Source organism: Mycolicibacterium llatzerense (assembly GCF_025331195.1).
In the GTDB taxonomy this organism is placed as follows: Bacteria; Actinomycetota; Actinomycetes; order Mycobacteriales; family Mycobacteriaceae; genus Mycobacterium; species Mycobacterium llatzerense.
Map to the genome: position 1 here is coordinate 1,999,777 of NZ_LXOV01000001.1, position 112,723 is coordinate 2,112,499.

Genomic DNA, 112,723 nt, shown 5'->3' on the forward strand with positions numbered 1-112,723 from the left:
GCCGCCCCAGGCCGCCAGCTTGAAACCGAACTTCGCGACGCCGAGGGCGCGGTTGGCCAGGCCGAGCGGATCGAATCGCTTCGGGATCGCCAAACCACCGCGCGGCGTCGAGATCGCGATGGCGATCTCCCCGATGGGCGTGGACAGCTTGATGCCGTGCCGTTCTAGGCCCTCGCGGTTCACCGGTAAGTCGTCAGTAACTTCCGGTTCTGGGTTGTCGGTTTCCTGGGACATTGCGGACCGATGGTACCGGGCTGCCGTCTGATCTCGGTGGTTGTGTGGCAAACGCCTCAGCGGCCGGCAGCAGGCACGTCAGTACGCGGCGAGCCAGGGACCCAGGCGGCGGAGCGCTTCTTCGATGTCGGACTTCGGTCCGGCGAACGACAACCGCACGAACGAGCCGCCGTGCCGGGTGTCGAAGTCGACGCCCGGTGCGATCGCCAGACCGGTGTCGGCCAGGAGCTTCTCGCAGAACGCGAGTGAGTCCGTCGAGTACTTCGAGATGTCGGCGTATACGTAGAACGCGCCGTCTGCCGGTGCCAGCTTGTCGAGGCCCACCTCGGCCAGCCCGGCGAGCAGCAGGGCCCGGTTCTCCGCGTAGTGGTGCACCAGGGCGTCGGCTTCGGCGATGGCCTCCGGCGTGAACGCCGCGACGGCCGCGTACTGCGGCAGCGTCGGCGGGCAGATGGAGAAGTTGCCGGTCAGGCAGTCGACGGCCCGGCGCAGCGGCTCGGGCACCAGCAGCCAGCCCAGCCGCCAGCCGGTCATGGCGAAGTACTTCGAAAAACTGTTCACCACAATGGCGTTGCGCGAGGTCTCCCAGGCGCAGCTGGTCGCGGGCGCGTCGTCGTAGATGAGGCCGTGGTAGAGCTCGTCGCTGATCAACTGCACGGAGTTGTCATCGCACCAGGTGGCGATGGCAGCCAGATCCTGGGCCGGCAGCACGGTGCCCGTCGGGTTGTTTGGGCTGGCGATGATCAGCCCCTTCACCGGCGGGTCCAGCTGATCCAACATGGAAATGGTTGGGTGGAAACGGGTTTCGGGTCCGCACGGCACCTCGACGACCTCGCAACCCAAGGCCGACAGGATGTTTCGGTAGCAGGGATAGCCCGGGCTGGCCACCGCGACGCGGTCGCCGACGTCGAAGCACGACAGGAACGCGAGTAGGAAGCCGCCGGTGGACCCGGTGGTGATGACCACCGCGTCCGGTTCCACCTCGACGCCGTACCGGTCGAGGTACGACTTGGCGATCGCCTCACGCAGCTCCGGAATGCCCAGCGCGACGGTGTATCCGAGGTTGTCGTTGGCCAGTGCCTCAGCGGCGGCGGCCCGGATGGGCGCCGGTGCCTGTGCGGCGGGTTGTCCCGCCGACAGGTTCACCAGGTCGCCGTGGCTGCGCTGGCGCTCGGCCGCGGCCAGCCACACGTCCATCACATAGAACGGTGGGATGCCTGCGCGCAGCGCTACCGGATTGGTCATGCTTCGACGTTAAAGCAGGACGACGTCAGAGCAGAACTTCGGCTTCGAGGCGACGCAGGTGCTCCCGCGACGACCCGAGCAGCTGGGCACTGCCGTGCGCCCGCTTGAAGTAGAACTGGATGTCGCTCTCCCAGGTGATGGCGATACCGCCGTGCATCTGGATCGCTTCGCCGGCAACGGCATTGAACGCCTCGGTGGCCATGTACCGGGCCAGCGACGCATTCGTGGGCGTCGGGTCGGCGATGGCGTCGTTGACGATCGACCGGGCGGCCGACACCTTGACGTACATGTCCGACATGCGGTGCTTGAGCGCCTGGAAGCTGCCGATCGGGCGGCCGAACTGCACGCGGTCCTTGGAGTAGGCGACAGTCAGATCCAGGCAGCGGCTCGCGGCAGCCACCTGCTCGACGGCCATCAGGATGGCCGCGGTGTCCGCCAGGCCGGGGTCGGCACCGAGGGCAGCGGTGCTGCCGGGCGCCACGGCGGCGAGCCGGCGGGTCGGGTCCATCGCGGTGGCCGGGGTGACGGTGTTGTCGGTCCAGCGGGTCAGCTGGCCGTCCTGCGCGGCGATCACCACGTCGGCAATGTCGCCGTTGATGACGTAACCGGCATCGAAAACGACTGTGCCGATGGAGGTTCCCTCGGCCAGGCCCTCGAGCGGCTCTTCCGCGCCGACGGCGAGCAGAGCCAGTTCGGCCAGCGTGGTGCCGAGCAGTGGCGTCGGGACCAGGTTCTTGGCCAGCTCCTCGAGCACGACTGCGGCGTCGCCCAATTCGCCACCGGCGCCGCCGAGCTCCTCGGGCACGACCAGCGCCGCGGCGCCGACCTGCTCGCACAGCAGCTGCCAGAGGTTCTCGTCGTAGCCCTTCTCGGACTCGATGGCGGCCCGGACGGCCTCAGGGCCCGCGTGCTTCTCGACCAGCGCTGCGACGGTGGCGCGCAGCATCTCCCGTTCTTCGCTCACAATCACAGTCCTTCCAGCACGCGGGTCCGGTGCCACGTCGAGTCGCCCCACGCCGAGCGCAGCGCCTGGGTGCGCAGCAGCAACAGCGACAGGTCGTGTTCCTGGGTGAAACCGATGGCGCCGTGGGTCTGCAGCGACGAACGAGCGGCGAGCAGCGCGGCCTCGTTCGCGGCGACCTTGGCGGCGCTCACGTCGCGGGCCAGTGTCGGCGAGCCGTCGGCCAGCGCCAGAGCGGCGCCGTAGACCAGCGGACGGGCCAGCTCGACGGCGATGTGCACGTCGGCCAGCTTGTGCTTGATGGCCTGGTAGGAGCCGATCACGGTGCCGAACTGCGTGCGCTGCTTGGCGTACTCGACGGCCAGGTCGAGCATCGCCTGGCCGGCGCCGATCAGCTGTGCGGCGGTGGCCAGTGCACCGAACTCGAAAGCCTTTGCGGTGTCGGCCGATTGGGCCTCGCCGGTGGCGGTCACGTCGAACAGATGGCGGGCCGGGTCGACCGACTGGTGCTCGGCACCGATGGTCGCGTCCTGCACCTGGCCGTCGCCGGCCAGCAGGATCAGGCCGGCGGTATCGGCGTCGACGGCCCGCGGGGCCAGCGGCGGCAGGGCGACGGTGGCGATGAGCTCGCCGGAGGCCAGCCCCTCGGAACGCTTATCCGATGCCAGCAGCACCGGGGCCACGGCAATGGATTCGGTGACGGGACCGGGCACGGCCCAGTAGCCCAGCCGCTCAAGGGCGACAACCAGATCCACCGGATGCGCGCCGATGCCGTCGAATTCCTCCGGCACGTTCAGTGCGGTGACGCCCAGGTCGGCCAGGGTCGACCAGACCTTGCGGCCGGGGGCAGCGTCGGCCGCCTTCTCGACCCCGCCCCATGCGCGCACCGCGGCGGGGACATCGGCGGCACCCAACGCGGCATCGATGCTCGCAGCGAAATCGCGCTGCGATTCGTCCAATTCAAAGAACACGGTCTGAATCTCTCTTATTTGCGGGGCAGGCCCAGCAGGCGCTCGGCGATGATGTTGCGCTGAATTTCGTTGGTACCGGCGTAGATCGGGCCGCCCAGGGCGAACAGCAATCCCTCGGTCCAGTGGTCGTACAGCTCGGCGTCGGCGCCGCGCAGGTCGAGCGCGGTCTGGTGCAGGGCGACGTCCAGCTCGGACCAGAACACCTTGGTCACCGAGGACTCGGCGCCCAGTTCGCCACCGCTGGCCAGCCGCGTGACGGTGCCGAAGGTGTGCAGACGATAGGCCTGAGCCTTGATCCAGGCGTCAGCGACGCGCTCGGCGTGGGCCGGGTTCTGGTCGACCTTCCATTGCGCGACAAGGCGTTCGGCCGGTGCGACAAAGCGGGCCGGGCTGCGCAGCGACATGCCGCGCTCGTTGCTCGACGTGCTCATGGCGGCGGTCCAGCCGTTGTGCACCTGGCCGATGACGTCCTCGTCGGGGACGAACACGTCGTCGAGGAAGATCTCGCCGAAGCCGGTCTCGCCGCCCAGCTGGGCGATCGGACGGACCGTGATGCCCTCGGCCTTCAGGTCGAACATGAAGTAGGTGAGGCCCTTGTGCCGCTGGGCTTCCGGGTCGGAGCGGAACAGGCCGAAGCCGCGCTCGCCGAACGGAGCACGTGAGCTCCAGATCTTCTGGCCGTTGAGCTTCCAGCCGCCCTCGACCTTGGTCGCGGTCGAGCGCAGGGAGGCCAGGTCGCTGCCGGACTCGGGCTCGGACCAGGCCTGCGCCCAGATCTCTTCGCCGGAGGCCATTTTCGGCAGGACCCGCTGCATCTGCTCCGGGGTGCCGTGCGCGAACAGTGTCGGCGCCAGCATCGCGGTGCCGTTGGCGGAGGCCCGGCCAGGAGCGCCGGACTTGAAGTACTCCTCCTCGTACACCACCCACTGCAGCATGGTGGCGTCGCGGCCGCCGTACTCCTTGGGCCAGGCGATGACAGACAGGCCGGCGTCGAACAGCACCTTGTCCCAGACCCGGTGCTGCTCGAAGCCCTCGAGGATGTCGTAGGACTTGGTGGGGAACTTGTCCCTGTTGGACGCCAAGAAGTCGCGGACCTCGGCCCGGAATTCCTCGGTTTCGTCGTCGAATGTCAGATCCATTTACCGACTCGTCTCTCCGTTTGTCTTTCCCGTCGCTTCGCTCGCCCTGACCGCGGAGTCTTGAAGTTAGCCAAATGTTCTTTGGTGTAGGTCTCCGGTGGGGTCTGCCGACCAGGCTGCTGGGTGCCGTCGGACCCACTCATCGGAACTCCCTCTAACAAAGCAAGTGCTTGGTAGGTTAGCCTACAAGGGTGATAGAGGTCCAGACGTTCCGGGCTGAGGTCCGGCAATGGCTTGCCGACAACCTCGTCGGTGAATTCGCAGCTCTGAAAGGCCTTGGTGGCCCCGGTCGGGAGCACGAGGCTTACGAAGAGCGACGCGCGTGGAACCAGCACCTGGCCGCGGCGGGCCTGACCTGCCTGGGCTGGCCGGAGGAGCATGGTGGCCGCGGCTTGTCGGTCGCGCACCGCGTCGCCTTCTATGAGGAGTACGCCAAGGCGGACGCCCCGGACAAGGTCAACCACCTCGGTGAGGAACTGCTCGGCCCGACGCTCATCGCGTACGGCACCGAGGAACAGAAGAAGCGCTTCCTGCCGAACATCCTCAACGTCACCGAACTGTGGGCCCAGGGCTATTCGGAGCCCGGCGCCGGCAGCGACCTGGCGAACGTCTCGACCTCGGCCGAACTCGTCGGCGACGAATGGGTCATCAACGGCCAGAAGGTGTGGACCTCGCTGGCGCACTGGGCGCAGTGGTGCTTCGTCGTGGCGCGCAGCGAAAAGGGCTCAAAGCGTCACCACGGCCTGTCCTACCTGTTGGTGCCGCTGGACCAGCCGGGCGTCGAGATCCGTCCGATCGTTCAGCTGACCGGCGACTCCGAGTTCAACGAAGTGTTCTTCGACGACGCCCGTTGCGACGCGTCGCTGGTCGTCGGTGAGCCCGGTCAGGGCTGGGGCGTGGCGATGGCGACGCTGACCTTCGAGCGCGGTGTTTCAACGCTCGGCCAGCAGATCCGCTACAAGCGTGAACTCGAAGGCCTGATCGGCGTCGCCAAGTCGTCCGGCGTCATCGACGACCCGCTGATCCGGCACAAGCTGACCGAGTCGTGGACCGGCCTGCAGGCCATGCGGTCGTACGCGATGGCCACCATGGACGTCGAGCAGCCCGGTCAGGACAACGTGTCAAAGCTGTTGTGGGCCAACTGGCATCGCGAGCTCGGCGAGATCGCCATGGACGTGCAGGGCATGGCCGGGCTGACGCTGCCCGGCGGCGAGTTCGACGAGTGGCAGCGCCTGTACCTGTTCTCGCGTTCGGACACCATCTACGGCGGGTCCAACGAAATCCAGCGCAACATCATCGCCGAGCGCGTGCTCGGCCTACCCCGAGAGGCCAAGGGCTGATGGATCTGTCAATCGCACCCGTCGAGGTTGAGGGCCACGGCCTGCTGAAGGGCAAGGTTGTTCTGGTGACTGCCGCCGCCGGTACAGGCATCGGTTCGTCGACCGCGCGTCGTGCGCTTCTCGAAGGTGCCGATGTTGTGGTGTCGGACTACCACGAGCGGCGTCTGAATGAGACCCGTGATCAGCTGGCGGCATTGGGATTGGGCCGCGTCGAGGCCGTCGTCTGCGACGTCACTTCCACTGAGGCCGTCGACGCGCTGATCACGTCAGCCGTCGAAACGATGGGCCGCTTGGACGTTTTGGTGAACAACGCCGGCCTCGGTGGCGAGACCCCGCTGGTCGACATGACCGACGACGAGTGGGACCGCGTCCTGAACGTCACGCTGAACTCGGTGATGCGCGCGACCCGGGCGGCGCTGCGGTACTTCCGCGGTGCCCCGCACGGTGGTGTGATCGTCAACAACGCCAGTGTCCTGGGCTGGCGCGCCCAGCACTCGCAGTCGCACTACGCCGCCGCCAAGGCCGGGGTGATGGCCCTGACCCGTTGCAGCGCAATCGAAGCCGTCGAGTACGGGGTGCGGATCAACGCGGTGTCCCCGAGCATCGCGCGGCACAAGTTCCTGGAGAAGTCGGCCGATGCCGCGCTGCTGGACCGGCTGTCCTCCGACGAGGCATTCGGCCGTGCCGCCGAGCCGTGGGAAATCGCCACCACCATCGCGTATTTGGCCAGTGACTACTCCAGTTACCTGACCGGTGAGATCATTTCGGTGTCGAGCCAGCGGGCGTAGTTTTCATCCGGCCGCGAGGTTCGGATATATGCACTTGCCCGCCTAATTGCGACAATGTTGCCGCAATTAGGCGGGCATTTTCATGTGCGGCTGGCTCGCGATCTCGCGAGCCTGACCTGGTGGCGAACCCTCTCGATCAGATGATCGCCTGCTCCTGCAAGCCCGCGATCCGCGCCGCGTCGTAGCCCAGTTCGCCGAGTATCTCCGCGTTGTGCTCGCCGATCACTGGCGGCGCGAGGCGGATCGTCGCTGGCGTGGCACCCATACCCGCCAGCGGGCTGCCGATCAGGTCGACCGATCCGGCGGCGGCCCATGCATGCGGCGTCGTCGCGCGCAGGCCCCGGTGCTGCACCTGCGGATCATCCCAGACCTCCGCCAGATCGTTATAGCGCGCGGCCGGGATGCCCACGCTGTCGAACTTCGCCTGAAGTTCCTCCGTCGTGAACTGCCGGCTCCACACGTTGATGATGTCGATCAACTCCGCGCGATTGATCTTGGCCCGCTTGGCGTTGGTGTCGAAGCGCGGGTCGGCGTAGAGCTCGGGCTGGCCCATCAACTCCGACATGCGCCGCCAGTGGGCGTCGCTGCCGGCCGTAATGTACGTCATGCCGTCGCGCGCATGGATGAGGTCAGCGGGTCCGCCGCCGTTGCCGCCATTGCCCAGACGCTCCGCCTGGACGCCGCTGATGAGGTAGTCCTGCATGATGTGGCAGATCATCGCTACGGAACTGTCGAGCAGCGCCATGTCGATGTGCTGGCCCTCGCCGGTGTTGTTGCGATGGTTCAGCGCGGCGAGGATCGCGATGGCGCTGTTGTGGCCGGTCACGAAATCGACCAGGCTGGGACCGGCTTTCACTGGTCCCGCGCCGGGCTGGCCTTCGGGGATGCCGGTCACGGCCATCATGCCGCCGCTCGCCTGGAACAACCCGTCGTAGCCCGCGCGCGCCGCCATCGGCCCGGTCTGGCCAAAGCCGGTGATCGAGCAGTAGATGAGGCGGGGATTGATCGCCTTCAGGCTCTCGTAGTCCAGCCCGAACCGCTTGAGGTCGCCGACCTTGTAATTCTCGATCAGGATGTCCGCGGTCTTGACCAGGGCACGCAGGATGTCCTGCCCCTCCGGCTTGGAATGGTTGACCGTGATCGACCGCTTGTTGCGGTTCGACGCGGTGAAGAAGCCGGACTGGCGAAGGTCCTTGCCATCCTTGCCCTCGACCGAGGCAAGACCGTAGCCGCGCCCTTCGTCACCGCTGCCCGGCCGCTCCACCTTGATGACGTCAGCGCCGAGGTCGCCCAGTATCTGCGCGCTGATCGGGCCGGCGAAGACGCGGGTCATGTCGATGACCCGGATACCCTCCAGGGCAGGCTGTGTCGTGCTCATGATCTCCTGCTACTCATCCATTTCAAGTCATGCTGCGCGCAAGCATAGGGCTCGAATCGAAGCGCCCGACGCTTTACGCACCCCATCTATCGGTCGCGGTCGAGAACCGCGCGTGTGACCTCGCCCGCTCTCAGGGCCGCGATCGCCTCAACGTGCGTGACCCCTGTGAGCACTCGATCTTTGTGTACGTAGTGGCCAAGTCAACACCGGCCCGACCTACCCTAGCAAGCGCTTGGTTTCCATGCTGTTGCGATGGCGTCTGAATCGCCCAGTCAGCCCGCGAGCAGGCGCGACGAGCTTCTCGTGCTCGCCGCGGCGATGTTCGCTGAGCGTGGGCTGAAGGCAACCACTGTCCGGGACATCGCGGACTCGGCCGGCATCCTGTCAGGCAGTCTCTACCATCACTTCAAATCGAAGGAACAGATGGTCGAGGAGGTCATGCGGGACTTCCTTGATTGGTTGTTCAGCCGGTACGAAGAAATCATCGCCACCGAGCCGTGGGAGATCGCGTCGACCATCGCATGCCTGGCCAGCGACTACTCCAGCTACCTGACCGGCGAGATTATCTCGGTGTCCAGCCAGCGCGCTTGAGTTTCCTTCGCGAGCAGACGTAAAACTGTCGGTTTCGACGCGAATTCGACAGTTTTACGTCTGCTCGCGGCTGGCGCGTGCGCGCGAATGCCGTTCGTACGCTTCACTTTTTGTGATCCAGTGCTGACCGCCGAAGTACATCGCCAGGTAGCTCGCGGGGAATAGCCCGAGCGTCAAGATCGAGACGAGCACGAACTGCACGTACTGACCGGCCGCGAATGAGTGGTCGAGAAATCGGTCGACATAGCCGTAGCGGGCGCCGACCGACAGCGTGAACGAGATATACAGGCCGAGAATCAAGTAGGGGTAGCGCTGGTTGGCGAAGTCGTATGCCGGGTACCCGAAAAGTACCGCTCCGATAACGAAGAGCCACCACGTCTTAGGCGTGCTGAGGCCCCACCCGTACGCCTCAGGGCCGTCGCTGAACAATCGACGTGTTTTCCCGCGAATGCGGAGAAATGGTGTCCGGGCGTATGCGACGAAAACGGAAGCTCCAGCCATTCCCACACCCGCGTTGAGTGCCGGCATCCGCCCTTGGGGTAACACCGCGAAGGCAGTGGCTGTGGCCATGATCACCGCGCCGACCCAGTACATCTTGCGCGCGTAATCAGCTTCTTCGTTGAAGCCGGCGATGGCCATCACCGCGAGCCCCAATAGAGCTACAACAAGTCCCGTGTCGACCTGGTTCACCCGAATACCTTCTTATAGACCGCCTCGGCGGTGGACTCGCCGATGAATGAGCCGACGGTGCCGCCGATGAATGCGAGTACCAAGACTCCAACCGGGCCCGCCGGAGCACCACGATCTTCCTTCACGACCGCCAGCCTAAGTGCGGGCACTCGTCGCAAGTCTGCACCGTTTCTTCACAATCGCTGCCGGTAAGCCCCACAAACCGCGCTTACAGTCGGAAAGCGTGAAGCGAATCCTGGTCGTCGACGACGAGCCGACCATCCTGTCCGCGGTGGCGACCCGGCTGCGAGCCGAATCGTTCCAGGTCGAGACGGCCGTCGACGGGCCTTCGGCGGTGGCCGCGGCAGCATCGACGCAGCCCGACCTGGTGGTGCTGGATGTCATGCTGCCCGGCTTCGACGGGCTGGAGGTGTGCCGGCGCATCCAGGCGGAGCGTCCGGTGCCGGTGCTCATGTTGACTGCGCGCACCGACGAGACCGACATGCTGATCGGTCTGGGGATCGGGGCCGACGACTACCTGACCAAACCGTTCAGCATGCGCGAGCTGGTTGCGCGGGTGCGGGTGTTGCTGCGTCGCGTGGACCGGGCGACCGGAGACCAGTCGCTGTCGGTGGGGGAGTACCGCATCGACCTCGCCGAGCGTCGCGTGCATCAGGGTGACAACGAAATCCATCTCACCCGAACCGAATTCGATCTGCTGGCCTTCCTCGCCGGACGTCCCCGGGCCGCGGTGGCCCGGGAGACGCTGCTGGAACACGTCTGGGGCTGGGGGTCGGGGGCCGAGACACGCACGGTCGACAGCCACGTCAAGGCGTTGCGTCGCAAGCTCGGTGCGGAACTGATCCGGACCGTCCACGGGGTTGGCTATGCCCTCGAGGTACCGCGGTGAGCGCCCTTGGCGATCTGTGGGACCGGCTGCCCAGACCGCTGGACCCGTTCGCGTCCTTCAAAATCAAGATGGGACTGCTGGTGGGCGGGGCAATCCTGTTGGCTTCGTTCACCTTCTGGATCGGCGCGAGTTGGCAGTTCCGGTACGCGCTGCTGTCCGCACTGCTGACCTCACTACTGTTTACCCAGTTTCTGGCGCACGGCATGACCTCTCCGCTGCGGCAGATGACCGCCGCGGCCCGCGCAATGGCCAAGGGCGACTACAGTATTCGGGTCCGAGCCACCTCGCGTGATGAAATCGGCCAGTTGGCAACGGCATTCAATCAGATGGCAGCCGATCTCGGCGCCGCCGACGAGTACCGGCGCGGGCTGATCGGCAATGTATCCCACGAACTGCGAACGCCCATCACCGCATTGCAGGCGGTGCTGGAGAACGTGGTGGACGGTGTGGTCGAGCCCGACGCGCAGACCATGCGGTTGGCGCTGTCGCAGACCGAGCGCCTCGGCGAGCTGGTGACCGATCTGCTGGACCTGTCCCGGCTCGAAGGTGGGGCAATTCCATTACAGATCAGTCGGTTTGATGTGGACGCGTTCCTGCGCGCTGCCGTCGAGCACGTTTCGGTATCGGCCGGTGACGTGCCGGTGGTGGTCGAGGTGTCTCCGCCGGGGCTGACGGCAGTGGCCGATCCGGCACGGTTACGGCAGGTGGTGGTCAACCTGGTGGACAACGCGATTCGGCACAGCCCGGCCGGCGGAAGTGTGACGGTGCGGGCGACCCGCGAGGCATCGGGCTTGCGGCTCGAGGTCGCCGATCAAGGGCCGGGTATCGCGTCGGCGGAGCGCGAGCGGGTCTTTGAACGGTTCACCCGCGGTGCCACGTCTGACGGCGGAACTGGTCTGGGCCTGGCGATCGCCCGCTGGGCAGTCGAATTGCACGGCGGAGTCATCGACGTGGCGGAGACGAAGGTGGGATGCCGCTTCAGGGTGAGCATTCCGGAATCAGAGGAGCAGTCGGCATGACGACGTTGATGGGTTACCCAGGGCAGCCGATGGTTCCGCCGCTGATCGGGCCGGCGCTGCCGCGACGTGGCGAGCCCGGCTGGACGATGTTGCCGCGGCGGGTGTGGCCGATCAGCCCGCTGGCGGCGGCGCCACGTCGGGTCGTCCTGCTGGCCGTCCTCGCTGGTCTGCTCGGCACCGCGTTGTGGCGGCCGTCGTCGCTGAGCATCGGCTACCTCGTCGTCGGCGTGATGGTCTTCGCCGTCGTGTACGGCACCGCCGAGCGTCGCCCGACGCGCACCGAGTGGGTCGGCGTGGCGCTGACCCTGGCGCTACTCGCGGTACCCGCACTGCTGGCCGCTGACTGGCTGGGCGTGCTGTGCATCATGGCGGCCTGGATCGTCGGGTGGTGCACGTTGTTCGGTGGGCGCACCTGGACCGCCGTCGTGACCGGCCCGTTCCTGGCGTGGGCATTGCCGGCTCGCGTCCTCGGCTGGGCGCGACGCGGAGTGTCGGGCCGGGTCGGTATCGCCAACCCGATTCGTGTTGCCGCCGTCATCGGGCTCACCGTGCTGCTGACATTGGTGTTCGGTGCGCTGTTCGCCTCTGCGGACGCCGCTTTCGCGCATCTGGTGGGCAAGCTGGTGCCGCGGTTCGACGGTGTCGACGTCGTCGCCCGCGTCGTGGTTTTCGGCATAGTGGCGGCGTTCGTGCTCGGCGGCGCCTACCTGACCCGGTTCGCGCCGCGGCTGGATGTCCTCGCACCCAAGCCGATGAAGCCGGTGCCGCGCTGGGAGTGGGCGGTGCCGCTCGGGGTGCTCGACGCGCTGTTCATCGCGTTCGTGGCGGTGCAGGCCGCGGTGCTGTTCGGCGGTCATACCCACGTGCTGGAAACCGAGGGGCTGACGTACGCCGAGTACGCGCGGCAGGGCTTCTGGCAGTTGTTGTGGGTGTCGGCGCTGACCCTGTTGGTGCTGAGCGGGGTGATTCGGGTGGCGGGGCGCGTGACCGACGGTGACCGGCGCGTGCTTCGGCTACTGGCCGGAATCCTCTGTGCCACTTCGGTTGTCGTGGTGATCTCGGCGATCCACCGGATGTGGCTGTATCAGCAGGCGTACGGATTCAGCACCGACCGGTTGATGGTGATCACCATCGAACTCTGGTTGGGTGCGGTGTTCCTACTGGTCGCCGCGGCGGGGGTGCGAATGTCTGGACGCTGGTTGCCGCACGCTGTGCTGGCGGCCGGGGTCGTGGCGCTGTTGGGGCTGGCGGCACTCAATCCCGAGCGCCTCGTCGCCGATCGCAACATCGACCGCTTCGAGCAGACCGGCCAGCTCGACGCCGAGTACCTTTCCCGGCTGTCGTCGGACGTCGATCCCGCGCTGCACCGATTGCCCGAGCGTCTCCGCGCCTGCGTGCGAGCAGACCGCGCGCACGACGACCCGTGGTACCTGTTCAACCTGTCCCGGTCGAACGCAGACAGGCCGGTCGGCACGGACCTGCCCGATTACTGCGACCAGTATTGGTCATACCGCGACTAGCGGCGCGAATGTCGGCCGTGCTCTTGTTGTTTCGTGATCAAGCGCCGCCCGCCGTAGTACATCGCCAGGTAGCCGACGGGGAAGAGTCCGACCGTCAGGATCGAGATGAGCGCGAACTGGACGTACTGGCCAGCGGCTACTGGGTTGTTCAGAAGCCGGTCGAGGTAACCGAAGCGTGCGCCGGCGAGTGGCGCGATCGCGACATAGGCAACCAATTCCCAAGCGTGGCCGTGGCTATTTGCGAAGGCATATACCGGGTACGAGAAGACGATTGCCGCCAATGCAAACACCCACCACATCTTCGGCGTGCTGACGTGCGAGCCGTAGGGCTGACGTTCCGCGCTGTAGAACGTCCAGGTTCTGCCGCCGAATGTAATGAAGCGCGTGTGGATGTACGCGATGAACCAGATGCAGCCCGCTGAGAATGCGATCCCACCGAGGGTTTCAGTCCAGCCCCGCGGTAGGCCGATGGCAATAGCGGCCGCAGTAGTGATCGCCGCGCCAGTCCAGAAGGTCGGGCATGCGTAATCCTTGTCGTCTCGAAAGACAGCGAAGGCCATGACGACAAGCCCGACAACAGCCACCGCGAAAGCCACGTCCCCCACCTCGTCAGCCTATGGCCCCGCCACCTCGCCGAACGTGAGGAAGTTGGCGAGATTTGGGCGATTTTTGGCCATCAAGCTCACGTTGGGCGGGTGATACATAATCTGTCCCACGCAGTGGTGACAGTCACTAGCCACCACAATCGACCTAACAAGCGCTTGGTTGCTATGCTGTCGGGATGGCGTCTTCACCGCCCAGTCAGCCCGCGAGCAGGCGCGACGAGCTTCTCGTGCTCGCCGCGGCGATGTTCGCTGAGCGTGGGCTGAAGGCAACCACTGTCCGGGACATCGCGGACTCGGCCGGCATCCTTTCAGGCAGTCTCTACCATCACTTCAAATCGAAGGAACAGATGGTCGAAGAGGTCATGCGGGACTTCCTCGATTGGCTGTTCACCCGGTACGAGCAGATCATCGCCACCGAGCCCGATCCGCTGGAGCGCTTCAAAGGCCTTTTCATGGCGTCCTTCGACGCCATCGAGCACCGGCACGCGCAGGTCGTCATCTACCAGGACGAGGCCAAGCGGCTGGGCATCCTGCCGCAGTTCGGCTTCGTCGACGAGCGCAATCGCGAGCAGCGCAAGATGTGGGTCGACGTCCTGAAGCAGGGGATGGCGGAAGGCGTTTTCCGGTCCGACCTGAACGTCGACCTGGTGTACCGGTTCATCCGTGACACCACGTGGGTCTCGGTGCGCTGGTACCAGCCGGGCGGCAAGTTGACCGCCGAGGACGTGGGTCGGCACTACCTGAACATTGTGCTCGGCGGTGTTGCGGTAACGCCGTAACACCTTGCCGCCAAATGAGTTTCACCCAAAGAAGGAGATGAGAAATGGCCGCATCTGAGGCGTACGTCATCGACGCTGTGCGCACCGCCGTCGGCAAGAAGGGTGGTGGCCTCTCCGGTTACCACCCGATCGACCTCGGCGTGGAGGCCTACCGCGGCATCTTCGCCCGCAATGACATCGACCCCGCTGCGTTCGACGACGTCATCGTCGGTTGCGTTGATGCCATCGGTGGGCAGGCCGGAAACATCGGCCGGCTGACCTGGCTGGCCGCCGGCTACGACGAGGGCGTCCCCGGCACCACCGTCGACCGGCAGTGCGGTTCCTCGCAGCAGGCCATTTCCTTTGGCGCGCAGGCCATCATGTCCGGCACCGCCGACCTGATCCTGGCCGCCGGCATCCAGAACATGAGCCAGATTCCGATCAGCTCGGCCATGATCGTCGGCGAGCAGTTCGGCTTCACCTCGCCGACCAACGAGTCGAAGCGCTGGGTGGAACGCTATGGCGACCAGGAGATTTCGCAGTTCCGCGGCGCCGAGATGATCGCCGAGCAGTGGGACATCTCCCGCGAGGACATGGAGCTGTTCGCGTTCAACAGCCACCAGCGGGCATTTGCCGCGATCCGCGAGGGCCGCTTCGACAACGAGATCATCCCGATCGACGGCTTCAAGGTTGACGAGGGTCCGCGCGAGAGCACCCTGGAGAAGCTGGCCTCGCTGAAGGTGCTGGTCGAGGGCGGCCGGCTGACCGCCGCGCTGGCCAGCCAGATTTCCGATGGCGCGTCGGCCACGCTGCTGGCCTCGGAGGCGGCGGTCAAGGCTCACGGCCTCAAGCCGCGGGCCCGGATTCACCACATCAGCTGCCGCGGCGACGACCCGGTGAAGATGCTGACCGGCCCCATCCCCGCGACCAAGTACGCGCTGGAGAAGACCGGCCTGACCATGGACGACATCGACGTCGTCGAGATCAACGAGGCCTTCGCGTCCGTCGTGCTGGCCTGGGCCAAGGACCTCAACGTCGACCTGGCGAAGGTGAACCCCAACGGCGGCGGCATCGCTCTGGGCCACCCGCTCGGCGCCACCGGTGCCAAGCTGTTCGCCACCATGCTCAACGAGCTGGAGCGCACCGGCGGTCGTTACGGCCTGCAGACGATGTGCGAGGGCGGCGGCACCGCCAACGTCACCATCATCGAGCGCCTCTGATACCTGTGCTCGCAGGCACAAACTGCCCCTTTCCTTATGGAGAGGGGCAGTTTTGCGTCTGGCCAGATTGTTTACGCGTTCAGCTGAGCGGGCATTCGGGAAGGATGTTCAAGTCCGTCGTCGTCATGGCCGTGGCAGCTGCCCTCGGTGCAAGTGCCTGTTCATCTGAGTCGCCGCCGCCGTCGAAGCCCACGTCCAGCACGAGCACGACGGTGACTTCGACGGAGATCATCCCGGGAGTTCCGGTCGGTCCGTCGACGCCGCCGATGACACCGTCGACGCGTGCCAGCACGGCCACCGCCACAGTCACGGTCACGGTGCCTCCGCCGGTGATTCCCGCCCCTCCGGGAATGGGAGATGTCGGTCCCCGACGGTGACGACCTACGCGGGTCGGTGACCCAGCAGCGCGCCGATGGCCTGCTCGGCCTTGCCGACCTCCAGTGGCTCGCCGGTGATGATGTCGGCGTAGACGAACGACTCGACGATGCGCACGATGAGGAACGCGAGGTCGCGCGACGGGAGTGGCGGGGCGAGCTGACCTGTGGCGATCTCGTCGTTGAGCAGTTCTTCGATCGCCGCGACCAACCTGCCTTGGAAAGTGCCGGCGCGGGTGGCCAGAATCCGCAGGGCGCGTTCGGGTTCGCGCCGCAGGAAAGCTTGGAAGAACCCGGACTCGTCGATCACGGTGGCGTAGTGGCCGACGGCCCGCGCGATGTGTGCGGCGCCGTGCCCGGGTGCCGCGTCGATGGAGGCCCGCAGGGTGGGTTCGGCCAGCGACCACAGGATTTCGGCGAGCAGTTCGTCGCGGCCGCCGACCCAGCGGAACAGGGTGGCCCGATTGATACCGAGTTCGGTTGCCAGTTCCTGCATTTCGATGCGGCGACCCTCGAGGAACCAGCGGCGCGCGATGCGGAACGCCTCGATCGGGTCGGGGCGTCGGTCGGTCGACGCGAGCATGCGTCCCAGCGGTGTCTCGGTGATGCCGCACCTCCTGTGTTGTCGCGGGCACCTCGCATCATGGTAGCTGTTGATGTTCGAGTGAGATATATCTCGATCAGTCTCGTGTGTGCAACATATCTAGATATGATGCACGAGTGACCCAGAACGACGCAGCTTCGATCCTTGATCTCTTCCGCCTCGACGGCCGTGTCGCGGTCGTCACCGGTGCCTCGAGTGGCCTCGGCGTCGGATTCGCGCAGGCACTGGCTCAGGCCGGCGCTGACGTCGTACTCGGCGCACGACGCGAAGATCGGCTCGCCGAGACCAAGGCGCTGGTGGAAGCCGCAGGTCGCAAGGCTGTCGCGGTGCGCACCGACGTCACCGACCCCGACGACTGCAAGGGCCTGGTGCAGGCCGCTGTCGATTCCTTCGGGCGCGTCGACATTCTGGTGAACAATGCGGGAGTGGGCACTGCCGTCCCGGCGACGCGCGAAACGCCCGAGCAGTTCCGGTCGGTCATCGACCTGAACCTGAACGGGTGCTACTGGATGGCTCAAGCATGCGCCGCGCACATGCGGCCGGGCGGCTCGATCATCAACGTCAGCAGCATCCTCGGCCTGACGACCGCAGGACTCCCGCAAGCCGCCTACGCATCGTCGAAGGCCGGGCTGATCGGCTTGACCCGCGACCTGGCCCAGCAGTGGACGGGCCGCAAGGGCATCCGCGTCAACGCCCTGGCGCCGGGCTTCTTCGCCTCAGAGATGACCGAGCAGTACGAGGACGACTACTTCGAGACGACCATCCTGCCCCGGACCCTCGCCGGAAGGCTAGGGCGCACAGAGGAACTCAGCGCCGCGCTGATCTTCCTGGCCAGCGATGCCAGTAGCTACGTCACCGGAATCACCCTGCCCGTCGAGGGCGGGCTGCTCACCAGCTGAGCCCAAAACCCATCAAGGAGAAGAACACTCGTGAAGCAGCTCAGCGGCCTCGACGCCACGTTCCTGTACCTGGAGACGCCGACGACGTTCGGTCACGTCAACGGGCTGATGATCTTCGAGCGGCCCAACGAGGAGTTCGACCCCTACTCCGCGGTGTACGCGAAGTTCGCGTCGCTGGTCGGTGAGCTCGCACCGCTGCGGCGTCGGCTCGTGGAGGTGCCCCTCGGGCTGGACCATCCGTACTGGATCGATGACCCCAACTTCGACCTGGACTTCCACATCCGCGAAATCCATTTGGCGCGACCGGGAATGGTCGACCAGTTGGCCGACCAGGTGTCCCGCATCGTCGGGCGGCCGATGGACCGCAGTAGGCCACTGTGGGAGGTGTACGTCATCGACGGGCTCGACACCGGGAACTGGGCGATGCTGACGAAGTACCACCACGCCACCATCGACGGCGCCGCCGGGCAGATCATGCTCAACGCCCTCACCGATACGGTGCCCGACGCAGCCTCGCCGGGACCGGGACCCGATTGGGAAGCCGAGGCAGTGCCCGGCAGCATCGAACTCTTGCGGAAGGCCGTCATCAACCTTGCCGGTCATCCCGCCAAGGCGCTGCGGTTCCAGACGCGGTTGGTCGGTCAGCTCGCCGACGCGGCCGGCATCGACAGTGTCGGCAGCGCGGCCAGCAAGGCCGGCTCGGCCATCAAATCCCTTGCCCGCCTTGGTAAGGAAGATGGGCCGAGGATCCCGTTGCCCACCTCGTCCGCGCCTCCCACGCCGTGGAACAAGACCATCACCGGACACCGGCGCTTCGCCATGCGCACGGCGTCGCTCGAAAACGTCAAGCAGCTCAAGACCGCTACCGGTGGCACGGTCAACGACATCGTGATGGCGATCTGTGCAGGTGCTCTGCGTCAGTACCTCCTGGCTCACGATGCATTGCCGGACAGACCCTTGCGCGCCATGGTGCCGGTGTCGATCCGCACCGGCGACGAAGAGGATCCGTGGACCAATCGGGTGTCGGCGATCTTCCCCGAACTGCCGACCGACTGCGAGGACCCGCTCGAGCGCGTGGCCCGCTGCCGCGAGGCGATGCTCGACGCGAAGCGGCTGCTGGATCTCGTGCCCGCCAGTCAGCTCGGCGACATGGCGCAGGTCTCGGCCCCGGTGCTGTCGACATCCGCGATGCGGCTGGCGTCCCGCTTCGGGCTGGCCCACCGGATTGCCGCTACGCCGTTCAACCTGGTGATCTCGAACGTGCCCGGTCCGCGTAAGCCGCTGTACTTCGCGGGGGCGCAGCTGGTCAATCAGTTCCCGGTGTCGATCGTCACCGAAGGGCAGGGGCTCAACGTCACCGTGGTGAGCTACCTGGATCGCCTGGACTTCGGCTTCATCGTCGACCGCGAACTGGTGCCCGACGTGTGGGACCTCGCGGACATGCACATCGAGGAGATCGGCCGCCTGATGGAGGCCAGCGGTGCGCAGTGGGCGCAGGAACCGCAGCCCGCGGCACCGCGCCGCGGACCGGTCCGGGCGGTTCAGCCAGGCGACGCCTACTGACGGGCTCTAGTGTTCAGGGCATGAGTGATTCGGGCGGCGAGAGTCTCCTGACGGTCGTCGTCGCGCTCGGTGCCAATGCTCTGATCGCGGTGTCGAAAACCGCCGCGGCCGTCGTCACCGGGAGCGCCTCGATGCTCGCCGAGTCCGCGCATTCCTGGGCCGACACGGGCAACGAGGTGTTCCTGCTGATCGGCACCCGCAAGTCCGACAAGCCGGCCGACGCCGAACACCGACTCGGTTACGGCAGAGCCGGATACATCTGGTCGATGTTCGCGGCCTTCGGGTTGTTCACCGTGGGCGCCGTGGTGTCGATCTGGCACGGCATCCAGTCGCTGCACGGCGAGGCCGAGGCGACGTCCTACGGGTGGGCCTATGCGGTGCTCGCGGTCTCCTTCGTACTGGAGGGGTCCTCGTTCCTGCAAGCGTTGTCGCAGACCAAATCTGGCGCGCTGGAGCGACGAATCCATCCGCTGCGCTATATCCGCGTCACGTCGAACCCCATGCTGCGCGCGGTGTTCGCCGAGGACCTCTCGGCCCTCATCGGCCTCGTCATCGCGACGTGCGGCATCCTGGCGCACCAGCTCACCGGCAATGCGGTCTGGGACGCGATCGGCTCAATCCTGGTCGGTGTACTGCTCGGCGCCGTCGCGCTGTTTCTCATCGGGCGCAACATGGATTTCCTGACGGGGGAGAGTGTCACCCCGCTCGCCCGCAACAACGCACTGCGCGCCCTGCTGGACCATGAGGACATCGAGCGCGTCAGCTATCTGCACATGGAATGTGTTGGCGCGGACCGGATTTATCTCGTCGCGGCCGTCGACCTCGTCGGCGACGCGGCCGAATCGAACGTGGCTGCCCAGCTCAACCTCGTCGCCGACTCGTTGGCTGCCCGCCCCGAGATCGTGCGGGCTGTGCTGACGTTGACTCGCCCGGGTGACACGACGGATCTGCGCCCCGCCCAGTTGCCCGATTGGTATCGCTAGTCGGGGCTGATCGTTGCGCGGCGCGTGGTCGCGACCAGCGCGCGCGCCAGCACCGAGCCGGGTTCAGCGGCACTGGTGACCAGCGCGACCCTGGCCGTCACCTGGGGATCGTCCAACGGCACCGTCCGAACTCCGTCCGGCGTTCGCAGCGTGTGCAGCCAGGTCTGCGGGATGATGCTCGCCCACCGGCCGCTGCTGACGTGGGCCAGCAGGGACACCACTGAATCGGCCTCGAGTCGCGGGGTCGCGGCCAAGCCGTGGGTGGACAGCGCGTCGTCGAGCAGCTGCCGGCCCCGCATCCCGGTGTTCAACAGGCACAGTGGCAATTCGAGGGCGTCGGCCCAGGTGACCGGATCAGCTTGGCCGGCAAGCAGGTCGGCGCCGGCGATGAGCACCTGTCGTTCCTCGTACAGCGGCGTCACCGTCAGGCCCGCGGTGTCGACGCCGTCTGGGTAGATGATTCCAGCGTCGAGTTCGAAGCGGCGGATGCGTTCGACGATGCCCGCCGAACGCAGGCTGCTCTCCAATTGCACTCGTACCAAAGGGTGTTCGAGGCAGAACGGATCGGTCAGCAGTGCCACGGTGCCGGAGGCCGCGGGGATGACGCCCAGCCGCAGTTCGCCGGTCAGGCCGGTCTGCAACGCGGCGACCTCGTGGATGAGCGCGTCGTGATCGGCCAGAATCCGGCGGGCCCACAACACCAGCCGTTCGCCTTCGGGCGTCAGACCTTCGTAGTTCTGCCCGCGCCGCACCAGCGGAACCTTGAGCTCGTTCTCGAGCTTGCGGATCGCTTCGGACAGTGCCGGCTGCGACACGTAGCAGGCCGCAGCCGCCCGCGCGAAGTGCTTCTCGCGGGCGAGCGCCACGAAATATTCGAGCTGGCGGAAGAGCATGGACTATTCGACCACGTCTGATAGGCGGCGCCTATCAGACTCACGGAAATTGCCCTTGGACTCGGGTGTCCTCCGCCGAGCAGACTTGAACCCATGACCGACCGGAGCACTGAGCAGCGTACCGAGTCAGACGAGCACGGCGAACCTGAGTTCAAGCCCTATCACCATCCCGCCGCCGGTTGGGGCGCGGCGATCAGCGTCACGAAGTTCCTGGCCCGCGAGCGCGAGCCCATCAGTGGGCCGCACGCGATCATGAAGATGAACCACGAGGACGGCGGCTTCGACTGTCCCGGCTGTGCCTGGCCCGACGACATGAAGGGCCTCAAGCTCGACATCTGCGAGAACGGCATCAAGCACGTCACGTGGGAGATGACGCACAAGCGCTGCGGGCCGGAATTCTTTGCCCAGCACACGGTTTCGGAACTGGCGGAGTGGAGCGACTTCGCGCTCGAAGACACGGGCCGGCTCACCGAACCCATGGTGTACGACGCCGCGACCGACCGGTACAAGCCCATCAGCTGGCGCGACGCTTTCGATCTCGTCGGCCGGGCCCTGGCCGATCTCGACGACCCGAACCAGGCGTCGTACTACACCTCGGGCCGGCTGGGTAACGAGGCGACGTTCCTCTATCAGCTGCTGGCCCGGGAGTTGGGGACCAACAATCTGCCCGACTGCTCCAACATGTGCCATGAGGCCAGCGGCCGCGCCATGCAGGCGTCGCTGGGCACCGGCAAGGGCACCGTCGACCTCGAAGACTGGGAGGCCGCGGACGCCCTGTTCGTCATCGGCGTCAACGCCGCCTCCAATGCGCCGCGCATGCTCACCGCACTGTCGGAGGCCTACCGCCGCGGCGCGCAGATCGTGCACATCAACCCGCTCGTCGAGGCCGGCGCCACCAAGACCATCATCCCGCACGACTTCCTGCGGATGGCGACGTTCAAGTCCACCAAGACCAGCACGCTGAACCTGCAGCCCCGGATCGGCGGGGACATGGCCCTGATCCGTGGCATCGCCAAAGTTGTTCTGGAACAGTCGGAAACGGACCCGAAAGCGCTCGACATCGAGTTCATCGAGCGGTACACCAGCGGGTTCGAGGCCTACCGGGCCGCGGTCGAGGCCACCTCGTGGGATGAGATCGTCTACAAGTCCGGGGTGTCGGAGCGCGATATCCGCAGGGCCGCCAAGATTTACCGCGACGCCGACCGCAGCATCATCAGCTGGTGCCTCGGTGTCACCCAGCACGAACACGGCGTCGACAGCGTCCGGGAGATCGTGAATCTGCTTCTGCTGCGCGGCAATCTGGGCCGTGAAGGCGCCGGCCCCTCGCCGGTGCGCGGCCACAGCAACGTGCAGGGCAACCGCACCTGCGGTATCGACCACCGGCCGGCCGAGGCCTTCCTGGAGCGGCTCGGTGAAGTCTGCGGTATCGATCCGCCGCGCGCGCACGGCCTCGACACCGTCCACACCATCGAGGGCATGCACACCGGCGACGTCAAGGTGTTCATCGGCATGGGCGGCAATTTCGCCAGCGCCGCACCGGACACCGCATACACCTTCGAGGGGCTGCAGAAATGCGACCTCACCGTGCAGGTCAGCACAAAACTCAACCGCAGCCACGTGATTCACGGTCGGCAGGCCCTGATCCTGCCGTGCCTGGGCCGCACCGAGAAAGACCACCAGAAGGAGGGCATCCAGTCCACCTCGGTCGAGGACTCGATGAGCATGGTGCACCTGTCGGTCGGCATGAAGAAGCCGGCATCGCCGCACCTGCTGTCCGAGCCGGCGATCATCGCCGGTATCGCCGCGGCCGCGCTGCCGCAGAGCCAGACGCCGTGGCACTGGTATGTCGAGGACTACGACCGCATCCGCGACACCATGGCCAAGGTGCTCAACGGTTTTGAGGACTTCAACCGTCGGGTGCGGCTGCCGCTGGGCTTCCGAATCAAGCAGCCCGCACGGGAGCTGATCTTCCTGACCCCGTCCGGCCGCGCCGAGTTCTCCGCGGTCGAGTTGCCCGACGACACCGTCAGCGAAGGCACCCTGATCCTGGCGACGCTGCGGTCGCACGATCAGTGGAACACCACCGTCTACTCCGACAACGACCGGTACCGCGGCATCAAGAACCTGCGCACGCTGATCTTCATGAACGAGCGCGACATGGGCGACCGCGGGATCAAAGAGTTCGACGACGTCGACATCGTCGCGACAGCGCGTGACGGCAGCGTCCGCTCGCTGCGCCGCTACAAGGCGGTGCCTTACGGCATCCCGCGCGGCAACGCGGCCGGGTACATGCCCGAGATGAATGTGCTGTGCGCCATCGGCGATTTCAGCACGCAGAGCGACCAGCCCATCATGAAGAACGTCAAGGTGACGGTGACGAAGTCGGCTGGAGACTAGAAGCTTCTCGGCGCATCCGGGCTTCACGCCCGGGGTGTTTCAGGAGCGAAAACTTGTCATACCCTTCTGCTTTGATGGTGTCATGTCCACCGCTGCAACGGCTTTCGATGTTGAGGCGTCGCCGTGTGGGCGTATGGATGCGTTCTTCGATGAGATCGGTGAGCTGACCGGGCAGCGCAACGCGATTGACGCGCGGCTGGTGGAGATTGCGGCCGAGATCGATCGTGATGGGTTGTGGGGTGCGACCGGTGCCCGGTCGCTCACGTCGTTGGTGGCGTGGAAAACGGGTGTGTCGCCGCGTAATGCGGAGGTGATGGTGGCGGTCGCGCACCGTCTGGAGGAGTTTCCGCGGTGCGCTGAGGCGATGCGTGAGGGTCGGTTGTCGTTGGATCAGGTCGGGGTGGTCGCCGAACACGCGGCCGAGGGTTCTGATGAGCACTATGCCCAGTTCGCCGAAAGCGCCACCGTCACCCAGCTGCGCAAGGCCGTGAAGCTGGAGCCGCGCCCCGAGCCGGAGCCGGAGTCGAAGCCCGAACCTGAGCGGTCGATCAAGAAGACCACCCACGATGACGGTTCCACGACGTACACGATCCGGTTGCCGAAGCTGGAGGCGGCGAAGTTCGATGCCGCAATGGCCTCGCACCAGGACGCGTTGGTCGCGGACTGGAAACGCGACCACGAGAACGACGAGCGTGTGTCGGAGCAGGCGCCGCCATTCCCGAACCAGGTGGACGGGTTCATGAGCCTGGTCGAAGCCGGCTGGGACAGTGACGTGGATCGTCGGCCGCACGGGCAGCACACCACCGTCGTGGTGCACCTGGACATCGAACAGCGCTCGGCCGCTCTGCATCTGGGTTCGGTACTGACCGATGAGGAACGTCGGCTGTTGTTGTGTGATGCGACGTGTGAGGTGTGGCTCGAGAAGCACGGTCAGCCGATCGGTGCGGGACGCAGCACCCGGACCATCAGCCGCCGGCTGCGCTGGTGGTGCGAGCGGTCCGGCCTGCGAGCGCGTCCCGCACCGATCGGCTGACCGTGCTTCTCGAGCCACACCTCACACGTCGCATCACACAACAACAGCCGACGTTCCTCATCGGTCAGTACCGAACCCAGATGCAGAGCGGCCGAGCGCTGTTCGATGTCCAGGTGCACCACGACGGTGGTGTGCTGCCCGTGCGGCCGACGATCCACGTCACTGTCCCAGCCGGCTTCGACCAGGCTCATGAACCCGTCCACCTGGTTCGGGAATGGCGGCGCCTGCTCCGACACACGCTCGTCGTTCTCGTGGTCGCGTTTCCAGTCCGCGACCAACGCATCCTGGTGCGAGGCCATTGCGGCATCGAACTTCGCGGCCTCCAGCTTCACGGCCTTGCGCAGCTGGGTGACGGTGGCACTTTCGGCGAACTGGGCATAGTGCTCATCAGAACCCTCGGCCGCGTGTTCGGCGACCACCCCGACCTGATCCAACGACAACCGACCCTCACGCATCGCCTCAGCGCACCGCGGAAACTCCTCCAGACGGTGCGCGACCGCCACCATCACCTCCGCATTACGCGGCGACACACCCGTTTTCCACGCCACCAACGACGTGAGCGACCGGGCACCGGTCGCACCCCACAACCCATCGCGATCGATCTCGGCCGCAATCTCCACCAGCCGCGCGTCGATCGCGTTGCGCTGCCCGGTCAGCTCACCGATCTCATCGAAGAACGCATCCATACGCTCACACGGCGACGCCTCAACATCGAAAGCCGTTGCAGCGGTGGACATGACACCATCAAAGCAGAAGGGTACGACAAGTTTCGGTCCCCGAATTGACCCAATTGCACTGGGAACGTGGAGAATCCGCGGAGCCCGAGTAGGTTGCGCTTTTTGCGTCGCTACTTCACGCCGACGTTGAAGCCTTCAGAACTCAACGATCTGCCGCACCGCGTGGCCCGAGGCGAGGGCGTCCATGCCGGCTGAATCTTGGTGTCCAGACGGAGCTGGCTGGGCCGGCCGTCGTCGTGGGTGGTCTTCTTGATCGACCGCTCAGGTTCGGGCTTCGACTCCGGCTCCGGCTCGGGGCGCGGCTCGAGCTTCACCGCCTTACGCAACCGGGTGGCGGTGTGGTGGGTGGCCGGGCCAGTGATCGGTTGCTCAAGGGCCGTCCTGCTGCGTCGTCCCCGGGTGCGGGGCCACCCGCGGCTTGCACGCGCATCACATCATTCATTGGGAGAACGGCGGTCTCACCGAACTGCACAACTTGGTGTTGGTGGTGGTACCAACCATTCGAACCACCACCAACACCGTCGACCAACTAGGCGAAGCGCCAACGGAACTGGCCACGCGCGACGCCTATTCGCGGGTGCCGGGCAGCAGCATCGATACAGCGATCGCGGCGGTGACGCCGATGATGGTGTCGATGCCGCGATCTGCCAGCAGCACAAGCGGTTCGGTGGGTACGGCCAGATCGGTCATCAGCATGATCAACGGCGTGAAGAAGCCGAGCGCGACCGCATGGTGATGGGCCATGAACAATTCGGTGGGAAACAGCAGCGCCATGACACAGATGGCCAGCACGTACTCGCTGGGCCCGGGCACGAGTAGCGCGGCCGCCACGGCGAGGCCGATGAAAGTGCCGCCGAGGCGGTGGATTCCGCGCCTGATGCGACCGCTGGCATCCGCGGCGGCGAGCGGCCCGGCTGCCGCTGCAATGGCCCAGTTGGCATGGTCGACACCCAGAGCCAGGCCGGCGGTACCCGCGGCGGTGATGGAGAGCGCGTAGCGGCCCGCGTGGATCAGCACGTCGCGACGGTTCGGCAACGTCGGTCGGGTCACCGGCGCCGCTGCGCGGGGCGCATCGAGAACGCCGACCAAGACGCACAACAAAGCTGTTGCGGCACAGAGCAATATCGCGGACGCCGGCGCCACCCGGCCGGCAGGCACCGTGGCGATGGCGCCGAGCGCGAAGACGCCGTAGAACGGAACCTCCGGTTTGAGCGCGAGGTAGTCGGTCACCACCGATCCGACGGACGCGAACGTCACGGCGGCGATGACCAGGACCGCCGGTGGGACATGGGAATTGGCCAGCGCCACCCCGATGGCCACGCCGAGGACCAGGATCACCGCGCCCTGCGTCTGGTGTGCGAACCGGCGGCCGCGGGTTTCGGTGCGGCCGTACATGCCGGTGATCGCACCGAACACCGCGTAGATGATCAGGTCGGGGCGCCCGGCTGCCAGCAGCGCGACGCCGGGGACAGCCAGACCGAGCGCCACCCGCAAGGCCGGGCGGTGGTCTTCCATCGGCGGGGTCATGGCCCTGCGCACGCGCGTGTAGACCGTGCGCATGGGCCCACTCCGATCGATGAACGACTGACTCAATCAGGTTGTCGTACCCGACGTGTGACCGTCAAAGTGGAAGTTCCGAGCAACTGATCGGCTGCGCCTATCACCCGAGCACGGGGAAGCTGCGGCGCTTGGCCAGCCGGTCCATGCCGGACTGGATCGCGAACTGCACTTCGTCGTACACCTTGTCGACGTACGCGGCATCGTTCGCCCGTTCGGGGTCGGTGTCGACGTAGATGGGGTCGAGCAGTTCGGTGCGGATCTTCGCGGGCAGTGGCAGATGTGCGGGCAGGATTTCGATGGCGAGCGGGAACGGGAAGCCGGCGATGATCGGCATGTTGGCGCCGCGCAAGCGCTTGCCGAGGCCGCTCCACTTGGCGAGGAACTTGCCTTCGTTCAACACGAAGACGGTGTCGTGGCCACCGATCGTCGCGACGGGCACGATCGGCACACCGGACCGGATCGCTTGCTTCACAAAGCCTTTGCGGCCGGCGAGCACCGCCTTGTCGCGGTCGCGCCAGGTGCGCATCGCGTCGAGTTCGCCGCCGGGCCACACCACGACGTCACGGCCGGCGGCCAAAGCGCCCGTGACACCGTCGCGCGAAGCCGGGATGACCCCGACGGCGCGGAAGTAGTCACCGAGACCGGGCGCGCCCATCAGCACGTCGTGCGCAGTGCCGTGCAGGACCCGCTGCCCGTCGAAATGCCGGTACCAGGAATGCACCAGGGTCCAGGCATCCATGGTCAGGGAGCCGCCGGAGTGGATACCGATCAGCAGCGACGGCTCGTCGGGCACCTTGTGCCAGCCGTCGATCTCGAGCCGGAAGTAGTGGTCACACAGGAAGTTCCAGATCGGGTTCTGGACGTACCGCATGAAGGTCGGGTTGGGGACGCTCGGGGCGTCGGCCCGGTTGGGGGCGGCGGTCAGCGTGGTCATGAGTCCTCGTTTGCGGGGTCTGGCCGTCCGCGGCGCCTACCGATCGCGCGGACCATGGCGTTGATCGCGGCAAGGGTCAAAACGGGGAGCAAGGTGACGACGACGTAGGCCACACCGCCGATGACAGTCATGCGACGCCTCTCTGGTGCGGATGTCGAGCCTGTGCAGGTAGGAACCTTGCCGCTGTGGTCGATGGCTACGTTACGGAGGCCGGAGGGCGGCGGCGACATCCCCAGCGGCCGAAGATCTGGCGCAATTGCGCGGATATGTTGTCGCGAGAAGCCAACGCGATCCCCGCCAATTGACTCACTGCAGGAATGTTGCTGTGGACGAGCTTAAGGCCGGTGCCGCGGGTCGTAGTTGTGCGTCAGCGTCGCCGGCTCGGCAACCGCGAAGTCTCCGTCGGAGAACGTGTACCGGTACCACGGGGCGTCGTCGCAGCGGCCCAACTGGGGTCGCAGATTGCTGAACGCCCGGTAGATCGTGCGGTAGGGCTGGCCGTTGAAGTGCTCCAGGATTTCCTTCCACGCGCGCGGCTGCTCGCGGATGAGGTCGGCCATGGCGGCGGTCAGGTCGTCCTCCGACAGGGTGACCACATCGGCCGGCGGGTCGGGCAGCACGAACACCGAACTGCGGTCGAAGCTGCTGCGCGTGAACTGCGGCCCCATCGGGATGGTGCAGTCGAAGCCGATCTTCGACGCGGTGCCGGGTGCGACATCGGACCCGATCATCGGGTCCACGGTCATGGTGTTGCCGCCCGGCAGCAGCACGGTGTCGAGGTGCGGCATGTACCGGAACGCCATGGCCAACTGCACGGCGTTGTCGTCCCAGATGTCGATGTCCTCGTCGAACACCATCGCGATCTTCGGCAGCGCGAGCTTGGAGCAGGTCAGCATGATGCCGAGGGCCTGCTTCGCATCACCGCCCCCGTTGGGCTTGATCTTGGCGTAGGCGATGTTCGACAGACCACCGAGCGGGCACCGGACCTCTTTGACGTTGATGCCCGCGAACTTCAAGGCGCCGAAGATATCTGCCTCAACCGCGGGCAGCTGCAACATGTTGTCGGTGTACCAGGGGTGCGCGCCGCCGATGGTGGCGTGCTGAAAGATGCCGCCCGTGCGATAGGTCATGGCCTTCACCACGGCTCGGTAATTGTGCTTGATGCCGCCGCCGTACATGCCGCTGAACTCGCCGTACGGACCCTCGTCGTGCGTCAGCCCCTCGGCGGCCATCAGCTCGCACTCCAGCACGATCTCGGCGTTCGCGGGCACCAGGACGTCGATGGTCTCGCACTTCACCAACCGGGCCGGGTGCCCGTAGAAGCTGCCGAGCACCTCGAAGTCGTCGGTGTCGGCGGGCACGCCCGTCAGCGACGCCACCTTGTCGAGGATCGGGCCACCGAGGACGATGGCTACCTCGAGGTTCTGCCCTTTCTCTTGTGCAGCAATGGCATTGATGCGGGCCCGGTGCGAGGTGCACGTCATGTCGAACATCTTCTCGGTCTTTGACCGGAACATGCTGCGGTAGATGCCCCAGTCGTGGATGCCGGTGTCGGGGTGCCGGCTGACCACCAGGTTGTCGTTGGTGTACGCGTGCCCGTCCCGGTCGTGGTGCAGGAACAGCGGCAGCCGGGTGAGGTCGACGTCGTCACCGGTCAGGATGACTTCCTTGCACGGCGCGGTGTCGACGATCTCAGGCTTGATGCGGCCCTTGGCGAGCTCGCTCATCATGAAGCCGCTCTGGCTCTTGTCGCAGCCGAGCCCCCACGCGTACTGATCCTGGTTGGAGTACGCGTTGGCGAGGAACTGGAATTCGCAGTCCTTGACGTTCTCCACCAGCACGGCCGTCAGCGGGTTGGCCTCCATCACCGCGGGCAGCTCGTCGACCCGCTTCTCCTCGGTGACGCGGACGAGCAGACCCGCTTTCTCCATCTCCTCGACGAACTCGGTCAGGGTCTGCTGCGGCATCGCGCGTCCTATTCAGAAGTGGTTGTGGGAAGGGTCTTTTCGTCCAGTTCCGGAAACTCGTACTCCCGCCAGCCGGGCACATCGGCGACCTCGACGACGCGACCGCCGTGTTCCTCGAGTGCCGGTCCGCACACGTCGCCGACCTTCTTGACGATGGTGCCGTAGGGATAGGTCGCGTCGGTGCCGATCGCGGATCCGGTGCGCTGATCTGGCGGCAGGGATTCGTCGGCCGTCGGGTCCAGCGGGCCGCCGGGCAGGCCCTCGACGATGATGACGTCGCGCGCCGGTTGGGTGCGAAACGCCATGGCCCACTCGACCTGTTCGGAGTCGTAGACGTCGATGTCGGGGTCCACCACGACAACCTGTTTCGGCCGCAGGTTGCTGCCCATCGCGGCCAGGATGAGGCTGCGGGCCTCGCCGGCGAAGCGCTGGCGCATGGAGATCACCACGCGGAAGTAGACGCCGCCCGACGCGGGGATCGACACCTTCTCGATGGTCGGAAACTGTTGGCGCATCATGTCGAAGAACGACGCTTCGAACGAAAGCTGCTTGAGGATATGGTTTTCCGTTGTGGGGCGGCCGGTCAAAAGAGCCTGGAAGTAGGCATCGTTGCGATGGGTGATCGCGGTCGGGCGCACCACCGGCTTCGGGGAAGCCGGCGTGTAGTACCCGGTGTATTCGCCCAGCGGCCCTTCGGTGACGTTCTCGGTGAAGTCGACCTCGAACTCGATGACGACCTCGGCGTGCGCCGGCACCGACACGTCGTTGGTCCGGCATCTCGCCAACTCCACTGCCGCACCGCGCATCCCGCCGACGACTTCCCAGTCGTTGGTGTCCTCGGGCACCTGGATCGGGCCCGAGTACGCGATCATCGGGTCGACACCGATCACGAGCGCAGCCCGGAAAGTCTTGTGCCCCATGGCAAGTGCTTTGGCCTGGTTCTTGGCGAAGCGGTGGTTCGGGATCGCCATGAGCGTCATGGTCTTGCTGTCGATGATCTCGCAGCGGTAGTGCCCGATGTCCGGCACGCCGGTTTCCGGGTCGTGACTGACGACGATTCCGGGCGTGATGTACGGGCCACCGTCGTCCGGGCTGTACTTCGGCACCGGCAGGATCGACAGGTCGATGTCATCGCCGAGGATCACGTTCTCGTGCACTGGGCCGTCATCGACGTACACCGGTGGAATGCGGGTCTTCAGCCGATTCACGATGTCGCCGAATGCGTTCTCCTCGGTGCAGCCGTAGGCCAGCAGCGCCTTGGCGCGCGAGTTGTAGATGCCACCGACCAGCGGGAACTTGGTGCCATTGTTGTTGAAGACAATGGCCGGCCCACCGGTCGCGGCGCTCTTGCGCATGGCCTTGGCGACTTCGAGCTCGAGGGCCACCGGCCGATCGACTTCGATGAGTTGCCCTTCGTCGCGCAACGCGGTGAGAAACGAGCGGAAGTCGTCGAAGGGCATCGTCCAGCGCCATCCTTACTCTGGTCTATCTCGGTCGCGGCAAATAACTGTCTACTACGACTAGCCAGGTCGGGTCACCGAACACCACAATTGGTCACCGTGCAGTTACCAGATTTTGCGTTGCGGGTACATCGCGAAGACGGGGTCGAGCAGGCGTGCGTGCTGCTGCAGGACCGCTTCGGTCTCGACGTGAACCTGCTGTTGTTCGCGGCTCGGGTGGGCGTCGCAGGTCAGCTGACGACGGACACGCTCGCAGCCGCGAGCGAGCGAGTGGCCCAGTGGCACAGCGAGATCGTCCGTCCGCTGCGTGCTGTGCGACGGCGGCTCAAGTCGGGGCCACCGCCGGCGCCCAGCCCGGCCACCACCGAGCTGCGGGAGCAGCTCAAGGCCGTGGAGATCCGCTCCGAGCTGATCGAGCTCGATGAGTTGGACGCGCTGATGCCTGATATCGAGCCGGCCGGCGGGGACACCGTCGCTCGGGTGGCCGAGGCGCTGGCGTTGGTGGTGCGCGCACAGTCGGACCGGCCATTGACCAGCGACGAGGACGCGGCGCTGGCTACGATCGCCGCAGCGGCTGCAGGAGTGGGGAACACATGAAGCGATTGATCGTGGCGATCACCGGTGCGTCGGGCGCCGTCTATGGCATCCGGGCGCTGGAGTTGTTGCGCGACGTCGCCGACGTGGAGACGCACGCCATCGTCACCACCGCAGCGCACCGCACCATCGCCCAAGAGACCAAGTACACGCATGAGTACGTCCGCGACCTCGCCGACGAGGTACACAACCCACGCGACATCGCGGCGACGGTGTCATCCGGTTCGTTCATCACCGCCGGCATGCTGGTCGCGCCGTGCTCCATCAAGACCCTGAGCGGAATTGCGCAGTCCTACAACGATTCTCTCGTCGTGCGGGCCGCCGACGTCTGCCTCAAGGAGCGGCGGCGCGTGGTGCTGCTGCTGCGCGAGACACCGTTGCATGCCGGGCACATCGAGTTGATGGCCCAGGCGACCCGCAACGGCGCGATCATCATGCCGCCGGTGCCGGCGTTCTACACCGTCCCGCAGACCCTCGACGACATCGTCAACCAGACCGTCGGCCGTGCCCTCGACCTGTTCGACATCACCCTGCCGGACGTCAAACGCTGGCACGGCATGACCGTGGTTCCTGCCGAGTAGACGTGAAAACCCCCTGAATCAAGCGATTCAGGGGGTTTACACGACTGCTCGCGCAGAGAAAGTGACCTACACGATGTAGCTGGTGGCAGCCTGCAGGTGCTCGATGGCCTCGGCGGCGATCTGGGGCACCAACTCGGCGCATGACGGCAGGCTGTCGATGATGCCCGCCACCTGGCCCGAGGCCAGCACGCCCGCTTCGGTGTTGCCTTCCACCAGACCGGCTTTCAGCAGCATCGGGGTGTTGGCCGCCATGACGACCTGCGACCAGGTCAGGTCCTTGCCGTGGCGCATGGCCAGGCCGTCCTTGACCATCGACCGCCAGGTCATGCCGGACATCTTCTTGAACTTCTGGGCGTTGCCGATCGCGGCGGCGAAACCGCGTACCGGGGAACCGCTTTCGAGCTTCTCCACCAGGCCCGTGCGCAGCACGCGGTGCGGCATGCCGTCGACGCGGGTCGACACCACGGTGCCGTCCAAGGCGGCGTCCAGGTACCGCTGCTTGACCGCATCGGGCACCGTCGAGTCCGAGGTGAGCAGGAACCGCGTGCCCATCGCGACGCCGGCGGCGCCGTAGGACAGCGCGGCTGCCAGGCCACGGCCGTCGAAGAAGCCACCCGCGGCGATCACCGGCATGCCGGTGTCCTTGACCGCGTCGAGCACCGACGGCAGCAGCAGCGTGGTGGCGATCGGGCCGGTGTGGCCACCGCCCTCGCCGCCCTGCACGATCACCGCGTCGGCACCCCAGCTCGCCACCTTCTTGGCGTGCTTGGCCAGGCCGACCGACGGGATCACCACGACGCCTGCGTCTTTCAGCTTGGCGATCAGCTCGGGCTTGGGAGCCAGGGCGAAGGAGGCGACTTTGACTCCTTCGCGGATCAGGAGGTCGCAGCGGGCAGCCGCATCGCCGGCGTCGGCACGCATGTTGATGCCGAACGGCTTGTCGGTGGCCGCCTTGACCTTGGCGACGGCGGTCTGCAGCTCTTCCAGCGTCATCGTCGCCGACGCCAGAATGCCGAGACCACCGGCGTTGGAGGTGGCCGCGACCAGACGCGCGCCGGCCACCCAGCCCATGCCGGTCTGCACGACCGGGTACTCGATGCCGACCAGCTCGGTCAGCGGGGTCTTGAGCTTGGACATCAGGACTAGACCGCTTTCACTTCTTTGTCCCGCAGCGACTTCGGGTCGATGACCTCGCGCAGCAGCTGCAGTTCATCGGCGGTCGGCAGGCGGGTCTCGCCGGCGGCGTCCAGGCCGTGCACCTCGAACGAGGTGTTGTCGGCGACCTCTTCGGCCGTCACACCCGGGTGCAGCGACACCGCGCGCATCTGGTGCTCGGGGCCGTGGAAGTCGAACACACCCAGGTTGGACACCACCTGGTAGACGTTCAGGAAGCGGTACGCCGGGTTGGCCGGATCGACCTTGTCCCAACCGATTCCGGAGACGATGTCGACCGAGTCGGCGAACACGCGCTTGGTGTGGTTGCCCACGAAGTAGCTGGTGGCGTGGTTGATGCTGTTGCCGGGTGCGCCGCGGACACCGAACATCTGGCGGGTCGGCTGCTGGATCGGGCCGAAGGCCGACAGGTTCTGGTTGCCGTAGCGGTCGATCTGGTTGGCGCCCATGACCACATGGCGACGGCCCCAGGCCAGGGTCTCGAAGACGCGGTTGAACGGCATCCAGCCCTCGACGGCGAACGGGGCGCCGATCGCCGGGGTGTCGGCCAGCATGCGGGCCTCGCCGTCGGTGATCACGATGTCGGGGGAGAAGGTCAGCCGGGCCAGGCGGGCACCGATCTGCACGACGGTCGTCATGGGACTGGCCATGATTTCCCCTGCGTCACGGAACAATTCGGCACAGGCGACGGCACAGACCTCGGCGCGGGTTGCGTCACTCACTTGGCGGCCTCCTTCTGGGCTGCTTGAGCCTCGGCGAACTTACGGACCGCAGCCTGGTAGTCGGCTTCGGTTCCGGACAGGTAGGTCTTGACGAACTCGGCCCACGTCTCCTCCGAGCCGGCGGCTTCGGCGTAGTGGCGCTGGAACTTCTCGTCGCGCCGGTAGTCGGGCTCGTTGGTGGTGAAGTGGGCGCCGTTCGGGGCCTCGACCACGGTGTCGACCATCATGCGGTTGATGACCTGCTGCTGCGGCACAACCGATTTCACCAGCTCTTCGGTGGAGACGATCTTTTCGACCGACAGATGGCGGCGCTTGGCCGACATCAGGAACAGGTCGTCGAAGTAGGGGTCGATGCCGGTGTAGGCGGCATTGCCCTTCACATCGCCGAGGTTCATGTGCACGAACGCGGCGTCGAGATTCAGCGCCGGCATGGCGACGAGTTCCTCGTGCGCACCGTCGGTCTCGTACGGCGAGGTGACGGTCTTGAGCTCGTCGCCCCAGAAGGCGCGGACGTCGCTGCCGAGGCCGGCGCGGATCGGCAGGAACGGAAGACGTTGTGCGGCAGCCTGCAGGCCACAGCGCAGCATGCCCTCGTCCATCTCGCGGGCCTCGATGGCGCCGCTCATGCGGGCCTTGGCGAACCACGGGTCGTAGAACGGCGGCGAGTCCAGCGACACGAAGCCGTAGTAGACGCGCTTGACCTTGCCTGCGGCACACAGCAATCCGAGGTCCGGCCCGCCGTAGGTGACGACGGTCAGGTCGGTGACGTCAGTGCGCAGCAGTGCGCGGATGAACGCCATCGGCTTGCGGCGGGAACCCCAGCCGCCGATGCCGATGGTCATGCCGCTTTCGATCTCGGCGACTGCGGCTTCGAGAGTTGTTGTCTTGTCTGCCATTCTATTTGGCTCCCTTGTTGGTCCCCGCGAACTCGTCGCGGTGCTCGTCGGACACGCCGGCCAGATTCAGTTCGAAGGTGAAGCCCTGCTCCATGCGGTAGCGCGCGTTGACGGGCTGCACGTCGATGAAGTTCAGCGCCTCCTTGGCGGCGCGGATGACGCGGGTGTCCTTGCTGGCGATGTCGCGGGCGACGCGCAGCGCGGCCTCGTCGAGCTCTTCGCGCGGGACGACCTCGTGCACCGAACCGAAGTGCTGCAGCGTCGTCGCGGGCACGGTGGCGGCGGTGAAGAACAACCGGCGCATCATGTGCTGCGGGACCAGGCGGGACAGGTGGGTCGCCGCGCCCAGGGCGCCGCGCTCGACCTCGGGCAGACCGAACTTGGCATCGTCAGAAGCGACGATGACGTCGGCGTTGCCGACCAGGCCGATGCCGCCACCGACACAGAAACCGTTGACCGCCGCGACGACCGGGACCTGGCATTCATACACCGCGCGGAACGCCTCGTAGCAGCCGCGGTTGGCGTCGATCAGCGCGCCGAAGCCCTCGGTGTTCTGCATTTCCTTGATGTCGACGCCGGCGTTGAAGCCACGTCCCTCGGCGCGCAGGATCACCACGTGGGTGCTCTTGTCGCGCCCGGCCGCAGTGATCTGGTCGGCCAGCTCGAACCAACCTGCCGACGGGATGGCGTTGACCGGCGGGTAGTTCACGGTGACCGAGACGATGCCCGGTTCGACTGTTTTGGTGGTGATGGTCATCAGTCACTTCCTGGGGGACGGGTACCTAAGCAAGCACTTGCTTGGTACGCTAGCACAGTGACTGCTGGAATCAATCTGCAATTGGCCGGGCGCGTGGTGCTGGTCACCGGCGGTGTGCGCGGCGTCGGAGCCGGCATCAGCGCGGTGTTCGCCGAGCAGGGCGCGACCGTCATCACCTGCGCGCGGCGCGAGGTCGAGGGGTTGCCCTACGAGTTCCACGCCTGCGACGTTCGTGACGACGCGGCGGTCAAGGCGATGATCGACGCCATCGTCGCCAAGCACGGCCGGCTGGACGTTGTCGTCAACAACGCCGGTGGCTCGCCGTTCGCGCTCGCCGCTGATGCGTCGGCCAAGTTCAGCACCAAGATCATCGAGCTCAACCTGATTGCGCCACTGCTGGTTTCGACCCATGCCAACGCGGTGATGCAGCAGCAGGACTCCGGCGGCGTGATCGTCAACATCTCCAGCGTCAGCGCGCATCGGCCGAGCCCGGGCACCGGTGCCTACGGCGCCGCCAAGGCCGGCATCGATAGCCTGACCACGACGCTCGCCGTCGAATGGTCGCCCAAGGTCCGAGTGAACTCCGTGATCGTCGGAATGGTCGAGACCGAGCAGTCCGAACTGTTCTACGGCGATGCCGAGTCGGTCGCCGCCGTCGCCGCGACGGTCCCGCTCAAGCGCCTGGCCAAGCCAGCCGATATCGGCTGGGCCGCAGCATTTTTGGCCTCCGAGGCCGCGTCGTACGTCAGCGGTGCGTCCCTCGAAGTGCATGGTGGCGGCGAGCCGCCGCAGTACCTGGAAACGTCCAGCGCCAACAAGTAGGGCGGCCAGCGCCCGTAACCAACCACAGTAGGAGAGATCAATGGGATTGCTCGACGGCCGCGTGGTCATCGTGACGGGCGCCGGTGGCGGAATCGGGCGTGAGCACGCGCTTGCGTTCGCCGCCGAAGGTGCCCGCGTCGTGGTCAACGACATCGGCGTCGGCCTGGACGGTTCGCCCGCCGGTGGCGGTAGCGCCGCGCAGAACGTGGTCGACGAGATCGTCGCGGCCGGTGGCGAGGCCGTGGCCAATGGCTCGAACGTCGCCGACTGGGAGCAGGCCGCGGCCTTGATCCAGCAGGCCGTCGACACCTACGGCACGCTCGACGTGCTCGTGAACAACGCCGGCATCGTGCGCGACCGCATGTTCGCCAACGCCACCGAAGAGGAATTCGACGCCGTCACCGCGGTGCACCTCAAGGGGCACTTCGCCACCATGAAGCACGCCGCGGCGTACTGGCGGGCCAAGGCCAAGGCCGGCGAGACCGTGGACGCGCGCATCATCAACACCAGCTCGGGCGCCGGCCTGCAGGGCAGCGTCGGCCAGGCCACCTACAGCGCCTCCAAGGCCGGCATCGCCGCGCTGACGCTGGTCGCCGCGACCGAGATGGGCCGCTACGGCGTCACCGCCAACGCCATCGCGCCGTCGGCTCGTACCCGCATGACCGAGACCGTCTTCGCCGACGCGATGAACACCCAGGATCAGGCGTTCGACACCATGGCCGCGGAGAACATCTCGCCGCTCGTGGTGTGGCTGGGCAGCGTCGAGTCGCGCGACGTCACCGGCAAGGTGTTCGAGCTCGAGGGCGGCAAGATCCGCGTCGCCGAGGGCTGGGCGCACGGTCCCGAGATCGACAAGGGCGCCAAGTGGGACCCGGCCGAGCTGGGCCCCGTGGTCGCCGATCTGCTCACGAAGGAGCGTCCGCCGGTTCCGGTCTACGGCAGCTGACCGCGGGTGCCCATCTGCGTTGACTCGGAACTGGCGGCGCAAAACATCGAGTAACCACCGCCATGTGTTCAGAGTGAACTCGCCAATGACGGCGCACCGCGTTGATCTGGAAACCAGGGCGTCACCCTGCCACCAGACAGACACTGCAAAAAGCTCCCCCAGAACGAATCCTGTTCTGGGGGAGCTTTTTTGCTGCGGCTACTTGGCGGAGTCGGCCTTGGCGGCCTTGTCCTTCTTCTGCTTCTTGGGCTTCTCGACCTTGGGCTTGTCGGCCGTCTCGGACTTGGTGTCGCCGGTCTTGGTGTCGCCGGTCTTGGCGTCGTCGACCTTGGTGGTGTCGACCTTGGTTTCCTCGGTGGCCTTGACCGTCTTGTCCTTGGCGCCGGTCACGGCAGGCTTCCTGGCGGAGACCTGCTTGGTGATCGTCGGCGTCGCCGAGGGCTTGTCGGCACTGTCGGTGTCCTTCGCCGCGGCGGCAGCGTTGGGCGTGACGGCCTGCACCGACGCCGGCGGCGGCGCCGCCTTGAAGACGGTGCCGGTCTGAACCGACTTCACGACGCTCTTGACCACATTGATCGGCAGGTTCACCACGGCCTTGGCCGTGTCGAACACGCCGTCGCGAATGGCGTTGGCGATGTTGGCGATATTGCCGGTGCCGAGGGCCTTGGCCACGTTGTACAGCGCCATCTGCGGCACCTTGACAGCGTCGCGGACGTTGACGAACAGCTTGGTGGGCAGCGCAGGATTCTGCGTGACGGCGACGCCGCCCCAGTTCTCCAGGGTCCAACCGTCCTCGGGGTTGCCGGTCACCTTGACGATGTCGGTGTTGCCCAGGGGGTGCTTGAGCATCAGCGTGAGGTCGGGGTTCTCCACGTTCATCAAGGTCCAGGCCATGATCGACATGCCATGTGCGAATGCGACGGGGTTCTGTGCGCCGCTGGCGTAGATGTCGTCGACCGCGCCGTTGAACCGGTCCTGGAAGACCGCGCCGTTGGCGTCGGGTGAACCGGGCATCGGCATCAGGAGGTTGCCGGTGGCCCAGGACAGCGGGATCAGCGCGTACAGGATGCGGGCGAAGCCGGAGTCCTGCGACTGGCCTTCGAAGATGCCGGCCTGGACCTCGTGGAGGCCGCTGAGCACCGTCACGGGCATGCCGGTCGCGGTGGCGTACGGCGCCGCGGTCTGCTGGGTACGCACCATGTCGGAGGCGAAGATGGCGTCGTGCGCCAGGCCGTCATTGGCGAGGACGCCTGCCACGGTCTGGGCCTGGGTCTGACCTGTCGCGGTCAGGTCGGGACCCGGGATCTTGGTGTCGATGAGGCCCGAGGCGTTGCCCTGGGATTCGCCGTGGCGCACGAAGGTGATGGTGATGTTTGTCGCGGCCCAGGCGGAGAACGCCGAGGCCAGGAACATGAAGGCCGCGGTGACGACGACCGCCACAGCCTGTCCTGCGCGTTTGAGTGTTCGAGTGTGGGGAATCCCCGTGCGGAACGTTGATGACATAGACGGCTCCAGATGTGACTCAGGCTGTGCGTGGGCGCACATGCGGCATTGCACGTGCGCCACGCCACACTATGTACACATCTGCGAATCTGTCTAGTCTCCGCCGTTAACTAGCCCCGAAAATTTGCTGGGCACCAGGCCGTCACGCCTAGTGGTGCTGCTGCCACTGGAAGCCGGCGACGTCGTATTGGCTCACCGCTTTGTCGGTGTTGCCCCGGTTCGGATTCAATGCACTGCCCGCGTAGTGCTGCTCCGCATTGGCGAACCCTGGGCTGCTGAAGCCCGGCGGCTTCAGAGCGGGATCGTCGCTGGCTTGCTTGCCCGGCTGGCCGGAGGTGCCGGGGGCGTGCGGGTTGTCGGCGAGTGCGACGCCGGCGGGCGTCAGCGCGACGAACGCGGTGACCAGGCAAGGCAGGATGATCGAGCGCTTCATGAGTTTCTCCGATCGTGAGAGTCCCCTCTGTAGACCACGGTCCCCAGGCCTGACCGGTTCAGCGCCGGCAACCTTGTCGCGGATCCAAAAACTCCCCTGGCGCGAATGCAGTCCAGGGGAGCTTTTCGGGGCTGTGATCAGGCCGGGTCGAGCAGAACGATCGGAATCTTCCGGTCGGTGTGCGAGCGGTAGTCGACGAAGTCCGGGTACATGGCGTCGAGCTTGGGCCAGTACTCGTCACGTTCGGCGTCGGTGGCTTCGCGGGCGGTCAGCTGCAACTTTTCGCCACGCACCTGGAACTTCACGCTCGGGTTGGCAACCAGGTTCAGGTACCACATCGGGTGGGTGTCGCGGCCGCCCTGTGAGGCGACGACGACGATCCGACCGCCTTCGCGCAGGTACAGCAGCGGGCTGTCGCGGGGTTCGCCCGACTTGCGCCCGATGGTCGTCAGGATGCCGACCGGCGGAGGGGCGGCGACAGGCTTGGAGCCGAGCCGCCACTTGGCGCCGATGCGGCCGTCGGTGGCGCGGAACGCCCAGGTGTTGATCCGCGACATCCACTTGAAGCCGACCTGCATCCCCTTGGAATTCAGGATCTTCAGCTGCCTGTCGTTCATTTCCCCGTCGGCCATGGTGGCGACCCTGCTCCTAGATGCGCTCGATGATCGTGCCGGTGGACAGCGCACCGCCGGCGCACATCGTGATCAGCGCGGTCGACTTGCCGGTCCGTTCCAGCTCGTGCAGCGCGGTCGTGATGAGCCGCGAGCCGGTCGAACCGACCGGGTGGCCCAGCGCGATGGCGCCGCCGTTGACGTTGACCTTATCCATGTCGGCCTTGTGCACCTGAGCCCAGGACAGCACGACGGACGCGAAGGCCTCGTTGATCTCGACCAGGTCGATGTCGGCCATCGACATGCGCGCCTTCTCGAGCACCTTGGCGGTGGACTGCACCGGGCCGTCCAGGTGGTAGTAGGTCTCGGCGCCGACGTTGGCCTGCGCGACGATCCGGGCGCGGGGCTTGAAGCCGAGCGCCTTGGCCTTGTCCTCGTCCATCCACAGCACCGCGGCGGCACCGTCGGAAATCTGCGACGAGGTGCCTGCGGTGTGGATGCCGCCCTCCATCACCGGCTTCAGCGAGGCCAGGCCCTCCAGGGTGGTGTCGCGCAGGCCCTGGTCACGGCTGACCCAGTTCAGCTCTGCGGTCGGCTGCTTGTTCTCGTCGATGACCGGCGCCTCGATGGCCGAGATCTCGCGGTCGAAACGGCCTTCGGCCCAGGCCTGCTTGGCCTTGGCCTGCGAGGCGAAGCCCAGTGCGTCGATGTCGGCGCGGGTGATGCCCCGGCGGTTCGCGATGCGCTCGGCGGCCTCGAACTGGTTGGGCAGGTCGATGTCCCACGACGCGGCGCGGGCGCCACCGCCGTTGGAGCCCAGGGGAACCCGGCTCATGGCCTCGATACCGCAGGCGATGCCGATGTCGATGGCGCCGGTGGCGATCAGGCCCGCGATCAGGTGGTTGGCCTGCTGGGCGCTGCCGCACTGGCAGTCGATGGTGGTGGCGCCGACATGCTCGGGCAATCCGGCGACCAGCCAGGACTGCCGAGTGATGTTGTTGCCCTGCTCGCCGTACTGCGTGACACAGCCGCCGATGAGCTGCTCGATGTCGCCGGCGTCGAGCCCGGCCTTCTCGACGAGAGCCTTCTGCGTCGCGCCCAGGAGTTCGGTCGCATGCAGGCCGGACAGCCAGCCACCCCGCTTACCGATCGGGCTGCGAGTGGCTTCAACGATGACAGGATTACCCATGAGGTCAGGCTAGAACACGTTTCATTAGTCTGACAAGCAACGATTGGGTTGGGCCTTTGATCTGCGGTGAAGGCATGTTTCAATGGTCGCAACAGGAACTAGAAGGATTTGTCTCAGGACCGTGTTCTGAGGCGTTGGATTCCCCAAGGAGACACCATGCCCTGCCCGATCCCGTCCGATCTCGACTTGTTGGACGCGACCCGCAACCTCCAAGGCCTCCCCATTGAAGAGCTGGCCGAACTGCGTAAGTCCGAGCCGGTCCACTGGGTGGACGTGCCCGGCGGCACCGGTGGCTTCGGTGACAAGGGCTACTGGATCGTCACGCGCCACGAGGACGTCAAGGAGGTGTCGAAGCGCAACGATATCTTCGGCAGCGCGCCCGACGGTGCGATTCCGGTCTGGCCGCAGGCCATGACCCGCGACGCCGTCGACGTGCAGCGCGCGGTGTTGCTCAACATGGACGCCCCGCAGCACACACGGCTGCGCAAGATCATCTCGCGTGGTTTCACCCCGCGCGCCATCGGCCGGCTGCAGGCCGAGCTGAACGAGCGGGCCCAGAAGATCGCCGAGACCGCGGCAGCTTCCGGTACCGGCGACTTCGTCGAGCAGGTCTCTTGTGAGCTGCCGCTGCAGGCCATCGCCGGCCTGCTCGGTGTGCCGCAGGAAGACCGCGACAAGCTGTTCAACTGGTCCAACGAAATGACCGCCGGTGAGGATCCGGAGTACTCGCACATCGACCCGGCCGCGTCCTCGTTCGAGCTGATCACGTACGCCATGAACATGGCTGCGGAGCGGGCCAAGAACCCGACCGACGACATCGTCACCCAGCTGATCGAGGCGGACTTCGACGGCGAGAAGCTCTCGGACGACGAGTTCGGCTTCTTCGTGGTGATGCTGGCGGTGGCCGGCAACGAGACCACCCGTAACTCGATCACCCACGGCATGATCGCCTTCGCGCAGAACCCGGAGCAGTGGGAGCTGTACAAGAAGGAACGTCCGGAGAGCGCCGCGGACGAGATCGTCCGTTGGGCCACACCGGTTACCGCGTTCCAGCGCACCGCTCTCGAGGACACCGAGCTCGGTGGCGTGACGATCAAGAAGGGTGACCGGGTCGTCATGTCCTACCGCTCGGCCAACTTCGACGACGAGGTGTTCGAGAACCCGCACTCCTTCGACATCCTGCGCACGCCGAACCAGCACGTCGGCTTCGGCGGCACCGGTGCGCACTACTGCATCGGCGCCAACCTGGCGCGCATGACCATCAACCTGATGTTCAACGCCATCGCCGACAACATGCCCGACCTGGTCTCGATCGGCGAGCCAGAGCGGCTGATGTCGGGCTGGCTCAACGGCATCAAGCACTGGCAGGTCGATTACACGGGCAAGTGCCCCGTCCAGCACTGACGGCAACTGAGCGAGTAGCCCGGTAACACGAATCAAGGAGGATTCGGGTGGATTTCACACCGAGCCCGGAGCAGCAGGCTGTCGCCGACGTGGTGACATCCGTGCTGGAGCGGGAAAACACTTGGGACGCACTGGTTTCCGGTGGCGTCGTGGCGCTTGCGGTGCCCGATCGGCTGGGCGGTGACGGGCTCGGGCTGCTGGAGGCGGCCACCGCGCTGACCGAGATCGGTCGGCGCGGCACCACCGGACCGGCGCTGGCCACTATCGGGCTCGCCCTGGTGCCGCTGCTGGAACTGGCCACAGAAGCGCAGCAGGACCGGTACCTGGCCGAGGTGGCCAAGGGCGCGGTGATCTCGGCCGCACTGGACGAGCCCGGTGCCCAGTTGCCCGAGGCGCCGTCGACCAGCTTTGCCGGTGGCAAGCTCAACGGCACCAAAATCGGTGTGGCCTATGCCGAAACCGCGCAGTGGCTGCTGGTCACCACCGACAGCGGTGTGGTCGTGGTGTCACCGCAAGCCGCCGGTGTCACCGTGACCGCGACCCCGACGGCCAACGGTTCCGACGAGTACGTGGTGACCTTCGCCGACGTCGCGGTGCCCGACGAGGACGTCCTGACCGGCGCCACCGTCGCGCGGGTGAACCAGTTGGCGCTGGCCATGATCGGCGCGTTCGGTGCCGGTCTGGTGGCCGGCGCGCTGCGTCTGACCGCCGACTATGTCGCGACCCGGGAGCAGTTCGGCCGGCCGCTGTCGACGTTCCAGACCGTGGCGGCGCAGCTGTCCGAGATCTACATCGCTTCGCGGACAATCGATCTGCTCGCCACGTCGGTGGCGTGGCGGCTCTCGGAGGGGCTGGATGCCGCCGAGGATCTGGAGATCCTCGGGTACTGGCTGACCTCGCAGGCCGCGCCGGCCATGCGGCTGTGCCACCACCTGCATGGCGGTATGGGCATGGACATCACCTACCCGATGGACCGCTACTACTCGTCGATCAAGGACCTGACCCGACTGCTGGGTGGTCCGTCGCACCGTCTGGACCTGGTGGGAGCCTGATGTACATCGAACTGACTCCGGAACAGCGCAAGCTGCAAGCCGAACTGCGCGAATACTTTTCGACGCTGATCAGGCCCGAAGAGGCGGCGGCGATGGAGACCGATCGCCACAACGACGCCTACCGTGCCGTCATCAAGCGGATGGGTAGCGACGGCAAGCTCGGCGTGGGCTGGCCCAAGGAATACGGCGGCCTGGGCTTCGGCCCCATCGAGCAGCAGATCTTCATCAACGAGGCGAACCAGGCCGACATCCCGCTGCCGCTGGTCACCCTGCAGACCGTGGGCCCGACCCTGCAGGTATACGGCACCGAGGAACAGAAGAAGAAGTTCCTGCCCGGAATCCTCTCCGGTGACATCCATTTCGCGATCGGCTACTCCGAGCCCGAGGCTGGTACCGACCTCGCCTCGCTGCGGACCACCGCGGTGCGGCATGGCGACGAGTTCATCGTCAACGGCCAGAAGATGTGGACCACCGGCGCCCATGACGCCGACTACATCTGGCTGGCCTGCCGCACCGACCCGACCGCGGCGAAGCACAAGGGCATCTCGATCCTGATCGTCGACACCAAGGACCCGGGCTACTCGTGGACCCCGATCATCCTGTCCGACGGTGCCCACCACACCAATACGACGTACTACAACGACGTGCGGGTGCCCGCCGACATGCTGGTCGGCGGGGAGAACGGTGGCTGGAAGCTGATCACCACCCAGCTCAATCACGAGCGGGTGGGGCTGGGGCCGTCCGGTCGCGTCGCGGGCATCTACGACCAGGTGCACGCCTGGGCCTCCAAGCCCGGGTCGAACGGCGTCACGCCGATCGACAATGCCGAGGTACGCCGGTTGCTCGCCCAGATCAAATCGATCTGGCGCGTCAACGAACTGCTCAACTGGCAGGTCGCATCCTCCGGCGAGACCATCGCCGTCGCCGACGCGGCGGCGACGAAAGTCTTTTCCACCGAACGTATTCAGGAAGTCGGACGGCTGGCCGAGGAGATCGTCGGCCGCTACGGCAACCCGGCTGACGCGGACACCGCGCACCTGCTGGTGTGGCTCGACAAGATGACCAAGCGCAACCTGGTCATCACCTTCGGTGGCGGCGTCAATGAGGTCATGCGCGAGATGATCGCGGCATCGGGCCTCAAGGTGCCGCGGGTTTCGCGGTAAGGGAGACAAGCGATGAGTGACCTTCAGGCCGGCATCGACGAGATCGTCGCCGCCGGGCGCAGCAAGCCGACCCTGAGCCGGGATCCGGTGAACCAGCCCATGATTCACCACTGGACCGATGCGATCGGCGACAAGAACCCGATCTACGTCGACGAGGAGGCCGCCAAGGCTGCCGGGCACCCCGGCATCGTGGCGCCGCCGGCCATGATCCAGGTCTGGACCATGATGGGTCTGGGCCGCACCCGGTCCGACGACGATCCGCTGGCCCGGATCATGAAGTTGTTCGACGACGCCGGGTACGTCGGCGTCGTCGCCACCAACTGCGACCAGGCCTACCACCGCTATCTGCAGCCGGGGGAGCGCGTCAGCATCAGCGCCGAGGTCACCGACGTGGTGGGCCCGAAGCAGACCGCGCTGGGCGAGGGTTACTTCGTCAACCAGAAGATCCGCTGGCATGTCGGTGACGAGGAAGTCGCCGACATGGACTGGCGCATCATGAAGTTCCTGCCCGCCAACAAGCAGGGCAAGGAAGCTGCCGAAACCGGTTCAATCCCAGCCGATCTGGACCCAGACAAGCTGATGCGTCCGTCTTCGTCGCGGGACACGCAGTTCTTCTGGGACGGCGTCAACGCCCACGAACTGCGGCTCCAGAAGCGGCCCGACGGCTCGCTGCAGCACCCACCGGTGCCCGCGATCTGGCAGGACAAGGACGCCCCGATCGACTACGTCGTCTCGTCGGGCCAGGGCACCGTGTTCAGCTACGTCGTGCACCACGCGCCGAAGGTGCCCGGCCGCAGCCTGCCGTTCATCATCGCGCTCGTCGAGCTGGAAGAGGGCGTGCGCATGCTCGGTGAGCTGCGCGGCGTCGAGCATGACGACGTGAAGATCGGAATGCCCGTCTCCGCAACGTTTATCGACTTTCCGGACAGCGACATCAGTCCGGCCTGGACCCTGTACGCATGGGAGGCCGCAAAGTGACCGCCACTGTCAGCACCACCGTGGGCACCAAGCTGCCCGAGCTCTCCATCTACGGCGACCCGACCTTCATCGTCTCGACGGCCATCGCCACCCGGGACTACCAGGACGTGCACCACGACCGGGACAAGGCACAGGCCAAGGGCTCCAAGGACATTTTCGTCAACATCCTGACCGACACCGGTCTGGTGGGGCGTTACGTCACCGACTGGGCCGGCCCGAACGCCATCATCAAGTCGATCAAGCTGCGCCTCGGTGTGCCGTGGTACGCCTACGACACCATCACCTTCCGCGGTGAGGTCACCGCTGTCGAAGGCGGCCTGGTGACGCTGAAAGTGGTGGGCAGCAACAGTCTTGGCGATCACGTCATCGCCACGTCCACGCTCACGATGGGAGCCGCGCAGTGAGCATCTCCGGCAAGGCGGTCATCGCCGGCATCGGCGCCACCGACTTCTCCAAGAATTCCGGCCGCAGCGAACTGCGGCTGGCCGCCGAGGCGGTCACCGACGCCCTGAACGATGCGGGATTGTCGCCCAAGGACGTTGACGGTCTGGTGACCTTCACCATGGACTCCAACCTGGAGACCGCGGTGGCCCGCTCGACCGGCATCGGCGAGCTCAAGTTCTTCAGCCAGATCGGCTACGGCGGCGGCGCCGCGGCCGCGACCGTCCAGCAGGCGGTGCTGGCGGTGGCATCCGGTATCGCGGAAGTCGTTGTCGCATACCGGGCTTTCAACGAGCGCTCGGAGTTCCGTTTCGGCCAGGTGATGACGGGTCTCACCGTCAACGCCGACTCCCGCGGCGTCGAGTACAGCTGGTCCTACCCGCACGGGCTCAGCACCCCGGCTGCCTCGGTGGCCATGGTCGCGCAGCGCTACATGCACGAATACGGCGCCACCAGTGCCGATTTCGGTGCGGTGTCGGTGGCCGACCGCAAGCACGCGGCGACCAACCCGAAGGCGCACTTCTACGGCAAGCCGATCACCATCGAGGACCACCAGAACTCGCGGTGGATCGCCGAGCCGCTGCGCCTGCTGGACTGCTGCCAGGAGACCGACGGTGGCGTCGCGATCGTCGTCACCACGCCCGAGCGTGCCAAGGACCTCAAGCAGCGTCCGGTCGTCGTCGAGGCGGCGGCGCAGGCTGCCGGCGAGGACCAGTTCACCATGTACTCGTACTACCGCGACGAGCTCGGCTTGCCCGAGATGGGCCTGGTCGGCAAGCAGCTGTGGGGTCAGAGTGGCTTGACGCCCAATGACATTCAGACCGCGGTCATCTACGACCACTTCACCCCGTACACGCTGCTGCAGCTCGAAGAGCTCGGCTTCTGCGGCCGGGGCGAGGCCAAGGACTTCATCGCGGGTGGCGCGATCGAGCTCGGCGGCAAGCTGCCGATCAACACGCACGGCGGTCAGCTCGGTGAGGCGTACATCCACGGTATGAACGGCATCGCCGAGGGCGTCCGCCAGCTGCGCGGCACTTCGGTGAACCAGGTGCCCGATGTCGAGCACGTGCTCGTCACCGCCGGCACCGGCGTCCCGACGTCGGGCCTCATCCTGGGCTGAGTCCCTTCACGAGCAGACACAAAACTGCCCCCTTCTACGGAAGAGGGGCAGTTTTGTGTCTGGTCACGATCGGTAGTCGGGTAGTCCTACTCATCCGGATCGGGGTCACTCGGCGCGATGATGTCACGATGACCGAACCGCAGCGGGCGATGGTTGCCCGGCTTTCCCAGGATGTCGCAGCGATGTCCCATCATTTGGCCTGGGTGTCGGCCTGCCTCACCGAACTCGATCGGTCGATGGCGCACCAGCAGCCGACGCCGCAGCCCGTCGCGTACGCCGCACCGCAGCAGTATTGGCAGTCGGCCCAGGCCGCGCCGGTCACGGCACCGGCGCCGCAGCCGGCACCTCAGCCCCAGCCGACGACGGCGGTGCCGTACCCACAACCCCAGCCACAGCAGCCATCCCAGCCGCGGCCCGAGCGCTCGGAGGGCTGGATCGGCAAGGTGCTGGCCGCCGCTGGTGTCGCGGTGACGCTGATCGGCGTCGCCCTGCTCTTGGTGCTGGCCGCGCAGGCCGGGCTGTTGCGGCCCGAGTTCCGTGTCGGCGCGGGGGCGGTGCTGGCCGCCGGTCTGGTGGTCGGGGCGATCCGGCTGAAGACGCGGCCCGGTGGGACGGTGGGGGCGGTTGCCCTGGCCGCCACCGGTATCGCCGCGGCGTACATCGACGTGGTCGCGGTCACGACGGTCTATGAATGGCTTTCTGCGCCAGTCGGTTTGGTCTTGGCGGCGGTGATCGGCGGCGGCGGTCTGACCCTGGCCCGGCGCTGGGACTCTCAGCAGCTCGCGCTGTTGGTGCTGGTGCCCTTGGCGGTGCTGGCGCCGGTGGTGGCCGACGGTGTCTCGCTGTTGCTGATCGGATTCATGCTGGCGCTGTCCGCGGCGTCGCTGCCGGTGCAAATCGGCAAGGACTGGGTCTGGATGTACGTGGCGCGGACCGTGGTCTGCACCTTTCCACTGCTGCTGGCGCTGGCCTCGGCGTCATTCGGCACCAACCGCAGTCCGGGACTCGCGGGCGCCTGCGCAGCGGCAGCCGTCCTCGCCGTCGCCGGCGCGCTGATCCTGTTGCCCAAGACGACCAACCGCACACTGCTGGCCCTGGCCACCGCGGGCGGTGCGGTGCCGGTGCTGTTCATCGCCGGGGTGGTCCGCCCGATGATCGCCGCGTCGATCATCGCCGCGGTGGCGGCCCTGTTCCTCGCGGTCGTGCTGGCCGGCAACCGGCTGCCCGGGCTCGCCGGTGTGGTGCAACGGATCTGGTCGGCGGTGTCGGCGGTGTGCGCGCTGGTCGCGGTGCTGGTGGCCTTCGACGGCAGGACCGGCGGTGCGGTGCTGCTCGCGATGTCGGTCGTGGTGGCCGTCGCAGGCCGTCGTGACGCGATCGCCCGCTGGGTGGCTGCCGGGTTCGGCGCTGTCGGCGGTGCCGTCTACCTCAGCTACTCGCCGCCGGACCTGCTGTTCCGCGCGGTCGAGCTGAGCACGCGCAGCGCGGTCTCCACCATCATCTCCAGCATCTTGGCCGTGGCTGCGGTGGTGGCGGTCGTGTGGTCGTGGGCCGGCAAGCGTGACGATGACGAAGTCCGGCTGATGTGGGCCGGCGCGGTGGCGGTCGCCGCCTACGCGTCCACCATGCTGACCGTCACCGCCGGCGTGCTGATCGGCGGCGTGAAGGGCGGTTTCTTCGCCGGCCACATGGTCGCGACGATCGGCTGGATCGCGGTGGCGGCAGCTCTGTTCGGGTACGCGGCGCGCCAACAGAAGGCGCAGCGGTCACTGCCGATCGGCGGCGGCCTGGCGCTGGTGGCCGCGGCGATGGCCAAGCTGTTCCTGTTCGATCTCGGCACCCTGAACGGCATGTTCCGGGTGGCGGTGTTCATCGTCGTGGGCCTGGTGCTGCTGGCCATGGGGACCGGCTACGCCCGGCTGCTCGCCCGGCAGGATCAGCCGAATCCATAGGCATCCCGCGCAAACGACCGCACCGTCATTTTGCGTCGGGTAGGTGCCCGTAGGGGCGGTAGGCTCGAACGGACGCGGTATGTCTGGGGAAGGGGGCCGTGTCTATGGGGATTCAGCCGGACAGCAGTCCGTTCGGATCGCAGACGGTGACGGGGCCGGGGTGGCCCAACGTCAATGAGGAGCAGCTCGAAGAAGCGGCCGCGCACTATACGAAGCTGGCCACCAAGATCACCGGATCAGTGGTGCCGCAGCAGACCAGCCAGCTGATGAATCTCACCGGCCAGTGGATGGGCGCGGCTTCTGCGGCGGCGGCAGGTGAGGCCGGCACCATCATCGGCGGTCACGAGGCCAACGGCGCGCAGGCGGCGGCCATCGCCGCCAAGCTGCAGTCCATGGTGGCCGCGGTCATCAAGACCAAGAACCTGGTCAACGCCACCGCAGAGGAAGTCCAGGCGGAGTGCATGGCCCTGTCAGCGGCGCCGTTTCCGAACGTGCAGGAGCTGATCCAGAGCCGGATCAAGATGGGCCTGTCCCAGAACATCGCCGCCGTGACGGCCAGCGCCACCGAGGTGGCCAACTTCGTCGGCGCACCCCCGAGCATCCCGACGCCCGGCGTGCCGCCGCAGGTGGCGGAGACAGCGCAGAAGACCGCGGAGTCGGCGTCCAAGGGTGGCGACCAGATGGGCCAGATGATGGGCCAGATGATGCAGATGGCCGGACAGCTCCCGCAGATGCTCGGGCAGCTGCCGCAGCAGGCCATGCAGCCGCTGCAACAACTTTCGCAGCCGCTGCAGCAGTTGACATCCCTGTTCTCCGGCGGTGGCCAGGGCAAGGCCGGACTCGGCGCCTCGCCGTTCGGTGCGTTCTCGAACCATCCGTTGGCCGGTGGTTCCGGTGCGGCGACCGGCGCCGGCTTGATGAAGGGCGGCATGCCCGGCGGCGGTGGCGGCGGTGTCGGCGCGGCCTCCGTGCAGACGCCTCTGCTCGCCAAGATGGTCGGTCCCGGCGCGGGTGGACCCGGAGTCATGCCCGCGGGCGTGGCAGGCGGCATGGGTGCCGGTGGCCTGGCCCCGGTTGCAGCCGCAGCTGGTGCCGGCGGCGCGATGGGTGCCATGGGCGGCATGGGGCACCGCGAAGGTGGTGGTGGCGGCGGTCGGATCAACCAGCTGGCCGTGCCCGAAGCGCTGGACCATGGCTCATATGACGAAGACGTCGACGACGACTGGTGATTAGGGGGGATATCTGATGGGTTCACCGTTGCAGACACCGGAGAACATCAGCTGGAATGCGGCGGCCGTCGAGCTGCCCGACATGCCGATGATCCAGCCCGGCGAGGATGCCATGAGCGCGACCATCGCTGCCGTGCTGCCGGCCATGGCCGCTGACATGACCGCCAACGTGGCCTCGTTGCAGGCCAAGGAGGGCATGTTCTCCGGCAAGGTCGATGCCGCCCAATCGGCATACGACAAGGGCGACAGTCAGGGCGGGCAGGGCGTCGGTCAGCTGGGTCAGATGCTCGGCCAGCTCGGTCAGATGGGTCAGCAGGCGGGTCAGATGGCCGGCCAGGGCGGCGGCATGGGACAGATGGGTCAGCAGGCCGGTCAGTTCGGCCAGATGATCCAGCAGGCCATGGGCAAGGGCGGCGGCAAGGAAGGCGGCATGCCGGGCGGGGAACCCTCGGAAGGCCAGCCCGGTGGCCCGGCCGGCGGCGGCGCACCGATGTCCCCGGAACAGCGTCAGGCTCAGCAGGACACCCGGGAGAACCAGCAGAACGACCGGCAATCCCAGCAGGACAACCGGCAACAGCAGCAGGACAACCGGCAGTCGCAGCAGGATCGGCGCGAGGCCCAGCAGGATGCCCGCGACTCCCGTCGGCACACGTCCGCTCCGGTCCAGCCGCCGGCAGCGGGCCCCAGCGCGGGCACGTCCAACCCGGGACCCGCGCCGATCGCCCCGGTGGCTCCGCCGCCGCAGCGTGGCGGTGACGTCGGCCGTCAGATGTAGTTACGCCAAACAACAAGCCAGACAAAGAAATTGGGGCCAGTCGCGATGATCGCGACTGGCCCCAATTCGATGTTCGACCGTTAGGACGCCGGTGCCGGGGTCGGGATGACCGGGGCAGCAGCCGGAGCGGCCTGCTGGTTGCCGGCCGGGGCGGCGGTACCCTGACCCGCGCTGGACGCGGGCTGGCCGGCGATGGCCTGGCTCGGAGCCGGGGCCGGAGCCGGGGTCAGCGGAGCCTGCGAAACGGCGCCACCGGCAGTGGCAGCGGTGCCCGGGCCGCTTTCGGCGGCGGTGGGAACCGGAGCAGCTTCCGGAGCCTGGCCGGCGACCGGAGCCGTGGCCGGGGTGCCCGCCGGAACCTGAGCGCCGGCCGGGGCCGGAGCGTCAGCCGCCGGGGTGCCCGCCGGAGCTGGGGCAACCGCCGGGGTGCCGGCCGGAGCCGGAGTGCCGGCGGGAACCGGGGTACCGGCAGGAACCGGGGTGCTGGCCGGGGTGGCAGCAGGGGTCTCACCGTTCGGCGTCGCCGCCGGAACCGCACCGGTGGTGGTGCCGGCCGTAGGCTGCGCACCCGTGGCGGCCGGAACAGCGCCCGCCGGGGTGGCGCCGGGCACGGCGCTGCCGAGGCCGGCGGGAGCAGCTGCCGGGGTGGCAGCGGGAGCGGCGGTGGGCGCAGCAGCCGGAGTCGCGGCGGTGACCGGGGTGGCGCCACGGGCCGGTGCGGTGCCCGGAGCGGCAGCAGCGGGGGCTTCAGCGCCCTGCCACTTGATCACTTCGCGGTCGCCGTCGGTGTATACGACGCTGGTCGGAGCAGCGCCCGTCACGTCGAAGTAGATCTTGCCCTTGGATTCCTGACCTTCGGAGAGTCCGGCGGGGTTGATGCCCTGCGGGGAGGCGACGCCCCACAGCACGCGGTAGTTGTCACCGCTTGCGGTGCGGGCGTTCAGGTTCGGCACGAACGGCTGCGAGTTGCCGCGCTCAGCCGTGTACTCCGCCGTCGCTTCCCACAGCGTGCCGTTGAGGTGCTCCGACAGGACATCGGTGCTGGGCTTGAGGTTGCTGATCTCCCATTCCCCGACGGTGTTTCCGTTGACGAGCTTGCCGTCCGCGCCGAATGCCACAGTGGTGGGGGCGGGCGCGACACCTGCGGGCTGAGTGGAGTCTGCCAGCGCGAACGGTGTGGCGATCAGGCCGAATGCGGCGGCTGCGCCGACAGCGATGGTGATCTTGCGGGTATTCATGGTGATGTGGCTCCTCTGTCTCCAAGTCGTCCGACGGGCGGCTTCCCCCACGGAAGTTGAGTCTCGTGTAGTCGGATGAATACTGACTACTACGCAAGCTAGCAGGTTGAGCGTCAGCTGTGGATGCAGGCAGACGCCGCAGCGGTGACCCGGCCGCTGCCCCTAGTTTGCCGGAATCGGCCGCCGTTTGGGCGGCCGATTCCGGATATGTCCTGATCAGGACGCGGTGAGCTCGATTCCAGCAAGCACGACGACGTTGTCCCGGCTTGGCGCCGTCAGCACGCCGGTGATTCGTTCACCGTCACGCCAAAGGTTGGCCTGCAAGGTTTCACCCGGAATCACGGTGCCCGCGAAGCGCGCGCCGTAGGACCGGACCCGGCCGGCGTCGCCGTCGAGCACGTTGTCGACGATGGCCTTGCAGCCGATGCCGTAGGTGCACAGGCCGTGCAGGATCGGGCGGTCGAAGCCGGCGGCCTTGGCGAACGCCGGGTCCGAGTGCAGCGGGTTACGGTCGCCGCACAGCCGGTACAGCAGCGCCTGCTGCGGCAGCGTGGGCAGGGAGATCTGCAGGTCCGGTGCCCGGTCGGGCTCGGTCGCCGAGGTCGACGGGCCGCGGTCGCCACCGAAGCCGCCCTCGCCGCGGGCGAAGATGGACCGCTTCTGCTTCCACAGCGGAGCGCCGTCGAGGGTGGTCACGGTGGTCTCCGACCAGATGACCGCGGCCTTGCCCTTGTCCCAGATCTCGGTGAACCGGGTGACGGCGCGGCCCGTGCCCGACGGCGGGATCGGCGCGTCGGTGTAGATCGCCTCGCTGGCATGCAGCACCCGGCTCAGTTCGATGTCGATGCCCGGGAACTTGACCGACGGCGCCTTGGTCTCGTGGAAGCTCTGCGCCACGTTGCCGAAGGTCGGCAGGACCTGCGGCTTGTCATCGATCAGGTAGCGCAGCTCGCGCTCGCTCATCGGATCGGCGCCGGCGCCCAGGCCCAGGTGGTACAGCTGCACATCGCTGCTGCTCCACGAGAATTCGACGGGTGCGAGTTCGGCTCCGATGGCCTCATCGAGATTGATCGGCATGTCAGCCCTTTCCTGCCACGTGGAGTGCCGCAAGGTATCCGAAGGTCATGGCGGGGCCGATGGTCCCACCGGGGCCGGGGTAGGTGTGACCCATCACCGGTCCGCTGGCGTTGCCCGACGCGTACAGCCCCTCGATCACCGAGCCGTCCTCACGCAGTGCGCGGCCGTGGATGTCGGTGACGATGCCGCCCTTCGTACCCAGGTCGCCGGGCACCATCTTGGCCGCGTAGAACGGGCCGTGCTTGATCTCGCCCAGGTTCGGGTTCGGCTTGTTGGTGGGGTCGCCGTAGTAGCGGTCGTAGGCGCTGTTGCCACGGCCGAAGTCCTCGTCGACGCCGCCGCGGGCGAAGCCGTTGAACCGCTCGATGGTCGCCTTGAGGGCATCGACCGGCAAGGAGGTCACCTTCGCCAACTCTTCGATGGTGTCGGCCTTGACGACGACGCCGGCCTCGGTCCACTTCTTCGGAATGCGTTGTCCCGGTTGCAGACCCGCGAAGATGTAGCGGTTGCGGTACTGCTGGTCGAAGAGCAGCCACGCCGGCACGTTCTCGCCCGGGCCGTCGCCCTGGCCGTACTGGCCGCCGTACATGTGGTGGCACGCCTCGACATACGGCATGGATTCGTTCATGAACCGCTTGCCGCTCAGGTTCACGATGATCGAGCCGGGGGAGTTGCGCTCGGACAGCGCGAACCACGGGTTGTCGGGCAGCGGCACCGTCGGGCCCCACCACGCGTCTTCCATGATTTCCAGTGCCGCACCGAGCTTTTCGGCGGCCAGGATGCCGTCGCCGGTGTTGGCCTTGGCGCCAACGGTCCAGTCGGTGGTGATCGGCTGACGCTGGTACTTGGTGCGCATCTCCTGGTTCTTCTCGAAGCCACCGCTGCCCAGGATGACCGCCTTGCGGGCCCGGATCAGTTGCGGTTCAGCGCTTTCCGGCGCATTCGTGTCACGGACATAGATGCCCGCAACCCGGCCGTCCTCGTAGTAGAGGTCGGTCAGCGCGGTGTTGAGCTCGACGGGGACGCCGGCCTTCTGCAGGCCGATGCGCAGCGGCGCGATCAGGGCGCGGCCCATGCCCACCAGGTTCTTGCCCGTGATGCCGGCGAAGGTGGCGCGGATGCCGACCTTCAGGCTGCGCAGCACGCCGCGCGGGTGGCGCTTGAGCTGGTTGAGCCGGACGTAATCCTGTTGCATCACAACCATGTTCAGCGGCACCTTGCCGTATGCCGGCTCCAGGCCCTTCTCGTCAACCCCGAGCTTCTTGGCGTTGAACGGCTTGGGCTCGACGGACCGTCCGCCGGCGCGGCCGCCCTCGGTCTCCGGGTAGTAATCGGAGTAGTTGGGCACCCAGCACAGCTTCAGTGGCGAGTTCTTGAGCACGAACGACAGCATCTCGGGGCCGCGCTGCAGATAGGTGTCGATCTTCTCTGCGGGCACCACGTCGCCGACGATCTTGTGCAGGTAGGTGCGGGCCGCTTCCGGGGTGTCCTTGACCCCCGCACGCTGCAGAATCTCATTGTTCGGGATCCAGACGCCGCCACCTGACCGCGCAGTGGAACCTCCATAGTGTGGGGCCTTTTCAACGACTACTGTCGAAAGGCCCTGATGGGCTGCGGTGAGGGCGGCGACCATACCGGCTGCACCGCTGCCGACGACGACAACGTCGTACTCCTGTCCAGTCATGTAGAACACGTTATAGAATTGCCCGGCCTGTGGACAACTGCGCCGGTCCATGAAGTTAGGGGAATTCACGAATGCTGTCCGACAACGTGCGTGCCGAGCTCGCCGCCTCGCTGGCTCAAGCTGAGCGCAGCCGGGTCGCGATGTCGCCGATGACCGACACGTACACCGACATCGACGTCGTCGACGCGTACGAGATTCAGCTGTTCAACATTCGTCAGCGTGTCGCAGAAGGTGCCCGCGTGGTGGGACACAAGGTTGGCCTGTCCAGCGAGGCCATGCAGAAAATGATGAATGTGGATGAACCCGATTACGGGCACCTCCTCGACGACATGCAGGTATTCGAGGATCAGCCCGTGCTGACCTCGAAGTACCTGTTGCCGCGGGTCGAGGTCGAGGTCGGGTTCGTACTGGCCGACGATCTGCCCGGGGCCGGCTGCACCGAGGACGACGTGCTGGCCGCCACCGCTGCGTTCGCCCCGGCCATCGAACTGATCGACACCCGCATCACCAACTGGCAGGTCAAGTTGTGCGACACCATCGCCGACAACGCGTCCTCGGCCGGCTGGGTGCTCGGTAAGGAGCGGGTGTCCCCGAAGGACATCGACATTCGCAACATCGACGCCGTGCTCAAGTGCAACGGCGAGGTGCTCGGCGAGGGCCGCAGCGACGCGGTGCTCGGCAACCCGGTCACCGCGGTGGCGTGGCTGGCCCGCAAGGTCGACCAGTTCGGCGTGCGACTGAAGGCCGGTGACGTGGTGCTGCCCGGCGCCTGCATGCGGGCGTTCGATGCCAAGCCGGGCGACGACTTCGTCGCCGAATTCGCCGGATTGGGTTCCGTCCACCTGTCTTTCGCCTAATACCCAAAGTTTCAAAAGAGGAGTGAGCATGCCGTCCAAAGCGAGCGTCGCGATCGTCGGCTCGGGGAACATCAGTACTGACCTGCTGTACAAGCTGCTGCGGTCGGACTGGCTCGAGCCGCGCTGGATGATCGGTATCGACCCGGAGAGCGAGGGCCTGGCCCGCGCCCGCAAGCTCGGGCTGGAGACCAGTGCCGAAGGGGCGGACTGGCTGCTGGCCCAGAGCGAGAAGCCGGACTTCATCTTCGAGGCCACCAGCGCCTACGTGCACAAGGCGTACGCGCCGCGGTACGAGGAAGCCGGCATTCGGGCCATCGACCTGACCCCGGCCGCCGTCGGCCCGGGCGTGATCCCGCCGGCCAACCTGCGGGCGCACCTGGATTCGATGAACGTCAACATGGTCACCTGCGGTGGCCAGGCCACCATCCCGATGGTCTACGCGGTGGCCCGTGCCGTCGAGGCACAGGGCGGCGTGCCCTACGCCGAGATCGTGGCGTCGGTGTCGTCGGCTTCGGCAGGCCCCGGCACCCGCGCCAACATCGATGAGTTCACGAAGACCACCAGCGCCGGTGTGCGCAACATCGGTGGGGCCCGCGACGGCAAGGCCATCATCATCCTGAACCCGGCCGATCCGCCAATGATCATGCGCGACACCATCTTCTGCGCCATCCCCGAAGATGCGGACCACGCCGCCATCACCCAGTCGGTCAAGGATGTGGTCGCTGACGTGCAGACCTACGTGCCGGGCTACCGGCTGCTCAACGAGCCGCAGTTCGACGAGCCGTCGGTGGTCAACGGCGGCCAGCACGTCGTCAGCATCTTCGTCGAGGTGGAGGGTGCCGGCGACTACCTGCCGACCTACGCTGGAAATCTGGACATCATGACCGCCGCGGCCACCAAGGTGGGCGAAGAAATTGCCAAGGAAATCGTGGGAGCGAACGCATGAGCACCGCACTTGAACCCGGAGACATCTTCTTCGACGCCGCCTGGGACGTCCGGATGACGGACACCTCGCTGCGTGACGGCTCGCACCACAAACGCCACCAGTTCACCGGTGACGAGGTGCGCGCGATCGTCGGCGCCCTCGACAACGCCGGCGTTCCGGTCATCGAGGTCACGCACGGTGACGGGCTAGGTGGTTCGAGCTTCAACTATGGGTTCTCGAAGACCCCGGAGCAGGAACTCATCACCATCGCGGCCGAGACCGCGAAGACCGCCAAGATCGCCTTCCTGATGCTGCCGGGTGTCGGCACGAAGGAAGACATCCGCATCGCGCAGGGCAACGGCGGCTCGATCTGCCGCATCGCCACCCACTGCACCGAGGCCGACGTCGCGATCCAGCACTTCGGCTTCGCCCGGGAACTGGGCCTGGAGACCGTGGGCTTCCTGATGATGAGCCACACCATCTCCCCGGAGAAACTGGCCGCGCAGGCCCGCATCATGGCCGACGCCGGCTGCCAGTGCATCTACGTCGTGGACTCCGCGGGCGCGCTGGTGCTCGAAGGTGTCGCCGACCGCGTGGCCGCATTGGTTGCCGAACTCGGCAACGACGCGCAGGTGGGTTTCCACGGACACGAGAATCTCGGTCTTGGCGTGGCCAATTCGGTCGAGGCCGTGCGTGCCGGGGCCAAGCAGATCGACGGCTCCTGCCGCCGGTTCGGCGCCGGTGCGGGTAACGCGCCGGTCGAGGCGCTGGTCGGGGTGTTCGACAAGATCGGCGTCAAGACCGGCATCGATTTCTTCGACATCGCCGACGCGGCCGAAGAGGTCGTCGCCCCGGCGATGCCGGCCGAGTGCCTGCTGGACCGCAACGCGCTGGTGATGGGGTACGCGGGCGTGTACTCCAGCTTCCTCAAGCACGCGGTGCGCCAGGGCGAACGCTACGGCGTGCCCGCCCACGAGCTGCTGCTCCGCGTCGGCCAGCGCAAGCTGATCGGTGGCCAGGAGGACCAGCTGATCGACATCGCGCTCGAGATCCAGCGGGAGCGGGCCGAGGGCAAGGCCTGACCGACCGAGACACGAAAACGCCGGCCGTCCCGAAAGGGGCGGCCGGCGTTTTGCGTAGCCGGGTCAGCTGTTGACGGAGTCCGCCGCGGTCTCGCAGCGTGCGACCAGCTCGGCCAGCGCCGCCGGCAGGCGGTCGGCGATGCCGTGCGGATCCTTGACCTGGTCGGTGCAGGTGAGCACACAGATCTGCATGCCGCCTTGGTAGCTCCAGCCGGTGATGTTCATGCCCATCGGGAAGACCAGCGGGCCGGTTGAGATCAGCTTCTCGACCGGGGCGCCGCCGAAGTACAGCGTCTGCTGCGGGCCGCGCATGTTCGACGCGATCATGCTGAACATCGGGCGCTTCTTGACCTGCGCCCCGATGGTCGGCAGCACCCGCGAGTAGACCTTGAACAGCGGCCAGTACTCCATCCAGTCGTGCTGCAGCCAGGCGTCGCGCTCGCTCTGCACCTCGCGGGCGGTGGCGGTGTTCGCCGAGATGGCCTTCAACCGCTCCACCGGATCGGCGATGTTGGTGGCGAGTTCGACGTTCCAGCGGGCCACCTTGTTGCCCCAGCGGTCGCCGTCCTGCGGGCGCATCGACACCGGCACCACGGCGGTCATGGTGTCGTCGCCGACCGGGCCGCGCGAGGCCTGGTACTCGCGAAGGACGGTGCTGCACATGGCCAGGAAGACGTCGTTGACGCTGACGCCGAACGCCTTCGTCACCCGCTTGATCTGGTCCATCTCGACGTTGACGAATGCGAATCCGCGGTTGGCGGTCAGCGGCTCGTTGAACGGCAGAGCCGGTGGGATGAAGGCCTCGGCATAGCCGGGCTTGCCCGACTTCTGCCGGTCCTGGATGGTGCGGGTGACCTTGGCTGTGCGGGCCACGACCTTCGGGAATTTGGTCAGCGACTTGACCTGCTGCCGCGCCACCATCGGCAGCCATTCGGCAGCCGGCGGGCGGTGCTCGTCGGGCGCCGGGCGGGCCGACGGCTCGGGCAGCCGGTCGGCGGGGTCCCGGCTGTAGAACTGCTCGAGCAGGTTCAGCGACGCCATGCCGTCGGCGACGGCGTGGTGGATTTTGAGCACGAGGGCGACGCGGCCGTCGGCCAGGCCGTCGATGTACCACATCTGCCACGCCGGGCGGTCCCGCTCGAGGGGCTCTTCGAAGAGTTTCGCGATCTCCGCGCCCAGCTCGCGGTCGGTGCCGGGAGCGGCGGCGGTGGCGCGCTTCATGTGGTAGTTCAAGTCGCCCCGGGGACGGGTGACCCACCACGGCCGGCCGGCACCGAACCGCGGCGACATCAGTTGCCACTGCAGGGGCTCGACGCGGTCGACGAGGCCGGGCAGTGCGGCCCGGACAGCTTCGAAGGTGATGGGTTCATGGCCCTGTGCCGGATCGAGCACGACGGCCTTGATGGTGTGCTGCGGCTGGACGGCACTTTCCCACGCCAGGAAGCTGTTGTCCTCGCCCGATAAACGTCGCATACATCACTATGAGGCCAAAAATGTGAGCCAGCGGACATGTTGTCTCGTTGATTGGGAACTACCTCTGAATTTCGGCTCGCACCCCGTTTAGCGTGCACACCATGAGCTGACTCGGCGTCGCGACGCGGAGCTGGAGGGGGCTTTGCCGGTCCGTGTCTGCACGCTTTTTGAATGGAGTAGGGATATGCAACTGAGGAACAGCCGGGTTCTGGTCACCGGTGCCAGCCGTGGTCTGGGCAAGAACATCGCGCAGGCGATGGCTCGCCGCGGCGCCGACGTCGCGCTGGTTGCCCGGAATGCTGACCAGCTCGAAGAGCTCGCCAAGGAGCTCGGCGGCAAGGCATATCCGACCGACCTGATGGACCCCGCAGCCGTCGAAGCGCTGATCGACCGGGTGGAGGCCGACGGTCCCATCGACGTCATCATCAACAACGCCGGTGTCGACCGGGTCGGCCGCTTCTACGAGGCGTCGTCGCAGGATGTGCGAGACCTGTTGCAGGTCAACCTGATTGCGCCGATGGAGCTGTGTCGTCAGGTGATGCCGCGGATGATCAAGCGGGGCCGTGGCCACATCGTCAACGTGTCCTCGATGGGCGCCATCTCGACCGGACCGGGCGTCACCCTGTACGGCGCCTCCAAGGCCGGGCTCAGCCATTTCACCGCCGGCATCCGCTCCGAGCTGCGCCAGAAGCCGGTCAACACCACGCTGGTGCAGATCGGTGAGGTCAAGACCGACATGATCGACCACATCCGGTCGTTCGCGCCGGCTCGCCGCACCATCGAGCGGTCGCTCAAGTTCCGGATGATCCCGCAGGAGCCGCTGGACGCCGACATGGTCGCCGAGGCCATCGCGGACGCGGTCGAGCACGAGAAGAAGCACGTCATCCTGCCCAAGCGCATCGCGGCGATGGCCTACCTCACGGAGACCCCGCGCCGGGTTTCCGAGCTGATGCTGACCGGTATCGACCAGGACAGCGACTAGTCATGGACCTGACCGGCAAGGTCGCGATCATCACGGGCGCGGCGCGCGGTCAGGGTGAGGCCGAGGCGCGGCTGTTCGCCGCCCGCGGCGCGAAGGTCGTCCTCACCGACGTCCTGGTCGAGGAGGGGGAGGCGGTCGCCGCGTCGATCGGCGACGCCGCCCGCTTCCAGCGACACGACGTCGGCAGCGAAAGCGATTGGCTGACAACGGTCGAGCTGGCACTGAGCGAGTTCGGCCGGATCGACGCGTTGGTCAACAACGCGGCGATCTGCACCGTCGAACCCCTGATGGACCACACCGCGCAGTCGTGGGAGCGGCAGCTGCGCGTCAACCTGACCGGACCGTTCCTCGGCACCCAGGCTGTCGTCGAGCCCATGCGCGCGAGCGGCGGCGGCTCGATCATCAACATCTCGTCGCAGGCCGGGCTGCAGGGGCTGGCCGGGTACAGCGCCTATGGCGCCTCCAAGTGGGGCCTGCGCGGCTTCACCAAGGTGGCCGCAATCGAGTTGGGCCCCATGGGAATTCGCGTCAACACCGTCTACCCCGGGATGATCGACACCCCGATGGTGGCGCACCTGCCGATCGAACGTGGCCTCGGCGGGCACCCCGGCGCACCGCTGACCCGGGTCGGTGCCCCCGAGGAAGTAGCCGAGGTGGTGGCGTTCCTGGCGTCGGATGCGTCGTCGTACATGACGGGCGCGGATCTGGCGGTCGACGGCGGCGCAAGCGCAGGCCGTATCCCGGTCGTCCCGACGTAGCGAGCGACTTGTCAGACTTCCCCGGCAAGATGGGCGCATGGCCGGGGACGAATCAACGCTGGCGCCGGAGCGCCGACGGCGGGCCGGGTCGATGGAGCTGTTGCTCGTCGGCCTCGCCGGTCTGGCGCTGTCGGGTTCCTGGGTCAGCGGCCTACTGACCGACCACGCCCGCCTGGCCACCGCGGCCACGGTGTTCTGCGGGGTTTTCGTGCAGGCCCTGCCGTTCCTGGTGCTGGGCGTCATCGTCAGTGGCCTGGTGGCTGCTTATCTCACCCCGGAACGGCTGGCCCGCCTGCTGCCGCGCCGGCCTGCGCTCGCCGTGGCGGTGGCGGGTGTCGGTGGTGCCGCGCTGCCCGGATGCGAATGCGGGTCGGTGCCCGTGGCGCGCCGGCTGTTCAGCGGCGAGACGGCCGGGGCCGCGCTGACCTTCATGCTGTCGGCACCGGCGATCAACCCGGTGGTGCTGGTGGCGACAGCGGTCGCGTTTCCCGGCCAGCCGCAGATGGTGGTGGCCCGCTGCGTCGCGTCGCTGCTGACGGCCGTGGTGATGGGCCTGTTGTGGCAGCGCTGGGGCCGCGCCGAATGGGTGACCCGCACACTGCCCACCCACCACGACGAGGGCGCGTCCCGATTCACCGTGTTCACCGAGGCGGCCCGGCACGACTTCCTGCAGTCCGCGGCCTACCTGGTGATCGGTGCCGGCGCGGCGGCGGTGCTGCGCGCGGCCGTGCCGCCGTGGGTGTTCGAGCACGTCGCGGGCAATCTGGCAGTCGGCGTGGTGACCATGGCGCTATTGGCCGTCGTGCTGGCGCTGTGCTCCGAGGCCGACGCGTTCGTCGCGGCCAGCCTGACCATGGTCCCGCTGGTGCCGCGACTGGTGTTCCTGGTGGTCGGTCCGGCGGTGGACGTCAAGCTGTTCGCGATGCAGGCCGGCGTGTTCGGCCGGCCGTTCGCGGTGCGATTCGCACCCGTGACCCTGGTGGTGGCCGCGGCGTGCGCCACGGCCGTCGGGCTGCTGGTGCTCGGGGACGTGCGATGAGCCGGGAAACGCAGAACATCCTGGTGCTGCTGATCGGGCTGAGCACGGGGTTGATCGCAGTCAAGGGCACCTACCTGAATTTCGTGAAACCGGCGCTGTTCCCATGGCTGCTGGTGGCCGCCGTCCTGCTGGTGGCGCTGGCTCTGGTGTGCCTGGTGCGGGACCTGCGCCACGGGCCGCCAGGCGGGCATCACCACCGGGGCGTGCTGGCGTGGCTGCTGCTCGTGCCGGTGGCATTGACGGCGTTCGTCGCCGTGCCGCCGATGAGCCCGGTCGGCGCCGAGACGGTCACCGCGGCGGTGGCCCCGCCGAAGCGGGCGTTTCCCCCGCTCCCGGCCGACGGCGCGGTGTCGCTGCCGGAGGTGGTGCTGCGGGCCGCCGCCGACTCCACGAAAAGCCTTGAGGGAAGGACCATCACCGTCACCGGATTCACGATGGGCGGCGATCTGGCCCGGGTCGTGATCGTGTGTTGCGCCGCCGACGCGCAATTGGCCCGCGTCCACCTGACCGGCGCCGTCGGTCCGCACCCGGATGACACCTGGCTGAAGGTGCAGGGCAAGGTGATACCCGGGACGTCCAGCCCGTCCACGAATTTCGTCCCGACCATGGAAGTGACCAGTGCCGACCCAATTCCCAAGCCCCGCAACACCTACGCGTACTGACGCACAGGCGCTCCTCGAACAGCTCGCCGGTCCCGGCGCCGTGCTGCGTGACGACCAGTGGGTGGCCATCGAGGCACTGGTGGTGCAGGGCCGCCGGGCGCTGGTGGTGCAGCGCACCGGGTGGGGTAAGTCCGCGGTGTACTTCATCGCCGCCAAGCTGCTGCGGGCCGCCGGCCGCGGCCCGACGGTCATCGTCTCGCCGCTGCTGGCGCTGATGCGCAACCAGGTGGCTGCTGCCGAACGAGCGGGCGTCCGCGCTGCCACGATCAACTCAAGCAACGTCACCGAATGGGACGAGGTGCACCAGCGAGTCTCCGCGGGCGACCTCGACGTCCTGCTCGTCAGTCCGGAGCGGTTGAACAATCCGGACTTTCGCGACACGGTGCTGCCGGCACTGGCCGCCGATGCCGGACTCGTCGTGGTCGACGAGGCGCACTGCGTCTCCGACTGGGGTCACGACTTCCGCCCGGACTATCGGCGCATCCGCACGCTGATCGGTGAGTTGGGTTCGGGTATACCGGTTCTCGCCACCACCGCGACCGCCAACGACCGCGTGGTGCAGGACGTCGCCGCGCAGCTGGGCGTCGGCGGTGGCGACACCTTGGTGCTGCGCGGTGGGCTGGACCGGGAGTCTCTGCGGCTGTCGGTGGTGCACGCCGGGGGACCGGCGCAACGCGCGGCATGGCTTGCGGCGCAACTGGATTCGCTGCCCGGGTCCGGGATCGTCTACACCCTGACGGTGTCGCAGGCGCATGACATCGCCGCGCTGCTGCGTGAGCAGGGGCACCCCGTCGCGTCCTACACCGGTTCCACCGAAACCGCCGAACGCGAACAGCTGGAAGCCGACCTGCTGAACAACCGGGTCAAGGCGCTCATCGCCACGTCGGCGCTCGGCATGGGGTTCGACAAACCGGACCTGGGTTTCGTCGTGCACCTGGGTGCCCCGTCGTCGCCCATCGCGTACTACCAGCAGGTCGGCCGTGCCGGCCGTGCCACCTCGAGCGCCGAGGTGATCCTGCTGCCGGGTAAGGAGGACGCCGACATCTGGCGATACTTCGCCTCGGTCGCCTTCCCGTCGGAAGCCTTGGTGCGCAAGGTGATCGGCGAACTCGAGATGGACCGGGCGCTGTCGACCGCGGCGCTGGAACCGCTGGTGGACCTGAACCGGTCGCGGCTCGAGATGGTGCTCAAGGTGCTCGACGTCGACGGTGCGGTGCGTCGCGTCAAAGGCGGCTGGATCAGTACCGGTGAACCGTGGTCGTACGACGAGGAGCGCTACCGGAATCTGGACGCCGCGCGGCAGCGTGAACAGCAGGCCATGCGGGACTACCAATCGACCACCGAGTGCCGAATGGTGTTCTTGCGCAGCCAACTCGACGATCCCGAACTCGACGGCCAAGGCTGCGGCCGCTGCGACAACTGCGCGGGTGCGCACTACACCGCGGACGTCGACGCCGGCGCCGCGTCGGCGGTACGGGACCAACTGATGCGACCCGGCGTCGAGCTCGCTACGCGAAAGCAGTGGCCGACAGGCCTGCGCTCCTTGGGAATTGAGTTGTCCGGACGGATTTCCGGCGGAGCCGAGCCGGGTCGGGTGATCGGGCGCCTGACCGACCTCGGCTGGGGTGCTCGGCTGCGGCAGCTGCTGGACGGGCCTGACGGCGAGGCGCCCGACGAGGTGGTGCAGGCCGCGGTTGCGGTGCTGAAGGCGTGGAACTGGGATGCCCGACCGGTAGCGGTGATGGGCCTGGACTCCGACAGCCACCCGCAGTTGATCGGCTCGTTGGTGACCCGGCTGGCTGAACTCGGCCGGCTGCAGAACCTCGGCACGCTGCACTATCGGCCACAGCGGCGCCCGGTGACCGCGGCCAACTCGGCGTATCGGGTTGCGGCGCTGGTGGATTCGTGGGAGGTCCCCGCCCTGGACGTCAGCGGTCCGGTGCTGCTGGTGGACGATCTCGTCGATACCGGCTGGACCCTGACCATGGCGACGCAGGTGCTGCGCGCCGCCGGGGCGCCCGCAGTGCTGCCGTTCGGGATCGCGTCCGTCAGCTGACGGTGCCTTCGCCGAGCGGCCAGTTGGCGCACGCATTTTCGCAATATGCGTGCGATAACTGGCCACTGAGCTAGCTCCGGCGCAGCCCCAGCTGATCTATCGCGGCGTCCACGCCGACCAATTGGATATCGCTGCGGCGCATGGTGTCCCACTGTGCGCGGGCCATGGTGAATTCCAGCATGGTGTCGAAGACACCGCGCCGTGACTGGCGGGACGACCCGGTCCGCTCATAGGGCAGCGACCGGGTGACGCCGAGTGAGGCCGCGTTGTCGTGCCACGCGGCGGTGCGGGCGACGTCGGCGTCGAATCCGGCGAAGATCAGCTGCAGCGCCGCGGCGCGCATCTCCCGACCCAACCCGCGGCCCTGGTGACGACGGCCCAGCCACGAGCCGGTCGACACGGTCCGTCGGGCCGGGAAGCCGTCGGCCGTCACCGTGCACACGCCCACGGTGTCGCCGCCGACGATGACGGCCATCGGCACATCCCAATGCTCTGTCGATACCTCGGCGCGGGTCTGCTGGAAGTACTGGACGGTGTTGCGCTCCAGTTCGGGGGAGACCGCGTCGGTCCACGGCACCGCGAACGGCATGGTGGCCGGGTCGTGGATGCCCTCGGCGGCCAGGCGGGCGAGCTCGTCGGCCAGGCCATCGGTCACATGGCACAGCCGCAGGACCGGAGTGATCACCTCCAGTTCTGCCAGCGGCCAGGACGAATGCTGCATGCCCAATAGCAACACAGTCGAGCTAATCCTGGAAAGCGAATATTTGCTGTACAGAGCCGCGCTGACCTGCAACTTTGAGCGCTTGTGTAACAGCAGTACCGCAGCGAGCGAAATACCCCCAGAGGCCGGGGAAGAAGGATGCGGCCAGAACCAAGGAGGATTCCATGACTCGTGCCGTTACCTTCGGCCGTTCCACCCTCGGCTTCATCGCCCTGGGCGCTGCCTGTGCCGCGCTGGTCGTGCCCCGCGCGTCGGCGGATCCGACGCCGGTGACGCCCACGCCGTCCACGACAGCCGCACCGACCACGTCTGCGACGGCTGCGCCGACCACCTCGGCCGCACCCACCACATCCGCCACTGCGGCGCCGACGACGACCACGACGACCACCGTGGCGCCGGCCGCCACCGTTGCCGACTGCAGCACCGCGACGCTGGCCAAGACCATCAGCTCGGTCACCCTGCAGCTGTCGGACTACTTCGCGGCGCACCCGGATGCCGACAGCTCGCTGCTCGACGCCACCCGTCAACCGGCGTTCACCGCGATGAGCCAGTTCGACAACTACTTCAAGGAGCACCCGGACCAGGCCGACGCGCTGCGCGGCATCCAGGCGCCGCTGGCCGCCTTCAAGGATCGCTGCGGCCTGCAGGTCGCGCCGACCGACGCGCTCGCGGTGCTCAACGGCATCTAGCTCTCACTCGCCGAACGTGAGCGAATGTGCCCATCCACCAACGGATTTCGCACACGAACTCACGTTCGGCCGGGCTGAGATCCGCCGAGCTGCGTCGTCAGCGTCGCGGCCGCGGCAACCAGCCCGCGGGCGCGTTTGCTGATCTCTGCATCGGTCAGCGCACGGCCGATCTGCAGTGACAGCACCATGACCTGACGCTGGTGATGGTCGAACACCGGCGCGGCGATGACGCTGATGTCGTGCTTGGATCGCCCGCCCGACTCACTGGGCAGGTACACGCGCTCGCCGATGTCGGAGACGAGTTCGCCCAGCAGGACCCGTAATTCGTCGGGCAGGTTGCTCGACATGCCGGCCATCATGGCGTACAGCCGCCGGCCACCGGGCGTCAGCCGCTCGACGAGATAGCCCGATTCGCGGCACTCGGCAATCACCCGCTCCAGCCGCGCACTGTCGGTGCGCAGGGGGATCGTCGGCTCCTTGCCCAGCCAATCACGGACCGCACGCTCGTCCCACAGCACGAACATGAGGCCGACCGGCGGGGCGAACGGGTAGCTCTGCCCGACCTGTACCGGTTCCGGACTGCCCGGCGGCGCAACGAGTTCCAGCAGCGTGATGCGGTCGTCGATCACCGCTGACAGCGCCGCTGTGGCATTGAACGTCTCCGACAGCCGACGCAGTTCTGTCCGCGCGGCCGGGCTGATCCGCATGGACTCCTGCGCGGTATGGCCAAGGGTGATCAACCGGGGGCCCAGTCGGTAGGTCTTCTCGGCCGCGTCGCGCACCAGATAACCGGCCTCGGCCAGCGTGGTGACGATACCCAGACAGGTGGGCTTGCTGAGGTCGAGCCGGCGCGCCAATTCGGACAGCCCGAATTGTTCCTGGGGATGACGGGCCAGGAAGTCCAGCACCGCCACGACGCGGGCGGTGGGCGGCGACGCGCGGCCGATGTCAGTCATGGCAAGGAATGTACGACACCGGTCCAAATATGGACCGGTGTCAGGGAGTTTGGTCGGCCTGTTGACCTGCGCGGCATTGACGACAACTGCAACGCGTTCTACTCTTCATTCGGAATATCTACCGATACGTTCCAATATTGGAACGGAAGGGTGCTACCGAATGTTTACGCAGTCGTTCATCGACGCCGTCGCCGAGGCGGAGCGCCTCGTCGCCGCCGCGCCGTTCATCGAAACCGACGCCGACCTGCTCGAAGGCCTGCAGTACCTCGCCGGCTGTATCGCGTCGTGCACGCATGTCGCGTTCGACTTCGACAAGGACCACCCGTTCCTGCACAGCGGCACGGGCCCCTTCGAGAAGATGGGCCTCGACAACCCCGACACCATGTACTTCGGCACCCGTGTGCAGCCCGGACATGAATACGTCGTCACCGGGCGTCGCGGCACCACCACCGACGTCAGCTTCCAGCTGCTCGGCGGCGAGTACACCGACGCCAACGTGCCGGACAGCGAGACGGCGTTCGACGACCGCAAGCTCGACATCGCCGCCGACGGCACGTTCGAGTGGCGGTTCACGCCGGCCACCCCGGCGCAGCTGGTGATCCGCGAGGTCTACAACGACTGGTCGGCGCAGCGCGGTTCGTTCGCCATCTCCCGGACCGACACCGCGGGGACCGCGCCGGACCCGTTGACCCGTGAGCTGATCGAGAAGCGGTACGCCGTCGCCGGTAAGCAGCTGGTGCAGCGAGTCAAGACCTGGCTGCAGTTCCCGAAGTGGTTCTACGACAACCTGCCGGTCAACACCCTGACCGCGCCGCGACTGACCCCGGGTGGACTGGCGACGCAGTACTCGGCTGTCGGGCACTACGACATGACACCCGATCAGGCCATGGTCATCACGCTTCCGGTGACGGACGCCCCGTACCTGGGCTTCCAGCTGGGCAGCCTCTGGTACATCTCGCTGGACTACATCAACCACCAGACGTCGCTGAACGGCACTCAGGCGCAGGCGGATCCGGACGGCAAGATTCGGATCGTGGTGTCCGAGAACAACCCCGGCGTGACCAACTGGTGCGAGACGCTGGGCCACGCCAAGGGCTACCTGCAGTTCCGCTGGCAGCGGGTGTCCCGCGAGCTGACGGCCGAGGACGGCCCGACGTGCGAGGTCGTCACCCTGGATGAGGTGGCGTCGAAGCTGCCCTTCTATGAGAGCAACAAGATTTCCGACGAAGATTGGCGCGCGCGGATTGCGCTGCGGCAGAAGCTTATTGGCGAAAGGATGGTGGGCTGACCGTGAGCGGACTGCTCGATGACAAGGTAGTGGTGATCAGCGGTGTCGGGCCCGGGCTCGGGACGACGCTGGCCCGCCGATGTGCGGAGAACGGTGCCGACCTCGTGTTGGCCGCCCGCACGGTGGAGCGGCTGGAGCTCGTCGCCAAGCAGGTGACGGCGCTGGGTCGTCGCGCACTGGTTGTGGGCACCGACATCACCGACGACGAGCAGGTCGCCAACGTGGTGGCTCGCACCCTGGAGGAGTTCGGCAAGGCAGACGTGTTGATCAACAACGCGTTCCGGGTGCCGTCCATGAAGCCGTTCGCCAACACCACGTTCGAGCACATGCGGGATGCGATCGAGCTGACGGTGTTCGGCGCGCTGCGCATGACCCAGGGCTTCACCCCGGCGCTGGAAGCCGCCAAAGGCTCTGTGGTGAACGTGAACTCGATGGTCGTCCGGCATTCGCAGGCCAAGTACGGCGCCTACAAGATGGCGAAGTCGGCGCTGCTGGCCATGTCCCAGACCCTCTCGACCGAGCTGGGCGAGAAGGGCATCCGGGTCAACTCGGTGCTGCCCGGCTACATCTGGGGCGAGACCCTGGAGGGCTACTTCGGCCACCAGGCGCAGAAGTACGGCACCACCGTCGAGCAGATCTACGCTGCATCGGCCGCCGGCTCCGATCTCAAGCGGCTGCCGACCGAGGACGAGGTGGCCTCTGCCATCCTGTTCATGGCCAGTGACCTGTCCAGCGGCATCACCGGCCAGGCCCTGGATGTGAACTGCGGGGAGTACAAGGCATGACACGCACCAATGTGGGCACCATCGAGGACCTGCACGCCTCGGCCGTGAAGGCCTGTGGGCTGGAGGATTTCGGCGGCGACGACGACAACTACCTGGAAGCCCTTGGCGTGCTGCTGGATGCGTACCAGCGCGAAGCCGACCTGACCGAGCTCGGCAGCAAGATGCAGCGGTTCTTCACCCGCAACGCCCTGGTGGCGCGGCTGGTGTCCAACGCCGCGTTCAAGCAGTACCCGCAGCACGCCGATGTGCCGATCGAACGGCCCATCTTCGTCACGGGCCTGCCGCGCACCGGCACCACGGTGATCCACCGGCTGCTGACTGCCGACCCGGCCCACCAGGGGCTGGAGATGTGGCTGGCAGAGTTCCCGCAGCCGCGGCCGCCGCGTGAAACCTGGTCGGAAAACCCGGTTTTCAGTGCGCTGGATGCCCGATTCAAGCAAGCGCACGAGGAGAACCCGGACTACACCGGCCTGCACTTCATGACGGCCGACGAGGTCGAGGAATGCTGGCAGCTGCTGCGGCAGTCGTTGCATTCGGTGTCGTACGAGACGCTGGCGCACGTCCCGTCGTACGCCCAGTGGCTGGCCCGTCAGGACTGGACCAAGTCCTACCAGCGGCACCGCCAGAATCTGCAGTTGATCGGACTCAATGAGCCCGAGAAGCGTTGGGTGCTCAAGAATCCCAGCCACTTGTTCGCGCTCGAGGCGCTGTTCAAGGTGTACCCGGATGCGCTCGTCGTGCAGTGCCACCGGCCCGCCGAGACCATCCTGGCGTCCATGTGCTCGCTGTCTCAGCACACCACGGCCGGCTGGTCGAACTCCTTCACCGGCAAGGTGATCGGCGACGACGCGCTCGAAACCTGGTCGCGCGGTCTGGAACTGTTCGACGCCGAGCGGGCCAAGCATGATCCCAAGCAGTTCTGCGACGTCGACTACTTCGAGTTCATCAAGGATCCGGTTGGCGCCGTCGAAGGCATCTACCGCACCTTCGATCTGGAGTTCACCGACGCCGCGCGGCAGGCGATGGTCGACAGCCACGCCCAGAGCCAGCAGGGCCCGCGGGCGCCGAAGCACACCTACTCGCTGTCCGACTACGGGCTGACCGAGGAGCAGGTCAAGGAGCGCTTCGCCAACCTGTAATTGCCGAGCAGACACAAAACTGCCCCTTTTCAATTGAAAAGGGGCAGTTTTGTGTCTGCTCGCGGGAGAACTCAGCCGTCGCCGGGGGAGGGGGCGGTGGAGAACTCCTCCAGGCACCCCTCGGCGACGGCATGCTTGATGCTGTCGGACATCTTCGGGCACGAGCGGCTGCGACTGGGGTCGCCGCCTCCGGCGCGGATCTCGCTGAAATACGCGCATCGCTGCGTCGCTCCCGAATTCCACTGCACTGCAGTGTGTTCGGGTCCCAGCTTCTTCACCGCCACCGTCGAGTGGCAGAACCGGCAGTCCACCGGAACCAGGCCCGCGGTCAGGTAGCGCTGGCGATCAGCCGCCGTGGCCTCGCGAACGGCGGCCAAGCGCACCGGGTCGTCGGCGAAATCCGGTGCCTTGGACCAGGATCCGCTCGCAGGCGAGTCGGACGCCGGATGTGCGTGGTCATCTTCGTCGCCGTGACCCATCAACTGCAGCATCGAACGGGCCAGGCTCTCGGCGTCGGGAGCCTGGGTCCGTTCGTCGTGCTGGGTCATCAGCTGGACTGCTCCGCGGCTTCCTTGGCTTCGGCCTGGATGCGGAGGTTTTCGGCGACCTCGCCCTGCCACTTCTCGTTGGCAACGGTGGTGTCGATCTCCAGCTCGAAGCGGTCGACCATGTCCGGCGTGATGTCGGCGACGTCGACGTAGAACTGCTGGTACCAACGACGCATCTGGTAGACCGCGCCGTCTTCCTCGACCAGCAGCGGGTTGTCGATGCGGGTCTTGTGCTTCCAGATCTCGACGTCCTGCATGAAGCCCTTGCTGACACCGTCGGTCATGGCGTCGGCCAGCTTCTGGGTGGTCTTCTCGTCCATGCCCTTGGGCTTCTCGACGATGACGCCCCACTGCAGCACGAACGCGTCCTGGCTGACCGGGTAGTGGCAGTTGATCAGGATCGACTCGGCCTTGTAGCCGCTGTAGTTGTTGTGCAGCCAGTTGATCATGAACGACGGCCCGAAGTACGAGGCCTCCGAGTCGAGGTGCGCCTCGCCGTACTGGGTGCCCATGCCACCGATGTCCGGCCGGCCCACGTTGTGCAGGTACTGGCTGGCGATGTGGCCCTCGAAGACGTTCTTGAAGTACGTCGGCAGGCCGTAGTGGATGTAGAAGAAGTGCGCCATGTCAGTGACGTTGTCGATGATCTCGCGGCAGTTGCTGCCCTCGATCAGCATCGAGTTCCACTGCCACTCGGTCCACTCGTCGCTGGCCGCCTCGGGGATCTCCGGGATCCGGACCTCGTCGGTCGGCGCGTTGCCCTCGTGGTCGTGCCAGACGAAGAGCAGGCCACCACGGACGTCGGTGTGCCAAGCGCGGGTGCGGGCCAGGCGCGGCGTGCGCTTGGCGTAGGGCACCAGCTGGCACTTGCCGTCGCCGCCCCAGCGCCAGTCGTGGAACGGGCACGCGACCGCGTCGCCCTTGATGGTGCCCTGTGACAGGTCTCCGCCCATGTGGCGGCAGTAGCCGTCGAGGATTTTCAGGTCACCGTTCGAGTCGGCGAACACCACCAACTTGGTGCCGAATGCCTCGAACGAGTGCGGCTTGCCGTCCAGGAAATCCTTCACAGGACCCACGCAGTGCCATCCACGGGCAAAGCGGTCCGGCAGCGCGCCGGTATCGATCTCGCGAACCCCCGCGGTTTCGGTGCTCACCTTGGCCTCCCAATCTGTGCCGAGTAACTAGAACACGTTACAGTTTTTACTTGGTGCAGCGCAATGCAAGCGTCCCGACCTGCGGTATATCTATGTCATGCCGCTTTACTCCTTCGAGGGCCGTAGCCCGGTCGTCGACCCCACGGCCTTCATCGCCCCCACCGCCGTCCTGATCGGCGATGTCCGCGTCGAGGCCGGGGCATCTGTGTGGTTCAACGCGGTACTGCGCGCCGACTACGCGCCCGTCGTCATCCGCAACGGCGCCAACGTGCAGGACGGGTCCGTGCTGCACGCCCCTCCCGGTATTCCGGTCGATATCGGGCCAGGCGCGACCATTGCCCACCTGTGCGTCGTGCACGGCGTGCATGTCGGTGCCGAGGCGCTGATCGCCAACAACAGCACAGTGCTCGACGGTGCGGTGATCGGTCGGCGCAGCCTGGTCGCCGCACACTCGCTGGTGGCCGCCGGGACCAAGATTCCCGACGAAGTGCTGGTCATGGGCTCGCCGGCCAAGATTCGCGGCCCAATTGCCGGGACCGGCGCCGAGACGTGGATCAACACCAACCCGCAGGCCTACCGCGAGCTGGCCGAGCGCTATCTGGCAGGGCTGGAAGAGCTGTAGGGCGGTTGCGTGGCGGATTTCGCGGAAATCTGACATTCGGGCCGACGTTCGGCCAAGACTGGGCCCATGAAGTTGCCGCTCTTCGTCTTGGCCGCTGCCGCAGTGGTGCTCACGGCCCCGCTCGCGCACGCCGCGCCGCCACCCAACTTTCCCGACTTTGCGAACTTCGACATCGCCACCAACACCCACCTGGTGCCTTACCGGAACACCACGCAGCAGGTGGTGAAGTTCGCCACCCCCGACGGCCTGTCGTGCGACATCGGCGCACTGGCCGGGGCCGGGACGGCGGTCCGCTGCTATGGGCCAGTGCCCGGAGCCGCAGGTGTGGCTGTCACTGTCGACCCTTCCGCGAAGGCGCCGTGCGATTTCGGGATGGCGCAGTTACACGGAGCCAATGAGGGGACGATCAGCCGCTACCAGGGTGACTGCCCGACCGATCTGGCCGGTGGCGCACTGCTTGCGCCCACGCAGAAGGTGTCTCTGGGGACGGCCACGTGCGGCGTCGCCCCGGGCGGTGTCACCGCGTGTATCGACAGCACCGCCGGCGGCCACGGCTTCGTCCTGCAACCCTCGGGCTCCTGGACGTTCTAGCTACGACGAGCGCGGAGCCTCCCAGAAGGCGCGCAGCGCCAGCAGCTGCCCGGCTTCGTTCGCGCGGTAGGTGAAGACGCCTGGAGTCGTGAAGTCGCGCCCGGCGATGGTGGTCACGATGCTGCCGACGTTGGCTTCCTCGTCACCGCATTGGTAGGTGGTCTCGAAGTTGAACACCAGCTTGTCGGCGGGAGCGATCGCCTTGTCCCAGAACGCCGAGATGGCTTCCCTGCCGCTGTGTCCCTTGCCCTCGGGGTCCAGGAACGACGGTCCGATCGGGTCTTGCACGATGGCGTCGTCGGCGAAATTGGCCAGCCAGGCTTCCTTGTCGCGGGCGGCGACGGCATCGCGGGAACGCTTGCCGGCCAAGTGTGCGGGGTGATTCGGATCGGAAACTGTCATGTCAGTCCTGCCAGCCGGAGTGGATGTGGATGTCGGCGTACCGCTTCAGTGAATCCTTCTTCTTTTCGATCGGCGCGTCAAAGGCCAAACCGTCGAAAATCCAGGGGATGACGATGTTGTCGGTGACGCCCGCCGCGGCCAGTTCGCGGTGCCCGCCCACGCCGAACTTGTCGATGCACACCGCCTGAATCTCGAAAGGTGCGTCAGCGCGGCCATATTCGGCGCGCAGCGTGTTCAGCTGGGTGACGGTGCCGGCGAGCTGCTCGCAGGTCATCATGGCGCTGGTCCAGCCGTCGCCGATCTTCGCGGCGCGCTTGAGCGCGACGTCGGTGTGGCCACCGACGTAGAAGGGCACCGGTTTCGACGGCGCCGGGCTCATCTGCAGGCGGTCGAAATCGTAGAACTTGCCGTGGAATTCGACCATGCCGCCGGCCAGCACCAGCTTGATGACCTCGATCATCTCGTCGACGCGGGCTCCGCGCTTGGCGTACGGCTGCCCGCACCACTCGAATTCTTCCGGCGCCCAACCGATTCCGACGCCGAAGCCGAACCGGTTGCCCGTCAGGTTGGCGACCGAGCCGACCTGACGGGCCAACAGCAGCGGATTGCGCGACCCCAGCTTCATCACGTTGGTGTAGAAGCGGATCGTGCTCGTGGCGACCCCCATCGCCGCGGCGGCGATCAGGGGGTCCACCCACGGGGTCTCGGCGTTCCACATCCGCGAACCGTCCGCGGTGTACGGATAGTCCGCGGCCTGCTTCTCCATGTAGAACAACGAATCCGGTAGAGCGATCGCGTCGAACCCGACCTCTTCGGCGGTCTTGGCGATCTCGACGATGTCTTCGATCGGGCCCATCGCGACGCTCACGGTGTACTTCATGGCAGCTACTTGCCCGGTTTGTCGCTCGAGACCACCCACATCGAGTAGTACTGTGCGCCACCGCCATACGCGTGGCCCAGTGCCTTGCGGGCGCCCTCGACCTGGTGGTCGCCGGCCTTGCCCATGACCTGGATGGCCGACTCGGCGAACCGGATCATGCCGGATGCGCCAATGGGATTGGAGCTCAGCACACCGCCGGAGGCGTTGAACGGAATCTTGCCGCCGATGGCCGTCTCGCCGACCTCGGTGAGCTTCCAGCCTTCGCCTTCCGCGGCAAAGCCCAAGTTCTCCAACCACATCGGTTCGAACCACGAGAACGGCACGTACACCTCGGCCACGTCGATCTCATCGATCGGGCTCGTGATGCCGGCGTCGCGCCACAGGGCTGCAGCCGCGTCGCGGCCGGCCTGCGGGTTCACCTGGTCGCGGCCCGAGTAGGCCAGCGGTTCGGTGCGCAGCGCGGTGGCGTGAATCCAGGCGACCGGATGTCCCTCGGCGACGCGGGCGTCGGCGACTTCCTCGTTGCCGATGACCAGTGCGGCAGCACCGTCGGAGGTCGGGCACGTCTCGTCGAAACGGATTGGGTCCCAAAGCATCTGGGAGGCCATCACCTTCTCGACGGTGATGTCGGGCTGATGCAGGTGGGCCAGCGGGTTCTTGGCGCCGTTGAGCCGGTCCTTGACCGCCACGATGGCACCGATGTTCTCCGGCGCGCCCGAGCGGCGGATGTAGGCCCGCACGTGCGGGGCGAAGTAACCGCCCGCGCCGGCGCCCACCGGCTTGGTGAACGGCACCGGAATCGAGAGCGCCCACATGGCGTTCGACTCCGACTGCTTCTCCCAGGCCATGGTCAACACGCGGCGGTACTTGCCGGACTTGACCAGGCTGGCGGCGACGATCGCGGTCGAGCCACCCACCGAACCCGCGGTGTGCACGCGGATCAGCGGCTTGTTGGTGGCGCCGGTGGCGTCGGCCATGAACAGCTCGGGCATCATGACGCCCTCGAAGAAGTCCGGTGCCTTGCCGACCACGACGGCGTCGATGTCGGCCATGGTGCACCCGGAATCCGCGAGCGCTCTATCGATGGCTTCGCGCACCAGGCCGTTCATCGACACATCGAGTCGCTTGGCGACGTACTTGGTCTGCCCGGTGCCGAGGACGGCGGCGAGATTCTTGGCCATTGCTACTTGCCCTCCAGAACGGCAATCAGATTCTGTTGCAGCGCAGGACCACTCGTGGCGTGGGCCAGTACGCGGTTCGCCGATCCGTTGAAGATGTGTTCGGCGGCGAAGCCGATGCGCTCCAGGCCGGCCGAGAACATCGGGTTGGCGGCCAATGCGCCACCGGACGGGTTGACCTTCGTCGAGTCCTTCAGCCCGATCGCCTCGGCGAGGATCAGCTGCTGGTGGCTGAACGGTGCGTGCAACTCGGCGATGTCGATCGAGCCGACGTCCCCACCGGTGGCGGCGGCGGCCGATGCGGCGGTCGAGGTCGAGACCGTCAGATCACGGGCGCCCAGGATCGGGGTCTCGATGCGGTGCTCGAAACCGGTGATCCACGCGGGGTTTTCGCGCAGTTCCCGCGCCTTGTCTGCCGAGGCCAGCACGATCGCGGAGGCACCGTCGGTGATCGGCGCGATGTCGTGGCGGCGCAGCGGGTCGGCGAAGAACGGACGGTCCAGCAGCTCACTCACGGTGGCCGCGGACTCGAGCCGGTCGACGCGCTCGGCGACGGCGAACGAATCCAGCGCCACCTGAGCCATCTGCTCGGCGGTCCACTTCCCGGCGTCCAGACCGAAGCGGGCCTGCAGACCTGCCATCGAGACGGCGTCCGGCCACAGCGGCGAGACGGTGTACGGGTCGGTCTGCAGGGCCAGCACCCGGCGCAGGGTGCCGGCGCTGCCCTTGCCGAAGCCGTAGACCAGCGCGGTGTCGACCTCGCCCGTCAGGATCTTGATGTAGGCCTCATACAGCGCCCAGGCCGCGTCCATCTCCACGTGCGATTCGTTGATCGGCGGGATGGCGCCGATCGAGTCGATCGCCGAGATGAACGAAAATGCCCGGCCGGCAAGGTAATCCGAAGAACCGGAGCACCAGAAGCCGATATCGGTCTGCTTCAGACCCAACTCGGCGTACAGCTTTGCAAAACACGGCATCAGCATCTCGACGCCGTTCGTGGTGCCGTCGGTGCGGCGCACATGCGGGGCATGCGCGAACCCGACGACCGCTACGTCACTGGAAGTCATTGTGGCCCTTTACAGGTGGTGCTTGTACGAGTCGTAGTCGGCGTCGGGTTCGCCGGACGGTTTGAAGTGCGAGATGTTGTCGATGCCAAGACCCCACTCCTCGCGGGGCTTCCACACCGCCTCCACCCGCATACCCATCCGGACCTCAGCCGCGTCGATCTCGGTGAGCAGGTGCAGGAACGGGATGTCGGCGCCGTCGAGCAGCACGTAGGCGGCCACGTACGGCGGCTTGATGCGCTGCCCGGCGAACGGGATGTTGATGATCGCGAATGTGGTGACGGTGCCGCGGTCGACCAGCTCGACGAATTCGTCGAGTTCGAGACCGGTGGCCGGGTCGGCCTCCTTCGGCGGGAACAGCACCGCGCCGGGCTTGCCGTCGCGGCCGGCCTTGGTGCGGGCACCGAGCAGCTTGCCCTCTTGCAGGCCGCGCAGGAACACGGTCTCGGGATGCGAAGCGGTGTGCTGGATTTCGATGGACGACGGCACGACCAGCATGGTGATCGGATCCCGATCGTCGGCCGGCAGCGGTTCAACAGCGTCCTCGCCGGGCACGAAGTACGCGATGTCGGTGATGGCACCGACAGGCTCGTCGACCCAGTGCGCGCGGACGCGGTCACCGGACTTCAGCGAGCCCTCCGGGGCATCGACCGCGTGCAGCAGCGGGGTGTCGGCGCCGTCGAGCTTGATCAGCGCCCAGGCGAACGGACGCTGCAGGGGCTGCCCTTCCAGGGGCTCGGGCTGCCAGGTCCAGGACACGACGGTGCCGACGCTGGAAACCGGAACCACCTCGGTCAGGGCCTCGTAGGTGACAGGGTCATACTCGGCGGGAGGTACGTGGACCCGGCCGTCCGAACCGCGGGTGCCGACGACGCGTCGTCCGCGCAGCGCGGTGAAGAACTGACTCAGGACCGGACCTACTGAACGGGTGTAGTCGAATGACAGTTTCAGCGGAGCTGAAAGGGGCGGCTCATGGCCTGCCATCTGGGCTGGGCTGCTTTGGCTAGCGCTCACGGCATCGAGTAGAACAGGTTCTAACAATCGTGGCAAGCATGTGCGGGAAGGCAGCGCTATGAAACTCGGTTTGCAGCTCGGATACTGGGGCGCCAAGGCGCCGACCGATCACGCGACGCTCGTCGCGGCAGCGGAGGAAGCCGGGTTCGACACCGTCTTCACCGCGGAGGCCTGGGGCTCGGACGCGTACACCCCGCTGGCCTGGTGGGGCCGGGAAACCACCCGGATGCGCCTGGGTACCTCGGTCATCCAGATGTCGGCCCGCACGCCCACCGCGTGTGCCATGGCGGCGCTGACCCTCGACCATCTCTCGGGTGGCCGCCACATCCTGGGCCTGGGCGTCTCGGGCCCGCAGGTCGTCGAGGGCTGGTACGGGCAGAAGTTCCCGAAGCCGTTGGCCCGCACCCGCGAATACGTCGACATCCTGCGCCAGGTGTGGGCCCGCGAAGCCCCGGTGACCAGCGCCGGCCCGCACTACCCGCTGCCGTTGTCGGGTGAGGGCACCACGGGTCTGGGCAAGCCGCTCAAGCCCATCACCCATCCGCTGCGCGCGGACATCCCGGTGATGCTCGGCGCCGAAGGCCCCAAGAACGTCGCGCTGGCCGCCGAGATCGCCGACGGCTGGCTGCCCATCTTCTACTCACCACGGATCTCCGGCATGTACAACGAGTGGCTCGACGAGGGCTTCGCCCGCGCCGGTGCCCGTCGGACCCGCGAGACGTTCGAAATCTGTGCCACCGCACAGATCGTCGTCACCGACGACCGGCCCATGGTCATGGAGATGATGAAGCCGCACCTCGCGCTCTACATGGGTGGCATGGGCTCGGAGGACACCAACTTCCACGCCGAGGTGTACCGCCGCATGGGCTACTCCGAGGTCGTCGACGACGTCACCAAGCTGTTCCGCACCGACCGCAAGGACGAGGCCGCCAAGGTCATTCCGGACGAGCTGGTCGACGACTCCGCGATCGTCGGGAACCTCGACTACGTCAAGGAACAGATCAAGGCCTGGGAGGCCTCCGGCGTCACCATGATGGTGGTCGGGGCCAAGTCGGTCGAGCAGATCAAGCAATTGGCTGACTTGGTCTAGTCAGTCTCGCCAGCAGACGCAAAACTGTCTCTTTGGCCCGCCGAAGTGCAGTTTTGCGTCGGTTCGCGAATGCGGCAGTAGACACTTATTGCGAAGTGTCTATAACGTGTTCTAGATTTGTGGTGTGACAGACGCCACCGGGCCCGCGCCCTCGCAGCACACCATCGCGGGCACCGTGCTGACCATGCCGGTGCGCGTCCGCAAGGCAACGCAGCACATGGCGATGTTCTCGGTCGACGCCGATGCCGCGCAACGCATGATCGACTACAGCGGCCTGCAGGTGTGCCGGTTCCGCCCACGCCGCGCAGTGGCCGTGCTGATGCTGATGCACTACGTCGACAGCGACCTCGGCCAGTACTACGAGTACGGCACCAACATCATGGTGAACCCGCCCGGCTCGAACGCGTCGGGCCTGCGCGCCCTGCAGTCGGCGGGCGCCTTCATCCATCACCTGCCCGTCGACCAGCCCTTCACCCTGGAGGCCGGCCGGAACATCTGGGGCTATCCGAAGGTGATGGCGGACTTCGCCATTGACGACGGAAAGAACTTCTCCTTCGACGTCACCATCGACGGCCGGTTCGCCGTCGGGATGGACTTCCGGCCGGGCTTCCCGGTGCCCGCACCGTCCAAACCGCAAGCGCCCCCGACGTATTCGCACCTCGACGGCGTCACCCGGGAGACCGTCGGCGTGATGCGGCCGTCCGGCGTGCGCTACCGGCCCGGTGGCGTGACGGTGCGACTGGGTGACCACCCCTATGCCCAGGAACTGGCGGCGCTCGGATTGCCGAAACGCGCCATGCTTTCCGGTTCCGCTGACAACGTAGACATGACTTTCGCCGACGCTCAGGAGATCAAGTGACCAGTGTTCTGACCCGCCCCGACGTTGACCTGGCCGACGGCCGGTTCTATGCCGACCGGCAGGCCGCGCATGAGGCCTACCGCTGGATGCGGGCCAACGAGCCGGTGTTCCGGGACCGCACCGGGCAGGCCGCGGTGACCACGTACCAGTCCGTGCTCGAGGCCGAGCGCAACGCCGAGCTGTTCTCCAACGCCGGCGGTATCCGCCCCGATCAGCCGGGCATGCCCTACATGATCGACATGGACGATCCGGCGCACCTGGTGCGGCGCAAGCTGGTCAACGCCGGCTTCACCCGCAAGCGCGTCATGGACAAGGTGCCGTCCATCGGGCGGCTGTGTGACGCCCTGATCGACAACATCTGTGAGAAGGGCGAGGCCGACTTCGTCCGCGATCTGGCGTCCCCGCTGCCCATGGCCGTCATCGGCGACATGCTGGGTGTGGTGCCGGAAGAGCGCGAGATGCTGCTCGATTGGTCCGACGAGCTGGTGTCCGGGCTGTCCTCACACCTGGACGAGTCGTCGATCCAGAAACTGATGGAAACCTTTGCGGCATATACCGCTTTCACCATGGACGTGATCAAGGACCGGCGCGCCAACCCGACCGACGACCTGTTCTCGGTGTTCATCAACTCCGAGGTCGAAGGTCAGCGGCTGAGCGACGACGAGATCGTCATGGAGACGCTGCTGATCCTGATCGGCGGCGACGAGACCACGCGGCACACCCTGTCCGGCGGCACCGAGCAGCTGATGCGGCACCGTGACCAGTGGGACCGGCTGGTCGCCGATCCTTCGCTGATGCCCGGTGCCATCGAGGAGATGCTGCGCTGGACCTCGCCCATCAAGAACATGTGCCGCGTCCTGACCGCGGACACCGTCTTCTACGGCACCGAGCTGAAGAAGGACGAGAAGGTCATGCTGATGTTCGAGGCGGCGAACTTCGACGGCGACCAGTTCGAGAACCCTGACGAGTTCCACATCGACCGGACCCCCAACAGCCACTTGGCTTTCGGCTTCGGCACCCACTTCTGCATGGGTAACCAGCTGGCCCGGTTGGAGCTGCGCCTGATGACGGAGCGGTTGATGCAGCGGCTGCCCGACCTCCGCCTGGCCGAGGGTGCGGAGATCCCGCTGCGCGCCGCCAACTTCGTCAGCGGTCCCGAGGCCATGCCGGTGGTGTTCACCCCGACAGCCCGGGTGCTGTAGCGAGCCGAGGTGCCGGCCAATGTGAGAACTGTGCAAGGAATGCAAGGAATCGGCAGGTTCCGTCGCACGGTGTAGTCGCCTGCGTCAATGATGGGCGGCATGACCACATCGATGATCTCATCGACCAAAGCCGAAAACCGCCGCGCGATCTGGAACACCATCCGGGGCTCCTCGGGCAACCTGGTGGAGTGGTACGACGTCTACGTCTACACCGTGTTCGCCACCTACTTCGAGAAGCAATTCTTCGATGAGGCGGACCAGAATTCGACGATCTACGTCTACGCGATCTTCGCCGTCACGTTCCTGACCCGGCCGGTGGGCTCCTGGTTCTTCGGGCGGTACGCCGACCGTCGCGGCCGGCGCGCCGCCCTGACCTTCAGCGTGTCGCTGATGGCGATGTGTTCCATGGTGATCGCGCTGGTGCCCGGGCAGGCGACGATCGGGGCGGCCGCGCCGGTCGTGCTCATCTTGTGCCGGCTGGTGCAGGGTTTCGCCACCGGCGGCGAATACGGCACCTCCGCGACGTACATGTCGGAGGCGGCCACGCGGGAACGGCGCGGCTTCTTCTCCTCGTTCCAGTACGTCACGCTGGTCGGCGGGCATGTGCTCGCCCAGTTCACCCTGCTGATCATCCTGACCGCGCTCACCAAGGATCAGGTACACGAATTCGGTTGGCGCATCGCTTTTGCCGTCGGTGGCGTGGCGGCGGTGGTGGTGTTCTGGCTGCGCCGGTCGATGGACGAGTCGCTGTCCGAGGAACAGCTCGCGGCGATCAAGGCGGGTAAAGACACCGGTGCGGGCTCGCTGCGCGAACTGCTCACCAAGTACTGGCGGCCGCTGCTGCTGTGCTTCCTGATCACGCTCGGCGGCACGGTCGCGTTCTACACCTACAGCGTGAACGCCCCCGCCATCGTCAAGACCACGTACAAGACCGAGGCGATGACAGCGACGTGGATCAACCTGGCCGGCCTCATCTTCCTGATGCTGTTGCAGCCGATCGGCGGGATCATCAGTGACCGGGTGGGCCGCAAACCCCTGCTGCTGTGGTTCGGTTTCGGCGGCCTGGTCTACACCTATGTGTTGATCACCTATCTGCCGCAGACGCATTCGCCGATCGCGACGTTCCTGTTGCTGGCGGTCGGCTACGTCATCCTGACCGGCTATACGTCGATCAACGCGCTGGTGAAGTCCGAACTGTTCCCCGCGCATGTGCGGGCCCTGGGCGTGGGAGTCGGCTACGCACTGGCCAATTCGATCTTCGGCGGTACCGCGCCGCTGATCTATCAGGCGCTCAAGGCGCGCGACCAGGTGCCGCTGTTCATCGGGTACGTCACCGTCTGCATCGGGGTGTCGTTGCTGGTGTATCTGGTGTTCCTGAAGAACAAGTCCAGCACCTACCTCGACCGCGAACAGGGCGCGGCGTTCTAACTGGGGGTCGCAGGCACCGCCATCGAGATGACGGTGCCGGGCGACCCGGTGACCGTGAATTGGCCGCCCGTGGCAAGCACTTTCGTGCAGATCGAGGCGAACCCGATGTGACCGTCCTCGACGCTCTGCGCCAGCCGGTCCGCCGGAATGCCGACGCCGTCGTCGGCGATGCTCAGTTCGGCCCGACTGCCGTTGTGCGCCAGCCTGAATCGCAGGTTGTCGGCATGCGCATGCTTGATCGCGTTGGTCGAGAACTCCCGGGCCGCGCTGTAGAGCAGATGGTCGACGTTGGTGCGCAGGCTCTCTGGCCAGCCGTCGGCGTCCAGGTGAACCGTGATGCTGGTCCGTGCGGCGATACCGTCGGCCAGTGAGGTGATCGCGGCCTTGAGGCCGGAACGGGCCAGCACCTCGGGATGCAGTTCACGCACCACGTCGCGCAGCAGCCGGGAGGATTCCGCGAGCGCGAAGTCGACGCGGTCCATGCCCTCGACCGACCCGTCGCGGACGTCCTCCATGTCGTGCCGGGCCACCAGGACGTACTGCAGCGCGCCGTCGTGCAGACGCTCCGAAAGCGATTGACGCTCCCGCTTCTCCAGGCTGATCACCTCTTCGAGCAGCCGGGTCCGCTCCTGGGCCAGATCGGCGATGGTCCGCGTCTTGGCTTGCTGAATCCACGACAGCGCGACCGACCCGGCGGCCAGGCCGAACACGATGGCGGTGCGCAACAGGATCGAGCCCCAGGGCTCGTGACCGTTGGCTTCCCTGTCGATCCAGTTCACGACGAAGAACGTGGCGACGGTCGGGATCGCGATCATGGCGCTGACGGCGGGATCGAGCTGCGCCGCCGCGATCAGCGGGATCAGGAACAGCCCATGCTGCAGGACGTCGGACGTCCAGGTTTCGGGCGAACTGAGCCCGCTGTCCACTGAAATGACCGCCACCACAGTCAGATCCGCGCACAGCAGGAACAGTGCCGACACCCGCTTGGTTCGCTGGTCGGATTGATCGGCCGAGCGCCGCGCCCACAATCCCCACGCCGCGACCATCGCGACGTAGCAGGCGAAGATGCCCCAGTGCAGCCGCACGTTGGCGTTCGGGGGCTCGAACAGCAAGCCGAACCCGATGAACACCGCAAGCAGCGCCCGCAGCGCGAGTTGCAGCAGCAGGCCGCGCAGCAGAGGCCTACTGGGTTCGGACATGTGCACGATTTTCCGTGATGGCCGCGGAAAATCATGCACGAATCACGCAAATGATTCGACGATCGACTCTCGGGGGTCGCGCCAGGTCAGGCTCAGGTCGGCCAAGGTCAGGCTGTCGTCAGTGGGTACGGCCGCCGTCAGCAGCACGGCGGCTTCGTGGCTCAGGCCCTCGGCCAGGGGCAGCCAGCGCCCGGCGAAATCCGAAACTCGGCCGACGCCGCGAAACAGGCTGGGCGACAGGGGAAGCCGGCGGATCGGCCGGCCCAGGGCCGACTGCAGTGCGTCGACCATCTGGTCGAACGTCAGCAGCACGCCGCCGCAGACATAGCGCTTCGGTCCACGGCCGGGCTGCATCAGCGCCGTGTGAACGCGGGCCACGTCGCCGACATCGATCATCTGCATGCCGCCGCGCAGTCGCGGGGCGACGCGGTACCGCACGATCGGATCCCAACCACGTTGCGTCACACCGACTGCCGTGTGGAAGGCCGGCCCGACCACCGACGACGGGTAGGTGACGACGACGGGAGCGCCCTCGGCCTGTAGCCGCCGGGCCGCGAGATCGGCGTAGGCCTTGGTGCGGGCGTAGTCGCTGCGGCCGGGGGCCGGGGGAGTGTCGGGCCCGATGATGCCGTCGGACGGCGGGAACAGCGAACTGTAGGACGACACCGACACGATGGGGTCGAGCCCCAACTCGGCGGCCTGCGTCAGCAGGGCCTCGGTGGCGTAGGCGTTGATCTCCCACATCAGCTGGGTGCGGCGACTGTCGGTGCCGACGACACCGGCCGCGTGCAGCACGGCGTCGCATCCGGCCAGTAGCTCGGAAACCGTTGCGGGATTACGGATATCGCCGGCCAGCACCTCGAGTGGACCCAGCTGGCACAGAGCGTCGAGCGCCGCGTCGTCGTTGCCGCCGGGGACCACCAGCAGCCGGACGGAATGCCCGGCTGCCAGCAGGGCGCGGACGGTGTGGGCACCGACGTAGCCGGTGCCGCCCGTCACGGCGATGTGCATCAGCGCATCTTGAACTGCGGTGCGCGCTTCTCCTTGAATGCCAGCGGGCCTTCCTTGGCGTCCTCGGACAGGAAGACCGGGATGCCGTTGGCGGTGTCGGGCTTGAAGGCGTCCAGTTCGTGCATGCCCTCGGTCTCGCGGATGGTCTTGAGGATGGCCTGCACGGCCAGCGGGCCGTTGTTGTTGATCACCTCGGCGATCTCCAGGGCCTTCTCCAGCGCGGTGCCGTCCGGAACCACGTGCCCGATCAGCCCGTATTCCAGCGCCTGGGCCGCGGTGATGTGCCGTCCGGTCAGCAGCATGTCGCACGCGATGGTGTACGGAATCTGGCGCACCAGGCGCACCGCCGAACCGCCCATCGGGTAGAGGCTCCACTTCGCTTCGGAGATGCCGAACTTGGCGCTCTCACCGGCGATGCGGATGTCGGTGCCCTGCAGGATCTCGGTGCCACCGGCGATGGCCGGGCCCTCGACCGCGGCGATCAGCGGCTTGGTCAGGCGGCGGCCCTTGAGCAGACCGTCGATGCGCGACGGGTCGTAGCTGCCGTCCTTGAACGAGTCCCCCGGCGGCTTCTTGGCGGCGCCCTTGAGGTCCATGCCCGCGCAGAAGTAGCCGCCGGCACCGGTCAGGATGCAGGTGCGAATCTCGGGATCGTTGTCGACGCGGTCCCAGGCCTCGACCATTATCGAGAGCATCTCGCCAGAAAGGGCGTTGCGGGCCTCGGGCCGGTTCAAAGTGACGATCAGGGTGTGTCCGCGCTGCTCAATGAGGGCGTCGGGGCCTTTTTCGGGCTCGCTCACAGGTGCCTTCCTCCGGGCTCGAGAACGTTAGACTTGTCACAAAATGTAACACGTTCTAGTTTATGTACCGTGGCTCTGAATATCGCAGATCTTGCCGAGCACGCCATCGATGCTGTGCCGGACCGTGTCGCCCTGATTTGTGGCGACGAAAAGCTGACCTACGCCGAGTTGGAGGAGAAGGCCAACCGCCTGGCTCACTACCTCCAGTCCCAGGGCGTCAAAAAGGACGACAAGGTTGGGCTGTACTGCCGCAACCGCATCGAGATCGTGATCGGCATGCTCGGCATCATCAAAGCCGGCGCGATCCTGGTCAACGTCAACTTCCGCTACGTCGAGGGCGAGCTGAAGTACCTGTTCGAGAACTCGGACATGGTTGCGCTGATCCACGAGCGCCAGTACGCCGACCGGGTTGCCAACGTGCTACCCGAGCTGCCGCTGCTCAAGACCATCCTGGTCGTCGAGGACGGTTCCGACGGTGACTTCCAGCGCTACGGTGGCGTCGAGTTCTACTCCGCCATCGCCGAGCACTCACCCGAGCGCGACTTCGGCCCGCGCAGCGAAGACGACATCTACCTGCTGTACACCGGCGGCACCACCGGATTCCCCAAGGGCGTCATGTGGCGGCACGAGGACATCTACCGAGTGCTGTTCGGCGGCACCGACTTCGCCACCGGCGAGCCGATCGCCGACGAGTACGATCTGTCCAAGCAGGCCGCCGCGAACCCGCCGATGATCCGGCTCCCCATCCCGCCGATGATCCACGGCGCGACCCAGTCGGCCACCTGGATGGCCATGTTCACCGGCCACACCGTGGTGCTGATGCCGGAGTTCGACGCCGACGCCGCGTGGCGAATGATCCACGAGCACAAGGTGAATCTGCTCTTCTTCACCGGCGACGCGATGGCCCGCCCGCTCCTGGACGCCCTGCTGGCGCACCAGGAGGAGGGCAACACCTACGACCTGTCCTCGCTGTTCCTGCTGGCCAGTACCGCCGCGCTGTTCTCCACCAGCCTCAAGGAGAAGTTCCTCGAGCTGCTGCCGAATCGGATCATCACCGACTCGATCGGCTCCTCGGAGACCGGTTTCGGCGGTACCAGCATCGTCGCCAAGGGGCAGTCGCACACCGGCGGCCCACGCGTCACCATCGACAAGAACACCAAGGTCCTCGACGAGGACGGCAACGAGGTGGTTCCGGGTTCGGGCGTGCGCGGCATCATCGCCAAGTGCGGCCACATCCCGGTCGGTTACTTCAAGGATGAGAAGAAGACTGCCGAGACCTTCCGGACGTTCAACGGGGTGCGCTACGCCATCCCGGGCGACTTCGCCGAGGTCGAGGCCGATGGCAGCGTGACGATGCTGGGCCGCGGCTCGGTGTCGATCAACTCCGGTGGCGAGAAGATCTACCCCGAAGAGGTCGAGGCCGCGCTCAAGGGTCACCCAGATGTGTTCGACGCCTTGGTGGTCGGTGTGCCGGACCCGCGCTTCGGTCAGCACGTCGCGGCCGTCGTGCAGCCCCGCGAGGGCACCAAGCCCGCGCTGGCCGACCTGGACGCGTTCGTCCGCAGCGAGATCGCCGGCTACAAGGTGCCGCGCAGCCTGTGGCTGGTCGACGAGGTCAAGCGGTCCCCGGCGGGCAAGCCCGACTACCGCTGGGCCAAGGACCAGACCGAGGCCCGCCCGGCCGATGAGGTGCACGCCAAACACGCAGGCGTGCAAGCCTAGTTAGGAAACAGACATGAAAACCGAACTCTGCGATCGCTTCGGCATCGAGTACCCGATCTTCGTCTTCACCCCGTCGGAGAAGGTGGCGGCGGCGGTGACCCGCGCGGGCGGCATGGGTGTGCTGGGTTGCGTCCGGTTCAACGATCCCGACGAGCTGGAAAACGTGCTGTCCTGGATGGACGCCAACACCGACGGTAAGCCGTACGGCGTCGACGTGGTGATGCCCAACAAGGTCCCCACCGAGGGCAGCGCGGTCGACATCGACAAGCTGATTCCCCAGGCTCATCGGGACTTCGTCGCGAAAACCCTTGCTGATCTTGGGGTTCCGCCGCTCCCCGCCGAGGGTGAGCACAACACCGGTGTGCTGGGTTGGCTGCACTCGGTGGCGCGAAGCCATGTCGAGGTCGCATTGCGCCATCCGATCAAGCTGATCGCCAACGCGCTGGGGTCCCCGCCCAATGACGTCATCGAGCAGGTCCACGAGGCAGGTGTCCCGGTGGCCGCGCTGGCCGGCAGCGCGAAGCATGCGCTCAGCCACGTCGCCAACGGAGTGGACATCGTCATCGCCCAGGGGCATGAGGCCGGTGGGCACACCGGTGAGATCGGTTCCGTGGTGCTGTGGCCGGAGATCGTCGACGCCGTGGACGGTAAGGCCGCGGTGCTCGCTGCCGGTGGGATCGGCAGTGGCAGGCAGCTGGCCGCTGCCCTGGCTCTCGGTGCGCAGGGCGTCTGGATGGGCTCGGCATTCCTCACCGCGGCCGAATATGACCTGGGTGTGCGTCGCGAGTCGGGTGCCTCGGTGATCCAGGAGGCATTGCTGAATGCCACCTCCGCCGACACCGTGCGCCGAAAGATCTACTCCGGCAAGCCCGCTCGGATTCTGAAGAGCCGCTGGACCGACGCCTGGGACGCACCGGATGCGCCCGAAGCGCTGCCGATGCCACTGCAGAACATTCTCGTTGGAGAGGCGCATCAGCGGATGAGCCTTTCCGATGATCCGACCGCGGTCGCCATGCCGGTCGGTCAGATCGTCGGCCGGATGAACGAGATCCGCCCGGTGGAGGTCATCATCGCCGATCTGGTCGCCGAGTTCGAGGCGGCCACCAAGCGCCTGGATGCCATCCGCGACAACTGATTTCCCTGCGCGAGCGCTAGGGCGTGATCTTCACCTGCTGCGCGACGGTGTCGGTGGCGGCCTGGATGATCGGCGTCTGGTCCACCGCGCCGTCTGAATTCAGTTGCAGGACATAGGTTGCCCCGCCCGACGGGAAGATCACCGTCTGCTGCGCGACGAACTTCGTCTTGCCGTCGGACACCCAGGTGCCGGCGATGCGGTAGGCGGGGTAGTTGCGCACCTTGGTTTCGCTACCGGGACCCGATGGCGTGAAGCCCGGCAGGTTCTGAATCTCCCCGGGCGCGGTGGCCATCAGCGCCTTGGCATCGACGTCGCCGGTCAGCTTCGACAGCAGCGCGATGACGCTGGGCGCGTAGTTCGCCGGGTCGACGGGTCCGTTGTAGATGATCGAGTCGTACGCCCATGGCGGATTGTCGTCACCGGTGGCCTTCCAGCCGTCCGGCTTCGGCAGGTCGACCTTCGGCTCGCCGTTGTCGGTGCGGTGCACCTGCTGTTCGGTGATCTTGTGGTCTTTGATGTAGCTGGCGATCGTCGGGTTGGGGCCGTCACTTGCCTTGCTGTTGCCCGCATCCGCAGCGGCGGCCGCTGTCGTCGGCGCGGCGCTGGTCGGGCTGTCGGACGCCGCGCTCGCATCTTTTCCCGAGTCGCAGCCGGCCAGCACCATGGACAGTGCGGTCGCTGCCGCGACGAGGCCGGTGATCGCGGACGTTCTCATGTGGCGAGACTAGTGGACCAAGCTCGCAGTGATCCTGTGAGCCGGGGTCGAGCCGGCGCGAAACCGGCTCTAGCGTGTGGATTAGCTGTGGCACTACTGTGAGCGCGTGGCAAACGCGCAGAAACCACCGCCCGGCTGGCTCATCGACGGCATCGGCCGGGTCCGCGAAGGCTTGAGCCAACTACGCCAGGCCGTTGCCCCGGCCAACCTCACGATGTTCGAGATGGTGTTGGGCAGCTGGCTCACCCAGGCCATGTATGTGGCGTCCAAGCTCGGCATCATCGACATGCTCGCAGCTGCTCCGGCGACCGCCGAAGACGTCGCTCGACGCGTGGGCTCCGATCCCGCGGCCACATTCCGGTTGCTGCGGGCGCTGGCCAGCAACGGAGTCCTCAAGCAGGAGCGTGGCGGACGGTTCGCGCTCACGCGGCTCGGCCAGGCGCTGCGGTCGGATGTACCGGGATCGATGGCGCCGATGCTCCAGTTCATCGGCCACCCCAAGCATTGGGAACACTGGGGCCAGTTGCTGTACTCGGTACAAACCGGCAAGACGTCGATAGAGATGTTGCGCGGCATGGCGCCCTTTGACTACTTCGAGACTGATCCTGACCTGGCCGCGGCGTTCAACAACGCGATGACCGGACTGTCCGGCATGGTGATCGAAACCCTGTTGCCGGCATACGATTTCCGCGGCTTCGGCACCATCGTCGACGTGGGTGGCGGGCACGGCGCACTGCTTTCGGCAGTCCTGCAGCAGGCCACTGACGCCCGCGGCGTGCTGTTCGACCTGCCGTCCGTCGTGGCGGGTGCGGGTCCGGTGCTCGACTCGGCCGGGGTGTCCGACCGCATCACCGTCACCGGTGGCTCGTTCTTCGAGTCGGTCCCCGCAGGCGGCGATGCCTATCTGCTGAAGACGATCATCCATGACTGGGACGAGGACAGTGCGTTGGCGATCCTGCGCAACATCCGGTCGGTGATGGCACCGACGGGCACCGTCGCGTTGATCGAACTCGTGCTGCCCGAAGGCATGCCGAATCACCCCGGCATGCTCGTCGACCTCGAGATGCTGGTCACGGCAGGCGGGCAGGAACGCACCGCCTCGCAGTACGCAGAGTTGTTGGCGCGCGCCGGACTTCGGCAGACCCGCGTGGTCCCGACGGCCGGGCCGATGTCACTCGTCGAGGCCGTCCCGGTACACGACTAGCGGGCGATCGCGAAGACCGGGTCGGCACAGTCGGTACCCTCGGCCGACAGTTGCCGCTTGATGACCTTGAACGTCTCGGTCCGCGGCAGCGTCGTGGCGACGCGGACGAACCGGGGCCACTGCTTGGGGCCCAGATCCTCCTGTGCGGCAAGGAAGGCGCTGAAGTCGTCCGCGGAGAACTCCGCGTGGTCGAGGAGGACGAGTGCCGACATCACCTGGTCGCCGACGGCGGGATCGGGTATCGGGTAGACGGCTGCCTCGACCACGTCAGGGTGCCGCAGCAGCACCTGCTCGATGGGTGCGGTGCCTAGGTTCTCGCCGTCGACCCGCATCCAATCGCCAAGGCGCCCAGCGAAATAGATGAACCCTGCCGCGTCCCGGTAGGCCAGGTCGCCGGTGTGGTAGACGCCGCCGACCATGCGTTCGGCCTCGGCCGCGTCGTTGTTGTAGTAGCCGCGGAACCAGCCCCGGCCGGTCGGGTTCACGATTTCGCCGACGACGCCCGGCGGGCACGGCAGGCTGGTCTCCACGTCGACGATGGCCACCTCGTCGGTCAGCGGTCCCAGCGCGCCGGCCGGGGTGTCCGGGGTGCGGGCGATCGCGACACCACCCTCGGTGGAGCCGAAACCGTCGACGACGATGACACCGAAGCGCTGTGCGAACCGGTTCAGGTCGCGTGGGGCACCCTCGTTGCCGTACATGAACTTCAGCGGATTGTCGGCGTCGTCCGGCTGGGCCGGGGTGGCCAGGATGTACGACAGCGGCTTGCCGACGTAGTTGGCGTAGGTGGCGCCGTAGCGCCGCACATCCGTCAGGAATCCGGAGGCAGAGAACTTGCGGCGCAACGCAATCGACCCCTGCGCGGCGAGCGCCACGGCCCAGCCGGCCATGACGGCGTTGGAGTGGAACAGCGGCATGGCCAGGTAGAACGTGTCGTCGCGCCCGAGGCCGAAGCGGTCGGCCAGCATCTGGCCCGGGAACGCCACCTTGTCGTGGGTGACCCGGACGGCCTTCGGGTCACCGCTGGTGCCCGAGGTGAAGATCAGCATGAACAGGTCGTCGGGATCGACGTCGGCGAAGTGCACCGGGGTGCCGGCGAATCCGGCGAGTTCGGTTGCCCACGAAGCGGATTCGACGTCGATGACGTCGATGCCCGCGGCCTCCAGACCGGCCGGGACCAGGTCGGGATTGTCGGCGAGCACCAACTGGCAGTCGGAGCGCTCGGCGTCGCCGACCAGCGCCGCGCCGCGGCGGGTCGGGTTGAGGCCGACCGGAACCAGCCCCGCCAGCGCGGCGGCCACCAGCAGCGACGAGAAGAACGTCGTATTGCTCAGCAGCACACCGATGTGCGGCGGTTTGGCCGGGTCCAGCCGCGCCTTCAGCGCCGCGGCCAACTGCGCGCCCGCGACGATGTGGTCGGCCCAGCTGGTGAAACCGGCTGGGCCGCCATCATTTTCTTGTGAGGAGTCGTCCGGCGCCGTTGTGCAGTCGTACAACCCGCGGTCGGTGACGTCGAGGAGCGGGCGCAGCAGATCGCTGACGGTGGGCCGGGAGGACATCGGTCGAATCTAGACGGGCGTCTCGGCGAGTTCGCGCCCGATCTGCAGCAGCTGCCCGGTGGCCCCGCCGACCGCGAACTCGGTCTGCTTGGCGGCCAGGAAGTAGCGGTGCACCGGGTGATCCATGTCGATGCCGACACCACCGTGCACGTGCACCGCGGTGTGCGCCACCCGGTGCCCGGCCTCGGCGGCCCAGAACGCCGCGGTGTTCACGTCCACCTCGGCTGGCAGCCCCTCGGCCACGCGCCAGGAAGCCTGGGTCAGCGTCAGGCGCAGCGCCTTGACGTCGATGTAGCCGTCGGCCAACCGGGACGACACGGCCTGGAAGCTGCCGATGGGGCGGTCGAACTGCTCGCGCTCGCGGGCGTACAACGCGGTGAGCTCCAGCGCGCGCTCCACCACGCCGAGCTGGAATGCGGTGCGGCCCAGGGCACCCCGCAGCTGCAGCCAGGCGAGCACCTCGGCGCCGCCGACGATGCGGTCAGCGGCGACGGTCACGCCCTGCAGATCCAGGTGCGCGACGCTGCCGTGTCCGGTGGTGTCGAGCGAGGTGACGGTGACGCCCGCGTCGGCTGCCGCGACCAGGAAAACCTTGACGCCGGAATCGCTTTCGGCCGGCACCAGGAGGGCATCGGCGACCGGGCCGTAGGCGACCTGGGTGCGGGTGCCGGTGAGCTTGTAGCCGGTCTCATCGCTGCCGGTGGCCTGCACCGGGCCCTGGCCCATCTCGCCGTCGAGCGCCGGCACGACGATCTTGCTGCCGGCGACCGCCGGGGCGGCCCACTCGGATTGCAGCTCGGCCGAACCGAATTCGGCGATGGCACCGGCGGCCAGGATGGTCGACTCGAGGTACGGCACCGCCGCGAGCTGACGGCCCAGTGCCACGAGCACGGCGGACTGCTCCAGCGGACCGAAACCACCGCCGCCCACCGACTCCGGTGCGGTGGTCGACAGGATGTCGGAATCGATCAGCTTGTCCCACAGTTCACGGTCGAACCGTTCGTCGAGCTTGTCCAGCTCCTTCTGCCGTTCCGGGGTCACCACCGATTCGGTGATGGACCGGACCAGGCCGCCGAGGTCCTCAGATGCTTCGGTTGTCTTGAAATCCATGTCAGTCCTTACCGGTTCACTCGGGGCAGGCCAAGAGCCACCATGCCGATGATGTCGCGCTGAATCTCGTTGGTGCCGCCGCCGAAGGTCAGGATCAGGCAGGACCGGTGCCAGCGCTCGATCCGGCCACGCAGCAGCGCACCCGGGGTGTCGCGGCGCAGGGTCGCCGAGGTGCCGAGCACCTCCATCAGCAGCCGGTAGGCCTCGGTGGCCAGCTCGGTGCCGTAGACCTTGGCCGCCGATGCGTCGGCGGGGGAGGGCGCGGAGTCGGTGGCCGAGGCCAGCTCCCAGTTGATCAGCTTCAGCACTTCGGCCTTGGCATGCACCCGGGCCAGGTTCAGCTGCACCCACTCGGAGTCGATGAGGCGCTTGCCGTGGTGGTCCTTGGTGTTCTGGGCCCATTCCCGAACCCCGTCCAGTGCGACGAAGATCGGCTGCGCCGACACCAGGGCCACGCGCTCGTGGTTGAGCTGGTTGGTGACCAGCTTCCAGCCGCCGTGCTCTTCGCCGACCAGGCTGGAGGTCGGGACCCGGACGTCCTGGTAGTAGGTGGCACTGGTGTCCACACCGGACATGGTGTGCACCGGCGTCCAGGAGAAGCCCTCGGCGGTGGTCGGCACGATCAGCATCGAGATGCCGCGGTGCTTCTTGGCCTCGGGGTTGGTGCGGGCCGCCAGCCAGACGTAGTCGGCGTAGGCGATCAGCGACGTCCACATCTTCTGGCCGTTGATGACGTAATCGTCACCGTCGCGGACCGCGGTGGTGCGCAGCGACGCCAGGTCGGTGCCGGCGCCGGGCTCGGAGTAGCCGATGGAGAAGTGCAGCTGGCCCGCGGCGATCTTGGGCAGGAAGAACTTCTTCTGCTCCTCGGTGCCGAAGTGCATGATCGTCGGTGCCACGGAGTTGATGGTCAGGAACGGCACCGGGACGTTGGCGATGGCGGCCTCGTCGTTGAAGATCAGGCCGTCCATCGGCGGGCGGGCCTGGCCCCCGTACTCCTTGGGCCAGCTCAGCGTCAGCCAGCCGTCCTTGCCCATCTGCTCGACGGTCTCGCGGTAGACGTTGCCGCGTCCCATCTCGCCGTCGTTGGACGCCAGCGCCTCGGCGCGCTCCGGGGTCATGAGCTTGGTGAAGTACGAGCGCAGTTCGCGCCGCAGCTCCTCCTGCTCGGGCGTGTAGCCGATCCGCATCGAACTCATCCTTTATCAGTTGAATTGGGGTAGGTCTCTGGTCCGTTTGTCACGTTGCTGGGGCCGCTTTCATCGACCCGTGCCTATTCAAACTTGTAACACGTTCTAGTCTTGGGGTCCAGAGCGTGCCACACTGGCATCGCCATGGCGGGGTCGTTATGTTGGCCTCACCGTCGAAATCCGGGCTCTCAGGAGGGTGTCATGCGGGTTGAAGTTGATCACGATCGCTGTGAAGGAAACGCGGTTTGCGTGGGAATTGCGCCGGACCTTTTCGATCTCGACGACAACGACTATGCAGTAGTCAAGGCCGATCCGGTGCCTGCCGACCAGGTAGAACTGGCCGAGCAGTCCATCGCGGAATGCCCCCGCGCCGCCCTTCTCCGCAAAGACTAGAGGTATTCATAAATTGACTAGCGAACTGGACTCCACCGACCTCTCCGGCAAGGTGGCCGTGGTCACCGGTGCCGCCGCGGGACTGGGCCGCGCCGAGGCCATCGGCCTGGCGCAGGCCGGCGCCACCGTCGTGGTGAACGACATGGCCGGCGCACTGGACAAGTCGGACGTGCTCGCCGAGATCGAGGCCGCCGGCTCCAAAGGCATTGCGGTGGCCGGGGATATCAGCGCCCGCAGCACCGCCGACGAACTGGTCGCCACCGCGGACAGCCTGGGCGGGCTGAACATCGTCGTGAACAACGCCGGCATCACCCGCGACAAGATGCTGTTCAACATGACCGACGAGGACTGGGACGCGGTCATCGCGGTCCACCTCCGCGGCCACTTCCTGCTGACCCGCAACGCCGCGACCTACTGGCGCGCCAAGGCCAAGGAGTCGGCCGACGGCAAGGTGTACGGCCGGATCGTCAACACGTCGTCCGAGGCCGGCCTCGCCGGTCCGGTGGGGCAGGCGAACTACGGCGCCGCCAAGGCCGGCATCACGGCGCTGACCCTGACCGCGGCCCGCGGTCTGGAGCGCTACGGCGTCCGCGCCAATGCGATCGCACCGCGGGCGCGCACCGCGATGACGGCAGATGTGTTCGGTGCGGCTCCTGGTGAAGGAGAGGTCGACCCGCTGTCGCCGGAACACGTTGTGAAATTGGTGCGTTTCCTTTCCTCGCCCGCGTCGGAAAACGTGAATGGCCAGCTCTTCATCGTTTATGGTCCGACTGTGACCCTGGTAGCAGCCCCGACCGTGGAGAGCCACTTCACAGCGTCGTCCGCTGAGTGGGACATGACACAACTGAGTGCCACGTTGCGCGGATATTTTGCTGACCGCGATCCGGAGCGGAATTTCTCGGCGACTGCCCTGATGGAGTCGAGGGACTGAACGTCCCGGATCGAGTGCTGACGCGGCGTCGAAAGCGCCGCGTCGGCACGAGAACTTGTTACAGTGGCGGCAACGTCAAAATATATCCTGAGCTGCGATTATATGTCGTTTCCCAGTGATTTTGCTGTTCTTTTGCCACTGCGAACATGTTCTAGCTACTATGAGCCGGCTCACAAGAGCCATGCATTACAACGTGGTGATCAGGCCGCTGTGGAAGAGGGAAACCCCACTCTTCGCCGTGACTGCTCAGCCCGCACCGAGAATGGAGTCGAAGGTTGATCGAACAGCTTGCGGCTCCGGCCCGGGCCGTCGGCGGGTTCTTCGAAATGGCCCTCGACACATTCACAAAGATGTGGCGTCGCCCTTTTCAATTCCGGGAGTTCTTCGAACAAACCTGGATGATCGCCCGCGTATCGCTCGTGCCGACCCTGCTCGTCGCCATTCCGTTCACCGTGCTGGTCGCCTTCACGCTGAACATCCTGCTGCGTGAGATCGGCGCCGCCGACCTCTCCGGCGCCGGTACCGCATTCGGCACGGTCACCCAGCTGGGCCCCGTCGTCACGGTGCTGGTGGTCGCCGGCGCCGGCGCCACCGCAATCTGCGCCGACCTTGGTGCCCGCACCATCCGCGAAGAGATCGACGCGATGCGCGTGCTCGGCATCGACCCGATCCAGCGGCTGGTCGTGCCCCGCGTTCTCGCGTCGACCTTTGTCGCGGTGCTGCTGAACAACCTGGTGTGCGCCATCGGCATCTCGGGCGGCTACGTCTTCTCCGTCTTCCTGCAGGGCGTCAACCCGGGTTCGTTCATCAACGGCCTGACGGTGCTGACCGGCCTGGGCGAGCTGATGCTCGCCGAGATCAAGGCCGTGCTGTTCGGCCTGCTGGCCGGCATGGTCGGCTGCTACCGCGGCCTCACCGTCAAGGGTGGCCCCAAGGGCGTCGGCATCGCGGTGAACGAGACCGTGGTCTACGCCTTCATCTGTCTGTTCGTCATCAACGTGATCATGACCGCCATCGGCGTCCGAGTACTGGTGAGGTGATTCGGCCATGAGTTACGACGCAACCCTCCGTTTCAAACGATTGTTCCGGGCTGTGCCCGGCGTCTTCGACGGCATCGGTGAGCAGGCGCTGTTCTACGGGGAATCCTTCCGCTACATCCCCAACGCGCTGACGCGCTACCGCCGCGAGACCATCCGGCTCATCGCCGAGATGACCATGGGCACCGGCGCGCTGGTGATGATCGGCGGCACCGTCGGCGTCGCGGCGTTCATGACGCTGGCCTCCGGTGGCGTCATCGCCGTCCAGGGCTACTCCTCGCTGGGCAACATCGGTATCGAGGCGCTGACAGGCTTCCTGTCCGCGTTCCTCAACGTCCGCATCGTCGCGCCGATCATCGCCGGTATCGCGCTGGCCGCCACCATCGGCGCCGGCTGTACCGCGCAGCTGGGCGCCATGCGCGTGGCCGAGGAGATCGACGCCGTCGAATCGATGGCCGTGCACTCGGTGTCCTACCTGGTGTCCACGCGCATCATCGCGGGTCTGATCGCCGTCATCCCGCTGTACGCGCTGGCCGTCCTGGCGTCATTCTTCGCGGCCCGGGCCACCACGGTGTACATCAACGGCCAGTCGGCCGGTCTGTACGACCACTACTTCAGCACCTTCATGGTGCCCACCGACCTGTTGTGGTCATTCCTGCAGGCCATCGTCATGTCCGTCGCGGTCATGTTGGTGCACACCTACTACGGCTACAACGCCAGCGGCGGACCCGTCGGCGTGGGTATCGCGGTCGGTCAGGCCGTGCGGACCTCGCTGATCGTGGTCGTCACCATCGTCCTGCTCATCTCCCTGGCCGTGTACGGCGCGTCCGGCAACTTCAACCTCTCCGGATAGGGGGCGTAGACGATGTCCTCCGGTGGTCCCAAACGCAGTCATGTGAGGCTCGCGGCGGCGGTGCTGATCAGCATCATCCTGGCCGCCGTGGTGTTCACCTATTTGTCGTACACCGCGGCCTTCACCCCCACCGACACCGTTTCGGTCATGGCGCCCCGCGCCGGTCTGGTCATGGACCCCGACGCCAAGGTCAAGTACCGCGGCATCCAGGTCGGCAAGGTCGAGGCGATCGAGTACGCCGGTGACCAGGCGAAGCTGAAGCTCGCCGTCCTGAGCGACCAGATGCGGTACATCCCGTCGAACGCCCGGGTCCGGCTCGGCAGCACGACGGTGTTCGGCGGCAAGTCGGTCGAGTTCCTCCCGCCGGAGCATCCGTCGAAAGATGCGATGCGTCCCGGCGCGCAGGTGCAGGCCAAGGATGTCCAGATCGAGATGAACACCGTCTTCCAGACGCTGACGGACCTGCTCGACAAGATCGACCCCGTCAACCTGAACGCCACGGTGACCGCGCTCGGTGAAGGCCTGCGTGGCCACGGCGACGACGCCGGCGCCGCGGTTGCCGGGCTGAGCAAGTACCTGCAGTACTTCAACCCGAAGCTGCCGACCCTTCAGCAGGATTTCAAGGACACCGCCGTGGTCGCGGGCATCTACGGTGACGCCGCGCCCGACCTGGCCAAGGTCTTCGAGAACGCGCCGACCGTCAGCAAGACACTGACCGACGAGCAGGACGACCTGAACGCGGCGCTGCTGGCATCCACCGGGTTCGCCAACAACGCGTACGCGACCATCTCGCCGGCCGCCGACGACTACATCGCCGCCATCCAGCGGCTGCGCGCGCCGCTGAAGGTCCTGGGCGACTATTCACCCGAGTTGCCGTGTCTGCTGCAAGGTGTGTCGAAGGCAGTGGACCGCTTCGGTCCGGTCTTCGGTGGCGTCAAGCCGGGTCTGTTCGTGTCCTCGAACTTCTTCCCGGGTGCGCCCAACTACACCTACCCCGAGAGCCTGCCGATGGTGAACGCCTCCGGTGGCCCGAACTGCCGTGGCCTTCCGGACGTCCCGTCCAAACAGTACGGCGGCTCGTGGTACCACACGCCGTTCCTGGTGACCGACAACGCCTACATCCCATACCAGCCGAACACCGAATTGCAGTTCGACGCTCCCTCGACGCTGCAGTTCCTGTTCTCCGGTGCCTACGCAGAGAGGGACCGCTACTGATGTCCGCGAGTGAGTGGGGCCGCCCATGAGACACAAGCGCGAAATGATCAACGTCACGGTGTTCACCGTCGTGATGTTGCTGGTCGCTGCCGGCCTGGTAGTGGTGTTCGGCCAGTTCCGATTCGCCTCGACGTCCACCTACCACGCCAACTTCACCGACGCGTCCCGGCTCAAGGCCGGTGAGGACGTCCGCATCGCGGGCGTGCAGGTCGGTTCGGTGAAGAGCGTCAAGCTCAAGAGCGACAACACCGTCGACGTCAAGTTCACCCTCAACGAGCGGTACCAGCTCTACACCTCGAGCCGTGCCCTCGTCCGCTACCAGAACCTCGTCGGTGACCGGTACCTGGAAATCGCCTCCGGCCCCGGCGAGCTGCGCAAGCTCCCCCCCGGCGGCACCGTCGTCCTCGCCAACACCCAGCCGGCGCTTGACCTCGACGCGCTGCTCGGTGGTTTGCGCCCGGTGGTCAAGGGCCTGGACGGCGAGAAGGTCAACGAGATCACCGCCGCCATGATCGAGGCCCTGCAGGGGCAGGGCGGCGCGCTGAACGACCTGCTGTCCAGTACCAGTTCGTTCGGCCAGACGCTCGGTGAGCGGGACCAGCTGATCGGCGACACCATCACCAACCTCAACACGATGCTCACGACGGTCGACGCCAAGGGCTCCCAGTTCAACACCAGCATCGACCGGCTGCAGCAGCTCATCAGCGGCCTGGCCGAGGGGCGTGACCCGATCGCCGGTGCCATCGGCCCGCTGGCCTCGGCCGAGAACGACCTGACCGAGATGCTGCAGAAGTCACGGCGCCCGGTGCAGGGCGTCATCGAGAACGCCCGCCCGTTCGCGCAGCGCATGTACGAGCGCCGAGCCGAAGTGAACCCGGTCATCGAGAACCTCGCAGAGAACTATCTGCGGCTCAACGCCCTGGGTGCGTACGGCGCGTTCTTCAATATCTACTACTGCTCGGTCAAGATCAAGATGAGCGGCCCCGCGGGCAGCGACCTGATCGTGCCGTTCGGTGGTCCTGCGGATCCGTCGAAGGGCAGGTGCTCCGAAAATGGCTAAGCCGGAAAAGGATCCGGTCCGCACCGGCGTACTCGGCGTCTTCCTCGTGACGTGCCTCGTGCTGATCTCGTTCGGGTACACCGGACTGCCGTTCTTTCCGCAGGGCAAGAACTACTCGGCGTTCTTCAATGACGCCGGTGGCATCACGCCGGGCAGCGACGTCCGGGTGTCGGGCATCAAGGTCGGCAAGGTGGGCACCGTGGAGCTCGCCGGTACGGCCGCGAAGGTGAACTTCACCGTCGACCGCCAGATCCGGGTCGGTGACCAGTCGCTGGTGTCGATCAAGACCGACACGGTGCTGGGTCAGAAGTCCCTCTGGGTGACCCCGAAGGGTACGAAGGAAGCAACGGTTATCCCGTTGGGCCGCACCACGACTCCGTACACGATCAACACCGCGCTGCAGGACCTGGGCCAGAACAGCAGCGAGCTGGACAAGCCGCAGATGGAGCAGGCGCTCAAGGTGCTGACCGACACGCTGCACGACGCGACGCCGCAGTTGCGCGGCGCGCTGGACGGGGTGGCAGCCCTGTCTCGGAGCCTCAACAAGCGCGACCAGGCGCTCGAGCAGCTGCTGGGCCACGCCAAGAAGGTGTCCGACACCCTGGCGCAACGTGCCGACCAGGTGAACAAACTGGTGATCGACGGCAATCAGCTGTTCGCCGCGCTGGACGAGCGGCGCCAGTCGATCAGCACGCTGATCTCCGGTATTCGCGGTGTGTCGCAACAGCTTTCCGGATTCGTCGCGGACAACAAGCGCGAGTTCGGGCCGGCGCTCAAGCAGCTGAACCTGGTGCTGGACGAGCTGCTGAAACGCAAAGAGCACATCAGTGAGGCGCTCAAGCGCCTGCCGGGTTACGCAACCACGCTCGGCGAGGTGGTCGGTAACGGCCCGGGCTTCAACATCAACCTGTACGGCCTACCGCCCTCGACGATGTCGGAAGTCCTGCTCGACACGTACTTCCAGCCGGGCAAGCTGCCGGCCAGCCTCGGCGACATGCTGAAGGGCTACATCTCTGAACGGATCGTCGTGAGGCCGAAGTCGCCATGATGAAGAACATGAACTCGCGGGGCGCGATCCTTGCGGTCGTAGCCGTGGTGGTCGCGCTGGTGGCTGCCGGCGCCTATCTGCTGTGGCCGTCACATGGCGGTCACAAGGTGGTCGCTCACTTCACCAACGCCGTGGGCCTGTACGCCGGCGACGAGGTGCGAGTGCTGGGGGTTCCGGTCGGCACCATCGATTCGGTTGAGCCGCAGGCTAATTCGGTCAAGGTCAGCATGACCGTCAAGGACGGCGTGAAGATCCCGGCCGACGCGCGGGCGATCATCATCTCGCCGAACCTGGTGGCGGCGCGGTTCGTGCAGTTCACCCCCGTCTACAACGGCGGAGCGGCGCTGGCCAACGGCGCCGAGGTGCCGCTGGCCCGGACCGGTGTCCCGGTCGAGTGGGACGACGTCAAGAAGCAATTGACCCAGCTCAGCGCTCAGCTCGGCCCGCAGGACGGTGCCCCGCAGGGTCCGCTCGGTGCGTTCATCAACCAGGCCGCCGACACCCTCGATGGCAAGGGCGATTCGTTCCGCAACGCCTTGCGTGAACTGTCGCAAACCGCTGGGCGCCTTGGTGATTCGCGTGGCGACCTGTTCGGCACCATCAAGAACCTGCAGATTCTGGTCAACGCGCTGTCCGGCAGCAACGAGCAGATCGTGCAGTTCACCGACCACGTCGCGTCCGTCTCGCAGGTGCTGGCGGAGAGCTCGGCCGGTCTGGACCAGACCCTTGGCGCCCTGAACCAGGCGCTGGGTGACGTCAAGGGCCTGCTGAAGGACAACAACGCGGCGCTGATCGACCAGGTCGGCAAGCTGGCCGAATTCACCCAGGTGCTGACCGACAACAGCGACAATATCGAGCAGGTTCTGCATATCACGCCGAACGGTCTGGCCAACTTCTACAACATCTACAACCCGGCGCAGGGCTCGCTGGACGGTCTGCTGTCGCTGCCAAACTTCGCGAACCCGGTGCAATTCCTGTGCGGCGGCAACTTCGACATCGGTGCCTCTCCGGACAACTACAAGCGGGCGGAAATCTGCCGTCAGCGCATGGGTCCGGTGCTGCGCCGGATCGCGATGAACTACCCGCCCGTGCTGTTCCATCCGATCAACAGCATCACGGCATATAAGGGCCAGGTCATCTACGACACCCCGCAGACTGAAGCCAAGGCGCAGACTCCGGTGCCGTACCTGCAGTGGAACGCCGCCCCTGGCGTCGTCCCGCCGAAGGTCCAGCCGGACGGGACGCTCAGCGACCTAATCCTGCCGCCGCCGGCCATTCCGGGTCAGATTTCGCCGGCCACGCCGCCGGTGGGACCGGGCTCGACGCCGCTGAACGGTTCTGGTCCGCTGCCCGGCCCCGCCCCGGCGCCCGCAGCCCCGGTGGGCGCACCGCTGCCCGCTGAAGCCGGAGGCAACTGATGAAGACGGTTGGAAAAGTCCTGGCACTCGGATCGAGTGCCGTGGTGCTCGCCGGTTGCCAGTTCGGTGGCCTGAACTCGCTGGACATGCCGGGTACCCAGGGCCACGGCGCCGGTTCCTACACCGTCACGGTGCAGCTGCCGGACGTCGCGACGTTGCCGCAGAACTCGCCGGTGATGGTCAACGACGTCACCGTCGGCAGCGTGTCGGGCCTGGACGCGGTCCAGCGTGCGGACGGCACGTTCTATGCCGCGGCGAAGCTGTCGATCAACGGCGATGTGAAGCTGCCGGCGAACGCGCGGGCGAAGGTCGCCCAGACCTCGCTGCTCGGCTCGCAGCACGTGCAGCTGTCGGAACCTGTCGGGGAAGCGCCGCAGGGCCGGCTCAAGCAGGGCTCGGAGATTCCGCTGGCGCACACCGGCCGGTATCCGACCACCGAAGAGGTGCTGTCGTCGCTGGGCCTGGTGGTGAACAAGGGCAATCTCGGTGCGCTGCAGGACATCACCGATGAGGCCTATGCCGCGGTCGCCGGCCGGGCGGGGCAGTTCGTCGACTTCATCCCGCGGTTGGCCGAGCTCACCCAGTCCCTGGACAAGCAGACCACCGACATCATCGGGGCCATGGACGGGCTGAACCGCTTCGCCTCGATCCTGGCGAAGAGCACGGACAGCCTTGGCCGCACGCTGGACACGCTGCCCGGTGCTATCAAGGTCCTCAACGACAACCGCAAGAACATCGTAGATGCGTTCACCGCGCTCCGGAAGCTCGCGGTGGTCGGCGCGAAGGTCATGTCCGCAACCAAGGATGACTTCGCCGCGGACTTCAAGGACATCTTCCCGGTGATCAAGGCGTTCAACGACAACGCCGACGAATTCATCCACGACCTGGACCTGCTGCCCACATTCCCGTTCTCCAACAAGTACTTCCGCAACGCGGTGCGCGGTGACTACCTGAACGTCTACGTTACGTTCGACCTGACGCTGCGACGCCTCGGTGAGACCATCTTTGCGACCTCGGGGGGTCTCGACCCGAACATGAGGCACCTGGACGAAGTGATCAACCCGCCGGACTTCCTGCTGGGCGCGCTGGCGAACCTGTCCGGACAGGCCGCCGACCCGTTCAAGATTCCAGCAGGCACAGCGACGCAACATGGAGGGGCGAAGCCGTAATGTTGTTGACCCGTCTTGCGCGTTTCCAGCTGGCGATCTTCGGTGTCGTCACCGTCATCTGCCTCGCCCTGATCACGACGTCCTACCTGCACCTCCCGGCCGCTGTCGGTCTCGGTGTCTACAACGTGGACGCCAAGTTCGTCGTCGGTGGCGGCATCTACCAGAACGCCAACGTCACCTACCGCGGCGTGACGGTCGGCCGCGTGACGAACGTCGGCCTGACCGACAACGGTGTGACGGCCCGGATGCGGCTCAACACCGACACCCCGGTGCCGGAGAACGTCACCGCCACGGTCAAGAGCGTGTCCGCGATCGGTGAGCAGTACATCGACCTGGTGCCGCCCGCCAGCGCCTCGAAGAACATGCTGAAGGACGGCGCCACCATCGGCGTCGACCGGACCGCGGTCGGACAGGACATCGTGGACCTGCTCAACCAGGCCCAGAGTCTGGTCAGCAGCATCAGCAACACCCGGTTGCAGGACCTGCTGCGCGAGTCGTTCAAGGCGTTCAACGGATCGGGTCCGGAGCTGTCGCGGATGATCCAGTCGTCGCGGCTGCTGGTGGACGAGGCCAACGCCAATACCAACGAGATCAACAAGCTGCTCGATCAGGCCGGCCCGCTGCTGAAGGCGCAGATCCGCGCCGGCGCGGATCTCAAGACCATGGCCAGCAGCCTCGCGACGCTGACCGGTGAAGCCGCACAGGCCGACCCGCAGATTCGGTCGGTGCTCAAGACCGTCCCGGGCGCCGTCGACACCGTCAACGAGACGTTCGACGGCATCCGCCCGACGTTCCCGGTGCTGGCGGCCAACCTCGCCAACTTCGGCCGGATCGGCGTGATCTATCACAAGTCGATCGAGCAGGCGCTGGTGATCTTCCCGGCCTTGATCGCGGCGCTACTGACCGACGCCGGTGGCGTGCCCATCGACGAAGGTGCGAAGCTGGACTTCAAGATCAGCCTCGGCCAGCCGGCATGTTCGACGGGCTTCATCCCGGCACCGGAGAACCGCACACCGGCCGACACCACCGTGCGCGACCTGCCGAAGGACCTCTACTGCAAGACCGCGCAGAGCGATCCGAGCACCGTCCGCGGTGCCCGCAACTACCCGTGCATGGAGTACCCGGGCAAGCGCGCCCCCACGGTGCAGATCTGCCGTGACCCGCGTGGTTACGTGCCGCTCGGCAGCAACCCGTGGCGCGGTCCGCCAGTGCCGTACGACACCCCGATCAACGACCCGCGGAACATCACCCCGCCGAACCGGTTCCCGATGATCCCGCCGGGCGCCGACTACGACCCGGGCCCGCCGTCGGTGCAATTGCCGCCGGGGGTGCCCGCCGGGCCGGGACCTGCGCCCAACGCGCCGTTCCCGCTGCCGTACCCGCCGAGCGATCCGGGTCCGCAGCCGCTGCCCTGGCCGTTCTTCGCGCCGCCGGATCAGGTGACTCCGCCGTACGCGATCAACAACCCGCCGGCGCCCGGCCCCGAGGGCCAGCCGCAGGCAAGCGGGCCGAAGGGGCCGCAGAGCACGACGTACGATGCGAATACCGGGGTCTTCGCTGACCCTGCCGGCGGTACGGGAGTGTTCAACGCCGGCTCGAGTAACGGCGACGCAGGCGAGTCCTGGGTCGACCTGATGAAGGATCCAAGGCAGGTTTAATGAGTGACGAACCGGCTGCGACGGACGAGACGTCGAAGCCGCCGGTGAGCCGCGCGCGGCGGCGGGCCTCACGGCCCGCCGGCACCGCCGGTTCAGCAGAGGCAACAGTGCTCGACGTGGCGATTCCGTCGACCGCGAGCAAGACATCATCAACCGAATCGGTGACCACCAAGGCGCGGCCCGCGATCCAGGCACCGCGACGGCAACCGCACCGGTCGCTGGTCATGACCATCGGCCTGGCGGTCGTCGCCGTGCTCGTGGCGGCACTGGCGAGCGGCACCTGGTTCCTCTGGCACGGCAACGGGCAGATCGAGGCGACGCAGGACCGTGATCAGCGGTTCGTCGACACCGCGAAGCAGACCGTGGTCAACATGTTCAGTTACACGCAGAACACCGTCGACGAGAGCGTGAACCGCTTCGTCAATGGCATCGGCCCCGGCCCGCTGCGCGACATGATGAACCAGAGCAACAACGCCGACAATCTGAAGTACCTGTTCAAGCAGACGCAGGCCAACTCGGAGGCCGTCATCACCGCGGCGGCGCTGGAGAGCATCGACAACACCTCCAACATCGCGAAGGTGCTGGTGACGGTCCGCGTGACGCTGTCCGACATGAACGGGGTGAACCAGCCGTCGACGCCGTACCGGCAGCGGGTGTTCATCCGCGAGGACGACAGCGGCCACATGAGTGCCTATGACATCAAGTACCCGGACGGAGGCAACTGATGAACCGGTTGCTGGTGGCGCTCGGCGCACTGTTGGCGGTCGCCGTGGTGGCGCTCGGGGCGCTCGGCGGGTCGGCGTTCTGGAATCACGTGGAGCTTTCCGGCGAACAGGCGACGGCCGACGAGTTGCCCAGCCTGGCCAGGTCCCAGATCCCACAGATCCTTGGCTATGAGTACAGCAGCGTGCAGCGGTCCACGACGCAGGCGCTGACGCTGATGACGCCGGCGTTCCGGAAGCGGTACGAGGAACTGACGGCCAAGAACAACATCTTCAACGACGCGGTGAAGCGCAAGCTCATCAGTCAGGTGAATGTCGTTGGCGCGGGCATGATCTCGTCGCACCGCGACTCGGGCACAGTTCTCGCTTTCGTGAACCGGGTCATCACCGACGAGCGCAAGCAGCCCAACTACGAGGGCAGCCGGCTGAAGGTCGACTACCGCAAGATCGACGGCAAGTGGTTGATCGACGAGATGACGCCGATCTTCTAAGTACCCCAACATGATTCAGGCCCCGGAGCGGTTGCTCCGGGGCCTGAAATCTTGGTGCGTCAGTCGCGGGTGTGCGACAGGGCGTCGAGGAACGCCCGGGCCCAGCGGTCGACGTCGTGGGCCAAAACCTGCCGACGCAGCGCGCGCATGCGACGTCGTCCCTCTTCGGGGGACTGGGTCAGGGCGTCGGCAATGGCGTCCTTGACCCCGTCCAGGTGGTGCGGGTTGGTCAGGTATGCCTGCCGCAATTCCTCTGCGGCGCCGGTGAATTCGCTCAGCACGAGGGCGCCGCCGAGGTCGCTGCGGCACGCCACGTACTCCTTGGCCACCAGGTTCATGCCGTCGCGCAGCGGCGTCACCAGCATGACGTCGGCCGCGACGAAGAACGCGATGAGTTCCTCGCGGCCGATCGCCCGGTGCATGTAGTGCACCACCGCGTGACCGACCTCGCTGTACTCGCCGTTGATATGCCCGACCTGGCGCTCGATGTCTTCGCGCATGACCTTGTAACTGTCCACGCGCTCGCGGCTCGGAGTGGCCAGCTGGACCAGTACGGTGTCGTGCCGGTTGGCCCGGCCTTCGGCGAGCAGCTCCGAGAACGCGCGCAGCCGCACGTCGATGCCCTTGGTGTAGTCCAGCCGGTCCACGCCCAGCATGATCTTGCGTGGGTTGCCCAGCTCATCGCGGATTTGACGGGCGCGCTGCCGGATGGTGCGGCTGCGGGCCTGCGCGTCCAACGCCGCCGAGTCGATCGAGATGGGGAACGCGCCGACCTTGACCGTGCGGCCGTCGTGGCTCACCTCGCCGAGCCGGGACCGGACACCGATGGTGTGGCGCGATGTGTTGGCATCGAGCAGTCGACGGGCCAGCACCAGGAAGTTCTGCGCACCGCCGGGAAGGTGGAAGCCCACCAGGTCGGCGCCGAGCAGGCCTTCGATGATTTCGGTGCGCCACGGCATCTGCATGAACAGCTCGACGGGCGGGAACGGGATGTGCAGGAAGAACCCGATGGTCAGGTCGGGACGCAGCTCCCGCAGCATCTTGGGGACCAGTTGCAGCTGGTAGTCCTGCACCCAGACGGTCGCGCCCTTGGCCGCGGTGCGGGCCGTGGCCTCGGCGAAGCGCCGGTTGACCGCGACGTAGGCGTCCCACCAGTGCCGGTGGTAGATGGGTTTGACGATGACGTCGTGGTACAGCGGCCACAGCGTCGCGTTGGAGAAGCCCTCGTAGTAGTCGGCGATCTCGTCGGCCGACATGCTGACCGGACACATCGTGAGCTCGTCCTGGACGATCGGATCTTCGTCGCTGTCAGCGACGCCGGGCCAGCCGATCCAGGCGCCGCGCTGCTTGCGCAGCAGCGGCTCCAGCGCGGTGACGAGGCCGCCGGGGCTGCGTTTCCAGGTGACCGAACCGTCGGGGAGCCGTTCCATGTCGACGGGCAGCCGGTTGGCGACCACGACGAAGTCGGAGTTGCCGACGGGTTTCGCGGCGGACTTGCCGCCCTTGGAGGTTTTGGGACTCGCGGTGGACGCCGCAGAAGCGTCGTTGCCTCCGCGGGCCGTCACGCGTCGAGCTTCGTGGGCCCGATACCCAGCATGGACAGGAACATGCGACATTCGTCGGCATCGTTGGCGTACGCGGCCACGACACGACGGGCCTGACGGGCGGTGCTGTCGGCCAGGGGCTCCACGTCGCCGATATCGGCGGGATCAGTTTTTGCAGGCATTACACAACCTTAGGCGACTGTTGTTACGGGCTGGAACTCACCGACGAGTGTGGGTGCACCTCGGGCACCTGTTCTTCCGAGAGGCCGATGCATTCGCCGGTGTTGTGGCCGGTGCACGGGATGCCGTCGACCTGGCCAAGCTGGTTGGGTGCCGCTTCGACAGGGCCGGGTGCCTGGTCGTTGCCGCTCGCGAAACAGGACCCGCTGACAGGGTTCGCCGTCATACCGGGCGGGCAGTTGGTTTCGCCGAGTAGTGCGGGGGACGCGGGGCCGCTCAGCGCGAGTATGGCGGGTGCGGCGACCGTCGCGACGGCGAAGCCGCCGGCGACCAGGAGACGTCGATGGATCTGGATGCTCATGGCGTCACCGCTTTCGTCGGGGAAAATTTCAGCGTACGCCCAGGTGCTGTGTGGCGAACGGGGAAATTGGCCGCCCGACCAGCATTGTGTACAACTTTTGAAAAGTGTATACAGGACGTGTCCCCGTCGATCTGTCCAGAGGAGTACGTCGGTGCAATTTTCAGTCCAGGGTTGGCTGACGGACCGGACGGTGTTGATCACCGGCGGTGGCAGCGGCATCGGTAAGGCCATCGCGCAGGGCGTCGTGGCCGCCGGCGGCAACGCGCTCATCGTCGGCCGTACCGAGGCCACGTTGCAGTCCGCCGTCGACGAGATCTCCGCGGCCGGGGGACCGGGCGCCATCCGCTTCCAGACCGCCGATGTCACCAACGAGGACGACGTCGCCGCCGCTGTCGCGACCGCAGCCGCGTGGAACGGCAAGCTCTCCGGTGCCGTGCACTGTGCCGGTGGCTCGCTGACCGTCGGGCCCGTCACGCACCTGGATTCGGAGATGTGGCGCCAGACCGTCGACCTGAACGTCAACGGCAGCATGTACGTCGTCAAGCACACCGCGCGGGAAATGGTGCGCGGTGGCGGCGGCTCGTTCGTCGGCATCTCATCGATCGCGGCGAGCAACACCCACCGCTGGTTCGGGCCGTACGGCGTCACCAAGTCCGCGCTCGATCACCTGGTCCAGCTGGCGGCCGACGAACTCGGCGCCTCGTGGGTGCGCGCCAACAGCATCCGCCCCGGCCTGATCCGCACCGATCTGGTGGCGGCGAGCATCTTCGAATTCGAGCCGCTGCGGGAGGATTACCGGGAGTGCACGCCGCTGCCCCGCGCCGGCGAGGTGGAGGACGTCGCCAACCTGGCGCTGTTCCTGCTCAGCGACGCATCGCAGTGGATCACCGGCCAGCTGATCAACGTCGACGGCGGCCAGAAGCTGCGCCGCGGCCCCGACTTCTCGGCCATGATGGGGCCGATGTTCGGCGCCGACGCCATGCGCGGGGTGTTCGCCGACTGAGGCCGTGCGCTGCGCCTACTTCGGCGCGACCGCGGGCGGTATTTGGCGTCAAACCTAGGCGTCGGCGGTGCTTACGATCGACGAATGACGCAGCCTCCGTACCCGCCGCCCGGCTATCAGGGAAACCACGAGCCGGGCAACCAAGGGCACGGCCCGCAGGGTTACGGTGCGCCGCAATCGTATTGGCCAGCTCCGTACGGCCAAGCGCCGTACGGTCAGATGCCGCAGGGCCAGTGGCCGCAGTACGCGCCACCGCCCAAGAAGAACACCGGTCGCGTCGTCGGCATCGTCGTTGCGGTGCTCGCCATACCGGTGGTCATCGCGGCGATAGCCGGCATTTCCGCGAGCGTTCGGGGTGAACCGCCGATTACTGCGACCAGTTCGGAAGATTTCGACGCCGTCTGCAAGAACGGTTCGGTGAGCAATGCCGCCGACTACCAGAAGCCCTACAAGATCATCGCGTTCTACGAGTCTGTGGCCAGAGGTACGTGGCCAAAAGTGTCGATTCTGAGCCCCGAAGGAGGATATTCCGGGTACGGGTTGCCGCCGTCATCGATCAGCGTCGTCGCTTGCCTGTCACGGCAGTCGGGCACCGAGAAGAAAGAGGGCACCTGTGACTACGACAGCGGCGGCGACAAGGACCGCGTAAGTCGTTACTCGGTCGACTACGACGTGGAGCTACGCGAGGCCAAAACCGGCAAGCGAATCAAGAGTCTCGGTTCGGTGAGCGGCCCTTCGACCAGCTGCCCGGTAGTGGCTTTGTACAACGGCTCGAACCACAAAATGTACGGCTACCCCGACAAAGACCAGCTGGATGCGAAGTTGAAGGAATTCGCCGCCGGGTAGGAGGGGCGGCCGCTACTTCGGGGCAACTACGCCGTGGTCGTACGCGTAGACGATCGCGGCCGCTCGGTCGCGGAGGTCGAGCTTGGTGAAGATCCGCCCGATGTGGCTCTTCACCGTCACCTCCGAGATCACCAGCCGGCCGGCGATCTCGGCGTTGGTCGCGCCCGACCCGATCAGCTGCAGCACATCGAGTTCGCGGGAGGTCAGCCGATCGGCGACGTCGTCCGACGGTGCGCCGGGCGCGCGCCGGTAGCCGTTCAGCACGCGCGCGGTGACGGCCGGGTCCAGGTACGCCTCGCCGCGCGCGACGGCGTGTACCGCCCGGATCAGTTCCTCGGCCGGTGAGTCCTTGAGGACGAAGCCCGACGCCCCCGCGCGCAGCGCAGCGGACAGCAGGTCGTCGTCGTCGAATGTGGTGAGCGCCAAGGCCGGCGGGCCGCCGCCGGCGCGCAGCGCGCGGATCGCGTCGACGCCGCTGACGCGCTTCATCCGCAGATCCATCACCACCACATCAGGACTGCACCGGAGCACTTCCCGTGGTACCTCGTCGCCGTCTGCGCATTCACCGACGATCGAGAAGCCGTCCTTGCGTCGCAGGATCCGGCGCAGGCCCGAGCGGACGAGTTCCTGATCGTCGACCAGCAGGACATCGACGGTTGAACCGTCTTTCGGGATGGCGCCGTCAGACATTGGAAATCCCGTTGCGTAACAGCCGGATTCGGTGCATGGCGCAGTGCGCGGTGGTCGCCGTGGTGACCGGCACGCGCGCCCGCACCGTCCACCCCTGCGGTCCGGGACCGGCCTGGAACTCGCCGTCGAGCAACGCGATGCGCTGACGCATCCCGGGGAGCCCCGCACCCGGTGTCCCGCCGGCCACAGGTCGCGGCAGCTCGTTGTCGACCGACAGGATGGCCGTGCCCTTCTCCACATACAGCCGCAGCCGCGCCGCCGAGGACGGGGCGTGCTTGGCGACGTTCGCCAGGGACTCCTGCGCCACCCGGTACAGCGCCAGGCCGATCCCCGGAGTGACCGACGCCGGGTCGACCTCGATGCTCGACTCCACGCGCAAGCCCGCGTCGGCGAAACTCGTCACCAGATCGGGTAGGTCGGACAACCCCGGCTCGGGGGCCAGCCGCAACGGGGCGGCGTCGCGCGCGCCCAGCAGACCGACCGTCTGCCGGATGTCCGACATGGCCTGCCGGCCGAGACGCTCGGCGTCGAGCAGGCCGTCCACCGCCTCGTCGACGTCGTTGTCCTCCTGCAGGGCGCGCCGGGCGCCCGTCAGGTGCAGCATGGTCACCGACAGGGAGTGGGCGATGACGTCGTGCACTTCGCGGGCGATGCGTCGGCGCTCGTCGGCTGCGGCCTGTTCGGTGAGGACGTCCTGGCGTGCGCGTTCCTCGATGACGAGACGCTGTTGCAGTTGCAGGATGTGCCCCATCATCGCGGCGATGGCCAGGAAGAACAGCAGGTAGGGCACGAACGTGCTGAGGTGTCCCGTGCGGGACGCGCCGAGCAACAGCAGCGCGCTGGCGAGCAGACTCGCGAGGCCGATGCGCATCGGACCCAGCGCGAACGCCTCTCCGAGCATGAACATCAAAAGGAATGGCGCTGCGTCGAGGAAGACCGGCGGCCAGCACAACAACAGCAGTGCCACCCCGGCGAGCACCGACGCCGCACTGACGGCAGTGGACGGTTTGTAGCCGCCCACGATGAACGCGAGGATCGGCGCGAACACGAGGCCGACGGCGACGAACAGCAGCCACGGTTTGGTGAAATCCCGCTGTGTCGCGGCAGTCGCCGCGACCACCAGCGTGCCGGTGTACATCACGATGGGGACCGTGAACGGGTACTGGTAGGCCACGAGCCCGCGCCGACGCAGCGCGAAGTCACGGAGCCAAGCCATAGTGCCAGCGTAGAGCCGGTACCGGGATTTACACATCATTCGCGGGACGGCTCGGGCCTCCTACCACGGTAGGAGGCCCGGTCTCGTCCGCAGCACGACGCTTCGGGACCCTCGTCACTCGTAGTTTCAGAATCCATGTGGGACGTCATCGCAAGATTCTGCAGCCGCTTCGCGGTCCTGATCATCGGATTGTGGGTGCTGGCCGCGGCGGCGGGCAATCTCCTTGTGCCGCAGGTGGAAACGACCGCGCACAACCACGCGCGGGGCTTCCTGCCCGCCGATGCCCCGGTAAACCTCGCCGGTGTCCAGATGGACGAGCAGTTCCATGACGGGTCCGGCGGCAACCTCAATTACCTGGTGCTGGAGGGCGACCGCCCGCTCGGCGCGCCGGAGCGGGCCTACTACGACCGCCTGCTCGGCACCTTGCGCGCGGACACCGAGGACGTGGATTCGGTGATGGACCTGTGGTCCGACCCGGTGACGGCGGCAGGCGCGCAGAGCACCGACGGCAAGGCCGTCTACACGATGCTGCGGATTCGCGGCGAGCTCGGCGCCGCAAAGGCGAACGCCGCCCTGGATGCGGTGCGGCGGATCGTCGCGGCCGCCCCCGCCCCCGCAGGATTGCACGCGTACGTCACCGGACCGGGCGCCACCATCGCCGACGAGCTCAGCGCGATCGACAAGCAGATGCTGATGATCACCGGTGT

The 112,723-nt window shown here is 66.7% G+C and carries 111 protein-coding genes and 4 pseudogenes (2 of these 115 running past the window's edge); 63 read left to right on the forward strand and 52 right to left on the reverse strand.

The window, feature by feature from the left end:
* The 5 genes from A7G45_RS09830 to A7G45_RS09850 form a co-directional block, all read right to left on the reverse strand.
* Positions 1–234 carry the start of an Abi-alpha family protein gene (locus A7G45_RS09830; protein ID WP_260936377.1) on the reverse strand. Its footprint begins 582 nt before the window's first position, so 234 of the gene's 816 nt are visible here — the first part of the coding sequence; its start codon is at positions 232–234; its stop codon lies beyond the left edge, outside the window.
* 78 nt (positions 235–312) lie between these two features.
* Positions 313–1,479, reverse strand: coding sequence for a pyridoxal phosphate-dependent aminotransferase (locus A7G45_RS09835; protein WP_260936380.1), 1,167 nt, complete (start codon positions 1,477–1,479; stop codon positions 313–315).
* A 25-nt stretch (positions 1,480–1,504) separates the two neighbouring features.
* Positions 1,505–2,443, reverse strand: coding sequence for an acyl-CoA dehydrogenase IpdE2 (ipdE2, locus tag A7G45_RS09840; protein ID WP_260936383.1), 939 nt, complete (start codon positions 2,441–2,443; stop codon positions 1,505–1,507).
* 2 nt (positions 2,444–2,445) lie between these two features.
* Entirely contained in the window at positions 2,446–3,411 is a 966-nt protein-coding gene (locus A7G45_RS09845) for an acyl-CoA dehydrogenase family protein (RefSeq protein ID WP_043984552.1), read from the reverse strand.
* Positions 3,412–3,425: 14 nt separating this feature from the next.
* Positions 3,426–4,550: an acyl-CoA dehydrogenase family protein gene (locus A7G45_RS09850; protein ID WP_260936388.1), complete on the reverse strand. Its 1,125-nt coding sequence runs from the start codon at positions 4,548–4,550 to the stop codon at positions 3,426–3,428.
* A gap of 191 nt (positions 4,551–4,741) precedes the next feature.
* On the opposite strand from A7G45_RS09850, the gene ipdE1 reads away from it, so the two are divergent.
* Both ipdE1 and ipdF read left to right on the forward strand, forming a co-directional pair.
* On the forward strand, positions 4,742–5,890 hold the full coding sequence (gene ipdE1 / locus A7G45_RS09855) for an acyl-CoA dehydrogenase IpdE1 (RefSeq protein WP_043399972.1): 1,149 nt from the start codon (positions 4,742–4,744) through the stop codon (positions 5,888–5,890).
* Entirely contained in the window at positions 5,890–6,678 is a 789-nt protein-coding gene (gene ipdF / locus A7G45_RS09860) for a (5R,7aS)-5-hydroxy-7a-methyl-1-oxo-2,3,5,6,7,7a-hexahydro-1H-indene-carboxyl-CoA reductase (protein ID WP_260936393.1), read from the forward strand. The genes ipdE1 and ipdF overlap by 1 nt, the downstream gene beginning before the upstream one ends.
* 136 nt (positions 6,679–6,814) lie before the next feature.
* On the opposite strand, the gene A7G45_RS09865 is transcribed toward ipdF, so the two are convergent.
* Entirely contained in the window at positions 6,815–8,056 is a 1,242-nt protein-coding gene (locus A7G45_RS09865) for a CaiB/BaiF CoA transferase family protein (protein WP_043984555.1), read from the reverse strand.
* Positions 8,057–8,308: 252 nt separating this feature from the next.
* On the opposite strand from A7G45_RS09865, the pseudogene A7G45_RS09870 reads away from it, so the two are divergent.
* A pseudogene (locus A7G45_RS09870) lies at positions 8,309–8,560 on the forward strand (TetR/AcrR family transcriptional regulator); the annotation flags it as partial.
* Between the two features lie 141 nt (positions 8,561–8,701).
* Here A7G45_RS09870 and A7G45_RS09875 read toward each other — a convergent pair.
* Positions 8,702–9,337: a hypothetical protein gene (locus A7G45_RS09875; RefSeq protein WP_260936400.1), complete on the reverse strand. Its 636-nt coding sequence runs from the start codon at positions 9,335–9,337 to the stop codon at positions 8,702–8,704.
* A complete protein-coding gene (locus A7G45_RS09880) occupies positions 9,334–9,462 on the reverse strand; it encodes a hypothetical protein (RefSeq protein WP_260936402.1) in 129 nt (42 codons plus the stop codon). Before A7G45_RS09880 ends, A7G45_RS09875 begins: the two co-directional genes overlap by 4 nt.
* A 98-nt stretch (positions 9,463–9,560) precedes the next feature.
* Here A7G45_RS09880 and A7G45_RS09885 point away from each other — a divergent pair, with 98 nt between their 5' ends.
* Genes A7G45_RS09885 through A7G45_RS09895 form a run of 3 tightly spaced genes read left to right on the forward strand, consistent with a single transcriptional unit; the run spans position 9,561 to position 12,765 of the window.
* Positions 9,561–10,226 (forward strand): response regulator transcription factor, encoded by a 666-nt coding sequence (locus tag A7G45_RS09885; RefSeq protein WP_260936404.1) that lies wholly within the window; start codon positions 9,561–9,563, stop codon positions 10,224–10,226.
* Positions 10,223–11,245, forward strand: a complete 1,023-nt coding sequence (locus A7G45_RS09890) for a HAMP domain-containing sensor histidine kinase (protein WP_260936405.1) — start codon at positions 10,223–10,225, stop codon at positions 11,243–11,245. Before A7G45_RS09885 ends, A7G45_RS09890 begins: the two co-directional genes overlap by 4 nt.
* Entirely contained in the window at positions 11,242–12,765 is a 1,524-nt protein-coding gene (locus tag A7G45_RS09895) for a DUF4153 domain-containing protein (RefSeq protein WP_260936408.1), read from the forward strand. The genes A7G45_RS09890 and A7G45_RS09895 overlap by 4 nt, the downstream gene beginning before the upstream one ends.
* Here the strand turns inward: A7G45_RS09895 and A7G45_RS09900 are convergent.
* Positions 12,762–13,361 (reverse strand): hypothetical protein, encoded by a 600-nt coding sequence (locus tag A7G45_RS09900; RefSeq protein ID WP_260936411.1) that lies wholly within the window; start codon positions 13,359–13,361, stop codon positions 12,762–12,764. The genes A7G45_RS09895 and A7G45_RS09900 overlap by 4 nt on opposite strands.
* Positions 13,362–13,546: 185 nt before the next feature.
* Between A7G45_RS09900 and A7G45_RS09905 the strand changes: the two genes are divergently transcribed.
* A complete protein-coding gene (locus A7G45_RS09905; RefSeq protein ID WP_260936413.1) occupies positions 13,547–14,149 on the forward strand; it encodes a TetR/AcrR family transcriptional regulator in 603 nt (200 codons plus the stop codon).
* A gap of 44 nt (positions 14,150–14,193) precedes the next feature.
* On the forward strand, positions 14,194–15,348 hold the full coding sequence (fadA6, locus tag A7G45_RS09910) for a steroid 3-ketoacyl-CoA thiolase FadA6 (RefSeq protein ID WP_260936416.1): 1,155 nt from the start codon (positions 14,194–14,196) through the stop codon (positions 15,346–15,348).
* A 79-nt stretch (positions 15,349–15,427) separates the two neighbouring features.
* Here fadA6 and A7G45_RS09915 read toward each other — a convergent pair whose 3' ends face one another.
* Together A7G45_RS09915 and A7G45_RS09920 are read right to left on the reverse strand one after the other, a co-directional pair.
* On the reverse strand, positions 15,428–15,664 hold the full coding sequence (locus A7G45_RS09915; RefSeq protein WP_260936419.1) for a hypothetical protein: 237 nt from the start codon (positions 15,662–15,664) through the stop codon (positions 15,428–15,430).
* Positions 15,665–15,729: 65 nt separating this feature from the next.
* On the reverse strand, positions 15,730–16,305 hold the full coding sequence (locus A7G45_RS09920; RefSeq protein ID WP_260936422.1) for a QsdR family transcriptional regulator: 576 nt from the start codon (positions 16,303–16,305) through the stop codon (positions 15,730–15,732).
* A gap of 137 nt (positions 16,306–16,442) precedes the next feature.
* Between A7G45_RS09920 and A7G45_RS09925 the strand changes: the two genes are divergently transcribed.
* From A7G45_RS09925 to A7G45_RS09935, 3 genes are read left to right on the forward strand one after another with little or no spacing between them, the layout of a single operon-like run.
* Positions 16,443–17,225, forward strand: a complete 783-nt coding sequence (locus A7G45_RS09925) for an SDR family NAD(P)-dependent oxidoreductase (protein WP_260936425.1) — start codon at positions 16,443–16,445, stop codon at positions 17,223–17,225.
* Positions 17,226–17,255: 30 nt separating this feature from the next.
* The gene (locus tag A7G45_RS09930; RefSeq protein WP_260936430.1) at positions 17,256–18,788 is read left to right on the forward strand and encodes a WS/DGAT/MGAT family O-acyltransferase; all 1,533 of its coding nucleotides are present in this window, start codon (positions 17,256–17,258) and stop codon (positions 18,786–18,788) included.
* Between the two features lie 20 nt (positions 18,789–18,808).
* Complete coding sequence (locus A7G45_RS09935) at positions 18,809–19,771, forward strand: cation diffusion facilitator family transporter (RefSeq protein ID WP_260936432.1); 963 nt, start codon at positions 18,809–18,811, stop codon at positions 19,769–19,771.
* On the opposite strand, the gene A7G45_RS09940 is transcribed toward A7G45_RS09935, so the two are convergent.
* A complete protein-coding gene (locus A7G45_RS09940) occupies positions 19,768–20,664 on the reverse strand; it encodes a LysR family transcriptional regulator (protein ID WP_260936435.1) in 897 nt (298 codons plus the stop codon). The genes A7G45_RS09935 and A7G45_RS09940 overlap by 4 nt on opposite strands.
* A 93-nt stretch (positions 20,665–20,757) precedes the next feature.
* On the opposite strand from A7G45_RS09940, the gene A7G45_RS09945 reads away from it, so the two are divergent.
* Together A7G45_RS09945 and A7G45_RS09950 are read left to right on the forward strand one after the other, a co-directional pair.
* The gene (locus A7G45_RS09945) at positions 20,758–23,061 is read left to right on the forward strand and encodes an FdhF/YdeP family oxidoreductase (RefSeq protein ID WP_043984568.1); all 2,304 of its coding nucleotides are present in this window, start codon (positions 20,758–20,760) and stop codon (positions 23,059–23,061) included.
* Between the two features lie 82 nt (positions 23,062–23,143).
* A pseudogene (locus A7G45_RS09950) lies at positions 23,144–24,043 on the forward strand (DUF222 domain-containing protein); the annotation flags it as partial.
* 20 nt (positions 24,044–24,063) lie between these two features.
* On the opposite strand, the pseudogene A7G45_RS09955 reads toward A7G45_RS09950, so the two are convergent.
* Both A7G45_RS09955 and A7G45_RS09960 read right to left on the reverse strand, forming a co-directional pair.
* Positions 24,064–24,831, reverse strand: a pseudogene (locus A7G45_RS09955) (DUF222 domain-containing protein); the annotation flags it as partial.
* A gap of 110 nt (positions 24,832–24,941) precedes the next feature.
* Positions 24,942–25,145 (reverse strand): hypothetical protein, encoded by a 204-nt coding sequence (locus tag A7G45_RS09960; protein ID WP_260936437.1) that lies wholly within the window; start codon positions 25,143–25,145, stop codon positions 24,942–24,944.
* 71 nt (positions 25,146–25,216) lie between these two features.
* On the opposite strand from A7G45_RS09960, the pseudogene A7G45_RS09965 reads away from it, so the two are divergent.
* Positions 25,217–25,318, forward strand: a pseudogene (locus A7G45_RS09965) (HNH endonuclease signature motif containing protein); the annotation flags it as partial.
* 80 nt (positions 25,319–25,398) lie between these two features.
* Here A7G45_RS09965 and A7G45_RS09970 read toward each other — a convergent pair.
* From A7G45_RS09970 to A7G45_RS09990, 5 genes are all read right to left on the reverse strand, one after another.
* Positions 25,399–26,391 carry an FUSC family protein gene (locus A7G45_RS09970; RefSeq protein WP_260936439.1) on the reverse strand — a complete coding sequence of 331 codons (993 nt, stop codon included), beginning with the start codon at positions 26,389–26,391 and terminating at the stop codon, positions 25,399–25,401.
* A 100-nt stretch (positions 26,392–26,491) separates the two neighbouring features.
* The gene (locus A7G45_RS09975; protein WP_260936441.1) at positions 26,492–27,325 is read right to left on the reverse strand and encodes a lysophospholipid acyltransferase family protein; all 834 of its coding nucleotides are present in this window, start codon (positions 27,323–27,325) and stop codon (positions 26,492–26,494) included.
* Positions 27,322–27,456 carry a hypothetical protein gene (locus tag A7G45_RS09980; protein WP_260936443.1) on the reverse strand — a complete coding sequence of 45 codons (135 nt, stop codon included), beginning with the start codon at positions 27,454–27,456 and terminating at the stop codon, positions 27,322–27,324. The genes A7G45_RS09975 and A7G45_RS09980 overlap by 4 nt, the downstream gene beginning before the upstream one ends.
* Positions 27,457–27,660: 204 nt before the next feature.
* The gene (locus A7G45_RS09985) at positions 27,661–29,292 is read right to left on the reverse strand and encodes a UbiD family decarboxylase (protein ID WP_260936445.1); all 1,632 of its coding nucleotides are present in this window, start codon (positions 29,290–29,292) and stop codon (positions 27,661–27,663) included.
* An 8-nt stretch (positions 29,293–29,300) separates the two neighbouring features.
* Entirely contained in the window at positions 29,301–30,752 is a 1,452-nt protein-coding gene (locus tag A7G45_RS09990) for a UbiD family decarboxylase (RefSeq protein ID WP_260936447.1), read from the reverse strand.
* 99 nt (positions 30,753–30,851) lie between these two features.
* Here A7G45_RS09990 and A7G45_RS09995 point away from each other — a divergent pair, with 99 nt between their 5' ends.
* Together A7G45_RS09995 and A7G45_RS10000 are read left to right on the forward strand one after the other, a co-directional pair.
* Positions 30,852–31,349: a TIGR02444 family protein gene (locus A7G45_RS09995; protein ID WP_260936449.1), complete on the forward strand. Its 498-nt coding sequence runs from the start codon at positions 30,852–30,854 to the stop codon at positions 31,347–31,349.
* The gene (locus A7G45_RS10000; protein ID WP_260936451.1) at positions 31,346–31,927 is read left to right on the forward strand and encodes a UbiX family flavin prenyltransferase; all 582 of its coding nucleotides are present in this window, start codon (positions 31,346–31,348) and stop codon (positions 31,925–31,927) included. Before A7G45_RS09995 ends, A7G45_RS10000 begins: the two co-directional genes overlap by 4 nt.
* A 66-nt stretch (positions 31,928–31,993) precedes the next feature.
* Here the strand turns inward: A7G45_RS10000 and ipdC are convergent, their stop codons facing one another.
* From ipdC to echA20, 4 genes are read right to left on the reverse strand one after another with little or no spacing between them, the layout of a single operon-like run.
* Positions 31,994–33,064: a (3aS,4S,5R,7aS)-5-hydroxy-7a-methyl-1-oxo-octahydro-1H-indene-4-carboxyl-CoA dehydrogenase gene (gene ipdC / locus A7G45_RS10005; protein ID WP_043400327.1), complete on the reverse strand. Its 1,071-nt coding sequence runs from the start codon at positions 33,062–33,064 to the stop codon at positions 31,994–31,996.
* 5 nt (positions 33,065–33,069) lie between these two features.
* Positions 33,070–33,822: a cholesterol ring-cleaving hydrolase subunit IpdB gene (gene ipdB, locus A7G45_RS10010; protein ID WP_260936456.1), complete on the reverse strand. Its 753-nt coding sequence runs from the start codon at positions 33,820–33,822 to the stop codon at positions 33,070–33,072.
* The gene (locus A7G45_RS10015; RefSeq protein ID WP_260936458.1) at positions 33,819–34,718 is read right to left on the reverse strand and encodes a CoA transferase subunit A; all 900 of its coding nucleotides are present in this window, start codon (positions 34,716–34,718) and stop codon (positions 33,819–33,821) included. The genes ipdB and A7G45_RS10015 overlap by 4 nt, the downstream gene beginning before the upstream one ends.
* A 1-nt stretch (position 34,719) precedes the next feature.
* Complete coding sequence (gene echA20 / locus A7G45_RS10020) at positions 34,720–35,475, reverse strand: (7aS)-7a-methyl-1,5-dioxo-2,3,5,6,7,7a-hexahydro-1H-indene-carboxyl-CoA hydrolase (RefSeq protein WP_043400318.1); 756 nt, start codon at positions 35,473–35,475, stop codon at positions 34,720–34,722.
* A 57-nt stretch (positions 35,476–35,532) separates the two neighbouring features.
* Between echA20 and A7G45_RS10025 the strand changes: the two genes are divergently transcribed.
* Together A7G45_RS10025 and A7G45_RS10030 are read left to right on the forward strand one after the other, a co-directional pair.
* Positions 35,533–36,297 (forward strand): SDR family oxidoreductase, encoded by a 765-nt coding sequence (locus A7G45_RS10025; RefSeq protein WP_260936462.1) that lies wholly within the window; start codon positions 35,533–35,535, stop codon positions 36,295–36,297.
* Positions 36,298–36,337: 40 nt separating this feature from the next.
* Positions 36,338–37,243: an SDR family oxidoreductase gene (locus A7G45_RS10030; protein ID WP_260936464.1), complete on the forward strand. Its 906-nt coding sequence runs from the start codon at positions 36,338–36,340 to the stop codon at positions 37,241–37,243.
* A gap of 198 nt (positions 37,244–37,441) precedes the next feature.
* Here the strand turns inward: A7G45_RS10030 and A7G45_RS10035 are convergent, their stop codons facing one another.
* From A7G45_RS10035 to A7G45_RS10050, 4 genes are all read right to left on the reverse strand, one after another.
* Positions 37,442–38,683, reverse strand: coding sequence for a histidine phosphatase family protein (locus A7G45_RS10035; RefSeq protein WP_260936466.1), 1,242 nt, complete (start codon positions 38,681–38,683; stop codon positions 37,442–37,444).
* Positions 38,684–38,894: 211 nt separating this feature from the next.
* Positions 38,895–39,179, reverse strand: a complete 285-nt coding sequence (locus A7G45_RS10040) for a transporter family protein (RefSeq protein WP_260936468.1) — start codon at positions 39,177–39,179, stop codon at positions 38,895–38,897.
* A gap of 137 nt (positions 39,180–39,316) precedes the next feature.
* Positions 39,317–39,811, reverse strand: coding sequence for a nitroreductase family deazaflavin-dependent oxidoreductase (locus A7G45_RS10045; protein WP_276554760.1), 495 nt, complete (start codon positions 39,809–39,811; stop codon positions 39,317–39,319).
* A 16-nt stretch (positions 39,812–39,827) separates the two neighbouring features.
* Positions 39,828–40,979 carry a steroid 3-ketoacyl-CoA thiolase gene (locus tag A7G45_RS10050; RefSeq protein ID WP_260936470.1) on the reverse strand — a complete coding sequence of 384 codons (1,152 nt, stop codon included), beginning with the start codon at positions 40,977–40,979 and terminating at the stop codon, positions 39,828–39,830.
* A gap of 156 nt (positions 40,980–41,135) precedes the next feature.
* Between A7G45_RS10050 and A7G45_RS10055 the strand changes: the two genes are divergently transcribed.
* From A7G45_RS10055 to A7G45_RS10095, 9 genes are all read left to right on the forward strand, one after another.
* Positions 41,136–42,383 (forward strand): cytochrome P450, encoded by a 1,248-nt coding sequence (locus tag A7G45_RS10055; RefSeq protein ID WP_260936472.1) that lies wholly within the window; start codon positions 41,136–41,138, stop codon positions 42,381–42,383.
* A gap of 47 nt (positions 42,384–42,430) precedes the next feature.
* Complete coding sequence (locus A7G45_RS10060; RefSeq protein ID WP_260936474.1) at positions 42,431–43,435, forward strand: acyl-CoA dehydrogenase family protein; 1,005 nt, start codon at positions 42,431–42,433, stop codon at positions 43,433–43,435.
* Positions 43,435–44,598: an acyl-CoA dehydrogenase FadE29 gene (gene fadE29, locus A7G45_RS10065; RefSeq protein ID WP_260936476.1), complete on the forward strand. Its 1,164-nt coding sequence runs from the start codon at positions 43,435–43,437 to the stop codon at positions 44,596–44,598. Before A7G45_RS10060 ends, fadE29 begins: the two co-directional genes overlap by 1 nt.
* Positions 44,599–44,610: 12 nt before the next feature.
* Complete coding sequence (locus A7G45_RS10070) at positions 44,611–45,576, forward strand: bifunctional MaoC family dehydratase N-terminal/OB-fold nucleic acid binding domain-containing protein (RefSeq protein ID WP_260936478.1); 966 nt, start codon at positions 44,611–44,613, stop codon at positions 45,574–45,576.
* Positions 45,558–45,980 (forward strand): MaoC family dehydratase, encoded by a 423-nt coding sequence (locus A7G45_RS10075; RefSeq protein WP_260936480.1) that lies wholly within the window; start codon positions 45,558–45,560, stop codon positions 45,978–45,980. The genes A7G45_RS10070 and A7G45_RS10075 overlap by 19 nt, the downstream gene beginning before the upstream one ends.
* Positions 45,981–45,982: 2 nt before the next feature.
* Positions 45,983–47,137, forward strand: coding sequence for a 17-hydroxy-3-oxo-4-pregnene-20-carboxyl-CoA lyase (locus tag A7G45_RS10080; protein ID WP_192830173.1), 1,155 nt, complete (start codon positions 45,983–45,985; stop codon positions 47,135–47,137).
* 128 nt (positions 47,138–47,265) lie between these two features.
* On the forward strand, positions 47,266–49,089 hold the full coding sequence (locus A7G45_RS10085) for a DUF2339 domain-containing protein (protein ID WP_260936482.1): 1,824 nt from the start codon (positions 47,266–47,268) through the stop codon (positions 49,087–49,089).
* Between the two features lie 104 nt (positions 49,090–49,193).
* Positions 49,194–50,318, forward strand: a complete 1,125-nt coding sequence (locus A7G45_RS10090; protein WP_260936484.1) for a hypothetical protein — start codon at positions 49,194–49,196, stop codon at positions 50,316–50,318.
* 16 nt (positions 50,319–50,334) lie between these two features.
* Positions 50,335–51,093, forward strand: coding sequence for a hypothetical protein (locus tag A7G45_RS10095; protein WP_260936486.1), 759 nt, complete (start codon positions 50,335–50,337; stop codon positions 51,091–51,093).
* An 80-nt stretch (positions 51,094–51,173) separates the two neighbouring features.
* On the opposite strand, the gene A7G45_RS10100 is transcribed toward A7G45_RS10095, so the two are convergent.
* The 3 genes from A7G45_RS10100 to kstD all read right to left on the reverse strand — a co-directional run bounded on the left by A7G45_RS10100 (position 51,174) and on the right by kstD (position 55,092).
* Positions 51,174–52,331, reverse strand: a complete 1,158-nt coding sequence (locus A7G45_RS10100) for a DUF1942 domain-containing protein (protein WP_260936488.1) — start codon at positions 52,329–52,331, stop codon at positions 51,174–51,176.
* Between the two features lie 216 nt (positions 52,332–52,547).
* Positions 52,548–53,408, reverse strand: coding sequence for an enoyl-CoA hydratase ChsH3 (locus A7G45_RS10105; protein WP_260936490.1), 861 nt, complete (start codon positions 53,406–53,408; stop codon positions 52,548–52,550).
* A gap of 1 nt (position 53,409) precedes the next feature.
* A complete protein-coding gene (kstD, locus tag A7G45_RS10110; RefSeq protein WP_260936491.1) occupies positions 53,410–55,092 on the reverse strand; it encodes a 3-oxosteroid 1-dehydrogenase in 1,683 nt (560 codons plus the stop codon).
* 71 nt (positions 55,093–55,163) lie between these two features.
* Here kstD and A7G45_RS10115 point away from each other — a divergent pair, with 71 nt between their 5' ends.
* From A7G45_RS10115 to dmpG, 3 genes are read left to right on the forward strand one after another with little or no spacing between them, the layout of a single operon-like run.
* The gene (locus tag A7G45_RS10115; protein ID WP_043398093.1) at positions 55,164–55,949 is read left to right on the forward strand and encodes a 2-keto-4-pentenoate hydratase; all 786 of its coding nucleotides are present in this window, start codon (positions 55,164–55,166) and stop codon (positions 55,947–55,949) included.
* A gap of 28 nt (positions 55,950–55,977) precedes the next feature.
* Complete coding sequence (locus tag A7G45_RS10120) at positions 55,978–56,895, forward strand: acetaldehyde dehydrogenase (acetylating) (RefSeq protein WP_043398321.1); 918 nt, start codon at positions 55,978–55,980, stop codon at positions 56,893–56,895.
* A complete protein-coding gene (gene dmpG, locus A7G45_RS10125) occupies positions 56,892–57,956 on the forward strand; it encodes a 4-hydroxy-2-oxovalerate aldolase (protein ID WP_043984584.1) in 1,065 nt (354 codons plus the stop codon). Before A7G45_RS10120 ends, dmpG begins: the two co-directional genes overlap by 4 nt.
* 63 nt (positions 57,957–58,019) lie before the next feature.
* On the opposite strand, the gene A7G45_RS10130 is transcribed toward dmpG, so the two are convergent.
* A complete protein-coding gene (locus tag A7G45_RS10130; RefSeq protein WP_260936502.1) occupies positions 58,020–59,429 on the reverse strand; it encodes a wax ester/triacylglycerol synthase family O-acyltransferase in 1,410 nt (469 codons plus the stop codon).
* A 184-nt stretch (positions 59,430–59,613) separates the two neighbouring features.
* Between A7G45_RS10130 and A7G45_RS10135 the strand changes: the two genes are divergently transcribed.
* Genes A7G45_RS10135 through A7G45_RS10155 form a run of 5 tightly spaced genes read left to right on the forward strand, consistent with a single transcriptional unit; the run spans position 59,614 to position 64,926 of the window.
* Positions 59,614–60,411 (forward strand): SDR family NAD(P)-dependent oxidoreductase, encoded by a 798-nt coding sequence (locus A7G45_RS10135; RefSeq protein WP_260936504.1) that lies wholly within the window; start codon positions 59,614–59,616, stop codon positions 60,409–60,411.
* Between the two features lie 2 nt (positions 60,412–60,413).
* Positions 60,414–61,169, forward strand: a complete 756-nt coding sequence (locus A7G45_RS10140; RefSeq protein ID WP_260936506.1) for a glucose 1-dehydrogenase — start codon at positions 60,414–60,416, stop codon at positions 61,167–61,169.
* 37 nt (positions 61,170–61,206) lie between these two features.
* Positions 61,207–62,208 (forward strand): permease, encoded by a 1,002-nt coding sequence (locus A7G45_RS10145; RefSeq protein ID WP_260936508.1) that lies wholly within the window; start codon positions 61,207–61,209, stop codon positions 62,206–62,208.
* A complete protein-coding gene (locus A7G45_RS10150) occupies positions 62,205–62,870 on the forward strand; it encodes a TIGR03943 family putative permease subunit (protein WP_260936510.1) in 666 nt (221 codons plus the stop codon). The genes A7G45_RS10145 and A7G45_RS10150 overlap by 4 nt, the downstream gene beginning before the upstream one ends.
* Positions 62,827–64,926 carry a RecQ family ATP-dependent DNA helicase gene (locus A7G45_RS10155; RefSeq protein WP_260936512.1) on the forward strand — a complete coding sequence of 700 codons (2,100 nt, stop codon included), beginning with the start codon at positions 62,827–62,829 and terminating at the stop codon, positions 64,924–64,926. The genes A7G45_RS10150 and A7G45_RS10155 overlap by 44 nt, the downstream gene beginning before the upstream one ends.
* Positions 64,927–64,996: 70 nt before the next feature.
* On the opposite strand, the gene A7G45_RS10160 is transcribed toward A7G45_RS10155, so the two are convergent.
* Positions 64,997–65,647, reverse strand: coding sequence for a GNAT family N-acetyltransferase (locus tag A7G45_RS10160; RefSeq protein WP_260936514.1), 651 nt, complete (start codon positions 65,645–65,647; stop codon positions 64,997–64,999).
* Positions 65,648–65,811: 164 nt separating this feature from the next.
* Between A7G45_RS10160 and A7G45_RS10165 the strand changes: the two genes are divergently transcribed.
* Positions 65,812–66,336, forward strand: a complete 525-nt coding sequence (locus A7G45_RS10165) for a hemophore-related protein (protein WP_260936516.1) — start codon at positions 65,812–65,814, stop codon at positions 66,334–66,336.
* A gap of 59 nt (positions 66,337–66,395) precedes the next feature.
* Here the strand turns inward: A7G45_RS10165 and A7G45_RS10170 are convergent, their stop codons facing one another.
* Entirely contained in the window at positions 66,396–67,292 is an 897-nt protein-coding gene (locus A7G45_RS10170; RefSeq protein WP_260936518.1) for an IclR family transcriptional regulator, read from the reverse strand.
* A 160-nt stretch (positions 67,293–67,452) separates the two neighbouring features.
* On the opposite strand from A7G45_RS10170, the gene A7G45_RS10175 reads away from it, so the two are divergent.
* From A7G45_RS10175 to A7G45_RS10185, 3 genes are read left to right on the forward strand one after another with little or no spacing between them, the layout of a single operon-like run.
* Positions 67,453–68,580 (forward strand): hypothetical protein, encoded by a 1,128-nt coding sequence (locus tag A7G45_RS10175; RefSeq protein WP_260936520.1) that lies wholly within the window; start codon positions 67,453–67,455, stop codon positions 68,578–68,580.
* Positions 68,581–68,582: 2 nt separating this feature from the next.
* Positions 68,583–69,365 (forward strand): SDR family oxidoreductase, encoded by a 783-nt coding sequence (locus A7G45_RS10180; protein WP_260936522.1) that lies wholly within the window; start codon positions 68,583–68,585, stop codon positions 69,363–69,365.
* On the forward strand, positions 69,362–70,504 hold the full coding sequence (locus tag A7G45_RS10185; RefSeq protein WP_260936523.1) for a sulfotransferase family protein: 1,143 nt from the start codon (positions 69,362–69,364) through the stop codon (positions 70,502–70,504). Before A7G45_RS10180 ends, A7G45_RS10185 begins: the two co-directional genes overlap by 4 nt.
* Positions 70,505–70,575: 71 nt before the next feature.
* Here A7G45_RS10185 and A7G45_RS10190 read toward each other — a convergent pair whose 3' ends face one another.
* Together A7G45_RS10190 and A7G45_RS10195 are read right to left on the reverse strand one after the other, a co-directional pair.
* A complete protein-coding gene (locus A7G45_RS10190; RefSeq protein WP_043398133.1) occupies positions 70,576–71,052 on the reverse strand; it encodes a hypothetical protein in 477 nt (158 codons plus the stop codon).
* Entirely contained in the window at positions 71,052–72,206 is a 1,155-nt protein-coding gene (locus A7G45_RS10195) for a 3-ketosteroid-9-alpha-monooxygenase, oxygenase component (protein WP_260936526.1), read from the reverse strand. Before A7G45_RS10195 ends, A7G45_RS10190 begins: the two co-directional genes overlap by 1 nt.
* A gap of 97 nt (positions 72,207–72,303) precedes the next feature.
* Between A7G45_RS10195 and A7G45_RS10200 the strand changes: the two genes are divergently transcribed.
* Both A7G45_RS10200 and A7G45_RS10205 read left to right on the forward strand, forming a co-directional pair.
* Positions 72,304–72,828: a gamma carbonic anhydrase family protein gene (locus A7G45_RS10200; RefSeq protein WP_071285642.1), complete on the forward strand. Its 525-nt coding sequence runs from the start codon at positions 72,304–72,306 to the stop codon at positions 72,826–72,828.
* A 66-nt stretch (positions 72,829–72,894) separates the two neighbouring features.
* Positions 72,895–73,419, forward strand: coding sequence for a hypothetical protein (locus A7G45_RS10205; protein ID WP_260936530.1), 525 nt, complete (start codon positions 72,895–72,897; stop codon positions 73,417–73,419).
* Here the strand turns inward: A7G45_RS10205 and A7G45_RS10210 are convergent, their stop codons facing one another.
* Genes A7G45_RS10210 through A7G45_RS10230 form a run of 5 tightly spaced genes read right to left on the reverse strand, consistent with a single transcriptional unit; the run spans position 73,420 to position 77,957 of the window.
* Positions 73,420–73,821 (reverse strand): nuclear transport factor 2 family protein, encoded by a 402-nt coding sequence (locus A7G45_RS10210; RefSeq protein WP_260936532.1) that lies wholly within the window; start codon positions 73,819–73,821, stop codon positions 73,420–73,422. It lies immediately after the preceding gene.
* Between the two features lies 1 nt (position 73,822).
* Positions 73,823–74,701 (reverse strand): TIGR03619 family F420-dependent LLM class oxidoreductase, encoded by an 879-nt coding sequence (locus A7G45_RS10215; RefSeq protein WP_260936534.1) that lies wholly within the window; start codon positions 74,699–74,701, stop codon positions 73,823–73,825.
* Positions 74,702–74,706: 5 nt separating this feature from the next.
* Entirely contained in the window at positions 74,707–75,882 is a 1,176-nt protein-coding gene (locus A7G45_RS10220; RefSeq protein WP_260936536.1) for a thiolase family protein, read from the reverse strand.
* A gap of 2 nt (positions 75,883–75,884) precedes the next feature.
* Positions 75,885–76,946 (reverse strand): thiolase family protein, encoded by a 1,062-nt coding sequence (locus tag A7G45_RS10225; RefSeq protein ID WP_260936537.1) that lies wholly within the window; start codon positions 76,944–76,946, stop codon positions 75,885–75,887.
* A gap of 9 nt (positions 76,947–76,955) precedes the next feature.
* Entirely contained in the window at positions 76,956–77,957 is a 1,002-nt protein-coding gene (locus tag A7G45_RS10230) for a Zn-ribbon domain-containing OB-fold protein (protein ID WP_260936538.1), read from the reverse strand.
* 58 nt (positions 77,958–78,015) lie between these two features.
* On the opposite strand from A7G45_RS10230, the gene A7G45_RS10235 reads away from it, so the two are divergent.
* The 4 genes from A7G45_RS10235 (at position 78,016) to A7G45_RS10250 (ending at position 82,536) form a co-directional block, all read left to right on the forward strand.
* On the forward strand, positions 78,016–79,047 hold the full coding sequence (locus tag A7G45_RS10235) for an LLM class F420-dependent oxidoreductase (protein WP_260936540.1): 1,032 nt from the start codon (positions 78,016–78,018) through the stop codon (positions 79,045–79,047).
* A 184-nt stretch (positions 79,048–79,231) separates the two neighbouring features.
* Entirely contained in the window at positions 79,232–79,906 is a 675-nt protein-coding gene (locus A7G45_RS10240; protein WP_260938088.1) for an acetoacetate decarboxylase family protein, read from the forward strand.
* Complete coding sequence (locus A7G45_RS10245; protein ID WP_260936542.1) at positions 79,903–81,108, forward strand: cytochrome P450; 1,206 nt, start codon at positions 79,903–79,905, stop codon at positions 81,106–81,108. Before A7G45_RS10240 ends, A7G45_RS10245 begins: the two co-directional genes overlap by 4 nt.
* Positions 81,109–81,207: 99 nt before the next feature.
* Positions 81,208–82,536, forward strand: a complete 1,329-nt coding sequence (locus A7G45_RS10250; RefSeq protein ID WP_260936544.1) for an MFS transporter — start codon at positions 81,208–81,210, stop codon at positions 82,534–82,536.
* On the opposite strand, the gene A7G45_RS10255 is transcribed toward A7G45_RS10250, so the two are convergent.
* From A7G45_RS10255 to A7G45_RS10265, 3 genes are read right to left on the reverse strand one after another with little or no spacing between them, the layout of a single operon-like run.
* A complete protein-coding gene (locus A7G45_RS10255) occupies positions 82,533–83,735 on the reverse strand; it encodes a sensor histidine kinase (protein ID WP_260936547.1) in 1,203 nt (400 codons plus the stop codon). The two genes, A7G45_RS10250 and A7G45_RS10255, sit on opposite strands and share 4 nt — an antisense overlap.
* A gap of 42 nt (positions 83,736–83,777) precedes the next feature.
* On the reverse strand, positions 83,778–84,746 hold the full coding sequence (locus A7G45_RS10260; protein ID WP_260936549.1) for an NAD-dependent epimerase/dehydratase family protein: 969 nt from the start codon (positions 84,744–84,746) through the stop codon (positions 83,778–83,780).
* Positions 84,746–85,546: a crotonase/enoyl-CoA hydratase family protein gene (locus tag A7G45_RS10265; protein ID WP_043398165.1), complete on the reverse strand. Its 801-nt coding sequence runs from the start codon at positions 85,544–85,546 to the stop codon at positions 84,746–84,748. The genes A7G45_RS10260 and A7G45_RS10265 overlap by 1 nt, the downstream gene beginning before the upstream one ends.
* A gap of 69 nt (positions 85,547–85,615) precedes the next feature.
* Between A7G45_RS10265 and A7G45_RS10270 the strand changes: the two genes are divergently transcribed.
* Together A7G45_RS10270 and A7G45_RS10275 are read left to right on the forward strand one after the other, a co-directional pair.
* On the forward strand, positions 85,616–87,268 hold the full coding sequence (locus tag A7G45_RS10270) for a medium/long-chain-fatty-acid--CoA/3-oxocholest-4-en-26-oate--CoA ligase (RefSeq protein WP_260936551.1): 1,653 nt from the start codon (positions 85,616–85,618) through the stop codon (positions 87,266–87,268).
* Positions 87,269–87,281: 13 nt separating this feature from the next.
* On the forward strand, positions 87,282–88,403 hold the full coding sequence (locus A7G45_RS10275) for an NAD(P)H-dependent flavin oxidoreductase (RefSeq protein ID WP_260936553.1): 1,122 nt from the start codon (positions 87,282–87,284) through the stop codon (positions 88,401–88,403).
* 16 nt (positions 88,404–88,419) lie between these two features.
* Here the strand turns inward: A7G45_RS10275 and A7G45_RS10280 are convergent, their stop codons facing one another.
* Positions 88,420–89,118, reverse strand: coding sequence for an LpqN/LpqT family lipoprotein (locus A7G45_RS10280; protein ID WP_260936554.1), 699 nt, complete (start codon positions 89,116–89,118; stop codon positions 88,420–88,422).
* Positions 89,119–89,224: 106 nt separating this feature from the next.
* Between A7G45_RS10280 and A7G45_RS10285 the strand changes: the two genes are divergently transcribed.
* The gene (locus A7G45_RS10285) at positions 89,225–90,322 is read left to right on the forward strand and encodes a methyltransferase (protein ID WP_260936555.1); all 1,098 of its coding nucleotides are present in this window, start codon (positions 89,225–89,227) and stop codon (positions 90,320–90,322) included.
* Here the strand turns inward: A7G45_RS10285 and fadD17 are convergent.
* Genes fadD17 through A7G45_RS10300 form a run of 3 tightly spaced genes read right to left on the reverse strand, consistent with a single transcriptional unit; the run spans position 90,319 to position 94,181 of the window.
* The gene (fadD17, locus tag A7G45_RS10290; protein ID WP_212807195.1) at positions 90,319–91,881 is read right to left on the reverse strand and encodes a long-chain-fatty-acid--CoA ligase FadD17; all 1,563 of its coding nucleotides are present in this window, start codon (positions 91,879–91,881) and stop codon (positions 90,319–90,321) included. The two genes, A7G45_RS10285 and fadD17, sit on opposite strands and share 4 nt — an antisense overlap.
* 9 nt (positions 91,882–91,890) lie before the next feature.
* The gene (locus A7G45_RS10295) at positions 91,891–92,991 is read right to left on the reverse strand and encodes an acyl-CoA dehydrogenase family protein (protein WP_212807194.1); all 1,101 of its coding nucleotides are present in this window, start codon (positions 92,989–92,991) and stop codon (positions 91,891–91,893) included.
* Between the two features lie 8 nt (positions 92,992–92,999).
* Positions 93,000–94,181: an acyl-CoA dehydrogenase family protein gene (locus A7G45_RS10300; protein ID WP_029105069.1), complete on the reverse strand. Its 1,182-nt coding sequence runs from the start codon at positions 94,179–94,181 to the stop codon at positions 93,000–93,002.
* A gap of 201 nt (positions 94,182–94,382) precedes the next feature.
* Between A7G45_RS10300 and A7G45_RS10305 the strand changes: the two genes are divergently transcribed.
* The 12 genes from A7G45_RS10305 to A7G45_RS10360 all read left to right on the forward strand — a co-directional run bounded on the left by A7G45_RS10305 (position 94,383) and on the right by A7G45_RS10360 (position 106,176).
* Entirely contained in the window at positions 94,383–94,574 is a 192-nt protein-coding gene (locus A7G45_RS10305) for a ferredoxin (protein WP_138250779.1), read from the forward strand.
* Positions 94,575–94,587: 13 nt separating this feature from the next.
* On the forward strand, positions 94,588–95,505 hold the full coding sequence (locus A7G45_RS10310; protein WP_212807193.1) for a 3-oxoacyl-ACP reductase: 918 nt from the start codon (positions 94,588–94,590) through the stop codon (positions 95,503–95,505).
* 275 nt (positions 95,506–95,780) lie between these two features.
* Positions 95,781–96,545 carry an MlaE family ABC transporter permease gene (locus A7G45_RS10315; protein WP_029105067.1) on the forward strand — a complete coding sequence of 255 codons (765 nt, stop codon included), beginning with the start codon at positions 95,781–95,783 and terminating at the stop codon, positions 96,543–96,545.
* A gap of 7 nt (positions 96,546–96,552) precedes the next feature.
* A complete protein-coding gene (locus A7G45_RS10320; protein WP_061005803.1) occupies positions 96,553–97,395 on the forward strand; it encodes an MlaE family ABC transporter permease in 843 nt (280 codons plus the stop codon).
* Between the two features lie 12 nt (positions 97,396–97,407).
* A complete protein-coding gene (locus tag A7G45_RS10325; RefSeq protein ID WP_043984607.1) occupies positions 97,408–98,610 on the forward strand; it encodes an MCE family protein in 1,203 nt (400 codons plus the stop codon).
* A 25-nt stretch (positions 98,611–98,635) separates the two neighbouring features.
* On the forward strand, positions 98,636–99,670 hold the full coding sequence (locus A7G45_RS10330) for an MCE family protein (RefSeq protein WP_043984608.1): 1,035 nt from the start codon (positions 98,636–98,638) through the stop codon (positions 99,668–99,670).
* Positions 99,663–100,718: an MCE family protein gene (locus A7G45_RS10335; RefSeq protein ID WP_043984609.1), complete on the forward strand. Its 1,056-nt coding sequence runs from the start codon at positions 99,663–99,665 to the stop codon at positions 100,716–100,718. Before A7G45_RS10330 ends, A7G45_RS10335 begins: the two co-directional genes overlap by 8 nt.
* Positions 100,718–102,136 carry an MCE family protein gene (locus A7G45_RS10340; protein WP_043984610.1) on the forward strand — a complete coding sequence of 473 codons (1,419 nt, stop codon included), beginning with the start codon at positions 100,718–100,720 and terminating at the stop codon, positions 102,134–102,136. The genes A7G45_RS10335 and A7G45_RS10340 overlap by 1 nt, the downstream gene beginning before the upstream one ends.
* Entirely contained in the window at positions 102,136–103,305 is a 1,170-nt protein-coding gene (locus A7G45_RS10345) for an MCE family protein (protein ID WP_043984611.1), read from the forward strand. The genes A7G45_RS10340 and A7G45_RS10345 overlap by 1 nt, the downstream gene beginning before the upstream one ends.
* 2 nt (positions 103,306–103,307) lie before the next feature.
* Positions 103,308–104,963 (forward strand): MCE family protein, encoded by a 1,656-nt coding sequence (locus A7G45_RS10350; protein WP_043984679.1) that lies wholly within the window; start codon positions 103,308–103,310, stop codon positions 104,961–104,963.
* On the forward strand, positions 104,963–105,688 hold the full coding sequence (locus A7G45_RS10355; RefSeq protein ID WP_043984612.1) for an Rv1363c family protein: 726 nt from the start codon (positions 104,963–104,965) through the stop codon (positions 105,686–105,688). Before A7G45_RS10350 ends, A7G45_RS10355 begins: the two co-directional genes overlap by 1 nt.
* Complete coding sequence (locus A7G45_RS10360; protein ID WP_043984613.1) at positions 105,688–106,176, forward strand: mammalian cell entry protein; 489 nt, start codon at positions 105,688–105,690, stop codon at positions 106,174–106,176. Before A7G45_RS10355 ends, A7G45_RS10360 begins: the two co-directional genes overlap by 1 nt.
* Before the next feature lie 59 nt (positions 106,177–106,235).
* On the opposite strand, the gene A7G45_RS10365 is transcribed toward A7G45_RS10360, so the two are convergent.
* The 3 genes from A7G45_RS10365 to A7G45_RS10375 all read right to left on the reverse strand — a co-directional run bounded on the left by A7G45_RS10365 (position 106,236) and on the right by A7G45_RS10375 (position 108,261).
* Entirely contained in the window at positions 106,236–107,633 is a 1,398-nt protein-coding gene (locus A7G45_RS10365) for an alpha,alpha-trehalose-phosphate synthase (UDP-forming) (RefSeq protein WP_110788959.1), read from the reverse strand.
* A 104-nt stretch (positions 107,634–107,737) separates the two neighbouring features.
* Positions 107,738–107,902, reverse strand: a complete 165-nt coding sequence (locus A7G45_RS10370) for a hypothetical protein (RefSeq protein ID WP_090562895.1) — start codon at positions 107,900–107,902, stop codon at positions 107,738–107,740.
* Positions 107,903–107,925: 23 nt separating this feature from the next.
* Positions 107,926–108,261, reverse strand: a complete 336-nt coding sequence (locus A7G45_RS10375; protein ID WP_043984615.1) for a hypothetical protein — start codon at positions 108,259–108,261, stop codon at positions 107,926–107,928.
* A gap of 151 nt (positions 108,262–108,412) precedes the next feature.
* On the opposite strand from A7G45_RS10375, the gene A7G45_RS10380 reads away from it, so the two are divergent.
* Both A7G45_RS10380 and A7G45_RS10385 read left to right on the forward strand, forming a co-directional pair.
* The gene (locus tag A7G45_RS10380) at positions 108,413–109,264 is read left to right on the forward strand and encodes an SDR family oxidoreductase (RefSeq protein WP_043984616.1); all 852 of its coding nucleotides are present in this window, start codon (positions 108,413–108,415) and stop codon (positions 109,262–109,264) included.
* Positions 109,265–109,348: 84 nt separating this feature from the next.
* The gene (locus A7G45_RS10385; protein WP_260936574.1) at positions 109,349–110,110 is read left to right on the forward strand and encodes a hypothetical protein; all 762 of its coding nucleotides are present in this window, start codon (positions 109,349–109,351) and stop codon (positions 110,108–110,110) included.
* A gap of 12 nt (positions 110,111–110,122) precedes the next feature.
* On the opposite strand, the gene A7G45_RS10390 is transcribed toward A7G45_RS10385, so the two are convergent.
* The gene (locus tag A7G45_RS10390; RefSeq protein WP_226519770.1) at positions 110,123–110,800 is read right to left on the reverse strand and encodes a response regulator; all 678 of its coding nucleotides are present in this window, start codon (positions 110,798–110,800) and stop codon (positions 110,123–110,125) included.
* Positions 110,793–112,016 (reverse strand): sensor histidine kinase, encoded by a 1,224-nt coding sequence (locus tag A7G45_RS10395; protein WP_226519769.1) that lies wholly within the window; start codon positions 112,014–112,016, stop codon positions 110,793–110,795. Before A7G45_RS10395 ends, A7G45_RS10390 begins: the two co-directional genes overlap by 8 nt.
* Before the next feature lie 135 nt (positions 112,017–112,151).
* On the opposite strand from A7G45_RS10395, the gene A7G45_RS10400 reads away from it, so the two are divergent.
* On the forward strand, positions 112,152–112,723 hold the 5' end (the start) of the coding sequence (locus A7G45_RS10400; protein ID WP_260936580.1) for an MMPL/RND family transporter. It continues 2,347 nt past the right edge of the window; 572 of the gene's 2,919 nt are visible here — the first part of the coding sequence; it begins with the start codon at positions 112,152–112,154; the stop codon falls past the right edge of the window.

Coding starts and splice junctions, on each gene's coding strand:
- A7G45_RS09835 (WP_260936380.1), bottom strand. CDS start 1,479: ATGACCAATCCGGTAGCGCTGCGCGCAGGCATCCCACCGTTCTATGTG.
- A7G45_RS09850 (WP_260936388.1), bottom strand. CDS start 4,550: ATGGATCTGACATTCGACGACGAAACCGAGGAATTCCGGGCCGAGGTC.
- ipdF (WP_260936393.1), top strand. CDS start 5,890: ATGGATCTGTCAATCGCACCCGTCGAGGTTGAGGGCCACGGCCTGCTG.
- A7G45_RS09865 (WP_043984555.1), bottom strand. CDS start 8,056: ATGAGCACGACACAGCCTGCCCTGGAGGGTATCCGGGTCATCGACATG.
- A7G45_RS09895 (WP_260936408.1), top strand. CDS start 11,242: ATGACGACGTTGATGGGTTACCCAGGGCAGCCGATGGTTCCGCCGCTG.
- A7G45_RS09905 (WP_260936413.1), top strand. CDS start 13,547: ATGGCGTCTTCACCGCCCAGTCAGCCCGCGAGCAGGCGCGACGAGCTT.
- fadA6 (WP_260936416.1), top strand. CDS start 14,194: ATGGCCGCATCTGAGGCGTACGTCATCGACGCTGTGCGCACCGCCGTC.
- A7G45_RS09920 (WP_260936422.1), bottom strand. CDS start 16,305: ATGCTCGCGTCGACCGACCGACGCCCCGACCCGATCGAGGCGTTCCGC.
- A7G45_RS09935 (WP_260936432.1), top strand. CDS start 18,809: ATGAGTGATTCGGGCGGCGAGAGTCTCCTGACGGTCGTCGTCGCGCTC.
- A7G45_RS09940 (WP_260936435.1), bottom strand. CDS start 20,664: ATGCTCTTCCGCCAGCTCGAATATTTCGTGGCGCTCGCCCGCGAGAAG.
- A7G45_RS09945 (WP_043984568.1), top strand. CDS start 20,758: ATGACCGACCGGAGCACTGAGCAGCGTACCGAGTCAGACGAGCACGGC.
- A7G45_RS09970 (WP_260936439.1), bottom strand. CDS start 26,391: ATGCGCACGGTCTACACGCGCGTGCGCAGGGCCATGACCCCGCCGATG.
- A7G45_RS09975 (WP_260936441.1), bottom strand. CDS start 27,325: ATGACCACGCTGACCGCCGCCCCCAACCGGGCCGACGCCCCGAGCGTC.
- A7G45_RS09980 (WP_260936443.1), bottom strand. CDS start 27,456: ATGACTGTCATCGGCGGTGTGGCCTACGTCGTCGTCACCTTGCTCCCC.
- A7G45_RS09985 (WP_260936445.1), bottom strand. CDS start 29,292: ATGCCGCAGCAGACCCTGACCGAGTTCGTCGAGGAGATGGAGAAAGCG.
- A7G45_RS09990 (WP_260936447.1), bottom strand. CDS start 30,752: ATGCCCTTCGACGACTTCCGCTCGTTTCTCACCGCGTTGCGCGACGAA.
- A7G45_RS10000 (WP_260936451.1), top strand. CDS start 31,346: ATGAAGCGATTGATCGTGGCGATCACCGGTGCGTCGGGCGCCGTCTAT.
- ipdC (WP_043400327.1), bottom strand. CDS start 33,064: ATGTCCAAGCTCAAGACCCCGCTGACCGAGCTGGTCGGCATCGAGTAC.
- A7G45_RS10015 (WP_260936458.1), bottom strand. CDS start 34,718: ATGGCAGACAAGACAACAACTCTCGAAGCCGCAGTCGCCGAGATCGAA.
- echA20 (WP_043400318.1), bottom strand. CDS start 35,475: ATGACCATCACCACCAAAACAGTCGAACCGGGCATCGTCTCGGTCACC.
- A7G45_RS10030 (WP_260936464.1), top strand. CDS start 36,338: ATGGGATTGCTCGACGGCCGCGTGGTCATCGTGACGGGCGCCGGTGGC.
- A7G45_RS10040 (WP_260936468.1), bottom strand. CDS start 39,179: ATGAAGCGCTCGATCATCCTGCCTTGCCTGGTCACCGCGTTCGTCGCG.
- A7G45_RS10045 (WP_276554760.1), bottom strand. CDS start 39,811: ATGGCCGACGGGGAAATGAACGACAGGCAGCTGAAGATCCTGAATTCC.
- A7G45_RS10050 (WP_260936470.1), bottom strand. CDS start 40,979: ATGGGTAATCCTGTCATCGTTGAAGCCACTCGCAGCCCGATCGGTAAG.
- A7G45_RS10055 (WP_260936472.1), top strand. CDS start 41,136: ATGCCCTGCCCGATCCCGTCCGATCTCGACTTGTTGGACGCGACCCGC.
- fadE29 (WP_260936476.1), top strand. CDS start 43,435: ATGTACATCGAACTGACTCCGGAACAGCGCAAGCTGCAAGCCGAACTG.
- A7G45_RS10070 (WP_260936478.1), top strand. CDS start 44,611: ATGAGTGACCTTCAGGCCGGCATCGACGAGATCGTCGCCGCCGGGCGC.
- A7G45_RS10075 (WP_260936480.1), top strand. CDS start 45,558: ATGGGAGGCCGCAAAGTGACCGCCACTGTCAGCACCACCGTGGGCACC.
- A7G45_RS10085 (WP_260936482.1), top strand. CDS start 47,266: ATGACCGAACCGCAGCGGGCGATGGTTGCCCGGCTTTCCCAGGATGTC.
- A7G45_RS10090 (WP_260936484.1), top strand. CDS start 49,194: ATGGGGATTCAGCCGGACAGCAGTCCGTTCGGATCGCAGACGGTGACG.
- A7G45_RS10095 (WP_260936486.1), top strand. CDS start 50,335: ATGGGTTCACCGTTGCAGACACCGGAGAACATCAGCTGGAATGCGGCG.
- A7G45_RS10100 (WP_260936488.1), bottom strand. CDS start 52,331: ATGAATACCCGCAAGATCACCATCGCTGTCGGCGCAGCCGCCGCATTC.
- A7G45_RS10105 (WP_260936490.1), bottom strand. CDS start 53,408: ATGCCGATCAATCTCGATGAGGCCATCGGAGCCGAACTCGCACCCGTC.
- kstD (WP_260936491.1), bottom strand. CDS start 55,092: ATGACTGGACAGGAGTACGACGTTGTCGTCGTCGGCAGCGGTGCAGCC.
- A7G45_RS10115 (WP_043398093.1), top strand. CDS start 55,164: ATGCTGTCCGACAACGTGCGTGCCGAGCTCGCCGCCTCGCTGGCTCAA.
- A7G45_RS10120 (WP_043398321.1), top strand. CDS start 55,978: ATGCCGTCCAAAGCGAGCGTCGCGATCGTCGGCTCGGGGAACATCAGT.
- dmpG (WP_043984584.1), top strand. CDS start 56,892: ATGAGCACCGCACTTGAACCCGGAGACATCTTCTTCGACGCCGCCTGG.
- A7G45_RS10130 (WP_260936502.1), bottom strand. CDS start 59,429: ATGCGACGTTTATCGGGCGAGGACAACAGCTTCCTGGCGTGGGAAAGT.
- A7G45_RS10135 (WP_260936504.1), top strand. CDS start 59,614: ATGCAACTGAGGAACAGCCGGGTTCTGGTCACCGGTGCCAGCCGTGGT.
- A7G45_RS10140 (WP_260936506.1), top strand. CDS start 60,414: ATGGACCTGACCGGCAAGGTCGCGATCATCACGGGCGCGGCGCGCGGT.
- A7G45_RS10145 (WP_260936508.1), top strand. CDS start 61,207: ATGGCCGGGGACGAATCAACGCTGGCGCCGGAGCGCCGACGGCGGGCC.
- A7G45_RS10150 (WP_260936510.1), top strand. CDS start 62,205: ATGAGCCGGGAAACGCAGAACATCCTGGTGCTGCTGATCGGGCTGAGC.
- A7G45_RS10160 (WP_260936514.1), bottom strand. CDS start 65,647: ATGCAGCATTCGTCCTGGCCGCTGGCAGAACTGGAGGTGATCACTCCG.
- A7G45_RS10165 (WP_260936516.1), top strand. CDS start 65,812: ATGACTCGTGCCGTTACCTTCGGCCGTTCCACCCTCGGCTTCATCGCC.
- A7G45_RS10170 (WP_260936518.1), bottom strand. CDS start 67,292: ATGACTGACATCGGCCGCGCGTCGCCGCCCACCGCCCGCGTCGTGGCG.
- A7G45_RS10175 (WP_260936520.1), top strand. CDS start 67,453: ATGTTTACGCAGTCGTTCATCGACGCCGTCGCCGAGGCGGAGCGCCTC.
- A7G45_RS10185 (WP_260936523.1), top strand. CDS start 69,362: ATGACACGCACCAATGTGGGCACCATCGAGGACCTGCACGCCTCGGCC.
- A7G45_RS10190 (WP_043398133.1), bottom strand. CDS start 71,052: ATGACCCAGCACGACGAACGGACCCAGGCTCCCGACGCCGAGAGCCTG.
- A7G45_RS10200 (WP_071285642.1), top strand. CDS start 72,304: ATGCCGCTTTACTCCTTCGAGGGCCGTAGCCCGGTCGTCGACCCCACG.
- A7G45_RS10205 (WP_260936530.1), top strand. CDS start 72,895: ATGAAGTTGCCGCTCTTCGTCTTGGCCGCTGCCGCAGTGGTGCTCACG.
- A7G45_RS10210 (WP_260936532.1), bottom strand. CDS start 73,821: ATGACAGTTTCCGATCCGAATCACCCCGCACACTTGGCCGGCAAGCGT.
- A7G45_RS10215 (WP_260936534.1), bottom strand. CDS start 74,701: ATGAAGTACACCGTGAGCGTCGCGATGGGCCCGATCGAAGACATCGTC.
- A7G45_RS10220 (WP_260936536.1), bottom strand. CDS start 75,882: ATGGCCAAGAATCTCGCCGCCGTCCTCGGCACCGGGCAGACCAAGTAC.
- A7G45_RS10225 (WP_260936537.1), bottom strand. CDS start 76,946: ATGACTTCCAGTGACGTAGCGGTCGTCGGGTTCGCGCATGCCCCGCAT.
- A7G45_RS10235 (WP_260936540.1), top strand. CDS start 78,016: ATGAAACTCGGTTTGCAGCTCGGATACTGGGGCGCCAAGGCGCCGACC.
- A7G45_RS10240 (WP_260938088.1), top strand. CDS start 79,232: ATGCCGGTGCGCGTCCGCAAGGCAACGCAGCACATGGCGATGTTCTCG.
- A7G45_RS10250 (WP_260936544.1), top strand. CDS start 81,208: ATGACCACATCGATGATCTCATCGACCAAAGCCGAAAACCGCCGCGCG.
- A7G45_RS10255 (WP_260936547.1), bottom strand. CDS start 83,735: ATGTCCGAACCCAGTAGGCCTCTGCTGCGCGGCCTGCTGCTGCAACTC.
- A7G45_RS10260 (WP_260936549.1), bottom strand. CDS start 84,746: ATGCACATCGCCGTGACGGGCGGCACCGGCTACGTCGGTGCCCACACC.
- A7G45_RS10275 (WP_260936553.1), top strand. CDS start 87,282: ATGAAAACCGAACTCTGCGATCGCTTCGGCATCGAGTACCCGATCTTC.
- A7G45_RS10280 (WP_260936554.1), bottom strand. CDS start 89,118: ATGAGAACGTCCGCGATCACCGGCCTCGTCGCGGCAGCGACCGCACTG.
- fadD17 (WP_212807195.1), bottom strand. CDS start 91,881: ATGTCCTCCCGGCCCACCGTCAGCGATCTGCTGCGCCCGCTCCTCGAC.
- A7G45_RS10295 (WP_212807194.1), bottom strand. CDS start 92,991: ATGGATTTCAAGACAACCGAAGCATCTGAGGACCTCGGCGGCCTGGTC.
- A7G45_RS10300 (WP_029105069.1), bottom strand. CDS start 94,181: ATGCGGATCGGCTACACGCCCGAGCAGGAGGAGCTGCGGCGCGAACTG.
- A7G45_RS10305 (WP_138250779.1), top strand. CDS start 94,383: ATGCGGGTTGAAGTTGATCACGATCGCTGTGAAGGAAACGCGGTTTGC.
- A7G45_RS10320 (WP_061005803.1), top strand. CDS start 96,553: ATGAGTTACGACGCAACCCTCCGTTTCAAACGATTGTTCCGGGCTGTG.
- A7G45_RS10325 (WP_043984607.1), top strand. CDS start 97,408: ATGTCCTCCGGTGGTCCCAAACGCAGTCATGTGAGGCTCGCGGCGGCG.
- A7G45_RS10330 (WP_043984608.1), top strand. CDS start 98,636: ATGAGACACAAGCGCGAAATGATCAACGTCACGGTGTTCACCGTCGTG.
- A7G45_RS10335 (WP_043984609.1), top strand. CDS start 99,663: ATGGCTAAGCCGGAAAAGGATCCGGTCCGCACCGGCGTACTCGGCGTC.
- A7G45_RS10340 (WP_043984610.1), top strand. CDS start 100,718: ATGAAGAACATGAACTCGCGGGGCGCGATCCTTGCGGTCGTAGCCGTG.
- A7G45_RS10345 (WP_043984611.1), top strand. CDS start 102,136: ATGAAGACGGTTGGAAAAGTCCTGGCACTCGGATCGAGTGCCGTGGTG.
- A7G45_RS10355 (WP_043984612.1), top strand. CDS start 104,963: ATGAGTGACGAACCGGCTGCGACGGACGAGACGTCGAAGCCGCCGGTG.
- A7G45_RS10360 (WP_043984613.1), top strand. CDS start 105,688: ATGAACCGGTTGCTGGTGGCGCTCGGCGCACTGTTGGCGGTCGCCGTG.
- A7G45_RS10370 (WP_090562895.1), bottom strand. CDS start 107,902: ATGCCTGCAAAAACTGATCCCGCCGATATCGGCGACGTGGAGCCCCTG.
- A7G45_RS10375 (WP_043984615.1), bottom strand. CDS start 108,261: ATGAGCATCCAGATCCATCGACGTCTCCTGGTCGCCGGCGGCTTCGCC.
- A7G45_RS10385 (WP_260936574.1), top strand. CDS start 109,349: ATGACGCAGCCTCCGTACCCGCCGCCCGGCTATCAGGGAAACCACGAG.
- A7G45_RS10390 (WP_226519770.1), bottom strand. CDS start 110,800: ATGTCTGACGGCGCCATCCCGAAAGACGGTTCAACCGTCGATGTCCTG.
- A7G45_RS10395 (WP_226519769.1), bottom strand. CDS start 112,016: ATGGCTTGGCTCCGTGACTTCGCGCTGCGTCGGCGCGGGCTCGTGGCC.